Genomic DNA, 115,343 nt, shown 5'->3' with positions numbered 1-115,343 from the left:
GAACCTCCGGTGATCAGGACGGTGCCGGGGTCGGTCATGCGGTGACTCCTTCGATCGAGCGTGCTGCCTGGGACACGAGCCGGGTCGACGAGCGCCCGGCGTGGTAGGGGACGGCGACGACCTCGCCGCCCCAGGAACGGACCAGCGGCGCCTCGGGGAGGTCGTCCGCGGCGTAGTCGCCGCCCTTGACCCACACGTCGGGGCGCAACCGGGCGATCAGGGCCTGCGGGTCGTCCTCGTCGAACACCGCGACGGCGTCGACGCAGGCGAGGGCGGCCAGCAGTTCGGCGCGGTCGGCCTGCCCGACGACGGGGCGCGCGGGGCCCTTGAGCCGCGCCACCGAGTCGTCGGAGTTGAGGCAGACGACCAGGACGTCGCCGAGCGCGCGGGCCGCGGCGAGCGTCCGGGCGTGGCCGGCGTGCAGGAGGTCGAAGCAGCCGCCGGTGGCGACCACCCGACCCCCCTGACGACGGGTCTCCTCGGCCAGCGCGACGGCGGCGTCGGCGTCCCCGGGGAGCAGCTGGCGGTGGGCGCCCACGGCCGATCTGGTCGACCGAAGGACCCCTTCGCTCGCATCGGCGGCGACGGGGGCCGACTGGCGGTGGGCGCCCACGGCCGATCTAGTCGACTGAAGGACCCCTTCGCTCGCATCGGCGGCGACGGGGGCCGACTGGCGGTGGGCGCCCACGGCCGATCTAGTCGACTGAAGGGCCCCTTCGCTCGCATGGGCCTCGACGCCCGGGTGCGACCACGTGCCGTCGGCGTCGCGGCGGACGGCGCCCGCTCCCCCGCCGCCGACGAACGTGCTCGCGGCGCCGACCGCGGCCGACACCGCCTCGTCGAGCGCGCGGCCGGACGCGAGGGCGAGGGCGGCCGCCGCGGCGAACCGGTCGCCGGCGCCGCAGGGGTCGCCGCCCTCCGCGGCGCGGGCCGGCACGACGGCGTTGCCCGCGGCCGAGCGCAGCAGGGCCCCGTGCGACCCGGCGGTGACGACGACGGCCTCGACGGCCCACCGCTCCCGCAGCTCCGCGGCCGCCCGGGACGCCGAGGGCAGCCAGTCGGGTCCGCCGGTGGCACCGGCCTCGGCGAGGTTCGGCGACACGAGGGCCGCGCCCGCCACCGGGTCCGTGCCCTTCGGGTGCGGGTCCCAGACCAGCGGGACGCGGCGGGCGGTGCCGGCGAGCAGCTCCCGCAGGGCCGGGTCGGCGGTGGTGCCGCGGCCGTAGTCGGCGACGAGCACGGCACCGGCGTCCGCGAGCGCCTCCGTCACCGGGCCGAGGTCCCACGGCCCGGTGCCGAGGCCGCCGGTGTCCAGACGCAGCAGCGGGCGGTCGCCCGCGAGCATGCGGGTCTTGCGGGGGATCTCCCCCGCCGTCGGCAGCCCGACGACCTCGACGGTGCCGGCCAGCAGCTCGCGCAGCCGGGCCGACCCGTCGTCGTCACCCAGGGGCGCGACCAGCCGGACCGGCCGGGCCGACGACAGCGCCGCGAGCAGGGCGGCCAGGGCGGCGCCGCCCGGGCGGGGGCGCTCGTCGGTGGCGTCGAGGACCGGGGCGGGCGCGTCCGGGCAGAGCCGGGTGGCGGAGCCGTCCACGTCGACGTCGAGCAGGGCGTCGCCGACGACGACCAGCGGGGCCAGGGGGGTCAGGGGGGCCGCGGCGCTCATGCGACCGACCGCCCGAGGGTCGAGTCGACCATCTCGCACAGCAGGTGCACGGCGACCAGGTGCGCCTCCTGCACCGAGGGCGTGACCCCGGGCAGGCAGATCACCTCGTCGCTGGCCTCGGCGAGCGGGTTCGGGCCGGGGCCGGTGATCGACCAGACCGTGATGCCGAGCGCCCGGGCGACCTCCGCCGCGGCGAGCAGGTTCTCGCTGCGCCCGCTGGTGGAGAGCAGCACGAGCACGTCGCCGGGCCGGCCGTGGGCGCGGACCTGGCGCGCGTAGATCTCGACGAAGCCGTAGTCGTTGCCCAGCGCGGTGATCGTGGAGCTGTCGGCGTGCAGCGCGATCGCCGAGAGCGGCTCGCGCTCCCCGCGGTAGCGCCCGACGAGCTCGGCGGTCAGGTGCTGGGCCTCGGCGGCGCTGCCGCCGTTCCCGGCCGCGAGCAGGCGGCGGCCGGACGACAGCCGGGACGCCAGCTCGGCGCCCCACGCGGCGAACACGGGGGCGTGCGCGCGGACCGCGTCGAGCGTCGCGGCGAGCCCGTCGAGGTGCTTCCCGACGACGAGCGCCGGGTCGGCGCCGGTGCGGACCGGGGAGGTCGGGGGCAGCGTGGTCACGAGCGCACTCCCGTCAGGTCGGCGGCGGGGACGACCGGTGCCGATCCGGTCAGCACGACGTCGCGGTACACGGCGACGGTCGCGGCGGCGACCCGGTCCCAGGCGTAGTGCTCCAGCACCCGGGCGCGCCCGGCGCGGCCGTAGCGCGCGCGGCGGCCGGGGTCGGCGAGCAGCGCGGCGATCGCGCGGCCCGCGGCATCCGGGTCGCCCGGCGGGACGTGCAGGCCGGTCACGCCGTCGACCACGGTGTCGGCGAGCCCGCCGACCTGCGCGGCCACGACCGGCCGTCCCGAGGCCATCGCCTCCAGCGGCACCAGCCCGAAGGGCTCGTACGTGGGCAGCTGCACGACGACGTCGGCGGCGCGCATCAGGGCGGGCACCTCGGCCGGGCCGACCCGGCCGAGGAAGCGCACCCGGTCGGTGACGCCCTCGGCGTCGGCGAGGGCGCGCAGCCGGGCGACCTCCGGGTCGCCGGCGAGTCCCGCGCCCTCCGGGCCGCCCGCGACGACGAGCTCGGCGGGGGCCGGGACGCGGGCCAGCGCGCGGACGGCGGTGTCGACGCCCTTGCGCGGGACGAGCCGGGAGACGGTCAGCACGCGGGGCGGGCCGTCGGGACGTGGTCCGAGCGAGGCGGGGTCGAAGCGTCGGACGTCGACCCCGCAGGGCACCACGTCGACGTTCGTCACCGGGATGCCGAGCGCGGCCAGCTCGCGCACCTCGTCGGCGCAGGTGGCGATCACGCGGTCGACGGAGGCGCCGAGGTCGGACTCAAGCGCCACCCGGGACGGCGGGCTGGTGTCCGCGGCGCCCTGGTGGCGACGCTTGACCGAGCCCAGGGCGTGGAAGGTCTGCACCACCGGCACCCCGAGGGCCCGCCCGGCGTCCAGCGCGGCGAGGCCGGACATCCAGAAGTGTGCGTGCGCGACGTCCGGGCGGCGCTGCGACCAGCGGCGGCGCAGGACGTCCGCGAAGGCGTCCATGTGCTCGAGCAGGTCGTCCTTGCGCAGCTCGACCGCCGGGCCGGCGGGCACGTGGTCGACCACCACGCCCGAGGCCAGGCGGACCTGGTCCGGGGTGTGCGGGTCGGTCCGCCGGGTGTGCACGACCACCTCGTGGCCGTCCCGGGCGAGCGCCTCGGCGAGGGCGTGCACGTGCACGTTCTGGCCACCCGCGTCGACGCTGCCGAGGGTGCCCGGGCCCGCGTCGGGCCCGTCGGAGCGCACGGCGAGCGGGCTCGCGTGCTCGGAGACCATGGCGATGCGCATGGCGATGTCCTCCTCCGGTGCGCGCGTGCACGCCGCGTACCGCCTCGCGGGCGGGGCGCAGGGGCGCGCGCGAACGCACGGCGATCGAGGTGGGGGCGATCGGCGACCGGGGGCTGCAGTCGCGACCGGGAGGGGTCGTGCCGGGATCGGGGCCGGGCCGCCGTGGCCCGACCGGATGGGTTACAGCGGCACCGCGTCGACAGGTCTGGCGTCGAGCGCGCTGCGGGTGGTGACGGGGCGGCTCGCGACGGTCTCGGCAAGCACGTCGTCCCAGTCGGAGAGGAACCGGCTCACCGCGAACCGGTCGGTGGCGATCTCCCGGGCCCGCGTCCCGTGGGCGCGGGCGAGCTCGGGGTCGGCGCGGTAGGCCCGCAACGCGTCGTGCAGGCGGGCGAGGTCGGTGGCCACGACGCCCGCGTCGGGCGGCACCGTGACCGCGGCCTCCGCGGTCGCGAGGCCCACCACGGGCAGGCCGAGCATCATCGCCTCGATCAGCGCCAGGCCGAGCGAGGTCCAGCGGATCGGGTGCAGGTAGACCCGCCGCCGGGCCAGCTCGGCGTGCATGCGGTGCTGCGGGAGGTCGCCGACCACCCGGATGCCCGGGTGGTCCACCGCCTCCGGCAGGCGCTCGGTGCCGATGCCGAACACGTCCAGCCCGCAGTCCTCGGCGAACCCGGCGAGCAGGTCGGTGCCGGTGACGCGGTGGCGCCGGACGGGCTCGTTGACGACGACCGCGGCCCGGTCGAGCTCGCCGGTGTACCGGTGCCCGGGGTCGAGGACGCCGTGCTCGACCACGCGGGTCGGCGCGCGGCCGCAGTCCCACATGAGCGCGTTGAAGTGGGTCACGTGGACGACCGGGATGTCGTCACGCTCCGCAACCGGGTGCACGGTCGCGGGCGCGTCCCCGCGCGGCGTGTTGTGCTCCAGCCAGACCGCCGGGAGGTCGACCCCGGGCCGCCGCCCGGTCCAGCGCTCGACCAGGTCGATCTCCTCGCGGCGCTGGAGCACGACGACGTCGATCTCGTCCGCGCGGGCGGAGAGCTCGGCGGGCGAGCACTCCACGGCGCTGTCGGGCCAGGTCCAGGCGGCCGGGCGGCCACCACCCCAGGGGCCGCGCTCCGGCAGGGTCGGCAGCAGGTAGCGGTGCCGTCCCTGGACGAAGGCGGTGGACCACGAGCCGTGCACGTGCCAGTGCAGCACCGTCAGCGACGGTCTCGTGGCGGGGATGGAGGTCACCGGCGAGGAATCCCTTCGGCTTCGAGCTGGTAAACGCCTGCCCGGAAACTACTACTCACCGTGAACACCGGCAGGGCAACTACCGCTGACCAGCGCGTTCACCGCCCGCACGACCTCCGCGGGGGACACATCCGCAAGACAGGGGTGCCCCGGGACCGGGCACGCCCGGGCCCTCGTCCCCCGGCACGGGGCCTCCTGGTCGCCCAGCAGGACGTGGGCCACGCCATAGGGCGCCCAGCGTCGTGCGGGGACCACCGGGGCGAACAGCGACACGACCGGGGTCCCGACCGCGGCCGCCAGGTGGGCCGGGCCGGTGTTGCCCACGACGACCGCGTCCGCGTCCCGCAGCACCGCCGCCAGCTCCGCGAAGCTCGTCGCGCCGCCGAGGTCGAGCCCGTCGTCCCCGGCGACGGCCGCCGTGAGGGCGGTCTCGGCCGGTGAGCCGGTGACCACCACCCGGTGTCCCGCCGCCGTCAGGGCCGCCACCGCCTCCGCGCACCGGTGCTCCGGCCACGCGCGGGCGGGCACGGACGCACCCGGGTGGAGCACGACGTAGCGGCCGGTCACCGGCGAGTGCGCGGGCGCCGTGACCGCCAGGCGCCCGCCGTCGGGAACGGGGAAGCCGGCGCGGGCCGCGATCGCGAGCGCGCGTTCGGGCTCGGGGAGGTCGTCGTCGAGGTCGACGGTCGGGTCCAGGGCCGGGTCGCCCGGGCGCAGCCGGACGTCGAGCAGGTCGCCGGGATAGTCGACGGACGCGGCCGTGATGCGCCGGACCCCGGCCAGGCGCAGCACGAGGGCCGTCGGCAGCGGGGACTGGTGGAAGGAGGTGAACACGACGGCCTCGTCCGCCTCCAGGGCGGCCAGGCGACGCACCGTCTCCGCGACGGACTCCGGGGTCAGCGGCGGCGCGTCGCCGTCGACCCAGCTGCAGTGCCACACGACGACCTCGTCGACCCCCGGCAGCAGCCCCGCCGCCTGGCGCCCCTTCGGCCCGACGACGGCGACCACCTCGTCCGCGCGGGCGGCGATCGCCCGGATCGCGGGGCCGGTGAGCAGGACGTCGCCGTCGGAGTCGAGCCGGACCGCGAGGACCTTCACGGGTGCGGGAGACGGAGCGGAGCGGAGCTCGACCCGTCGGGTAGGCCCAGCAGGTCGAGGGCGTGCAGCAGGTCGCGGGCGACGAGCGGGGCCGCGTCGATCTCGGCCTGCCGGGTCACGGCGGTGGGCACGAGGACGGATCGTGCCCCGGCGGCGGCCGCGGCCCCGACGTCCGCGCCGATGTCGCCGATCACGGCCACCTCGTCGGGGGAGACCCCGAGCCGGCGGGCGGCGTCGAGGACGAGTCCGGGCGCGGGCTTGCGGCAGGAGCACCCGTCGTCGGGACCGTGCGGGCACCAGGCCCAGACGCCGATCGGGCCGACGAGCTCGTCCAGCCGGGCGTTGACGGCGTCGACCTGTGCGGCGGTGAGGAGGCCGCGCGCGATGCCGGACTGGTTGCTCACCACGCCGGTCGCGATGCCCGCGGCGCGCAGCCGGTCGAGGGCGGGCCGGGCGGTGTCGACGGGCGCGACCCGGTCCGGATCGCCGTTGTAGGGCACGTCGTGGACGAGGGTGCCGTCGCGGTCGAACAGGACGGCGGCGAGGCGAGCGCAACGACGGGGGGCAGCTCGAGCCGGGGGCACGCGGGGAGCAGACCACGTCCGGGCGGCCGTCGCAGGTCGCGTGGGCCCCTGACGCGGGGGCCGCCGGTTTGTCGGCAGGGGGCCCGGGTACACGACCCGCGACCGAGACGGCCCGGGACCACCCGCGCGCCGAGGAGACTCATCCGCTCCGCCGGGTCCCGTGGGGGTTCGTGGGCCCCGGGACCCGTCGTGGTGGAGCGGGACGAGGAGGTGCTCGTGGCGCGGCCCAGCTCGACGCTCGCCGACGAGGAGCGACCTCCCGAGGACGTGGAGGTCCGCGTCCCGGCCGTGCCCCGCGCGGTGGTGACGATGCGGACCGTCGCGGCCGACCTGGCCGCCCGGGCGGAGTTCACCCTGGACGCGGTGGCCGACCTGCGGATGGCGGTGGACGAGGCCTGCTCCGGTCTCATCCCCCTCGCCCGCCCCGACACGAAGCTGACCTGCACCTTCATCCTCGACGAGGAGCGCATCACGGTGACCGCCACGGTCTCGACGGCCGGCCACGAGCGCCTGCCCACCGACTCGTTCGGTTGGCGCATCCTCACAACCCTGGCGGACGATGTCCGCATGCTCTCGGCCACCGGCGACCCGTTCCGGCTCGCCCTCCGACTCTCGGTCCGTCGTCTCGGGACCGAGCTCGCGTGACGGCGAGCGACACGGGCACCGCCCCCGACACGGCGACGACCAACGGCTCGGGCAACGGCTCGGGCAACGGCTCGGAGTCCGCCCCGCCGCGCGAGCGGCGCGGGTCGCGGGGCGAGTACGACCACCTCATGCCGAAGCTCGCGGAGCACGCCGCCCTCGAGCCCGGGTCGCCCGCCCGGCTGCGGCTGCGCGACGAGCTGGTGCGCGGTCACCTGCCCGTGGCCCAGCACATCGCGCGCCGCTTCTCCCGGCGCGGCGAGCCCGAGGAGGACCTCGAGCAGGTCGCGACCCTCGGGCTGATCAACGCCGTCGACCGGTACGACCCGGCCCGCGGCACCGACTTCCTCTCCTACGCCGTCCCGACGATCACCGGTGAGGTGCGGCGGCACTTCCGCGACCAGGCCTGGTCGATGCGCGTCCCGCGGCGGCTGAAGGACCTCAACGTCACGCTGTCGTCCGCGATGTCGCAGATGTCGCAGTCGCTCGGCCGCGCCCCGACGGCCGCCGAGCTCGCGGAGCACCTGAGCCTGCCGAAGGAGGAGGTGCTGGAGGCGCTCGAGGCCTCGAACGCCTACCGGTCCGGCTCGCTGGACGAGATGCTCGTCGACGACCCCGACTCCGGCACCGTCTCCGACCTGCTCGGCGAGGCCGACGCGGCGCTGGAGAAGGTCGAGTACCAGCAGTCGCTCGCCCCGCTGCTGGCGGCGCTCCCCCAGCGCGAGCGGACGATCATCATGCTCCGGTTCTTCAAGAACATGACGCAGTCGCAGATCGCCGCCGAGGTGGGGATCTCGCAGATGCACGTGTCGCGGCTGCTCGCCCGCACCCTGATGCAGCTGCGCGACGGGCTCGGGGAGAACGCCCGCTGACGGTCCACGTCCTCCGGGACCTCGGGCTCGGCGACCTCCTCGTCGCCGTGCCCGCCCTGCGATTGCTGCGCCGCGCCCTCCCGGACGAGGGGTTCGTGCTGCACGGCCCGGCGTGGGTGGCGGACGTGCCGGGGTTCCCGGTGGTGCCGGCGCCGCCTGATGTCAGCGGTGGCACACGGCTGACGTCCAGTGTCAGCAGGGCGCCACGCTCGCCGGCTCCCCCGGCCACCTCCGGTGTCAGCGATGGTCCATCGCTGACGTCAGATGTGCGAACGGCGCCAATCACGCTGGTGAACCTGCACGGCCGCGGCCCGCAGAGCCACGCGCGGCTGGACGCCCTCGTTCCCGACGACGGGTCGGCACGCCGGATCGGGCACGCCGCGCCCGGCTGGGACGGCCCGCCGTGGACCGACGACCCGACACGCCCGGAACGCCGCCGCTGGTGCGACCTGCTGGCCGCCTGCGGACTCGTCACCGCCGACGAGGCGGCCGCGGCGGCCGACGACCTCCGCCTGCCCGGACCGACCCCACCTGCCGTCGGGAACGGTGCCGTGGTGATCCACCCCGGCGCGGCGTTCGGGTCGAAGCGTTGGCCCGTGGAGCGGTTCGCCGCGGTGGCGCGGGCGCTGGGTGCGCGGGGGCACGAGGTGGTGGTCACCGGCGGGCCGGACGAGGCGGGGCTGACCACGCAGGTGCCGGGCCGTGACCTGGCCGGACGGACGTCGGTCGGGGAGCTGTGCCGGCTCGTCGCGCACGCCCGGCTCGTGATCGCGGGGGACACCGGGATCGCACACGTCGCGACGGCGTACGGGACGCCGTCGGTGACGCTGTTCGGGCCGGTCGGGCCGGAGCAGTGGGGTCCGCCTGCCGACCCGCGGCACGTGACGCTCACGGACGCGTCCGTGCGGCGCGGGGAACGGTTCGCCGACGAGCCCGACCCGGCCCTGCTCGCCGTCGGGATCGACGACGTCCTCGACGCGGCCGTGACCGTTCTGTGATCTGACCGTGACTACTCTGTTAGGTTGCTGGCGCTCGACCACCCGGATGCTCCCCACCGGAACGGAGAAGCGCATGACCCAGCACCTCGACCAGGACAGCACCACCACGTGGCGTCGCCGCGCCGCCGGCGTCCTCGTCCTCGGCGCCGCGACGGCGGCGCTCGGCGCGGGCACCGCGTCGGCGGCCCCCACGCAGGACGACACCACGACCGAGTCGATCGACCAGGGCTCGGACCAGCAGGCGCAGCAGGACCAGCAGGGCTCCGACGAGGAGCAGTCGTCGGACGAGCAGCAGGGCTCCGGCGAGCAGCAGGAGGGCTCGGAGGAAGGCACCGAGGAGGGCTCCGAGGACCAGCAGGGCACGGACGACCTGACCGGTGCCGGCATGGACTCCGAGCAGGCCGCCGCCCAGCAGGGCTCCGGTTCCCCGCTCGACCTGCTCACCGCGCCGCTGGGTGCGGTGCTCGGGTCGGGCCTCGGCGGGCTGTAGCCCCCGCGGCACGACCTCACGGCACGACCCCGGCGGGTCGAGCAGCACCAGGCCGGGTCCGCGCCCCGTCCCCGGGACCTCCGGGGATGGGGCGCTCGTCGTGGTCCACCGGATCGTGCGCGACAGCTCACAGGGTGCCCACAGGGACAGATCGACGGCACGCGGGTACCACTGACGCCATGAGCATCGTGCCCGCCTCCACGGTGGACGACGGGCCCGTGCTCGACCGGACTCGCGACGACGACCTCCGCGACGCCCCCGCCTGGGTGGAGTCGATCGGGCGGGTCGGGCTGGTCGCCTACGGTCTGGTGCACCTCGGGATCGCGCTGCTCGCCGTCCGGGTCGCCGCCCTGGGACCGCGCTCGACGTCGGGCGAGGGCGGGTACGCCGACCCGCGCGGCGCCGTCGCGCTCGTGGCCGCCGGCGGTGGGTTCTTCGGTCGTTGGCTGCTCGCGGCCGCCGCGATCGCGCTCGTGTTCTTCGCGTTCTGGCAGATCCGGGCGGCCGCCGTCGGGTTCCGCTGGGCACGCCCCGAGGAGCGGTGGCGCAAGCGGCTCGGGGCCGCGGCCAAGGCCCTCGGCGTGCTGTCGGTCGCCTACCTCGCCGCCGAGTTCGCGACCCGCCTCCAGGGTCGCCGCAACGCCTTCCAGACCCTCGTGCGCGAGGTGTTCGAGTACCCGGGCGGGCGGTGGCTGGTCGCGGCCGTCGGGCTGGTGGCGGTCGGGATGTTCTTCTCGATGACCTACACCGGCGTGCGCGCGACGTTCATGGGCGACCTGGTGGAGGCCAAGCTGCCGGGCCATCGGCGGACGCTGACGCTGGTGACGGGGTCGGTCGGGAACCTCACGCGCGCGGTGACCTTCGGCGTGATCGGGATCCTGACGACGGGGGCGGCCATCGACGACGACCCCGACGCGATCGGCGGGGTCGACATCGCCCTGCGGACCATGGCCTCGTACACGGTGGGCGCCGCGGTGTTCGTCATCGCCGCCCTGGGCTTCGCGGCCTACTTCGTCTACTGCGTGATGGACGCGTACTCCCGGCACCCCTAGGAGGTGGCTTCGCCTCCTCAGGTCTCCCGCACGACCTCCCGCGGGTCCTTGTCCTCCCGGAGCCCCTGGTACCGGGGATGGCGCAGGCGGCCGTCGGAGGTCCACTCGCCGAACCCGACCTGGCACACCAGCTCCGGGCGCACGGAGTGCCGGCCGCGCTCGCGGGGGGCGTCGGCGAACGGGTCGGTGTCCGTGGCGAGCGGGTCGAGCCGGGAGCGCAGCAGGCGCAGCGCCGCGTCGTCGAACCCGGTGCCGACCTTCCCGGCGTACCGCAGCTCGCCCCCCTGGTAGTAGCCGACCAGCAGCGCCCCCAGCACGGACCGCGAGCCCGCCGGGTCGGTCCACCCGCCGATGACGAACTCCTGGTCGCGGACGCACTTGAGCTTGAGCCAGTCGTGGTTGCGGCCCTCGGCGTAGGGGGCGTCCAGCCGCTTCGCGATCAGCCCCTCCCAGCCGTCCGCGCACGCGTCGTCCCGCAGCCGCAGCGGGTCGCCGTCGAGGACCGGGCTGATCACCAGCACCGGCGGCTCCGGCCGTACGACCGTCTCCAGCAGCGCACGGCGGGTCCGCAGCGGCAGGCGGCTGACGTCGAGGTCGTCGAGCACGAGCAGGTCGAACAGGTGGCACTCGATCGCCACGCCGGTCGCGCGGGCCCGCCGCTCGTCGGACAGGTGCATCCGCGCCTGCAACGACCCGAACCGCCCGTCCGCGGCGACGATCTCCCCGTCGAGCACGAACCGGTCCGGCCCCGCCGCGTCCAGGGCGTCCACGACCTCCGGGTAGCTCGCGTCCGCCGGCTTGTGGTTGCGGCTCCACAACCTCGGCCGCTCGCCCCGCTCCCGGGTGGCGATCACCCGCACCCCGTCCAGCTTGCGCTCGAACGACCAGCCCTCCCGCAGGGGCGGCGGGTCGGTCGGCTTCGAGAGGGTCGCGAGCATCGGCGGACGGAACCCGGCGTCGGGCGCACGCCGCAGGGCCCGCACCTGCTCGGGCGGGAGGTTCGCGAGGTCGACCACACCGACTCCCTACCCCGTCGGCCGGCCGGAGAGCGAGCCCCGCCCCGTGTGAGTGGCGCCGTTCGCACACCTGACGTCAGCGATGCGCCATCGCTGACCCCCCGGGAGGTGACCCGATCACCCGACCTGCGCCACCCGCCGTCAGGAACCAGAATCCGGCCTCATGACCGACCCCTCGCAGCGCGCCGCCGACCTCGAGCAGCAGTACGTGAACGAGTACGAGGGCACCGAGGAGGCGCTGACCGGTCTCGACCCGGACCGCCCCGACGAGAAGCAGACGAAGGACCGGATCGAGGCGGTCGCGAAGGACGGCGAGGCCGAGGACCACGTCGAGAAGATGGCCGACGAGGACCGCTGACGCTCACCCCACCAGGTCGAGGAACACCCACCGCGCGTCCGGGGCGAGCCCCGCGAGGCGCTTCCCGGTCCCCTGCACGACGGCGGGTGCCGAGGTCACGTGCTGGGTCCCGCCGTGCAGGTCGCGGAACACGCGGTTGAGCGGGCCCGAGCGCAGCGCGGCGGTGCCCGCCCAGCGGTACACGGTCTGCCCGACCTCGAGCGCCGCCTCGGTCGTCGTGGCGAGCGCCAGGCGGGTCAGGGTCTCCTGGTCGGTGGTCAGCGCGGACCCGGTCGCGAGGGTCGCCTCGTTGTCCGCCCAGACCTCCATGGTCCACGCGCGGGCGGCCCGGAGCGTGGCCTCGGCCCGCGCGTACGCGGCGTGGAACTCCGCGGTGTCAACGCCCGCCTTGTACGTCCCGCTCTTCGCGACGGCGAGCGCGGACATCTCGTCCAGCAGCCGCCGTCCGACCCCGAGCGCCCACCCGGCGTGGCAGATGCCCGCCATGTTCGCGAGCCCGCAGCGGTAGACCGCGCCGCCGACCAGCGGCTCGGTGGTGGTCGCGACGTAGGCCCGCTCGGCGGGGACGAACACGTCGTCGAGGTGGTAGTCGATGCTGCCGGTGCCGCGCAGCCCCATGACGTCCCAGTTCTCGACGAGGGTCGCCTCCTCGCGCGGGAGCGTGAACACCAGCGCCTCGCCGGTCGCCTCGACCACCGCGGCGGTGTGCACGTGGCTGCAGTGCAGCACCCCGGAGGCGAACTGCCACGAGCCGGAGACGCGGTAGCCGCCGTCCACCGCCCGCGCCCGGCCCGGCCGCGTCCCCTGTCCGGCCGCGAGGACGCGGTGCGAGCCCACCATGCCCTCCACCGTGTCGGCGCCCAGGTAGGCGACCGTCGTCCCGGCAACCATCTGCAGCGTCATGACGACCCAGCCGGTCGAGGCGTCCGCGCGGGCCAGGGTCTCGATCGCCCGGATCACCTGGCGCGGGGTGAACTCCGGGCCGCCGAGCTCGGCGGGCATGCCGATGTCGAAGGCGCCGGCGCCCTCGAGGGCGTCCACCACGCGCGGCGTGAGCCGACCGGCGGTCTCGACGGCGTCGGCCTCGTCGCGCAGCAGCGGGTCGAGCGCCTCCAGGCGGGCGAGGATCTCGGAGTCGTCGCCCACGTGCAGGCCGGGACGGGTCAGCTGCTCGGTCATGGGTCCGACGCTAGGTGTGGCCGGGGTCTCACCGCTCTCGCTACAGTGCACGGACCTCTCCGACGGGCGCACGAGGTGGATCCCATGGAGGCCGACGCGACCGCCTGGTCCGACGTGGTCTCCGACGCCCTCGTGGCCGCCGACTTCTCCTTCTCCCGCCCGGAGCGCTTCCGCGGCCGCGTCACCCGGCGCCGCCTCGGCCCCACGTCGCTCATCGCGATGGTCGCCCACCCGCACGTCGCCGTGCGCGACCGCGAGCACATCGCGCCCGACGCGGCGTCGGAGACGCTGCTCTCGCTGCAGCTCGAGGGGCGCGCCGAGTTCCGCCAGGACGGCCGGGCCGCGAGCGTGGGACCCGGCGACCTGGTGTTCTACGACTCCGCCCGGCCGGTCGAGATCGTCGCGGGCCCGGGCTACCGCAGCCTCTGCTTCCGGTTCCCGACGGCGGGTCCGGGCGGCCACCGGCGCCCGGCCGAGCTCACCGCCACGACGCTGCGCGGTGCCCACGGGCTCGCCCCGGCCGTGGCCGGCCTGCTGACCGGCCTCGACTCCTCCACCGGCGGGCGGGCCGGGGTGGCGGCGCAGCAGGCCGCCGAGCTCGCCCGGACCCTGTTCGACGACGAGCTCGCCCGCCGCGGGCTGCTCGGACCCGACGACCCGCACGACGCACTGCGCACGGCGTTCGACGAGCACGTCGAGGCCCACCTCGCCGAGGACGACCTGACCCCACGCTCGGCTGCCGCCGCCCTGTTCGTCTCCCCGCGTCACCTGCACGCCGTCCTCGCCGAGGACGGCCGCACCCCGGCCGGCACGATCCGCGCCCGACGGCTCGACCGGTGCCTGGCCGACCTCGCCGACCCGGCGGCGGCCGCCACCCCGGTGTCCGCGATCGCCCGCCGGTGGGGCCTCGGGAACGCGACACGCTTCGGGCAGCTGGTCCGCGCGCGCACGGGGCGCACACCGACCGCCTACCGTCGGGCGATGCTCCGGTGACCGGACCGTTGCACCGGTCCGAGCTCGGATGGCACGGGCGGTAGCCGGTCGACGACGAACGGTGCATCCACCGTGGCGCGCTCGGGTGTCTCGTGCCACGATCCAGCGCCATGCGCTATCTCGTTACCGGCGGTACCGGGTTCCTCGGGCGCGCCGTGCTCGCCCGGTTGCTCGAGCGCGAGGACTGCGAGGCGGTGTACGCGCTCGTCCGGAAGGCGTCGGTCGAGAAGCTGAAGCGCCGGACCCGTGACCTCGACGGCGCCGACAAGCTTATCCCGGTCACCGGCGACCTGAGCGCAGAGCGCCTCGGTCTCGACGACGGGACGATCACGGACCTGTCCGGCCAGGTCGACGACGTGCTGCACCTCGGCGCGATCTACGACGTCACCGCGGACGAGGAGGCGAACCGCTCGGCGAACGTCGACGGCACACGCCACGTCGTGCTCCTCGCCGCCGAGATCGGGGCGCGCTGCATCCACCACGTCTCCAGCGTCGCGGTCGCCGGGGAGCACGAGGGCGTGTTCACCGAGGACGACTTCGACCTCGGGCAGAGCTTCGGCAACCCGTACCACGAGACGAAGTTCGCGGCCGAGAAGATCGTCCGCGACGAGAGCCCGATCGCGTGGCGGGTGTACCGGCCGGCGATCGTCGTCGGGGACTCGCGGACCGGCGAGATGGACAAGATCGACGGGCCCTACTACCTGATGGGCGCGATCAGCGCGCTCGGCCGGTTGCCCGGCTTCCTGCGGGTGCCCGCCCCGGAGCTGGGCGCCACGAACATCGTCCCGGTCGACTGGGTCGCGGACGCGATGGTCCGGCTGGTGCACGCCCCGGACGCCGACGGCCGCGCGTTCCACCTGGTCAACCCGCGCCCGCAGCCGCTCTCCGAGATCTACAACGCGCTCGCCGGCCCGCTCGGGGCGCCGAAGCTCGTGCCCGTCCTCCCGGTCGCCGTCGGGAAGGCCCTGACCCGGGCCGCCGGGTCGGTCGCCGACACCGGGGCGGGCGGTTCCGCCCGTGACATCGCGCTGGCCGAGTTCGACGTCCCGCCCGAGGTCCTGCCGCACCTGACGTTCCCGTGCGTCTACACGGCGGACCAGACGCTGCAGGCCCTGGACGGCGACGGTCCGCCGGAGTTCGCCGACTACGCGCCGGCGCTGGTGCGGTTCTGGCGCGAGCACCTCGACCCCAACCGCGCTCGGCGGCAGCGTCCCGGGCCGCCCCTGCTCGGGCGCCGGGTCGTGATCACCGGGGCGTCCGGCGGCATCGGCCGCGCGACCGCGATCCGCGTCGCGCGCAGCGGCGGGGTGCCGCTGCTCGTGGCCCGTCGTCAGGAGGAGCTGGACGAGGTCAAGGCCGAGATCGAGCGCGAGGGCGGGCAGGCGCACGCCTACTCCTGCGACATCACCGACGCCGAGTCCGTGGACGCGACGGTGAAGTCGATGCTCGCCGACCACGCCGGCCCGGACACCGGCATCGACATGCTGGTGAACAACGCCGGCCGCTCGATCCGCCGCTCGGTGAAGCTGGAGCTCGACCGGTTCCACGACTTCGAGCGCACCATGGCGATCAACTACTTCGGCGCGATCCGGCTGACGCTCGCGCTGCTGCCGCACATGATCGAGCGGCGCTTCGGCCACGTCGTGGACATCTCCTCGATCGGCGTGCAGACCGGTCCCCCGCGGTTCTCCGCCTACGTCGCCTCGAAGGCGGCGCTGGACGCGTGGGCCCGGATCGTCGCCACCGAGGTGATCGGCGACGGGGTCACGTTCACGACGGTGCACATGCCGCTCGTGCGCACGGACATGATCGCGCCCACGAAGATCTACGACGCGTTCCCGACGCTCTCGCCCGACGAGGCGGCGGACATGGTCGTGAACGCGCTGATCGACCGGCCCAAGCACGTCGGGACCGCCCTCGGCACGCTCGGCGCGGTGTCGGCCAGCCTGGCCCCGCGGGTGGTCGACGTCGTCATGCACATCGCCTATCGCGTCTTCCCGGAGTCCCGGGCGGCGCGTGAGGGTAGTGACCAGAAGACCCCCGGGGAGGACCGCGCACTGCAGACCGGTCCGCTCTCCCGCGGGGCACAGGCCTTTGCCCGACTGCTTCCTGGAGTGCACTGGTGAGGACACCCTTCGGTACCCCGACCGAGCTCGCGACGGGTGTCCGTCTGCTGTTGCAGGCCGGGGTGGTGGCCCCGGTCGCGCCGCACAAGGTCGTGCGGTTCCCGGTCGCGCTCTACCGGTACGGCTTCACCCCGACCACCGCGTACGCGATCGGCGCCGTCCGCCACCCGGACCAGATCGCCATCGTCGACGACCGCGGCACCGTCACCTACGGCGAGTTCGCGCAGCGCACCGACCGGCTCGCCCGGGCACTGGCGGACCGTGGCATCGGGGCGGACTCGAAGGTCGCGGTGCTCTGCCGCAACCACCGCGGGCCCGTCGAGACGATCATCGCGTGCTCGAAGATCGGCGCGGACGTCGTCCTGATGAACACCGGCCTGTCGACCGGGCAGATGAAGGCGGTGGCCGAGGAGCAGGAGCTGACGAGCATCGTCGTCGACTCCGACCTGGCCGACCGGCTCTCCGAGGTCGACGCGAAGGTCACCCGCATCGGCGCCTGGCAGGACGAGGGCTCCGGCTGCTGGGGCGACGACACCCTCGAGGGCCTGATCGCCGTCGACGGCTCGAAGGACCTGCCGACGAAGCCGCCGACGGGGAAGACGATCGTGCTCACCTCGGGCACCACGGGCACGCCGAAGGGCGCCGAGCGGCCCTCCCCCAACGGCATCGGCCCGATCAACGCGATCCTCTCGCGCATCCCGCTGACCGCCCGCGAGCCCGCGCTGGTGTCGGCGCCGCTGTTCCACACGTGGGGCTTCGCGGCCTTCCAGATCGGCTCGCTGATGGGTTCGACGCTGGTGCTGCGCCGGAAGTTCGACCCGGAGGACGCGCTGCGCCAGCTCGCGATCCACCGGTGCACGTCGATGTTCGCGGTGCCGGTGATGCTGCAGAAGATCCTCGAGCTCGACGAGGACGTGCTCGCCCGCTACGACACCTCCGCGCTGAAGACGGTGACCGCGACCGGCTCGGCGATGCCGCCGCACAAGGTGACCGAGTTCCTCGACACCTTCGGCGAGAAGCTCTACATGCTCTACGGCTCCACCGAGGTCTCGTGGGCCTCGATCGCGAAGCCCGAGGAGCTGCGTCAGGAGCCGGGGACCGCGGGACGCCCGCCGGCGGGCACCGACGTGAAGATCCTGGGTGACGACGACGAGGAGCTCCCGGCCGGCGAGACCGGCCGCATCTTCGTCGGGAACGACATGCTGTTCACCGGCTACACCGGCGGGCGGGGCGAGACCGAGGTCGTCGACGACATGCTCGGCACCGGCGACCTGGGGCACTACGACCAGAACGGCCTGCTGTTCATCTCCGGCCGGGCCGACGACATGATCGTCTCCGGCGGGGAGAACATCCACGCCGGTGAGGTCGAGGGCCTGCTCGGGGACATGTCCGGGGTCAAGGAGGCCGCCGTCGTCGGGGTCGACGACGAGGAGTACGGCCAGCGCCTCGCGGCGTACCTCGTGCTCGAGGACGGGGCGAAGCTGTCCGCCGACGAGGTCCGCGACCACGTCAAGAACCACCTGGCCCGCTTCGCGTCCCCGCGCGACGTGGAGTTCGTCGACGAGCTGCCGCGCAACCAGACCGGGAAGGTGGTCAAGTCCGAGCTCGGTTCGTGACGTTCCGGCAGGTAGAACGGATCTCGACTCCCCCGCTCCCCTTGGAGACCCTGAGGTCATGAGCGTCCACCCCCCGGACCTGACGCTCGGCAGTGATCCGCTCGCGCTCGCGCGCGGGGCCGCCGAGATGCTGCTGGAGAACGCCGCCGACAGCGACGACCCCGCCGTCGGCGTGCAGCGGTGCCTGCTGCGCTGGCTCGCCGCGCAGGGGCTCTACGGCGTCGCCGCGCCCGCCGAGCTGGGCGGGCTCGGCCGCGACGAGCGCACGCTCGCCGAGGTCGAGGAGATCCTCGCGGGCGCCGACGCCGCCACGTGGTTCGTACTCACCCAGCACCGGACGCCGCAGAAGCTGACGCTGGACTCGACCCACCCCGCCGCCGAGGAGTACCGCGAGGCGCTCTGCCGGGGCGACGAGCTCGGCGGCATCGCCGTGGCGCACCTGCGCCGGCCGGGTCCGCCGGCGATCCGGGCCGTTCCCGACGGCCGGTCCGGGTGGCGGTTCTCGGGTCGGGCGGAGTGGTGCACCGGCTGGGGCCTGGTCGACCTCGTGCTGATCGCGGGGGTCGCCGACTCCGGCGAGGTGGTGTTCGCGCTGCTGCCCGCGCACGAGCGGCGCGGTCTGCGGGCGTCCGAGCCGTACTCGCTCGCCGTCATGGGCGGGACGCGCACGGTCGGGCTGACACTGGACGACGTGCCGGTGGACGCGTCCGAGGTGGCCGCGGTGGTGCCGGTGGACCAGTGGCGGCGCCGCGACGCGGGGACCGTGGTGGACACGAAGCCCGCGACCCTGGGCCTGCTCCTGCGGGTCATCGACGAGACGCTGCGGACCGGCCACGAGCGCGACCGCCCGGCCGCCGTCGAGGAGGCCCGGGCCCTGGCATCGACGGCGTGGCCGCTGCGGGAGCGGGCCTACGAGCTGCGGTTCTCCCCGGAGCGCGACCGCTTCGTCGACGAGCGCCTCGAGCTGCGCGGCCGGATCGCGGAGCTCACCGTCCGGGCGGCGGCCGGGCTCGTCGCGGCCCGCGGCGGGTCCGCGATGTACTCGTCGTCGCACGAGCAGCGCTGGTCGCGGGAGGCGATGTTCCACCTCGTCCAGGCCCAGACCGACGACGTGCGGGCGGCGCAGCTGGCGGCGTTCTCGGGCTCCTGACCGGGCACGGTCGCGGGAGGCGCCGTTCACATTTGTTGACGGACCGCATACGTCTGCATACGGTCGCGGCATGACGGCGACCGGGTTCGGCCTCCTGGGGGCGACCGTCGTGTACGCCGCGGGGAGCCCCGCCCGGCAGCTCCCCCGCAAGACGACCCAGCTGCTGGCGATGCTGCTCGTCGGGCGCGGCGAGTTCGTCGCCACCGACCGGATCGTGGGCGCGCTCTGGGGCGAGGAGCCCCCGAGTTCCGCGCGGACCATGGTGCGCGAGCACGTGCAGCGGGTGCGCTCGGTGCTCGGCCCGGCCGACCGGGAGTGGCTCTCCACCGGCCGCAACGGCTACGTGCTCAGCGCTCCCCCCGAGGCGGTCGACGCCCGGCGGTTCGAGAGCGGGCTCGAGGCCGCCGCCGCCCAGCGGGCGGTCGCCGACCCCTGGGCCGCCGCCGCGACGCTGCGCGAGGCCCTCGCGCTGTGGCGGGGCACCAGCGCGTTCGCCGACGTGCTCGACGTGCCGGCGCTGCGCGTCGAGGCCACCCGCCTCGACGAGCGCCGCCAGTCGGCCCAGCTCGCCCTGGCGGAGTGCCTGATCGAGCGGGGGACCGCCGACGCCGCGCTCCCCGTGCTGCGGGCCCTCGTCGAGGCGCACCCGGACCGGGAGCGCCACTGGGCGGTCCTGATGCTCGCCGAGTCCGCCCTCGGGTGCCGCCCGGAGGCCTCCGCCTCCTACCGGCGGGCGCGGCGGTCCTTCCGCGACCGGCACGGCATGGACCTGTCCGCGGACGTGGACGCCCTGCACTCCGCAGTGCTGGCGGGCCGCTCGACGGCGGAGCTGGCGCGCCTCGCCGGGCTCCGGCTCGCCGCCGAGAGCGCCGACCGCCCCGCCGTGCTGTCCTGAGTCACACCGACAGCGGCAGGAGGTCCTCGATGTCGTCGGCCGCCTGCCCCGGCCCACCGGCGTCGTCGATGTCGTCGCGGAAGCGGCGCAGGGCGGCGGCCACGGACGGGTCGTCGGTGACGGCGTCGACGGCGTCGACCAGGTCGGCGGGCGAGGAGCCGGCGTAGGACCGGGTGGTCCCGAGGCCCAGCTCCTCGATCCGGCGGGCGATCGCGGCCTGCTCGGGGGTCTTCGGGGTGGCGACGAGCGGGACGCGGTGGAACAGGCCCTCCATCGTGCTGCCCATGCCGGCGTGGGTGACGAACGCCGAGGCCCCGGCGAGCACCGCGGGCTGCGGGACCGAGGGCGCGGCCTCGGCGTGCGGGCCGAGGTCGCCGAGGGCCTCCGGCGGGACCGAGCCGGTGGAGACGACGGGGTACCGACCGGCGTCGACGAACGCCCGGGTCCGGTCGCGCAGGAAGGCCGCGTCGGCCCGCGGCTCCTCGGTCCCCCACGACAGGAGGACCACCGGGCGCCCGTCGGCGGGAGGTGCCCACGTGGCCTCGCCGCGCCGACCGCCGGGCCGGGAGCGGTCGAGGGCGGGGCCGACGAACCGGAAGCTCGGGTCGAACGCCTCCGCGCCGGGCTGGAAGCGGCGCGGGACGAACACGACGCTGCGCTGCTCCGCCTGCTCGGCGAGCTCCTCGGGGGTCCGCGCCGGGCCGCCGGCGTCGGTGAGGATCTCGCGGGCGAGCCGGTGGAACTCGACGAGCGCCGGGTGCCCCGGGTCGACCGACACCGCCGACCCGCCGTCGTCGTCCGGGTCGGGCAGGTGCTCGGTGAGCGAGAACCCGGGGGCGGAGGCGAACGAGGGGAACACCTCGACCCCGACGAGGCCGTGGGCGTGCGCGAGGGAGCGCGCGACCACGCGGGTGGTGGTGTCGTAGACGAGCAGCGAGACGTCGTCGGTCTCGTCGAGGTGGCGCCGGGCGGCCGGGATCTGGGCGGCCGCCTCGGTGAGCATGACCAGCGGGGCCCAGGCGGCCACCTCGCTCGCGTCGACGTCGGTCGGCTGGTCGCCGCCCTCGGCGCCGCGGGCGCTCCAGCTGGTGGCGTACAGGATCGGCTCCGCCCCGGCGGCGGCGACGGTGGCCGCGTGCGACGGGGTGCTCAGGTAGCTCACCGCGTGGCCGCGCCCGACGAGGGCCTCGACGACGGCGAGCGTCGGGGTGATGTGCCCCTGCGCGGGGATGGTCATCCACAGGATGCGTGCCATGGTCTGCGGCCCTCCTCCTCGGTGGCCGTGTGGTCGGTCGCTCGGGGCGGGGTCAGCGCCGCTTCGGCTTGGCCGGGTAGTGCGGCGACCCGGGGACGAGGCCGGTGGCGCGGCTGTAGGCGAAGCTGATCGCGAACAGCGCGACGAGGAGCACGGCGTACTGGATGCCGTTGAGCAGCGGCACCGAGTCCACGGGCAGGGTGTAGGCCATGATCACCCGGATCGCGGAGTCGAGGATCATGCCGACGCCCCAGATCACCGTGTGGACCCGCATGCCGTGGCGGAACTTCGACGACCGCCCCCAGCACTCCTCCCAGGAGGCCCGCTCGGCCGCGCCCATGAACGCCGTCGAGAACGTGTAGATGAACGGCCGTGCCAGGGCGAGCGTGGCCAGGATCCAGATCCCGACCACGGCCGTGATGACGCCGTCGCGGGCCAGCGCGAACCGGGCGTCACCGGTGAGCAGCGAGGTGACGACCGTCAGCCCGATCACCGAGAGGGTGAGGGCGCCGATGGCGTCGAGGGTGCGGTGGCGGACCACGACGTAGATCGTGCGCACCGCGGGGGCGATCGCGCCGGCCAGCAGGGCGAGCACCTGGCCCACCCCGACGCCGCGGAGCACGTAGAAGATGACGATGGGGGCGACGACGTCGACCAGGATCGAGACCAGGGCCGAGTGCTGCGGGGCGTCGGTCGCCGCGGCGGGGCGGGCGGGCGCGGTGCGGGTCATGGTGTCCTCGGGATCCTCGGTGTCCTCGGTGTTCCGGGGTCGTGGGCGCTGGGGTCCGGGTGTCGCGGTCACGGCGCACCTCCGGTGGTGGCGCGGGTGAAGATCAGCACGAGCTGATCCGCGTAGGCGTGCACGTCGAGGGACGGGAACGCCGTCATCTGGGGTGGCACGGCGTCGACGGCGGCCCGGATGGTGCGGGCCATGACCGTCGCGTCGAAGTCGGTGAACTCCCCGTCCGCCTGTCCCTGCCGCAGCAGGGTGACCAGGGGCTCGACGACGGGGTCGGTGGAGCGGACGTCGTAGGCGAGGTCGCCGTCGTCGCCCCGGAAGGTGGAGAAGATGTCGATCAGGGCCCGGACCCGCTGCGGGTTGCGGGCGAGGAACGAGAGGTTGCCGCGCAGGTAGGCGGCCAGGCGCTCGGCGTGCGACGCCGCGTCCTCGACGTCGGGGCGAGCGCCCTCGGCGGCCTCGGTGTACACCGCGGTGACGACCTCGCGGATCAGCTCGTCCTTGCCGGTGAAGTGGTAGGAGATCACGCCCTTGCTGATCCCGGCGCGCGCCGCGATGCGGGCGAGGGAGGCCTGCTGCAGGCCGTCCTCGGCGATCACCGCCACGGTCGCGTCGATGATCTGCGAGCGGCGGGCGCGCTCGATGAAGGAGCGCTCCCCGTCCTGGCTGGACGGACGATTTTTTGTCCGCATGGCCAAATTTTGGCACGGACGGCCAGAGAGGTCAACGGCATCACGCCGTCCCGGCGGCCGGGTCCGCCTCGCGGGGGCTCACGACGGCGATGCGGTCGCCGGCCCGCACGGTGTCCGCGGGGACCACGTCCACGGCGGTCACGACGCCGTCGACCTCGCTGACCACCGGGATCTCCATCTTCATGGACTCCAGGAGCATCAGCTCGTCCCCGGCGGCCACCGGGTCGCCCGTGCCGACGGCGACCTCCGCCACCGTGGCCGGGATCTCGGCCTGGATCTCCTCGTCCATCGCGGCGACACCCTTCTCGTCCGGACCGGTGTGCCGCCGACCCTAGGGGCGCCGGGGCGTCACCGACCCCGGTCTAGGGGGCCGTCCGTGCAGGTCAGGGGGTCAGACGCCGACGGTGACCGGCTCCGCGGCCGCCTCGGCGCGGGCCGCTCGCGCACGCTTCGCGGCCTGGTCGAGCCGGAAGGCCACGACCCAGGCGACGGACCCGGCGACGACGCACACGACGATGACGATCCAGGCGAGGGCGTCGGGCAGGTAGCGGGCCAGGAACCAGGCGCGGGTCGCGCTGCCGGTGAGCTCGAGGACCGCCGGGATGATGCCCTGGGCGACGAGCACGAGCCCGCCGCCGACCCAGAGCAGCAGCTGCAGTGCGATGCCGGCGGGGCCGTGCGGGGTGGACGCCGCGTAGGCCTCGGCGACGCTGCGGGCGTCGGCGCGGTCGGCTCCGGCCCGCCCGCGGCCGCGGACGGCGGCCAGGACCTCCGGGCCGGTCGCCGCGAGGCGCCGGGCCGCCGCCGCCCCGCCGGCGAGTGCGACCGCCACGCCGACCACGGCGCCCACGGCCACGCCCGCCCAGGTCAGGGCGGGTACGTCGAGCACCCGGCCGACGACGGAGACGGCGATCCCGGGGGCCACCACCGCCAGCATCGCCGGCACGTAGGTGAGCAGGGCGGCGGTGACGGACCCGCCGTTGCCGCCGGTGCCGAGCCGGAAGGGCAGGCGGGCCGAGATCCAGGGGAACAGTCCAGCCGCGCCGCCGAGGGCCGCGACCAGGGCCGCGAGCGCCGTCGGGTCGCCGACCCCGGAGAGCCCGGCGACCAGCGGGGCCGCCGTGAGCACCAGGGCGATCGGCCCGGCCACGAGCAGGAACGCGAGCTGCCGGCCCCGCACGTCCGCGCGCTCGGCCCCGGGGGCGACCAGGACCGGCCAGAAGTCCCCGCCGGGCGCCCCGGGACGGTCGGTCGCCCCGTACGCGTTGGTGAGCCGGAGGGTGACCCAGAACAGCCAGCTCGCGCCGACCCAGCCCGCGAGGCCGGGGACCACGAAGAGCCAGGCGGACTCCGCGGTGGACGCCACGGCGTAGATGCGGCGGTTGCCGTCGCGCAGCCAGGTGCGCACCTCGACGCCCGCCGCGGCCCCCGTCGGGGTCGCCGGCAGGATCCGCCGGGGCGGACCGCCGGTGCGGCGCGACCCGGCGTGGCCGGTCCGGGTGGTGAGCCGGCGCTCGACCAGGACACCCCAGGCGAGGACCAGCAGCACCGCGAGCACGGCGAGGCCCGCCAGCGGCGCGACGACGAGGACGACGTCCCCGCGGGCGGCGGCCGTGACCGCCACCGCCGACCACGCCGACGGCAGGGCGAGTGCGACCCCGGAGAGCTCGGCGGCACGACCCTCGACGAGCGCCGGGACCAGGCCCTCGACCAGGTAGTGCAGGGAGAAACCGGCGGCGCAGAGCAGCACCACCAGGGCGAGCCCGAACACCTCGCCGCGCCGCGACCCCATCGCCGAGCCGATGGTCGCGTCGAGGACGACCGCGACGAGCACGACGACGGCGAGCTGCAGGACGGCCGCCGGCACCGCGACCAGGGCGGCGGTGACGCTCCCGGTGCCGATGCCGAGTCCGACGAGCGCGGCGAGCCCCAGGAGCGTCACCAGGGGGCCGACGCCGACCCCCTTCGTCACGAGCAGGCCGCGGGCGAGGCGCCGGGGCGGGATCGGCAGGAGGGCGAAGTGCTCGGGGCGCATCGACTCGTCGCGCCCGATCGGCGTCATCGGTCCCACCGCCCAGCCGACCGCCCACACGAGCAGCACGATCGCGACCAGGCCGCCGGTGGCGTCGACGAGCGCCGCCCACCACGTGACGGCGGCGAGGCCGAGCCCGAGCACCAGGCCGAGCGCGACACCGGCGGCCCGGCCGCCGGACAGGGACCGCCGCAGCACCGCCAGCCGCATCCGCACGAGGGTGCCGGTCATGTCAGCGCCCGAGCCAGGTGAGCTCGTCGGCCCCGGACGCCGAGCCGCCGACGAGGGCGACGAAGGCGTCCTCGAGGGTGCCGCCGCCGCGGACCTCGTCGGTGGTGCCGGCCGCGACCACGCGGCCGTCGGCGATCACCGCGACCCGGTCGCAGACCTGCTCGACGACGGCCATGACGTGGCTGGAGAGGATGACCGACCCGCCGTCGTCGACCACGCGGCGCAGCATCGTGCGGATCGTCGCGGCCGAGACCGGGTCGACCGCCTCGAACGGCTCGTCGAGGACCAGCAGCCGCGGGGTGTGCAGCAGGGCCGCGGCCACCCCGACCTTCTTGCGCATGCCGGTGGAGTAGTCGCCGACCGCGGTCTCCTCGGCGCCGCGCAGGTCGAGCACCCCGAGCAGGTCGTCGACGCGGCGGTCGACCGTCGCGCCGTCGAGGCCGCGGAGCAGCCCGAAGTAGGTCAGCACCTCGCGGCCGGTCAGCTTCTCCGGCAGCGACAGCCCGTCGGGCAGCACTCCCATGAGCGCGCGGGCGCGCCCGGGGTCGGACCACACGTCCACCCCGTACACCGCCGCGGAGCCGGCGTCGGGCCGCAGCAGGCCGACCGCCATGGACAGCGTGGTGGTCTTGCCCGCCCCGTTCGGCCCGACCAGGCCGAAGAACGAGCCCGCCGGGACGTCCAGCCCCACCCCGTCGACCGCGACGGTGGCGCCGAAGGCCTTGCGGAGGCCCGCGAGGTGCAGGGCGGGGGCCGGCAGCGCCACGGTGTCGGTCACGACGCCTCCTTCGCAGGGGGTGGGGACCCGTGATCATCCCGGGTCGGACGGTGTTTCACGACCCCGCCGGGCCGTTCGTCACCGAGAGTTCGTGCGCGCGACGCGGCTCGACCTCGGCGCGCAGCCAGTCGTGGACCAGCTCCGCGGCCTCCGGGGAGTGCTCGGTGAGCATCGAGAAGTGGTTCCCGGGCGCGTCCACGGCGGTGTGCTCATAGGGCCAGCGGGACTGCCAGCCCTCCTCGTGGGTCCACGGGCCGAGCGGCTCGGAGGCCCGCACGAGCAGCGTCGGGACGACGTTCGGGCTGGGCACCCACTCCTTGAGCAGGTCGAACCACGCGCCGGTCGCGGTGAGCCGGGTGTCGTCGACCGGCACGTAGCTGCGCTCCCGGACGAACATGCCGCCGGTCAGGTCGTCCTGCCACTCCTGCATCACGTGCATCGTCTCGCCGGTGTAGGTGTCGGCCATGACGAGCGCCGCGAGCGGGCTGCCGGTGCGCTCGAGGTGCACGGCGAGGGCGTGCGCGACGATCGCGCCCGCGGAGTGCCCGAACAGGACGAAGGGCCGGTCCCCGACGGCCTCGGCGACCGCACGCTCCAGGGTGGCCATGGCGACGTCGGCGTCGGCGGGCAGCAGCTCCCCCTCGTTGTAGCCCGGGAGCGAGAGCGCCCACACGTCGCGGCGCCCCCGCAGGGTGGCGGCCATCCGCGCGAACTCGTGCGGTCCGGCCACGGCGGCCATCCCGCTGCAGCACACCAGCGGGAGCGGCCCGCCGTCCCCGCCGTCCTCCGGTCCGCGGGCCAACCGCAAGGTGCCCGCCGACCTCGCCTGCGCCGGGTCGGTGTAGCGGGGCCGGAAGCGCGCGACGTCGGTGAGCATCGTCATCAGCTCGGTGGTGTGCCCGCTGCCGACGGACTCCTGGTAGAGCGAGGTCAGCAGGCCCCGGCCGCCCTCGCCGGAGGCCCCGGCCCGCTCGCCGAGCAGCACGTCGGTGAGGTGCTGGGCGAGGACCGTCGGGGTCGGGTGGTCGAACAGGACGGTGGGCGCGAGCTCGACGCCGGTGTCCGCGCGCAGCCGGTTGCGCATCTCCACCGCGGTCATGGAGTCGAAGCCGGTCTCGAGGAACGGGGCGTCGGGCTCGACGTCGTCGGGTGCGCCGTGGCCCAGCACGGCGGCCGCCCGCCGGCGGACGAGGTCGAGGAGCAGCTCGAGCCGTTCGCTCGGGCCCGCCGCCCGGAGCCGGTCGGCCAGGTCCCGGGCGTCGGTGGCCGCGTCCTCGACGACGCGGCGGTGCTCGTCGGCGTGCGCCCGGGCCTCGGGCAGGTCCGCGACCAGCGGGCGGGGTGCGCCGGAGGTGTAGCCGGGCAGGAAGGCCGACCAGTCGACGTCGACCACGGCCACGACGCCCGCGTCCTCGGTCAGCGACGTCGCCAGCACGTCGAGGGCGGTGTCGGGCGCGACCACGCCGATCCCCCGCCGGCGGAGCTCCTCCGCCGCGCGGATCCCCAGGTCGTCGTCCTCGGCGGGCGTCCAGGGTCCCCACGCGACGGCGAGGGTGCGACCGCCGCGGGCCCGACGGCGGGCCGCGAGCGTCTCCAGCGCCGCACCGGCCGCGGCGTACGCGCCCTGGCCGCCGCTGCCCCAGACCCCGCCCATCGTCGCAAACAGGACCAGGGCCGTCCCCGGAGCGACAGCGGCGTCGAGGACCTCCGCCCCGCGCAGCTTGGCGTGCAGCGCGTCGTCGAGGTCGTCGGGCGCGAGGTCGTGCAGCCCGGCCATCCGGTCGGTGCCCGCGGCGTGCACCACGGTGTCCGGCCGGACCTCGTCGACCAGCCCGCGCACGGTGGCCGCGTCGGTGACGTCACCGGTGACCAGCCGGACGGGGGTCCCGTCGGCGGTGATCGCCGCGACGGCGGCGGCGGTCGCCGGCGAGGGGTCCCGACGGCGGGTCAGGACGACGAGCGCGTCGGACCGCGCGGCGAGCCCGCGCAGGAGATCCGGCCCGTGGCGGCCGGTGGCGCCGGTGACGAGCACCGTCCCGAGCCGGTCGTCGGCCGATGCCCCGGACCCGGACCCGGCGGGGACCCGGTCGAGGCGGGCGACCAGCGCCCCGCCGTCGCGGATCGCGACGACGTCCTCGACGGCGCCGGAGAGCACCGCGGCGAGGAGCGGGCCGTCGTCGGGCCGGTGGCCGTTCGTGCCGTGGCCGTTCGTGCGGTGCCCGTTCGTCCCGGGCCCGTTCGTGCCGTGGCCGTTCGTGCGGTGCCCGTTCGTGCGGTGCCCGTCGGTCCGCTCCCGCGGCGGGAGGTCCACGAGCCCGCCCCAGCGGGCGGGTTGCTCGAGGGCGACGACGCGGGCGAGGCCCCGGACCGCGGCCTGGTCGGGGTCCGCGAGCCGCGCGGTCGTGGCGTCGGTGGCCGCTCCCCCGCGGGTCACGAACCAGACGCGGCCGGGGACCGCCGCGTCGGCGAGCGCGTCGAGGGACAGCAGGGCCGCCCCCGCCGCGTCCCGGCCCGCCCCGTCCAGGACCACGACGACGCCGTCGGGGCGCGCGGCGGCCAGGGGCCGCAGCACGTCCACGGCGGCGGCACGCCCGGCGGGCAGGGCGACGGTGGTGGGGTCGACGGGGCCCTCCAGGGCGCCGCGGACCTGCTCGGCCGTCCCGGTGTCGGCGCCGGGCGCGGTCACGACGAGCCACGACCCGGTGGGGCGCGACGCCTCGGTCCGGGCCGCGGGGACCCAGGACACGCGGTAGCGCAGGGCGGCGCTCACCGCGCGGGCCTCGTCCCGCCGGGTCCGTGCCGCGAGGGCGGGCACGACCTCGGCCAGGGGCGCGTCGGGGTCGACCGCGAGGGCCTCGGCGACCTCGGCGACGTCCCCGCGCGCGACGAGCGCCGCGAGGCCGGCGGGGTCGGCGGGGAGTGCCGTCGTCGTGGTCGGCTCGGGCCAGAAGCGGCGGTGCTGCCAGGGGTAGGTGGGCAGGTCGGCCGGGGTGCCTCCGAACGCGTCGCGGGCGGGGGCGTGGCCGCGCACGAACAGGGCACCGAGCGCGGTCAGGAGGTCGGCGACCTCGTCGCGGTCGCGGCGCAGCGAGGGGACGGCCGCCTCCGCGCCGAGGAGCTCGCCGACGGCGGGGGTGAGGACGGCGTCGGGGCCGAGCTCGAGGACCGTCCCCGCGTCGAGCGCCCGCACGGTGTCGGCGAACCGCACCGTGTCGCGGACGTGGGCCACCCAGTGCTCGGGGTCGGTGACACCGTCGCGGCGGCCGTTGGAGATCACCGGCAGGTGCGGCTCGTGGAAGGTCAGGCCGGACACGACGCGGCGGAGGTCGTCGAGCACCGGGTCCATGCGCCGCGAGTGGAACGCGTGCGAGACGGTCAGGGGCCGGGTGCGGCGCCCGAGCGCGCGGAACTCCTCGGCGACGGCGGCCACCGCAGCCTCGTCACCGGAGATCACGCACGCCTGCTCGCCGTTGACGGCCGCGAGGTCGACCCCGTCCCGGAGGTGCTCGCGCACCTCGGCCTCGGAGGCGGCCACCGCGACCATCGCCCCGCCCTCGGGGAGGTCCTGCATCAGTCGGCCGCGCGCGTCGACGAGCCGGCAGGCGTCGTCGAGGTCGAGGACCCCGGCCACGTGCAGGGCGGTGATCTCGCCGATCGAGTGCCCGCCGACGACGGCGGGGGTGATCCCGTGCGCGGCGAGGAGCCGGTAGAGCGCCGTCTCCACGGCGAACAGCCCGGCCTGGGCGTGGCGGGTGCCGGCCAGCGCCCCGGCGTCGTCGCCGAGCACGACGTCGCGGACCTCGGTGGGGAAGCGGGCGCAGACCTCGTCGAACGCGGCGGCGAACACCGGGAACGCGGCGGCGAGGGCGCGGCCCATCCCGGGGCGCTGCGACCCCTGGCCGGTGAACACGACCGCGAGGGAGCCGGAGACCGGGGCGCCGGGGCGGGTCGCGCCGGTGGCGATCGCGTCCAGGCCCGCGAGCAGGGCGTCGCGGTCGCCGGCGACGGCGGCCCGGGCGGCGAACGGCGTCCGCGCGGCGAGGGCGGAGGCCACGTCGCGGGGCGCGGCCCCGGGGTGCTCGTCGGCCCAGCGGCGCAGCGCGCGGGCACCGGCGGCGAGCGCCTCGTCGGTGCGCGCCGACAGCAGCCACAGCGCCGGACTCTCGTCCGGGGCGGGCGCCGGGTCCTCGGACGTGGACTCGAGGACGACATGGGCGTTGGTCCCGGAGATCCCGAAGGAGGACACCGCGGCCCGGCGCGGCCGGTCGACCGCGGGCCAGGGGCGGCTCGCGGCGAGCAGCGACACCGCGCCGGCCGACCAGTCCACGTGTCCCGACGGCGCGTCGGCGTACCGGGAGGCCGGCAGGACCCCGCGGCGCAGCGCCTCGATCATCGTGATCACGCCCGCGACACCGGCCGCGGCCTGCGTGTGTCCGATGCTCGACTTCACCGACCGCAGCCACAGCGGCTCGCCGTCGCGACCCTGCCCGTAGGTGGCCATGAGGGCCTGGGCCTCGATGGGGTCGCCGAGGGCGGTGCCGGTGCCGTGGCCCTCGACGACGTCGACGTCGGCGGGGCTGAGCCCGCCGGCCGCGAGGGCGGCGCGGATGACCCGCTGCTGGGCGGGGCCGTTCGGGGCGGTGAGCCCGTGCGAGGCCCCGTCCTGGTTGACCGCGCTCCCCCGCACCGTCGCGAGGACCCGGTGGCCGTGCCGGCGGGCGTCGGAGAGCCGCTCGACGAGCAGCACGCCGACGCCCTCGCCCCAGCCCGTGCCGTCGGCGCCCTCGGCGTAGGACCGGCACCGGCCGTCGGAGGCCAGCCCGCCCTGCCGGTGGAACTCCGCGAACAGCGCGGGGGTGGACATCACGGTGGCGCCGCCGGCGAGCGCGAGGTCGCACTCCCCGCGCTGCAGGGCCGTGACGGCGAGGTGCAGCGCCACCAGCGACGCCGAGCAGGCGGTGTCGACGGTCAGCGCCGGGCCCTCGAGCCCGAGGGCGTAGGCGACGCGGCCGGAGACGACGCTCGCGGCGTTGCCGGTGCCGAGGAACCCCTCGGCCTCGGCGAGCTGCGGGGACGCGGTGAGCAGCGCGGTGTAGTCCCCGCCGTTGGTACCGGCGTAGACCCCGGTGCGGCTGCCGCGCAGGGTCCGCGGGTCGATCCCGGCCCGCTCGACGGCCTCCCACGCGGTCTCGAGGAGCAGGCGCTGCTGCGGGTCCATGGCCACGGCCTCGCGCGGGGAGACCCCGAAGAACTCGGCGTCGAACCCGGCGACGTCGTCGAGGAACCCGCCCTCGCGCACGATCCCGTCGTGACCGAGGGCGCCGGCGTCCCACCCGCGGTCGCGCGGGAACGGGCGGAACGCGTCGGTGCCGGCGGCGACCACGTCCCACAGGGCCTCCGGCGAGTCCGCGCCGCCGGGGAAGCGGCAGGCCGTCCCGACCACGACGACCGGGTCGTCGTCGAGGGCGGCCGCAACCGGCCCGGCGGTGGTGGCGCCACCGGCCCCGGTCCGCTCGAGCAGGTGACGGGCGAGCGCCGTCGGGTCGGGGTGGTCGAAGACGACGGTGGTCTCCAGGGCGAGCCCGGTGGTCGCGGCGAGGCGGTGGCGCAGCTCGACCGCGGTGAGGGAGTCGACGCCGAGGTCGGCGAAGGCCCGGTCGGGCTCGACGTCCTCGGCATAGCCCAGGACCGTCCGGACCGCGTCCTGCACCGCGGCGAGCGCGGACTCCGGGGTCGCCGTGTCGGCCCAGGTCCGGGCCGCCTCGTCGGCGCCCGAGGGCGCCGACGGGGTCGCATCCGCGCGGGCGCGACGCACGGCGGGGATCCCGTCCAGGACGCGTGCGGGGTGCGCCACGGCGAACACCGGCCAGTCGACGTCGGCGACGACCACGGTGGTGTCGCCGCGGGCGACGGCGGTGTCGAGGGCGCGGACGGCGGCGGTCGGGGCCATCGGGACGATACCGCTGCGGCGCAGCCGGACCGCGACCTCGTCGGCGGCGGCCATGCCGTCGCCCGCCCAGGCGCCCCAGGCGATCGCCGTCGCCGGCCGTCCGGTGGCGCGGCGGCGGGCGGCGAGGGCGTCGAGGTGGGCGTTGGCGGCGGCGTAGGAGCCCTGCCCCGGCCCGCCGACGGCCCCCGCGAAGGCCGAGAAGAGCACGAAGGCGGCGAGGTCGGCGGCGGCGGTGAGCTCGTCGAGCAGGACCGCCGCGTCGACCTTGGCGCGCAGCACCGTCGCGAGCCGGTCGGCGTCGAGGGCGTCGAGCATCCCGTCGTCGAGGACGGCCGCGGTGTGCACGACGGCGCGCAGCGGGACGTCGGCGGGCACGGCGGCCAGGGCGGCCGCCAGCGCGTCGCGGTCGGCCGCGTCGGCGGCGGCCAGGGTCACCCGGGCGCCCCGCTGCTCGAGGTCGCCGCGCAGCGCCGCGGCGCCGGGGGCGTCGGCGCCGCGGCGGGAGAGCAGCAGGACGTGCTCGGCGCCCGCGTCGACGGCCCAGCGCGCGACGTGCCCGCCGAGCGCACCGGTGCCCCCGGTGACGAGGACGGTGCCGTCGAGCCGGACCGGCGCGGTCTCGCCGCCGGCGGGCTCGGGGCGCAGCCGGCGGGCGAGCACCCCGCGGCCGCGGACGGCGAGCTCGGTCTCGCCGTGTGCGCCGGTGAGGCAGGCCGCCAGGGCGGTCGCGGGGTCGGACGTGGCGGGCAGGGCCGGCAGGTCGACCACGCCGCCCCACCGCTGGAGGTGCTCGAGGACCGCGACGCGGCCGAGCCCCCAGAGCTGCGCGGCGGCCGGGGACACGACCGGGTCGTCACCCGCCGTCGTGACCGCCCCGCGGGTGACGCACCACAGGCGGCCGGCACCGGCCTGCACCAGCGCGAGGGCGGCGGTCGTCGCCGCGGGGACCGTCGCGGGGTGGGTCGGGTCGGCCCCGACGACGAGCACGATCCCGTCCGGGGCGCCGTCGGGCAGGGCGTCGGTCGCGACCGCGACGACGTCGGCGCCGGTGCCGGTGAGGGCCCGGCGGACGAGCTCGGCCTCCGGTCCGTCGGTCCCGCCGTCGGGCGTGACGAGCCACCAGGTGCCGCCGGCCGTGGGCGGCCCGGGGTCGGCCGGCTGCCAGGTCTCGGCATGCCGCCACCGCTCCGGGCCGGTGCGCCGGCGGGCCTGGCGCCACGCGGCCAGCAGCGGCACGGCCGGGGCCAGCGCCGCGGCCGGCTCGACGATGACCCCGCCGCCGACCTCCGCCGGCCCCACCCCGAGGACGTCGGCGACGGCGTGCGGGTCGCCCGCGTCGACCGCGGCCCAGAAGCCGGCCTCGTCGGCCGAGGCCGCCGGCAGCGCGGCGGGGTCGATCTCGGGCCAGAAGCGGCGCCGGCGGAAGGGGTAGGTGGGCAGGTCGACGTGGCCCGCGCCGGGCAGGACGGCGTCCCAGTCCGGGCTGCGCCCGGCGACGTGCAGCTGCGCGAGCGCGGTGGTCAGCGCGCGGGTCTCGGGCTGCCCGTCGCGCAGGGTGGTGACGACGTGGGCGTCGGGCACCACCGTCCGCGCCATCGCGGCGAGGACGGCGTCGGGCCCGACCTCGAGGTAGGTGGTGACGCCGCGGCCGCCCAGCGCGGTGAGCGCGTCGGCGAAGCGGACCGTGCCGCGGACGTGGCGCACCCAGTGGCCGGGGTCGGCGAGCTCGGCCGGGTCGACGACGTCGCCGGTGAGGGCGGACACCACGGGCACGGTCGCGGGCCGGGCGGTCAGGCCGGAGGCGGCGGGCCGGAAGCGGTCGAGGACGGGATCCATGTGCGGCGAGTGGAAGGCGTGGCTGACGGTGAGCGCCCGGCTGCGCCGGTCGCCGAGGGCCGCGACGACCGCGGCGACCTCGTCCGGGCCGCCGGCGACGACCACCGCGCGCGGGCCGTTGACGGCGGCGAGGTCGACGCCGTCGCGGCCGGCGAGCAGCGGGGCCACCTCCTCGGCGGACGCCTCGATCGCGGTCATCGCCCCGCCGGCCGGGGCGGCGGCGAGGATCGCGCCGCGGGCGACGACGAGCGCGACGGCGTCGTCGAGGTCCAGGGCACCCGCGACGTGCGCGGCGGTGATCTCGCCGACCGAGTGGCCGGCGACGACGTCGGGCCGGATCCCCCACGCGGCGAGCTGCCGGGCGAGGGCCACCTCGAGCGCGAACAGGGCGGGCTGGGTGTACTCGGTGCGGTCGAGCAGCGCGGCGTCCGCAGTGCCGGGGTCGGCCAGGACCAGGTCGCGCAGCGGCCGGTCGAGGTGGCGGTCGGCGGCGGCGCAGATCTCGTCGAGGGCCGCGGCGAACACCGGCAGGGCCGCGTACAGCTCCCGCCCGGCCCCTGCACGCTGCGCGCCCTGCCCGGTGAACAGCATGGCGAGGCGGGTCCGGCCCCGGGCCCGCCCGACGACGGCGTCGGGCGCCGGTTCCCCGCCCGCCAGGGCGGTGAGGCCGGCGCGCGCCGCGGCCGGGTCGTCGGCGACGACGACGGCCCGGTGCTCGAGGTGCGCCCGGTCGAGGGCGGCCGCGCGGGCGAACACCGGCAGGGATCGGTCGGGGACCGCGGCGGCGAGCCGGCCGGCGGCGGCCGCGAGGGCCTCGGGGTCGTGCCCGGAGACCGGGATCGCGACCGGCCCCGACCCGCCGTCGGGAACGGGGATCGGCTCGTCGACCGGCGGCGCCTCCTCGAGCACCGCGTGCGCGTTCGTGCCCGAGACCCCGAAGGCGGAGACGCCGATGCGGCGCGGGCGGGCGGGGTCGCGGGGCCAGTCGACGGCGTCGGTGAGCAGCCGGACGTCCCCGGCGGACCAGTCGACGTGGGTGGACGGGGCGTCGACGTGCAGGGTGCGCGGCAGCCGGTCGTGCTGCAGGGACAGGACCGCCTTGACCACGCCCGCGACCCCGGCCGCGGCCTGCGTGTGGCCGAGGTTGGACTTGACCGAGCCGAGCCAGAGCGGCCGGTCGCGGTCGCGGCCGTAGGTGGCGAGCAGGGCACCGGCCTCGATCGGGTCGCCGAGCGTGGTGCCGGTGCCGTGCGCCTCGACGGCGTCGACGTCGCCGGGGGCGAGCCCGGCCGCGGTCAGGGCGGCCCGGATGACGCGCTGCTGGGCCGGGCCGCTGGGCGCGGAGAGGCCGTTGGAGGCGCCGTCGGAGTTCATCGCCGAGCCGCGCAGGACCGCGAGGACCGGGTGCCCGCGGCGGCGGGCGTCGGAGAGCCGCTCCACGAGCACGGTCGCGGCGCCCTCGCCCCAGCCGGTGCCGTCGGCGGCGTCGGCGAACGGCTTGCACCGGCCGTCGGCGGCCAGGCCGCGCTGGCGGGAGAAGCCGATGAGCATGCCGGGGGTGGACATGACGGTGACGCCGCCGACGAGGGCGAGGTCGCACTCGCCGCCGCGCAGGGCCTGGGCCGCGAGGTGCAGCGCGACGAGCGAGGCGGAGCAGGCGGTGTCGACGGTGACCGCGGGGCCCTCGAGCCCGAACGTGTAGGCGACCCGGCCGGAGATGACGCTGCCGGCGCTGCCGGTGACCATGAAGCCCTCGGCGCCGTCCTGCGCCGCCATCCCGAGCAGCGACGGGTAGTCCTGGTAGTTCACGCCCGCGAACACGCCGGTGGCGGAGCCGCGCAGCGACGTCGGGTCGATCCCGGCGCGCTCGAAGGCCTCCCACCCGAGTTCGAGCAGCAGGCGCTGCTGCGGGTCCATCGCGAGGGCCTCGCGCGGGCTGATGCCGAACAGGCCGGGGTCGAAGTCGGGGGCGTCGCGGACGAAGGCGCCGGCCCGCACGTAGGAGGTGCCGCTGGCGCCGGGGTCCGGGTCGTAGAGGGCGTCGAGGTCCCAGCCACGGTCTTCGGGGAGGTCGCCGACCGCGTCGACCCCGTCCGCGAGCAGGTCCCACAGGGTCTCGGGGCTGTCCGCCCCGCCGGGGAGCCGGCAGCTGACCGCGACGACCACCACGGGGTCGTCGGGGTCGACCGCGACCGGCGCGGGGGCGGTCGGGACGGTCTCGACGGTCGCGTCGCCGGTGAGCTCCAGGAGGTGGCCGGCGACGGCGGCCGGTGTCGGGTGGTCGAAGACGAGGGTCGACGGCAGTGCACGCCCGACGGCGGCCCCGAGCGAGTTGCGCAGCTCGACCGCGGTGAGCGAGTCGATCCCGAGGTCGCGGAAGGGACGGTCGGGGTCGAGGTCGGCCTCGGCGTGGCCGAGCACCGCGGCGGCGCGCTTCGTGACGAACGCCGTCGCCGCGGCGGTGCGCTCCCCCGCGGGCAGGTCGGCGAGCAGCGCGGACCAGGGCGAGGCGTCCTCCGGCGCGTCCTCCTCGCGGTCCGCGGCGTAGGCGGCGAGCAGCGGGGACGGGCGGGCGGCGGTGAAGCCGGCGGCGAAGCGGGGCCAGTCGACGTCGGCGACGACGAGCGTGGTGTCCCCCGCGGTGACGGCGTCGGTCAGGGCGGTGCTCGCGCGGGCGGGGTCCATCGGGCGCAGCCCCGCGCGGCGCAGTCGCTCCTCCTGCGGTCCGACCTCCGCCAGCCCGCCGCCGCCCCACGCGCCCCACGCGATCGCGGTGGCCGGACGGCCGTCGGCGCGGCGGCGGGCGGCGAGGGCGTCGAGGACGGCGTTCGCGGCGGCGTAGTTGCCCTGCCCGGCGCTGCCGATCGCGCCGGCGAGCGAGGAGAACAGCACGAACGCGTCGAGGTCGCCGGTCAGGGCGTCGAGGTGCTCGGCCGCGGCGACCTTGGGCGCGAGGACGGTGGCGAACCGGTCGGGGGTCAGGGCGTCGACGACCCCGTCGTCGAGGACCCCGGCGGCGTGCAGGACGGCGGAGAGCGGCCGGTCCGCGGGCACGTCGTCGAGGAGGGCGGCGAGGGCGTCGCGGTCGGCGACGTCGCAGGCGGCGACGGTGACCTCGGTGCCCTGCGCGGCGAGCTCGGCGACGAGGTCGTCGACGCCGGGGGTGTCGGGCCCGCGGCGGCCGGTGAGGAGCAGGTGCGGGGCACCGAGCCGGGCGAGGTGACGCGCGACCTGGCTGCCGACGCCGCCGGTGCCACCGGTGATCAGCACGGTGCCGCGGGGCGTCCACGCGCCGTCGACGTCGGGCGCCGGGGCGGGTTCGAGTCGGCGCACCGACACGCCGGTCGGGCGCAGGGCGAGCTGGTCCTCGGTGCCTGCCGCGAGCGCGTCGGCGAGGCGGGCGACGGCGCGGTCGTCGAGCGCGTCGGGCAGGTCGACCAGGCCGCCCCAGCGGTCCGGGTGCTCGAGGGCGACGACGCGCCCGAGGCCCCAGAGCGCGGCGCCGGCGGGGTCGGTCACCCGGTCCGCACGGCCGGTGGTGACCGCGCCGCGGGTCGCCACCCACAGCCGCGCCGCACCACCCGCGTCGGTGAGGGCCCGGACCGTCGTCGCGAGCCGGGCCGCGTGGGTCGCGGCGCGATGCGCGGTGTCGCCGTCGGCGGGGCCGAGCGCGAGCAGGGAGAGCACCCCGTCGGGGGCCTCGGCGACGAGGCGCGCGGCGAGGTCGGCGCGGTCGACGTCCTCGGGGACCGTGAGCACGGTCGCGTCGTCGAAGGCCGCCGCGAGGTCCGGCCCGTCCGGCGGGGTGAGCAGCAGCCACCGGCCGGCGGGGCGACCGTCCGCGGAGGCCCGGGGGGTCCAGCGCTCCCGGTGGCGCCAGCCGTCGAGCGTGGCCCGTTCGCGACGACCTCGGCGCCAGCGGGCGAGGTCGGGCAGGGCCGACCGGACGGGGTCGGTGAGCTCGCCGTCCAGGGCGGCAGCCAGGGCGTCGGGGTCCTCGGACTCGACGGCGGCCCAGAAGGCGGCCTCGTCGGGGTTCGTGGCCGCGGCGACGGTCGCGGCCACCGCGGCGGGGTCGACGGTCGGCCAGTAGTGACGGTGGTCGAAGGCGTAGGTCGGCAGGCCTGTGACCGGCTCGGCGTCGCCGATGACGGCATCCCAGTCGGGGGTCACGCCGCGGACGTGCAGGGCGGCCAGCGCCAGCAGGGCCTGCCGGCGGGTGCCGTGATCGCGACGCAGGGTCCCGACCACCAGGGCGTCCGGGGCGGTGTCCCCGACCGGCCCGGTGAGCACCGGGTGGGGGGAGACCTCGACGAAGATGCCGTGGCCCTGCTCGGCAAGTGCTTCGACGGCTTGCTGGAGCTGGACGGGGCGTCGGAGGTTCTCCGCCCAGTAGCCCGCATCCATGTCTGCGGTGTCCAGCAGCTCTGCTCGGACGGTGGAGAACAGCGGAATGGCGCCGGTGACCGGGCTCAGCCCGTCGAGCTCCCTGGTGATCGTGTCGACGACCGCGTCCACGTGCTGCGAGTGCGACGCGTAGTCCACCGCGATCCGCTTCACCTCGACCGGGGACTGCGCGATGAACGCCTCGACCGCTGGGACGTCACCCGAGACCACGGTGCTGGCGGGCCCGTTGACTGCCGCGATCGACAGGCCGTCGGGAAGCTCGAGCTCTCCCGCGGGCAGCGGCACCGAGGCCATCGCCCCGTGCCCCGCCAGGTGCTCCCGGATCACCGTCGCGCGACGCGCCACCACCCGAGCGCCCTGCTCGACGCTCAGCCCACCGGCCACGACCGCCGCGGCGATCTCACCCTGGGAGTGGCCCACCACCGCCGAGGGCATGACACCCCACGAGCGCCACAGCTTGGCCAGGGCGACCATCACCGCCCACGACGCGCACTGCACCCCCACGACGTCGAACGACTCATCCCCACCGTCGACGAGTGCGGCATACAGGTCCCAGCCGAGCATCGGTTCGAGCGCGGCGCAGCACTCTCCGAGCGCGTCGGCGAACACCGGCTCCTCGCCGACCAGCGCGGCAGCCATCCCCACCCACTGCGCCCCCTGACCCGGGAACACGAACACCACCGACGGATCCGGGTCGCCGCGCAGCACGCCGGAGACCGCCGACGGCGCGGGCTCGCCGAGGGCGACCGCGTCCAGGCCGGCCAGCAGACCGTCGCGGTCCCCCACCACCACCGCTCGGTGCTCCAGCGACGCCCGCGTGCGCACCAACCCGGCCGCCACACCCGACGTCAGGAACCCGCTGTTCTCCCGGGCCCACGCGGCCAACCGCCTCGCCTGCCCGGCCAGCGCCCCCGCCGACCGCGCCGAGAGGACCCACGGCTGTGCGAGTGGAGCCGTTCTGACGTCAGACGTCAGCAACGGACCATCGCTGACACCGGAGGTGGCCGGCGGCGCCTCCAGCACCACGTGCGCATTCGTCCCCGACACCCCGAACGACGACACGCCCGCCCGGCGGGGGCGGTCGCCGGTCTCGGGCCACGCCCGGGACGCGGTCAGCAGCTCCACCGCGCCGGCGGACCACTCCACGTGCGGCGACGGCTCGTCGACGTGCAGGGACGCGGGCAGCACTCCGTGCCGCAGCGCCTCCACCATCTTGATCACGCCGGCGACGCCCGCCGCGGCCTGGGTGTGCCCGATGTTCGACTTCACCGAGCCGAGCCACAGGGGTTCGGACCGCTCGACGGCGCCGTAGGTCGCGAGGAGGGCCTGCGCCTCGATGGGGTCGCCGAGGGTCGTGCCGGTGCCGTGCGCCTCGACCGCGTCCACGTCGGCGGGGCCCAGCCCGCCGGCGGCGAGCGCGGCGCGGATGACCCGCTGCTGCGACGGGCCGTTCGGCGCGGTCAGGCCGTTCGACGCCCCGTCCTGGTTCACCGCGGACCCGCGGACCACGGCCAGCACCTCGTGCCCGAGCCGCTCGGCGTCCGACAGCCGCTCGACCAGCAGCATGCCGATGCCCTCGGAGAAGCCCGTCCCGTCGGCCGCGGCGGCGAACGCCTTGCACCGGCCGTCGACCGAGAGGCCGCGCTGCCGGGCGAACTCGACGAACAGGCCCGGCGTGGCCATCACCGTCACGCCGCCGACCAGCGCCGCGGTGCACTCCCCCGACCGCAGCGCGTGCGCGGCCCAGTGCAGGGCCACCAGCGACGCCGAGCAGGCCGTGTCCAGCGTGACCGCCGGCCCCTCGAGCCCGAAGGTGTAGGACAGCCGCCCGGACAGCACGCTGGCGGTGTTGCCGGTGGCGACGTAGCCGTCCGAGCCGCCGGCGCCGACGAGCAGGGCCCCGTAGTCCTGGCCGTTGGTGCCGATGAACACGCCGGTCCGGGTGCCGCGCAGCGAGGTCGGGTCGACGCCCGCCCGCTCGCACGCCTCCCACGCGGTCTCCAGCACGAACCGCTGCTGCGGGTCCATGCCGAGTGCCTCGCGCGGGCTGATGCCGAACAGGGACGCGTCGAAGGCGCCCGGGTCGTCGAGGAACCCGCCGGTGCGGGTGTAGGTCGTGCCGGGGTGGTCGGGGTCGGGGTCGTGGAGCCGGTCGAGGTCCCAGCCCCGGTCGGCCGGGAAGTCGGACATGAGGTCCCGGTCGGCGACGAGCGCCTCCCACAGGGCCTCCGGGGTGTCGACGCCCCCGGGGAAGCGGCAGGCCATGCCCACGATCGCGATGGGGTCGTCGTCGGTGGCGGGCCCGACGACGGCGGGGGTCGGCCCGACGCCGGCGTCGGTGCCGGTGATCCCGGCGGCGAGGTGGTCGGCGAGGGCCCGCGGGGTCGGGTGGTCGAAGACGAGGGTGACCGGCAGCCGCACCCCGGTCGCGGTCCCGAGGCGGTTGCGGAGCTCCACCGCGGTGACCGAGTCGAAGCCGAGGTCGGAGAACGCCCGCTCGGCGGGGACGTCCTCGGCGCCGGTATGCCCGAGCACGGCGGCGACCTGGTCGCGGACCAGCCCGAGGAGGGCACGGTCGCGCTCGGCGGCGGGGAGGGCCCGCAGGCGGGAGGCGACGTCGTCGCCGGGCTCGTCGCCCGTCGTCGTGGTCGCACCGAGGGCCACGACGTCGGGGATCTCGGAGAGCAGCGGGCTCGGGCGGGTGGCGGTGAAGGCGACGTGGAAGCGGTCCCACTCGACGTCGGCGACCGTGAGGAACGGCTCGTCGTGCTCGACGGCCTGCTCCATGACGGCGAGCGCCAGGTCGGGCGCCATCTCGGGCATGCCGTGACGGGAGAGCAGCTCGCCGAGCTCGCCCTCGGCCATGCCGCCCTCGGCCCAGGCGCCCCAGGCGATCGCGGTGGCGGGCAGGCCGAGCCCGCGGCGGTGCACGGCGAACGCGTCGAGGAAGGCGTTCCCCGGCGCGTAGTTGCCCTGCCCCGGGGTGCCGAACGACGCCGAGATCGAGGAGAACAGGACGAACGCGTCGAGGTCGCGGTCGCGGGTCAGCTCGTCGAGGTGGGCGGTGCCGGCCACCTTCGGCCGCAGCGCGTACTCGACCTCGACCGGCGTGAGCGCCTCGATCACGGAGTCGTGCAGGGCCGCGGCGGTGTGGACGACGGCGGACAGGTCGTCGATCCCGTCGAGCAGCGCGGCGAGGGCGTCGCGGTCGGCCACGTCGCAGGCGGCGATCGTGACGCGGGCGCCGAGCGCGGCCAGCTCCTCGCGCAGCTCGGCGGCGCCGGCGGCGGCGTCGCCGCGGCGGCTCGTCAGCACGAGGTGTGCGGCACCGCGGCGGGCAGCCCAGCGGGCGACGTGCCCGCCGAGGGCGCCGGTCCCGCCGGTGACCAGCACGGTGCCGTGCGGGTTCCATGACCGTGTCGGCGTCGCGTCGCGCAGCGGGGCCCGGTCGAGACGGCGCGCGAGGACGCCGGAGGGGCGGATCGCGAGTTGGTCCTCGGTCGGCCCGGCGACGACGGCGGCGAGCCGGTCGGCCGCGGTCGCGTCGAGGTCGGGCGGCAGGTCGACCAGCCCGCCCCAGCGCTGCGGGTACTCCAGGCCCATCACCTGCCCGAGGCCCCACACGAGCGCCTGATGCGGGTGGTCGAGTCCCTCGGCGCGCGAGGTCGCGACGGCCCCGCGGGTCAGGCACCACAGCGGCGCCCCGACCTTCGCGTCCCCGAGTCCCTGGACCAGCGCGAGGGTGGCGGCGAACCCCGCGGGCACGGCGGGGTGCCCCGGCAGCGGGGTCTCGTCGAGCACCAGCAGGGACAGCACGCCCGCGACCGGCTCCTCGTCGACCGCGTCCCGGAGCGCGTCGGCGACGGCACTCCGGTCCTGCGTCGGGGTGGCGACGACGACGGGGGTCGCGCCGGCCCGGGTCAGGGCGTCGCCGATCACCTCGACCCCGTCGACCCCGGCCTCCAGCACCACGACGAGCCAGCGGCCGGTCAGGGCCGGACGCGGCAGGTCGGTGACCGGGCGCCAGGCGATCCGGTAGCGCCAGCCGTCCACGGTCGCGGTGCGGCGGGCGTCGCGGTGCCAGTCGGCGAGGGCGGGCAGCACCTCGTGGAGCGGACGGTCGGTCCCGACGGCGAGGGTGGTGCCGACCGCGTCGACGTCGCCACGCTCCACGGCGTCCCAGAACCGTTGCTCGACGGCCGAGCCGCCGATCCCCGGGGCCGGGTCCGCCCACGCCGGCGTCTCGGGCCAGTAGTGCCGGCGGTCGAAGGCGTAGGTCGGCAGGTCCTTGACCGGGGTCGCCTCGCCGATGACAGCGTCCCAGTCCGGCGTGATCCCGCGGACGTACAGGGCGGCGAGTGCGAGGAGGGCCTGCTGACGGGTGCCGTGGTCACGGCGCAGGGTCCCGACCACCAGGGCGTCCGGGGCGGTGTCGCCCACCGGCCCGGTGAGCACCGGATGCGGCGAGACCTCCATGAAGATCGAGTGACCGCGCTCGACGAGGGCCTCGACGGCGTGCTGGAGCTGCACGGGACGGCGGAGGTTCTCCGCCCAGTACCCGGCGTCCATCGCTGTGGTGTCGAGGAGTTCTGCTCGGACCGTGGAGAACAGTGGGGTGGTGCTCGTCTGTGGTGTGAGCCCGTCGAGCTCGGTGGTGATCGTGTCGACGACCGCGTCGACGTGCTGCGAGTGCGACGCATAGTCGACGGCGATCCGCTTGGCTTCGACCGGGGACGCCGCGAGGAACGCCTCGACGGCTTCGACATCGCCGGAGACCACGGTGGAGGCGGGCCCGTTGACCGCAGCGATCGAAAGACCGTCCGGCAACTCGAGTTGCGCAGCGGGCAGCGGCACCGAGGCCATCGCCCCGTGCCCGGCGAGGTGCTCGCGAATGATGGCGGCGCGGCGCACGACGACCCGGGCGCCCTGCTCCACCGTGAGCCCACCGGCCACGACCGCGGCGGCGATCTCACCCTGCGAGTGACCGACGACCGCCGACGGCGTGACACCCCACGACGCCCAGAGCTTCGCCAGGGCGACCATCACCGCCCACGACGCACACTGCACCCCCACCACATCGAACGACTCATCGCCGCCGTCGAGCAGCGCGGCGTGCAGGTCCCAGCCCAGATGCGGCTCCAACGCCGCACAGCACTCGGCCAGCGCCTCGGCGAACACCGGCTCCTCGCCGACGAGCGTGCGGGCCATTCCCGCCCACTGCGCCCCCTGACCCGGGAACACGAACACGGGGCCGGGGCGCACCGACCCGGCGAGCCCGCTCACTGCCTGACCGGTCGGCTTCCCCTCCGCGATCGCGTCCAGGCCGGCCAGCAGCTCGTCCCGATCGCCGACCACGACCGCCCGGTGCTCCAGCGACGCCCGCGTGCGTACCAACCCGGCCGCCACACCCGACGTCACGAACCCGTCGTGCTCTCGGGCCCAGGCGGCCAACCGCTCGGCCTGGCCGCGCAGCGCGCCCGACGACCGTGCCGAGAGCACCCACGGCTGCACCAGCCGTGGCCCACCACTGACACCCAATGGCAGCCGTGTGCCACCACTGACATCCGGCTCTCCACCGTCGGCCAGTGGCCGTGTCCCGTCGCTGACACTCGACGGCAGCCGTGTGCCACCGCTGACACCCGGCGCCGACTCCAGCACCACGTGCGCGTTCGTGCCGCTGATCCCGAACGACGACACCGCCGCCCGCCGCGGGCGGTCACCGACCTCCGGCCACTCCCGGGCCGACGCCAGCAGCGACACCGCGCCCGCCGACCAGTCGATCCGGCTCGACGGCTCGCCCGCGTGCAGCGACGCCGGCAGCACGCCGTGCCGCATCGCCATGATCATCTTGATGACGCCGGCGGCTCCGGCCGCGGCCTGCGTGTGCCCGAGGTTCGACTTCACCGAGCCGAGGAACAGTGGCTCGTCGCGCTCGGCGGCACCGTAGGTGGCGAGCAGGGCCTGGGCCTCGATCGGGTCGCCGAGGGTCGTGCCGGTGCCGTGGGCCTCGACGGCGTCCACGTCCACGGGGGTGAGGCCGGCGGCCGCGAGGGCGTCGGCGATGACCCGCTGCTGCGACGGGCCGTTCGGGGCCGTCAGCCCGCTCGAGGCGCCGTCCTGGTTGACCGCCGAGCCCCGCACCACCGCGAGCACGGGGTGCCCCAGCCGCTGGGCGTCGGAGAGCCGCTCCACCAGCAGCATCGCCGCGCCCTCGGACCATCCGGTGCCGTCCGCGGACTCCGCGAACGACTTGCACCGACCGTCCGCGGCCAGGCCCTTCTGGGCGCTGAAGTTGACGAAGGTCGTCGGGGTCGCCATGACGGTGACGCCGCCGGCGAGGGCGCGGTCGCACTCCCCCGCCCGCAGCGCCTGGCAGGCCAGGTGCAGCGTCACCAACGACGACGAGCACGCCGTGTCCACGGTGACGGCGGGTCCCTGCAGGCCGAGGACGTAGGAGACGCGGCCGGAGATGACGCTGCCGGTGTTGCCGGTGCCGACGAAGCCGGCCGAGGCCTCCGGGATCGCGACGAGCCGGGAGGCGTAGTCGTGGTACATCACGCCGGCGAACACCCCGGTCCGTGATCCCCGGGCGGTGGTCGGGTCGATCCCCGCCCGCTCGAACGCCTCCCACGAGGTCTCCAGCAGCAGCCGCTGCTGCGGATCCATCGCCAGCGCCTCGGCCGGCGAGATGCCGAACACCGCGCCGTCGAAGCGGGGCGCGTCGTAGAGGAAGCCGCCCTGGTCGGAGTAGCTGGTGCCGGGGTGGTCGGGGTCGGGGTGGTAGAGCCGGTCGAGGTCCCAGCCACGGTCGGTCGGGAAGCCCGCGACCGCGTCGGCGCCCTCCTCGACCAGCGCCCAGAGGTCCTCCGGCGAGGCGACCCCGCCCGGGTAGCGGCAGCCGATCCCGACGATCGCGATCGGCTCGGTCCGCGCCGCCTCGACGTCGCGCAGCTCCTGCCGGGTCTGGTGGAGGTCGGCGGTGACCCGCTTCAGGTACTCGCGGAGCTTGCCCTCATCGGCCATGGGATCCTCGCGGGGTCTCGGGTCGGGCGGGACGCGGGCGGGTCATCGCGCCCGGTCGCCGAACTCGCTGTCGATGAAGTCGAAGAGCTCGTCGTCGGAGGCCTCGTCGAGACCCTCGACCGTGCCGTCGTCCGGCCCCGGCTCGGAGCGCGGTACGCCGTTCCCGACGAGCCCGAGCAGGTGCTCGAGCCGGGCGGCGATCGCGCCGCTGCGGCCGTTGCCGCCGATCGTCGCCAGCGTCGACCCGATGCGGTCGAGCTCGACCAGCACCGACTCGGCCGCCTCGCCGGGGTCACCGGCCCCGGACGCGTCGAGCGCGCCGAGGAGGTGTGTGGCGAGCTCGGCCGGGGACGGGTGGTCGAAGACGAGCGTCGTCGGCAGCGTCGCGCCGGTCGTGGCCTGCAGACGGTTGCGGAGGTCGACGCCCATGAGGGAGTCGAAGCCCAGGTCGAGGAACCCGGTGCGCTCGTCGAGGGTCGCCGGTGACGGGTGGCCGAGCACGTCGGCGACCTGGCGCAGGACGTGGTCGAGCACCGCGTCCGCCCGGGCCGGGCCGTCGAGCCCGTCGAGAGCCAGGGCCGTCGTCGTCCCCGTCGTCGTGCCGGAAGTCGTGCCCGGTGCCGTGGCGGGGACCAGCGCCCGCAGCGCCGCCGCGACGTTCCGGCCGGACGCGCGCAGCGCCGCGACCTGGACCGGCAGCGGGGCGACGACGGGCACGCCCGCGCCGAGAGCCCGGTCGAACGCGGCCAGGCCCTCCTCGGCCGTGACCGGCGCGATCCCGGACCGCTGCATGCGGGTGCGGTCGGCGTCGTCGAGCGAACCGGCCATGCCGGCGTCGGTCCCGAGGTCCCACGGCCCCCACACCAGCGACAGCCCCGGCCGGCCTGCGGCCCGGCGGTGCTGGGCGAGGGCGTCGAGGAAGGCGTTCGCCGCCGCGTAGTTGGCCTGGCCGGGCGCGCCCAGGACTCCGGCGGCCGAGGAGAACAGGACGAGCGGCACGTCCTCGTCGCGGGTGGCCTCGTGCAGGGCCCAGGCCCCGTCGACCTTCGGGCGCAGGACCGTCGCGAGCCGCTCGGGCGTCAGGTCGTCGAGCAGGCCGTCGTCGAGGACGCCGGCCGTGTGGACGACGAGCGAGGCTCCACGGGTGAGGTCGCGGGCCGCGGCGCGGTCGGCGACGTCGCAGGCCACGACCTCAACCTCGGCGCCCGCCGCCCGCAGCTCCTCGACCAGGTCCGGGACGCCCGGGGCGTCGGCGCCCCGCCGGCCGGCCAGCACGAGCGAGCGCACGCCGTGGGCGAGGACGAGGTGGCGCGCCACCCGGGTGCCGAGGGCCCCCGTCGCACCGGTGAGGACGACCCGGCCACGGAGCTCGACCCGCTCGTCGTCGGGCCGGGGGGTCAGGCGGACCGCGAGGACCCGGCCGTCGCGGACCGCGACCTGCGGTTCGGCAGCGGCCCCGGCCGCGGCCACTGCGGCGCGCAGGAGCGGGGCGGGGTCGGTGACGTCGCGGTCGAGGTCGACGAGCAGCAACCCGTCCGGTCGTTCGGCCTGGGCGCTGCGCACGAGGCCGGCACAGGCCGCCACGGCGGGGTCGGGGTCGTCGGTGTCGGCGGCGAGCCCGTTCCGGGTCACGACGACGACGAGGCCCGCCCGTTCCTGCTGCAGCGTGCGCAGCAGCGTGGCGGTCGCCGTGTGCGCGGCCGCGGCGGGGTCGGGTCCGTCGGTGTCGACGGCGACGACGAGGACGGCGGGCTCGGTGCCGGGTTCGTGCGGCACGGCGTCGAGCCCGGGGAGCTCGCCGAGCAGGGACCAGTCGGTGGCCGGGTCGCCGACGGAGGTCGGGTCGCCGGCCGGCAGCTCGTGCCAGGTCGGGGCGAGCAGCGGGTCGGTGCGGGCGGCGCGTGCGGCGGCCACCGCGTCGTCGGGCAGGGGGCGGAGCACGAGCCCGCCGACGGTGGCGACCGGTGCTCCGTCGTCGGGGTCGACGAGGGTGAGGGTGACGGTGTCCGCGGCGTCGGCGGCAGTCAGGCGGGCGGTGACGGCCCGCCCGGCCGTCCGGTGCAGCGTCACGTCCTGCCAGGTGAAGGGGAGCCGGGCCCGGCCGTCGTCGGGGAGGAGGCCGAGCCCGACGGCCTGCGCGACGGCGTCGAGCAGGGCCGGGTGCAGGAGGTGCCCGTCGGTCGCGACGGGTTCGGGGAGCCGGGCCTCGACGACGAGGCCGTCGTCGGTGCGACGGGCTGCCCGCAGTCCGCGGAACGCGGGTCCGTAGGTGAGTCCGGCGCTCGCGAGTCGGTCGGCGAGCTCGGTGACGTCCGCGGGGTCGCCGCCGGTCGGGAGGTCGCTGGGGGTGGTCGTCGGGGTGGCGGTGAGCGTCCCGACGGCGTGACGGGTCCAGCCCGCGTCGGTGCCCCCGGGGCGCGAGTGCAGCGCGACGGTGCGGGTGCCGTCCACCGGGGCACCGACCTCGAGGTGGATCGCGACCCCCTCGTCGTCGGGGACCACGAGCGGCAGTTCCAGGGCGAGGTCGGCGACGTGCGGGGTCCCCACCCGGGCTCCGGCGTGGAGGGCGAGCTCCAGCATCGCCGTGCCGGGCAGCAGGACCGCGCCGGCGACGACGTGGTCGGCCAGCCACGGGTTGGTGGCCGTCGAGACCCGGCCCGTGAGCAGGCACCCGCCGTCCGGTCGGTCGATGGCCGCGCCGAGCAGCGGGTGCTCCCCACCCGTGAGCCCGACGGCAGGGAGGTCGCCGGCCCGGCGGGGCGGCGCCGGGGGCCAGAAGCGTTGGTGCTGCCAGGGGTAGGTGGGTAGGTCGGTGGGCTGTGCTCCAGGCAGGACCTGGGGCCAGTCGACGTCGACGCCTGCGGCGTGCAGCTGTCCCAGCGCCTTCATGACGTCGGGCTGGGCCGGGATCCCGTGCTCGGCCAGCGCGCTGAGCGTGGCGTCGGGCCCGAGTTCGAGGACGACCCCGGCGTGCATGGTCTGCAGGGTGTCGGCGAACCGGACGGTGTCCCGGACGTGGGAGACCCAGTGCTCCGGGTCGGTGATCTGCTCGGTCGACCCGTTGGAGACCACGGGGATCTGCGGTGCGTGGAAGGTCAGCTGCTGCACCACGGCGCGGAACTGGTCGAGCATCGGCTCCATCCGCGCCGAGTGGAACGCGTGGCTCACCGTGAGCTGCTTCGTGCGCTCGAAGTGGCTCGCGACCTCGGCGACTGTCTGCTCGTCGCCGGAGATGACGCATGCCCGGGGTCCGTTCACCGCCGCCAGGTCCACGCCCTCGGTGAGGTGTGCGCGGACCTCGTCCTCCGAGGCCGCGACCGCCACCATGGAGCCGCCCGCCGGGAGTTCGCCCATCAACCGGCCACGGGCCTCCACCAGCCGGCACGCATCGTCCAGGTCCAGCACCCCCGCGCAGTGCAGCGCGGAGATCTCCCCGATCGAATGCCCACCGAGCACAGCGGGCGTGACGCCCCACGACTCGAACAGCCGGAACAGCGCCACCTCCAGCGCGAACAACCCCGCCTGCGCGTTCTGCGTCTGCGCCAGCAGCTCCGCGTCGTCGCCGAACACGATCCCGCGCACATCGCTGGGGAAGCGCTCGCACACCGCGTCGAACGCCGCCCGGAACACCTCGAAGCCCTCGTACAGGTCGCGGCCCATCCCCGGCTGCTGGGAGCCCTGCCCGGTGAACACGATCCCCAGCTCGCCACCACCGGCTCGTTGCGGCGACACCGACCGCAACGCCCTCTGCAGCTCCTCGACCGAGGACCCGGTCACCACCGCCGACCACTCGAACCGGCTCCGCGTCGTCGCCAACGAGTACGCCACATCCGCCGCCGACTCCACCGGCCACGCATTCAGCGCCGCCGCCTGCGCCGACACCGCCTCCGGGGTCCGCCCCGAGAGCACCCACGGCACCGGCTGCGCGAGTGGCGCCTCTCTGACGTCAGATGTCAGCGACGGACCATCGCTGACATCCACGTCCGGCACCGACCGTGTCCCGCCACTGACACTGGACGTCCACCGTGTGCCACCACTGACATCCGGCGCCCCGACCTCCGGCACCGAGCGTGTCCCGCCACTGACATCCGACGTCAGCCGTGTGCCACCACTGACACCCGGCGCCTCCAGCACCACGTGCGCGTTCGTCCCACTGATCCCGAACGACGACACCCCCGCGCGGCGCGGACGATCACCGACCTCCGGCCACGGACGCGACTCCGCGAGCAACGACACCGCCCCGGCCGACCAGTCCACCTTCGACGACGGCTCCCCCACATGCAGCGACGCCGGCAACGTGCCGTGCTGCATCGCGAGCACCACCTTGATCACACCCGCCACCCCGGCGGCGGCCTGCGTGTGACCCAGGTTCGACTTCACCGACCCCAGGAACAGCGGCTCCACGCGATCCGACGCCGACCCGTACGTGGCCAGCAGCGCCCCCGCCTCGATCGGATCACCCAGCGACGTCCCCGTCCCGTGCGCCTCCACCACATCCACATCCGACGCCGACAACCCACCCGCCGCCAACGCCGCCCGGATCACCCGCTGCTGCGCCGGACCATTGGGCGCGGTCAACCCGTTCGACGCCCCGTCCTGATTCACCGCCGAACCCCGCACCACCGCCAACACCCGATGACCGAGCCGCTCCGCGTCGGACAACCGCTCCACCAGCAGCATCCCCACGCCCTCGCCGAACCCGGTGCCGTCCGCCGTGTCCGCGAACGCCTTGCACCGGCCGTCGGGAGCCAGGCCCCGCTGGCGGGAGAACTCGCCGAGCACCCCGGGCGTGGCCATCACGGTCGCGCCCCCGGCGAGCGCCAGGGAACACTCGCCGCGCCGGAGCGCCGCCACCGCGAGGTGCAGCGCCACCAGCGACGACGAGCACGCCGTGTCCACCGTCAGCGCCGGTCCCTCCAGCCCCAGCGCGTACGCGACCCGGCCGGAGGCGACGCTGCCCGCGGTGCCGTTGCCGAGGTGTCCCTCGACGCCCTCCATCGCGTCGAGCGACGCGATCAGCACCGATTCGTAGTCGTGGCTCATGACGCCGGCGAACACACCGGTCGCGGAGCCGCGCAGCGACGCCGGGTCGATCCCCGCCCGCTCGATCGCCTCCCACGACGCCTCCAGCAGCAACCGCTGCTGCGGATCCATCGCCAACGCCTCCCGCGGCGAGATCCCGAAGAAGCCCGGGTCGAAGTCGGCGGCGCCGTCGAGGAAGCCGCCGACCCGGGTGCTGATGCCGCGCTCGGCGTCCGGGTCGTCGGCGTCCGCGCCGAGGTGCCAGCCGCGGTCGTCGGGGAACGCGGCCAGCCCGTCGGCCCCCGCCGCGAGCAGGTCCCACAGCGATTCTGGAGAAGACACCCCGCCCGGATAACGGCACGCCATGCCGACGATCACCACCGGCTCGTCGTCGACCGGGCCGACCACTCCCGCCGTCGGGACCTCCGCCTCCGCGCCCCCGAGCTGCGCGTCGAGGTGGTCGACGAGGGCACCGGGGCTCGGGTGGTCGAAGACGAGGGTCGCGGGCAGGCGAAGCCCGGTCGCGGCCTGCGTGCGGTTGCGGAGCTCGACGGCGGTGAGGGAGTCGAAGCCGAGGTCGCGGAAGGCGGCATCGGTGTCGACGGCGGCCGCGTCCGCGTGGCCGAGCACGGCGGCGACGAGGCCCCGGACCACCTCGAGCAGCCGGCGACGGCGCTGCGCGGACGGCAGCGCCGCGAGCGTGCCGTCGTCGCGGGCGGGGGCCGCAGCCGACCGACGGGTCGTCCGGCGGACCAGCGAGGAGAACAGCGGCGGGAGCACGCCCTCGCCGGCCATGCGCGTGAGACCGCCCCGGGCGAGCTCGATCGGGACGAGCACGGGGGCCGGGTGGGCGAGGGCGTCGTCGAACAGGGCGAGGCCGTCGGCCGTGGACATGGGCGCGACACCGCCGCGAGCGAGGCGGTCGCGGTCGACCGCCTCCGTCATCTCGCCCGCCTGCTCCCAGAGGCCCCACGCGAGGGAGATCGCCGGCAGGTCGCGGTCGTGGCGATGGCGGGCGAGGGCGTCGAGGTAGGCGTTGGCGGCGGCGTAGTTCGCCTGACCGGGGGCACCGATCGTGGCCGAGGCCGAGGAGAACAGGACGAACGCGGCGAGGTCGTGGGTGAGCTCGTGGAGGTTCCACGCGGCGTCGACCTTCGGGCGGAGCACCCGCTCGAGCCGCTCGTCGTCGAGCGAGGCGAGGGTGGCGTCGTCCAGGACGCCCGCGGAGTGGACCACCGCCGTCAACGGATGGGCGGGGTCGACCTCGGCGAGGACGCCGGTGAGGGCGTCGCGGTCGGCGGCGTCGCAGGCCACGAGACGAACGGTCGCCTTATGGCCCTGCAGCTCGGAGACCAGCGCCTCGGCGCCCGGCGCGTCCGGACCACGGCGTGAGAGCAGGAGCAGGTGCCGGACGCCGTGCTCGACGGCGAGGTGGGTCGCGACCAGCGCACCCAGCCCACCGGTGGCCCCGGTGACCAGGACGGTGCCCTCCGGGTCCAGGTCGGCGACCCGGTCGGCCGGCTCGGCGCGGACCAGCCGCGGCACGCGGAGCGCCCCGGAGCGCACGACGAACTGCTCGTCCCCGTCGGCGGATGCGGCGAGGGCGGAGCGGAGGACCGCGGCGAGGTCGTCGGGGGCCTCGGCGGGGTCGAGATCGACCAGCACGATCCGTCCGGGGTCCTCGGCCTGGACCGAGCGGACGAGGCCGGGCACGGTCGCGCCGGCGAGATCGACCGGTGCGCCCGCGAGGGCTCCCCCGGTGAGCACGACGAGGCGGCGGTCCGTCTCCTCGTGCTGCTGCAGCAGGTGCAGGGCCTCCCGCGCGGCGGTGTGGGGATCGGTCGCGCCGCGCAGGTCCGCGACGACGGCGACCGGCTCGTCGTCGGTGACGGGCAGGCCGGGATTCGTCCCGACGACGGCGAAGGCCCCGTTCCCGACGGCGGGCGGGGCCGGGACGGGCTCCCAGGCGACGGTGAACATCCGGTCGCCGCCCGGCCGCTCGACCGCCGTGTCGGCGACCGGGCGGAGCGCGAGCCGGCCGACGTCGAGCACGGGGGCACCCTCGACGTCGGTGGCGCTGAGCCGGATCCCGTCGCTGCCGGTGGCGGTGAGCCGGACGCGCAGGGCGGTGGCGCCCGTGGCGTGGACGGTGGCGCCGGCCCAGCTGAACGGCAGCCAGGCGCGCGTCGCGCCGGACCCGTCGTCGAGCAGGCCGCCGGTGGCGAGGGCGTGCAGGGCGGAGTCGAGCAGGGCGGGGTGCACACCGGCCCAGGGAGCGGCGGGCGGGTCGGCGTCGTCGGGCAGGGAGACCTCGACCAGGACCTCGCCGTCGCGACGCCAGGCGTCCCGCAGTCCCCGGAAGAACGGGCCGTAGTCGAGTCCGAGGCCGGCCAGGTCGTCGTCGAGGTGCTCGACGTCGAGCGGCTCCGCATCCTCGGGTGGCCACGCGCCGGTCGGGTCGGCCGGGGTGTCGCCCTCGGCGAGGGTGCCGTCGGCGTGGCTGGTCCACGCCTCCGGGTCGTCCTCGGGGCGGGAGTGCACGGCGACGGCCCAGCGGGTCGGGTCCTCGGTCGGGGTCACGCCGACCTGCAGCACCGTCGGGGTCCGGTCGAGCACCAGCGGGGCGTGGAGGGTGAGTTCCTCGACGCCGGTCGCGCCGACCTCGTCGCCGGCGCGCACGGCGAGCTCGAGCAGGGCGGTGCCCGGCACGACCACCCGGCCACCCACCGTGTGCTCGGCGAGCCACGGGTGCGTCGTGGTCGAGAGGCGACCGCTCAGCACGACCCCGCCCGCTCCCGCGATCGCGACGACCGCCGGCGTCAGGGGGTGCGTGGTCGCGGCGAGCCCGGCCCCGGCGATGTCACCGAGGAATGCCGCGGGCTTCGGCCAGTAGTGCTGGTGCTCGAAGGCGTAGGTCGGCAGGTTCTTGACCGGGGTCGCCTCGCCGATCACGGCGTCCCAGTCCGGCGTGATGCCGCGGACGTGCAGCGCTCCCAGTGCCAGCAGCGCCTGCCGGCGGGTGCCGTGATCGCGACGCAACGTCCCGACCACCAGGGCGTCGGGAGCGATATCCCCGACCGGCCCGGTGAGCACCGGGTGCGGGGAGACCTCCACGAAGACGTCGTGACCGTCGGCGGCCAGGGCTTCGATCGCCTGCTGCAGCTGCACGGGCCGGCGGAGGTTCTCCGCCCAGTACCCGGCGTCCATCGCCGCGGTGTCCAGCAGCTCTGCTCGGACCGTGGACAACAGCGGGGTGCTGCCGGTGACCGGGCTCAGCCCGCCCAGCTCTCCGCGGATGGTGTCGATGACCGCGTCGACGTGCTGCGAGTGCGACGCGTAGTCGACCGCGATCCGCTTCACCTCGACCGCCGACTCCGTGACGAACCGCTCGACCGCGTCGACATCACCTGAGACCACCGTGGACGCGGGCCCGTTGACGGCGGCAATCGAGAGGCCATCTGGCAGCTGGACCTGATCGGCGGGCAGCGGCACCGAGGCCATCGCCCCGTGCCCCGCGAGGTGCTCGCGGATCACCGTGGCGCGGCGCGCGACGACCCGCGCCCCCTGCTCGACGGTCAGACCACCCGCCACGACCGCGGCGGCGATCTCACCCTGCGAATGCCCCACCACCGCCGACGGCGTGACACCCCACGACGCCCACAACTTGGCCAGGGCGACCATCACCGCCCACGACGCACACTGCACCCCCACCACATCGAACGACTCATCACCGCTCTCGAGCAGCGCGCCGTGCAGGTCCCAGCCCAACTGGGGTTCCAGCGCGGTGCAGCACTCCCGGAGCTGCTCGGCGAACACCGGCTCCTCGGCATGCAGCGCGGCCGCCATGCCCACCCACTGCGCCCCCTGCCCCGGGAACACGAACACCGGCCCGGCACCCACCGACTCCGCCGCACCGGACACCAGATTCCCGGCCGGCTCACCAGCAGCCAGCGCGTCCAGCCCCGCCAGCAGCGTCTCGCCGTCGCCGACCACCACCGCCCGACGCTCGAACCGCGACCGACCCACCAGACCCGCCGCCACACCCGACGTCACGAACCCGCCGTTGCTCCGGGCCCACGAAGCGAGCCGCCGCGCCTGCCCGGCCAGCGCCCCCGCCGACCGCGCCGACAGGACCCACGGCTGTGCGAGTGGCGCCGTTCTGACGTCAGACGCCAGCAACGGACCATCGCTGACACTCGGCGCCGACTCCAGCACCACGTGCGCATTCGTCCCGGAGATCCCGAACGACGACACCGCCGCCCGCCGCGGACGATCCGCCTCGGGCCAGGAGCGCGCCTCGGCCAGGAGGGAGACCGCGCCCGCCGACCAGTCCACCTGCCCCGTGGGCTCGCCGAGGTGCAGGGTCGCGGGCAGCGTGCTGTGCCGCATCGCCTGGACCATCTTGATCACGCCCGCCGCGCCGGCCGCGGCCTGCGTGTGCCCCAGGTTCGACTTCACCGACCCCAGCCAGAGCGGCTCGTCCCGCTCCACAGCGCCGTAGGTCGCCAGGAGGGCCTGAGCCTCGATCGGGTCGCCGAGCGGGGTGCCGGTGCCGTGCGCCTCCACGGCGTCGACGTCGGCCGGCCCGAGCCCGGCGACCGCCAGCGCGTCGCGGATGACCCGCTGCTGCGACGGGCCGTTCGGCGCGGTCAGACCGTTCGACGCCCCGTCCTGGTTCACCGCCGAACCCCGCACCACCGCGAGCACCTCGTGGCCCAGCCGCTCGGCGTCCGAGAGTCGTTCCACCAGCAGCATCCCGACGCCCTCGGCCCAGCCGGTGCCGTCGGCGTCGGTGGAGAACGACTTGCACCGGCCGTCCGAGGACAGCCCGCCCTGGCGGGAGAAGTCGACGAAGGTCGCGGGGGTGGCCATCACGGTGACGCCGCCGGCGAGGGCCAGCGAGCACTCGCCACGCTGCAGGGCCTGGACGGCCAGGTGCAGCGTCACCAGCGACGACGAGCACGCGGTGTCCACCGTCAGCGCGGGGCCCTGCAGCCCGAGCACGTAGGCGACGCGGCCCGAGGCGACGCTGCCGGAGTTGCCGGTGCCGAGGTAGCCGAGGGCGCCGTCGGGCAGCGTCCCGAGCTGGGAGACGTAGTCGTGGTACATGACGCCGGCGAAGACCCCGGTGCGGGTGCCGCGCAGCGCCGCCGGGTCGAGCCCGGCGGACTCGACCGCCTCCCACGCGGTCTCCAGCAGCAGGCGCTGCTGCGGGTCCATCGCGAGCGCCTCGCGCGGGGAGATGCCGAAGAACCCGGCGTCGAACCACGCGGCGTCGTGCAGGAACCCGCCCTCGCCGGTGTCGGACGCGCCGGCGGCGAGCAGGTCGAGGTCCCAGCCGCGGTCGGTGGGGAACGGCCCGATGCCGTCGGCGCCGTCGGCGACGAGCCGCCAGAGGTCGTCCGGTGAGGCCACGCCGCCCGGGTAGCGGCAGGCCATCCCGACGATCGCGATCGACTCGTCGGAGGTCCCGACCGTCGTCGTGACCGACGCGAGCGCCCCGTCGTCGCCGACGAGCTCCGTGAGCAGGTGGGCGGCGAGGGCTTCGGGGCTCGGGTGGTCGAAGACGAGGGTCGCGGGCAGGCGCAGGCCGGTGGCCGCGGCGATGCGGTTGCGCAGTTCGACGGAGGTCAGCGAGTCGAACCCGAGGTCGGAGAAGGCGCGGGACGGCTCGACGGCGGCGGGCCCGGCGTGCCCGAGCACCCCCGCGACCTGGGTGCGGACCACGTCGAGGACGGCTTCGGCGCGCTCGGCCGGCGGGAGGGCGCGCAGCCGGTCGGCGAGCGGCGTGTCGGCACCGGTGGGCGTCGCCGCCCGGCGTGTGGGGGCGGGCACGAGCGTCGAGAACAGCGGCGGGAGGGTGCCGGAGCGGGCGTGCTCGCGCAGGGTCGCGAGCTCGAGGCGGACCGGGACGAGCAGCGCGGGGGCGTCCTCGGCGTGCAGCACGCCGAGGGCCGAGTCCAGCAGGGCCAGGCCGTCGTCGACCGCGAGGGGCAGGACGCCCGAGCGGGCGATCCGCGCGCGGTCGGCGGCGTCGAGTCCTCCCGCCATCCCGCCCTCGGTGTCCCAGAGCCCCCAGGCCAGGGCGAGCGCGGGCCGGCCCGCGGCGCGCCGCCGGGCCACGACCGCCTCCAGGGCCTGGTTCGCCGCCGCGTACGCGGCCTGACCGGGCGCCCCGGCGAGGCCGGCGAACGCGGAGAACGCGACGAGGGGCACGTCCCGGTCGCCGAGGGCCGCGTCGAGGACGTGGGCCGCGTCGAGCTTGGGGGCGAGGACGGTGTCGAGGCGCTCGGCGGTCAGGGCGGTCAGCAGCCCGTCGTCGAGGACACCGGCGGTGTGGACGACGAGGCCGAGGGCCGGGTCGTCGAGCAGGTCGCGGACGGCGACGGGGTCGGTCACGTCCACCGCGACGGAGGCCGCGTCGACACCCGCCGTCGCGAGCTCGCTCAGCAGGGTCGCAGTGCCCGGGGCGGACTCGCCCCGGCGGGAGGCCAGCACGATCCGCCGGGCGCCCCGACCCGCGAGATGGCGCGCGACCGCGGCGCCCAGCTCCCCCGAGGCGCCCGTGACGACGACGGTGCCGAGCTCGGCCTCGCGCCCGGCGGGCACGTCGGTCCGCACGATCCGGGGCACGTGCGGCGTCCCGCCGAGCACCGCGACCTGTCCCTCCGCGCCGGCGGCGACGGCCAGGGCGAGATCGTCCGGGTCGTCGAGGTCGACGATCAGGACCCGGCCCGGGTTCTCCGCCTGCGCGGACCGGGCGAGGCCGGTCGCGGCCGCCCCGGCGGGGTCCGGTCGGGTGGTCGGTCCGGTGGTCGCTCCGGTCACGACGACCGCGAGCGCGTCCGGGTCCGCGAGCACGGCCTGCAGCCGCGACAGCAGGTCGGCCGTGCGGGCGTGCACGGCGGCCGGGTCGTCGGACGGAGACACGGCGAGGACGACGACGGGGTGCCCGGCCGGGTCGGTGACCACGGGCAGTCCCAGGTCCACCCCGTGCTCACCGGGCAGCGCGACGGCGTCGAGCGCCGGGACCACCGCCGGGACCGGGACCGGGGTCCACGACCAGCCGTACATCGGCGGCCGGGGGGTCGTCGGGGTGGCGACCGGCCGCAGTCCGAGGGCGTCGACCGTGAGGACCGGCTGTCCGTCGGCGTCGGCGGCCAGCAGGGTGACCGTGTCGGCGGCGTCGGCCGGGGCGAGGCGCACCCGCAGGGTGTCGGCGCCGCCCGCGTGCAGCGTCACCCCCTGCCAGGCGAACGGGAGACGCGGCGCGCCGGTGTCGGTGTCCGGGAGGACGCCGAGCGCCGTGGTGTGCAGGGCGGCGTCCAGCAGCGCGGGGTGCAGGCCGAGCGCGGGGTCGGTGGTCCCCTCGGGCAGGGCGACCTCGGCGAACACCTCGCTCCCCCGGCGCCACGCGGCCCGCACGCCCCGGAAGGTCGGGCCGTAGTGCAGGCCGAGGGCGTCGAGGTCGTCGTAGAGGGCGGCGACGTCGACCGGTTCCGTGTCCGGCGGGGGCCAGGCGGCGAGGGCGGTTCCCGCTGCAGCAGGTCGGGTGGTGATCGCGCCGTCCGCGTGCCGCACCCAGGGGTCCTCGCCCCGGCGGGCGTGGACGGCGAGCGGGCGGGCACCGTCCGGGCCGGGGGCGTCGACGGTGATCTGCACGTCGACCGTCTCGCCCGGTGGGAGCACGAGGGGTGTCGCGAGGGTCAGGTCCTCCACCCCGCTCCCGCCGACCTCGTGCGCCGCGTGCAGCGCGAGCTCGAGGAAGCCGGTGCCGGGCAGGAGCACGACGTCGCCCACGACGTGGTCGCCGAGCCACGCGGGCCGCGTGGCGGCGAGTCGGCCGGTGAACACGACCCGGTCGCCGTCGGCGAGCGCGACGCGCGCCCCCAGCAGTGGGTGCCCGGCGTGCGCCAGCCCGACCGCCCCGAGGTCACCGGTCCACGTCCCGGACAGGTCGGGCCAGAAGCGCCGGTGCACGAAGGCCGTGGTCGGGACGTCGGTCCGCCGGGCGTGCGGCAGGACCGCCTGCCAGTCGATCTCGACGCCCGCCGCGTGCAGCTGACCGAGCGCCTTCATGACGTCGGGTCGGGCCGGGAACCCGTGCTCGGCCAGCGCCGACAGCGTGGCGTCGGGCCCGAGTTCCAGGACGACGCCCGCGTCCATCGTGGTGAGGGTGTCGGCGAAGCGAACCGTGTCCCGGACATGCGACACCCAGTGCTCCGGGTCGGTCACGTGCTCGGTGGATCCGTTCGATACCACCGGGATCCGCGGCTCGTGGAACGTCAACTGCTGCACGACCTGGCGGAACTGCTCGAGCAGTGGCTCCATCCGCGCCGAGTGGAAGGCGTGGCTCACCTGGAGCTTCTTCGTCCGCTCGAATTGGCTCGCGACCTCGGCGACCGCATCCTCGTCACCGGAGATCACGCACGATTGAGGGCCGTTCACCGCCGCCAGGTCGACCCCGTCGACCAGGTGCGCCCGGACCTCGTCCTCGGACGCCGCCACCGCGACCATCGACCCGCCGTCGGGAAGCTCCCCCATCAACCGGCCGCGGGCCTCCACCAACCGGCACGCGTCGTCGAGATCCAGCACTCCGGCGCAGTGCAGCGCGGAGATCTCGCCGATGGAGTGCCCACCCAGCACCGCGGGCGCGACACCCCACGACTCGAACAGCCGGAACAGCGCCACCTCGAGCGCGAACAACCCCGCCTGAGCGTGCTCGGTGCGCGCGAGCAGCTCGGCGTCGTCCCCGAACACGATGCCGCGCACGTCGGTCGGGAACCGGTCGCAGACCGCGTCGAACGCCGCCCGGAACACCTCGAAGCCGTCGTACAGCTCCCGGCCCATCCCCGGCCGCTGCGAGCCCTGCCCGGTGAACACGATCCCGAGCCGACCCGACCCGGCCCGCTCCGGCACCACCGACCGCAACGCCGTCTGCAGCTCCTCGGTTGACGACCCGGTCACCACCGCCGACCACCCGAACCGGGTCCGCGTCGTCGCCAACGACAACGCCACATCCGCCACCGACCCCACCGGCCACGCAGCCAGCGCCGCCGCCTGCGCCGACACCGCCTCCGCCGTGCGCCCCGAGAGCACCCACGGCACCGGATGTGCGAGTGGCGCCTCTCTGACGTCAGGTGTCAGCGATGGACCACCGCTGACACCGTGCGCCTCCAGCACCACGTGCGCGTTCGTCCCCGACACCCCGAACGACGACACCGCCATCCGGCGTGGGCGGTCCACCTCCGGCCACGCCCGCGCCGAGGTCAGCAGCGACACCGCACCGCGGGACCAGTCGACGTGCGGGGTGGGCGCGTCCACGTGCAGCGAGGCCGGGAGCACCCCGTGCTGCATCGCGAGCACCGACTTGATCACCCCGGCGACCCCGGCCGCGGCCTGGGTGTGCCCGAGGTTCGACTTCACCGAGCCGACGTAGAGCGGCTCGTCGTCCCGGTCGCGGCCGTAGGTGGCGAGGAGGGCGTCGGCCTCGATGGGGTCGCCGAGCCGGGTCCCGGTGCCGTGCGCCTCGACCGCGTCGACCTCCCCGGGCCCGAGCCCGGCGTCATCGAGGGCCGCGCGGATGACCCGCCGTTGGGACGGGCCGTTCGGCGCGGTCAGCCCGTTCGACGCCCCGTCCTGGTTCACCGCCGAGCCGCGGAGGACGGCGAGCACCGGGTGCCCGAGACGCTGCGCGTCGGCCAGCCGCTCCACGAGCAGCATGCCGGCGCCCTCACCCCAACCCGTGCCGTCCGCGGCGGCGGCGAACGCCTTGCAGCGGCCGTCGGCGGCGAGGCCGTTCTGGCGGGAGAACTCGACGAACGCGCCGGGGGTCGCCATGACGGTCACGCCGCCGGCGAGCGCGAGCGTGCACTCCCGACGACGGAGCGCCTGCGCGGCCCAGTGCAGCGCGACGAGCGACGCGGAGCACGCCGTGTCCACGGTGACCGCGGGCCCCTCGAGGCCGAGCGCGTAGGCGACCCGTCCGGACACGACGCTCGCGGCCGTCCCGGTGCCGCCGTACCCCTCGGCGGCCGACGGCGCGGCGGCGAGCACGGAGGCGTAGTCCTGGCCGTTGGTGCCCGCGAACACCCCGACGGGGGCGCCCCGCAGCGTCGACGGGTCGATGCCCGCGCGCTCGATCGCCTCCCACGACACCTCGAGCAGCTGGCGCTGCTGCGGGTCCATCGCGAGCGCCTCGCGCGGCGAGATGCCGAAGAAGTCCGGGTCGAAGGCGGAGGCGTCGTCGAGGAAGCCCCCGACGGCCGCGGCCGACCGGCCCGGGTGCTCCGGATCGGGGTGGGTCAGGCGGTCGAGGTCCCAGCCCCGGTCGTCGGGGAAGGAGCGGTAGCCGTCGCGACCCTCGGCGAGCAGGGCCCAGAGGGCCTCGGGCGTGGCGACGCCCCCGGGGAACCGGCAGGCCATCCCGACGACGGCGATCGGCTCGCGACCGGCCGCCTCCAGCTCCCGGACCCGCTCCCGGGTCTCGTGCAGGTCGGCGGTGACGCGCTTGAGGTAGCCCAGGAGCTTCTCGTCGTCGGCCACGTGCGCCGCTCCCCTCGTGTTCTCCCGGACGCGTGCGCGCTCAGCGCCCGAACTCCTGGTCGATGAATGCGAAGACCTGCTCGGCATCGGCGTCGCCGAGCCGGTCGCCGACCGAGCGGTCGTCGTCCGGGGCCGCCGACCCGCTCGCCTCCCAGGTCGCCACGAGCTCCGCGAGTCGCGCGCCGATCCGCTCGCGGGACCCGTCGTCGGGACCGACCGTCCCGAGCGCCCGCTCGAGGCGGTCGAGCTCCGCGAACACCGACGGCCCGTCGTCGGGGGCCTCCCCGCCCACCTCGGCCGCGAGGTGGGCCGCGAGGGCCCCCGGGGTCGGGTGGTCGAAGAGCAGGTGCGCGGGCAGGACGAGTCCGGTGGCGGCCTCGAGCCGGTTGCGGGTCTCGACCGCCGTGAGCGAGTCGAAGCCCATGTCGGAGAACGCGCGGGCGGGGTCGACGTCGGCGGCGTCCGCGTGTCCGAGGACGACGGCGACGGTCGTCCGGACCAGGGCGAGCGCGCCCCGCTCGCGGTCGGCCGGGGCCAGCGCCGCGAGGTCGACGGTCCCGGGCCGCGGCCCGGCCTCCGCCGTCGGGGTCGCCGCCTCGGGGAGCCCGGCCAGCAGCGGCGCGGGGCGCAGGCCGGTCAGGGCGGGGGCGTAGCGCGTCCAGTCGACGTCGGCCACCGCGACGACGGGGTCGACGCCGCCGAGCAGGCGGTCGAGCACCTCGAGCGCGGCTGCGGGGTCGAGCTCGGTGACGCCGCCGCGGGCGAGCCGGTCGGCGAACCCGTCGTCGGCGGCCATGCCGGCGTCGGCCCAGGGACCCCAGGCGATCGACAGCGCGGGGAGCCCCGCCGCACGACGGGTCCGGGCGACGGCGTCGAGACCGGCGTTCGCGGCGGCGTAGTTGCCCTGTCCGGGTGCGCCGACGAGGCCGGCGAAGGAGGAGAACAGGACGAAGGCGTCCAGGTCGCGCTCCCGGGTCAGCTCGTCCAGGAGGCGGGCGGCGTCGAGCTTGGGGGCGAGCACGGCGTCGAGGCGGGCCGGGTCGAGACCGGCGATCGTGCCGTCGTCGAGCACCCCGGCGGTGTGCACGACCGCCCGCAGGTCCGGCAGGCCGTCGATCAGCGAGGTCAGGGCGCCGCGGTCGGTGACGTCGCACGACTCGACCGTGACGCCGGCGCCCCGGCTTCGGAGGTCCGCGACGAGGTCCTGCGCCCCCGGCGTCTGCCGCCCGCGCCGGCCGACGAGCACGAGATGGTCCGCCCCCCGGTCGGCGAGGTGACGGGCGACGGCGGCACCGAGCGCCCCGAGTCCGCCGGTGATCAGCGTCGTCCCCCGCGGGACGTCGATCGGGGTCACGGGGGCGGTGGCCCGCACGAGACGCCGGGCGGTGCGGCCCTGGGCGCGTACGGCGACCTGGTCCTCGCTACCCGCCGCGACGGTGCCGACCACGCGGTCCGCCGCCCGCTCGTCGAGCGTGGTCGGGAGATCGATCAGACCGCCCCAGCGCTGCGGTTCCTCCAGCGCCGCGACCCGCCCGAGGCCCCAGACCGCGGCGGCCGCCGGATCGGGCTGCTCGTCGGCGGCACCGTGCGTGAGGCACCAGAGCGGCCCGGCGTCCCTGGCCTGCCAGGCCTGTATCGCCTCGAGGGTCCGCGCGAGCCCGCTCGGGAGGAGCAGGACGCCGGACGGGCGGTCCTCGGGCAGGTCGTCGACGGTGGTCACGACGGGTGTCGCCCCGGCCCGGGAGAGCGCGGCGACGAGCGGACCCGTGTCGGCTCCGGTGTCGGTGAGCACCCACCACGGGCCGTTCAGGACGGCGGGTGCCGGCTCGGGCAGGGCGGTCCACGACTCGCGGTAGACCCACGCGTCGCCGGCCGTGCGCTCCTTGCGGGCGCGGCGCCAGGTCGAGAGCAGCGGGAGCACCTCGTCGAGGGCCTCGCGGGCGCCGTTCTGCGGGCGCAGGGTGGCGGTGATTTCCTCGAGGTCCTCGCGCTCCACCGCGTCCCAGAACGCCCGGTCGACCGGGTCGGAGGAGGCGAGCGGGCGCTCCGGCATCTCCGGCCAGAACCACCGGTGCTGCCAGGGGTAGGTGGGCAGGTCGACCCGCTGGGCCTCGGGCAGGACCCGCTCCCAGCTCACGTCGACGCCCGCGGCGTGGAGCTGTCCCAGGGCCTTCATGACGTCGGGCTGGGCCGCGATCCCGTGCTCGGCCAAGCTGCTCAACGTCCCGTCGGGGCCGAGCTCCAGGACGACGCCCGCGTCCATGGTCTGCAGGGTGTCGGCGAACCGGACGGTGTCCCGCACGTGGGACACCCAGTGCTCCGGGTCGGTGATCTGCTCGGTCGACCCGTTCGAGACCACCGGAATCTGCGGTGCGTGGAAGGTCAACTGCTGCACCACGGCGCGGAACTGCTCGAGCATCGGCTCCATGCGCGCCGAGTGGAACGCGTGACTCACCTGGAGCTGCTTGGTGCGCTCGAAGTGGGCCGCGACCGCCTGGACGGCGGCTTCGTCGCCGGAGATGACGCACGCTCGTGGGCCGTTCACCGCCGCGATGTCGACCCCGTCGGTGAGGTGTCCGCGGACCTCGTCCTCGGAGGCGGCCACCGCGACCATCGCCCCGCCGTCGGGAAGCTCGCCCATCAACCGACCGCGGGCCTCCACCAGACGGCACGCGTCGTCGAGATCCAGCACCCCGGCGCAGTGCAGGGCACTGATCTCGCCGATGCTGTGCGCACCCAGCACGCTCGGGGTCACACCCCAGGACTCGAACAACCGGAACAGCGCCACCTCGAGGGCGAACAACGCCGGCTGCGCCCATTCCGTCCGGTTCAACATCTCCGCGTCATCGCCGTCGAGCACCGGGCGCACATCACGATCGAAGCGGTCACACACCGCATCGAACGCCCCCGCGAACACCGGATACACGGCATGCAATCCAGCACCCATCCCGAGGCGCTGCGACCCCTGACCGGTGAACACCACCCCTAGAGCCCCACCCCCCGACCGCACCGCCGACACCGACCGCAACCCCGCGCCGAGCTCCGCACCCGACGACCCAGAGACCACCGCCGACCACTCGAACCGCGACCGCGTCGTCACCAACGACCACGCCACATCCGCCACCGACTCCACCGGCCACGCACTCAACGCCGCCGCCTGCGCGGTCACCGCCTCCGGCGTGCGCCCCGAGAGCACCCACGGCACCGACCGTGTCCCGCCACTGACACTGGACGTCAGCCGTGTGCCACCACTGACATCCGGCTCCCCCACGTCCGGCACCGACCGTGTCCCGCCACTGACACTGGACGTCAGCCGTGTGCCACCGCTGACACCCGGCGCCTCCAGCACCACATGCGCGTTCGTCCCGCTGATCCCGAACGACGACACCCCCGCCCGCCGCGGACGCCCCACCACCTCCGGCCACTCCCGCGCCGAGGACAGCACCCGCACGGCACCCGCCGACCAGTCCACCTTCGACGACGGCTCCCCCACGTGCAGCGACGCCGGCAACACCCCGTGCCGCATCGCCAACACCATCTTGATCACCCCGGCGACACCCGCCGCGGCCTGCGTGTGACCCAGATTCGACTTGACCGACCCCAACCACAGCGGCTCCGCCCGTTCAGACGCCGACCCGTACGTCGCCAGCAGCGCACCCGCCTCGATCGGATCCCCCAGCGACGTCCCCGTCCCGTGCGCCTCCACCGCATCCACATCCGACGGAGACAGACCGCCCGCCGCCAACGCCGCCCGAATCACCCGCTGCTGCGCCGGACCGTTCGGCGCGGTCAACCCGTTCGACGCCCCGTCCTGGTTCACCGCCGAACCCCGCACCACCGCCAGCACCCGATGACCAGCAGCCCGAGCATCCGAGAGCCGCTCGACCAGCAGCATTCCCACGCCCTCCGACCAACCCGTCCCGTCGGCGTCGTCGGAGAACGCCTTGCACCGGCCGTCCGGAGCCAGCCCGCCCTGCCGCGCGAACTCCACGAAGGCGCCCGGGGTGGACATGACGGTCACCCCGCCGGCGAGCGCCAACGAGCACTCCCCGCGCTGCAGCGCCTGGACGGCCATGTGCAGCGTCACCAACGACGACGAGCACGCCGTGTCCACCGTGACCGCCGGCCCCTCCAGACCCAGCGCGTACGACACCCGGCCGGAGAGCACCGACCCGGCGTTGCCCGTGCCCTGGTGGCCGGCGAGGTCGTGGACGGAGATGCCGAGCAGCGCCGTGTAGTCCTGGCCGTTGGTCCCGGCGAACACCCCGGTCGGCGTGCCGCGCAGCGACGCCGGGTCGATCCCGGCGCCCTCGATCGCCTCCCACGAGGTCTCCAGCAGCAGGCGTTGCTGCGGATCCATCGCCAACGCCTCCCGCGGCGAGATCCCGAAGAAGTCCGCGTCGAACCGGCCTACCGCGGGCAGGAAGCCGCCGGTGCGGGCGTAGGTGGTGCCGGGGCGGTCGGGGTCGGGGTCGAGGAGGGCGTCGAGGTCCCACCCGCGGTCGGTCGGGAACTCGACCATGCCGTCGCCGCCGGACTCGAGCAGCGCCCACAGCGAGGCCGGGGAGGTCACGCCGCCGGGGAAGCGGCACGCCATCCCGACGATCGCCACGGGGTCGCCGTCGACGACGGCCGCCGTCGTCGGGGCCTCCGCCACGCCGGTCCCGCCGAGCTCGCCGTCGAGGAAGCGGGCCAGCGCCTCCGGGGTCGGGTGGTCGAAGACCGCGGTGGCCGGGACGGTGATCCCGGTGGCGACGCCGAGCCGGTTGCGCAGGTCCAGGGCGGTCAGCGAGTCGACGCCGAGGTCGGTGAAGGCCTTGTCCGCCCCCACCGCGTCGGTGCCGCGGTGCCCGAGCACGGCCGCCGCCTGGTCGCGCACCAGGTCGAGCAGCCGGCGGCGGCGCTGGTCCGCGGGCAGTCCGGCGAGCTCACCGGCCACGCCGGACGCCGGGCTCGCGCTCGGCTCAGTGGGCTCGGGCACCCCGGGGATCTCGCTGACGATCGCCCGCCCGCCGGCCGCGACGAGTCCGGCACCGAACCGGTCCCAGGCCACGTCGGCGACGACGACCGTCGTGTCGTCCGCGAGGAGGGCGCGTCCGAGCGCCTCGACGGCGCGCGCCGGGTCCATCGGGGGCAGCCCCGCCCGGTCCAGGCGTTCGTCGTCCGCGGCCATCCCGGATCCGGCCCACGGTCCCCACGCGATCGACAGCGCGTGCCGGCCCGCCGCGCGGCGCCGGCGCGCGAGGGCGTCGAGGTGGGCGTTGGCGGCGGCGTAGTTGGCCTGCCCCGGGGAGCCCACGGCGCCGGAGAGCGAGGAGAAGAGCACGAGCTCGGCGTCGGGACACAGCGCATCGAGGTGGTCTGCGGCGTCGGCCTTCGCGGCCCGCACGACGGCGAGCCGCTCCGGGGTGAGGGCGGAGAGCACGCCGTCGTCGAGGACGCCCGCGGTGTGCACGACCATCCGTACGTCGACGTCCGCGAGCGCGGCGGCCAGCGCGTCCCGGTCGGTGACGTCGCACGACAGCGACCGCACACGGACGTCGGAGCCGTCGAGATCCTCGAGGTCCCGTGTCGCGTCCGGTCCGCGGCGGGACAGCAGCAGCAGGTCGCGGGCGCCGTGCTCGACCAGCCAGCGGGCGACGCGTCCGCCCAGTGCGCCGCTCGCGCCGGTGACGACGACGGTGCCGTCCGCGGGCGCGGTCCACGGCCCGGTGACGGCGGCGGCCCGGCGCAGGCGCCGGCCGAGCGGGCCGCCGCGGCGCACGGCGACCTCCGGCTCGTCGCCGGCGAGCGCCCCGAGCAGGGCGGGGGTGGTGCGGTCGTCGGGGGCCGCGTCGAGGTCGACGACGTGCCCGGCCCGCGCCGGGTCCTCCCGGGCGAGCGTGCGGGCGAGGCCGAGGACCTCGGCCGCGGCGGGATCGGTCGCCGCGTCGCGGGTGACGAACCGGACCGGGCCGGCGGTCCCTGCGTCGTCGAGTCCCTGGACCAGGGCGAGCACCCCGACGGCGTCCGGGAGGGTCGCGACGACCCCCTCGACCTCTCCGGCCGCGCCCAGCGCGGCGGCGGCACCGGCGCGGTCGTAGGGGACGGCGACCTCGACGGCGTCGATGCCGTGCCCGCGCAGCAGGGCGGCGAGCCCGGGGACGGTCGGTTCGCCCCCGGCCGGCACCGCGACGAGCTGCCGCCCGCGCGGCGCGCCCGTCGTCGGGACCGGGACCCAGGCCTCGCGGTAGCGCAGGTCGTCGTCGGCGCCGGCCTCGGCGAGCAGCCCGAGGTCGGCCAGGGACGGCGCCTCCAGCCAGAAGCGGGACCGGTGGAAGGCCGAGGTGGGCAGGTCGACCCGGCGGGCGCCGGGCAGCAGCGCGTCCCAGTCGGGTTGGGGTCCGCGCACGACGACGGCGGCGAGGGCGTCCGCGAGGGCCTCGGGTTCCGGGCGGTCGCGCCGCAGGGTGGCGACGGCGGCCGCGGGGTCGTCGAGGACGCCGGCGACGGCGCCGGTCAGGACGGCGTCCGGGCCGACCTCGAGCAGGGTGCGCGCCCCCTCGGCCCGCAGCGTCGTCACCGTGTCGGCGAACCGGACGGTGTCGCGGACGTGGGCGACCCAGTGCTCGGGGTCCGTGACGTTCCCGGTGGACCCGTTGCTGACGACGACGAGCTCCGGCTCGCGGAACCGGAGCCCGCGCACCACGGCGCGGAACCCGTCGAGCATCGGCTCCATCCGTGCGGAGTGGAACGCGTGGCTGACCGTCAGCCGCCGCGACCGCTCGAAGCCGGCCGCGACCCGCGCGACCGACTCGTCGTCCCCGGAGATGACGCAGGCCCGGGGGCCGTTGACGGCGGCGAGGTCGACGCCGTCGACCAACCGGTCCCGCACCTCGGCCTCCGCGGCCTCGATCGCCACCATCGACCCGCCGTCGGGAAGGTCCTGCATCAGTCGGCCGCGGGCGTCGACGAGGCGGCAGGCGTCGTCGAGGTCGAGGACGCCGGCGACGTGCAGGGCCGCGATCTCGCCGATCGAGTGCCCGCCGACCGCGCCCGGGTGCAGTCCCCAGCTCCCGAGCAGCCGGACGAGCGCCACCTCGAGCGCGAACAGTCCGGCCTGGGCGAACCGCGTCCGGGCGAGCTGCTCGGCGTCGTCGCCGGCGAGGACGGTGCGGACCTCGTCGTCGAAGCGCGCCAGCACCTCGTCGTGGGCCCGGGCGAACGCGGGGAAGGCGGCGGCGAGCTCCCGGCCCATGCCCGGGCGCTGGGCGCCCTGGCCGGTGAAGACGTAGGCGAGGTCGCCGTCGACCACCTCGCCGACCGCGGCGCGCGGGTGCGGACGGCCGGCGGCGACGGCGGCGAGCGCCTCGGGGTCGGCGGGGACGACGGCCCGGTGTTCGAGGGCGGCTCGGCCGGTGCCGAGGGACCAGGCGACGTCACGGGGGTCGCGGTCGGGGTGGGCGAGGACGTCGGCGCGCAGCCGGGCGGCCTGGTCGGCGAGCGCCTCGGGGCTGCGCGCGGACAGCAGCCAGGGCACGGGGGCGTGCGGGTGCGCCGCGGGGACCGGCTCGTCGGTGGCGGGCGCCGGTGGGGCCTCCAGCACCACGTGCGCGTTCGTGCCGCTGATCCCGAACGACGAGACGGCGGCGCGGCGGGGGTGGTCCGCCTCGGGCCAGGCGCGGGCCGTCGTCAGGAGCGAGACGGCGCCGGCGTCCCAGTCGACGCGGCGCGCGGGGGTGTCGACGTGCAGGGTGGCCGGCAGGACGCCGTGCCGCATCGCCATGATCATCTTGATGACGCCGGCAGCTCCGGCCGCGGCCTGCGTGTGCCCGAGGTTCGACTTCACCGAGCCGAGGAACAGCGGCTCCGCGCGCTCGGCGGCGCCGTAGGTGGCGAGCAGGGCCTGGGCCTCGATCGGGTCGCCGAGGGTCGTGCCGGTGCCGTGGGCCTCGACGGCGTCCACGTCGGCGGGGGTGAGGCCGGCGGCCGCGAGGGCGTCCGCGATGACCCGCTGCTGCGACGGGCCGTTCGGAGCCGTGAGCCCGCTCGAGGCGCCGTCCTGGTTGACCGCCGAGCCCCGCACCACCGCGAGCACGGGGTGCCCCAGCCGCTGGGCGTCCGAGAGCCGCTCCACCAGCAGCATCGCCGCGCCCTCGGACCATCCGGTGCCGTCCGCGGACTCCGCGAACGACTTGCACCGCCCGTCGGCGGCGAGGCCGCGCTGGCGGGCGAAGTCGACGAACGTGCCGGGGGTGGGCATCACGGTGACACCGCCGGCGAGGGCGCGGTCGCACTCCCCCGCCCGCAGCGCCTGGCAGGCCAGGTGCAGCGTCACCAACGACGACGAGCAGGCCGTGTCCAGGCTCATCGCCGGCCCCTGCAGACCCAGGACGTAGGCGACGCGGCCGGACACCACGCTGGTCGCGCCGCCGGTGCCGAGGTAGCCCGCGACGTCGTCGGGCACGGCGAGCAGGCGGGACGCGTAGTCGTGGTACATCACGCCCGCGAACACCCCGGTCCGCGACCCCCGTGCCGTGCTCGGGTCGATCCCCGCCCGCTCGAACGCCTCCCACGAGGTCTCCAGCAGCAGCCGCTGCTGCGGATCCATCGCCAACGCCTCGCGCGGCGAGATCCCGAAGGCGGCGGGGTCGAACAGGGCGGCGTCGTGCAGGAAGCCGCCCTCGCGGGTGTACGTCGTGCCCGGGTGGTCGGGGTCGGGGTGGTAGAGCCGGTCGAGGTCCCAGCCACGGTCGGTCGGGAAGCCGGTGATGCCCTCCCCGCCGTCGGCGACGAGCGACCACAGCTCCTCGGGCGAGGTGATCCCGCCGGGGTAGCGGCAGCCGATCCCGACGATCGCGATCGGCTCGCGTCCTCGGTCCTCCAGGTCACGGATGCGACGGCGGGCCTCGCGCAGGTCGGCCGTGGCCCGGCGCAGGTAGTCGAGGTACTTCTCCTCGGTGGTGTCCGGCTCGTTCACGCGTCCGCTCCCGGGGAGGTGCCGAGCTCGGCGTCGAGGAGCTCGAAGAGGTCGTCGGCCGAGGCGGACGTGAGGTCCACGTCGTCCTCGGAGTGGCCGTTCCCGTGGCCGTGGCCGTTGGTGTGGCCGTTGGCGTGGCCGTTGGTGTGGCCGTTGCCGTTCTGGTGGCCGTTGCCGGGGGTCGCGTCGGTCCACCAGTCCAGGAGGTGGCGGAGCCGGTCGGCGACCTGCTCGCGGTCGTCGCCGGCGCCCGCCGAGCGCAGCGACGCCTCGAGCCGGTCGAGCTCCGCGAGCGGGGCGAGGGTGTCGACCTGGGTGGCGGCCGGCCCGAGGTCGTCGCCGATCTCCCCGCGCAGGTGGACGGCGAGTTCCCGCGGGGTCGGGTGGTCGAAGGTGACCGTCGCGGGCAGTCGCAGGCCGGTGGCGGCACCGAGGCGGTTACGCAGCTCGACCGCGGTGAGCGAGTCGAAGCCGGACTCCAGGAACCCCTGGTCGGGGTCCACGGCGTCGGGGCCGGCGTGGCCGAGCACCGCGGCGACCTCCCGGCGGACTCGGTCGAGGACCACGCGGTCGCGCCGCCCGGGTGGGGTGCCGGCGAGCTTCGCCCGCAGGTCCTCGGCGGGCTCGTCGACGCGCGCCGCTCCCTCGGCCGGCGGGGGCACGAGCACCCGGAGCAGGGGCGGGACCACCGCCGCCCGGCGCAGCGCCGGGAGGTCGAGCCGGACCGGGACGAGCAGCGCGCGCTCGTGGTCGAGCGCCGCGTCGAACAGCGCGTGGCCCTCGGCCTCGTCGAGGGCACCGACCCCGCCGCGGGCCATCCGGGCGCGATCGGCCTCGTCGAGGGTGTCGGCCATGCCGGTGTCCCAGAGCCCCCAGGCGAGCGCGGTGGCCGCACGACCCCGCGCGCGGAGGTCGGCGGCGAGGGCGTCGAGGAACGCGTTGGCCGCGGCGTAGTTCGCCTGTCCCGGGCTCCCGACGATGCCCGCGAACGCCGAGTACAGGACGACCCGACCGGGGTCGAGCGCCTCCACGAGGTGTCGGGCCCCGTCGACCTTCGGGTCCAGGACGCGGTCGAGCCGGTCGAGCGTGAGCCCGTCGACGAGCCCGTCGTCGAGCACGCCCGCGGTGTGGACGAGCGTCGCCACGGGGCGGTCGAGGCCCGCGGCCAGGGCGTACACGGACGCGCGGTCGGCGACGTCGCACCGGGCGACCCCGACGCGTGCTCCGGCGTGCTGCAGCTCGGCGGTGAGCTCGGCGAGCGGCTCGGTGCGGCGGGCGACCAGCAGCAGGTCGCGGACCCCCCGCGCGTCGACGAGGTGGCGCACGAGCCGTCGTGCGAGGCCGCCGGTGGCACCGGTGACGACGACGAGCCCGTCGAGCTGCGGGGGCTCCGCCGGGTCGGCGCGCACGAGCCGGGGCACCATCGGCGCGCCGTCGCGGACGGCGACCTGGGGTTCGTCGCCGAGGCCGGCGAGGAGGGCCGGAAGGTCGGGGAACGGAGCGCCGTCGGCGGGGTCGAGGTCGACGAGCACGATCCGCCCCGGGTTCTCGGACTGTGCGGCGCGCACGAGACCCCACACGGGTGCGACGGCGGGCCGCGGCGTCGTGCCCGCGTCGACCGCGCCCCGGGTGACGACGACGAGCCGCTCGCCCGGCGCCGTCGTGACCGTCTCGAGAGCCCGGGCGGCCGCGCGGTGCGCGGCCGTGAGGAGCTCGTCGTCGGGAACGTCGACGGTGACGACGGCCGTGGACCGGTCGCCCGGGTGGTCGGGCAGCCCGAGGCCGAACACGTCGTCCCCGACGAGGCCCAGGGGTGCGGGCGGCGTGGGGACGGTCGGCGCCGGGAGCCAGTCGACGGCGTGGAGCGAGCGCGGGCGGTCGGCGGCGACGGCCCGCAGGACGAGGCCCTCGACGGTCGCGACAGGGACGCCGTCGGCGTCGGCGAGATCGAGGCGGACCGCGTCGTCGGCGACCCGGGTGATGCGGGCCCGGAGGGCGGTCCGGCCGGGGGCGTGGACGGTGACGCCGGTCCAGGAGAACGGCAGGCGGCCGGCGTCGTCGAGGACGTCCAGGCCGACCCCGTGGAGCACCGCGTCGAGCAGGGCGGGGTGCACCTCGCAGCGCGCGGCGCCGGCGTGCTCGGACTCCGGCAGCCCGACCTCGACGAACAGCTCCTCGTCGCGACGCCAGGCCGCGGTGAGCCCGCGGAAGGCCGGGCCGTAGCCGAACCCGCCGTCGGCGAGGGTCGGGTAGAGGTCGGTGACGTCGACCGACTCGGCGTCGGCGGGAGGCCACGAACCGAGGTCCGCCGGCGGCTGCTCGTCCTCCGGCGCCAGGCTGCCGGTGGCGTGCCGCGTCCAGGTGCTCGTGCCCTCGGGCCGGGCGTGGACGCCGACCGTGCGGTGGCCGTCGGGAGCGGCCGCGTCGACCGCGACCTGCACGTCCACCGGACCGTCGAGGACCAGCGGGGTCTCCAGCGTGAGCTCGGCGACCCGCGGCGCGCCGACCGACCGACCCACGTGGGCGACCAGGTCGAGGAAGCCGGTGCCGGGGAACAGCACCGCGCCCAGGACCTCGTGGTCGGCCAGCCACGGGTGCGTACGCGGCCCGATGCGGCCGGTGAACCACGCGGCGTCACGGTCGGCGGGGCGCACCGCGGCGCCGAGCAGCAGGTGCCCGGTGGCGTCCTGCCCGAGCCCGGTCGCGTTGCCCGGGGTGGGCGCCGCCATGGTCGGCCAGTAGCGGGCGTGCTGCCAGGGGTAGGTGGGCAGGTCGGTCGGCCGGGCGTCGGGGAGGACCTGGCGCCAGTCGATCTCGATGCCCGCGGCGTGGAGCTGACCGAGCGCCTTCATGACGTCGGGTCCGGCTGCGATCCCGTGCTCGGCGAGGCTGCTGAGTGTGGCGTCGGGACCGAGTTCGAGGACGACGCCGGCGTCCATCGTGGTGAGGGTGTCGGCGAACCGGACCGTGTCGCGGACGTGGGAGACCCAGTGCTCCGGGTCGGTGATCTGCTCGGTCGACCCGTTGGAGACCACCGGGATGGTCGGCTCGTGGAAGGTCAGCTGCTGCACGACGTCGCGGAACTGGTCGAGCATCGGCTCCATGCGCGCCGAGTGGAACGCGTGACTCACCTGGAGCTGCTTGGTGCGCTCGAAGTGACTCGCGACCGCCTGGACGGCGGCTTCGTCGCCGGAGATGACGCACGCTTGTGGGCCGTTGACCGCCGCGAGGTCGACGCCGTCGGTCAGGTGTTCGCGGACCTCATCCTCGGACGCCGCGACCGCGACCATGGAGCCGCCAGTGGGAAGCTCCCCCATCAACCGGCCACGTGCTTCCACCAGATGGCACGCGTCATCCAGGTCCAGCACCCTGGCGCAGTGCAGGGCACTGATCTCGCCGATGCTGTGCCCGCCGAGCACCGACGGCTGGACGCCCCAGGACTCGACGAGCCGGAACAGCGCCACCTCGAGGGCGAACAACCCGGCCTGGGCGTGTTGGGTCTGCGCGAGCAGCTCCGCGTCCTCGCCGAACACGATCCCGCGCACATCGTCGGGGAACCGCTCGCAGACCGCGTCGAACGCCGCCCGGAACACCCCATAGGTGTCGTAGAGCTCGCGACCCATCCCCGGCTGCTGCGACCCCTGCCCGGTGAACACGATCCCGAGCTCGCCCGACCCCGCGCGCACCGGCGACACGGACCGCAACGCCGTCTGCAGGTGCTCGGTCGCGGACCCGGTGACCACCGCCGACCACTCGAACCGCGACCGCGTCGTCGCCAACGAGAACGCGACGTCAGCGACCGACTCGGTCGGCCACGCAGCCAGGGCCGCCGCCTGCGCCGTCACCGCCTCCGCCGTACGCGCCGAGAGCACCCAGGGCACCGGATGCGCGAGTGGCGCCGTTCGCACGTCAGGTGTCAGAGATGGACCATCGCTGACATCCGACGCCCCCACCTCCGGCACCGACCGTGTCCCGCCCCTGACACTCGACGGCAACCGTGTGCCACCACTGACATCCGGCGCCCCGACCTCCGGCACCGACCGTGTCCCGCCACTGACACTGGACGGCAGCCGTGTGCCACCGCTGACATCACCCGGCGGCGCCTCCAGCACCACATGTGCGTTCGTCCCACTGATCCCGAACGACGACACCCCCGCCCGCCGCGGACGCCCCACCACCTCCGGCCACGGACGCGACGCCGCCAGCAGCGACACCGCCCCCGCCGACCAGTCCACCTTCGACGACGGCTCCCCCACATGCAGCGACGCCGGCAACACCCCACGCTGCATCGCCAACACCATCTTGATCACCCCGGCGACACCCGCCGCGGCCTGCGTGTGACCCAGGTTCGACTTGATCGCACCCACGTACAGCGGCTCACCCGCACGCTGCCCGTACGTGGCCAACAGCGCCCCCGCCTCGATCGGATCACCCAGCGACGTCCCCGTCCCGTGCGCCTCCACCGCATCCACATCCGCCGCAGACAGACCGCCCGCCGCCAGCGCCGCCCGGATCACCCGCTGCTGCGCCGGACCGTTCGGCGCGGTCAACCCGTTCGACGCCCCGTCCTGGTTCACCGCCGAACCCCGCACCACCGCCAACACCCGATGACCAGCAGCCCGAGCATCCGAGAGCCGCTCCACGAGCACCATGCCGACGCCCTCGCCCCAGCCCGTGCCGTCGGCGTCGTCGGAGAACGCCTTGCACCGCCCGTCGGGCGCCAGACCGCCCTGGCGGGAGAACTCCACGAATGCCGTCGGCGTCGACATCACCGTGACCCCGCCCGCCAGCGCGAGGTCGCACTCCCCGCGCTGGAGCGCCTGGACGGCCATGTGCAGCGTCACCAACGACGACGAGCACGCCGTGTCCACCGTGACCGCCGGCCCCTCCAGACCCAGCGCGTACGACACCCGGCCCGACACCACGCTCGCCGCGTTCCCCGTGCCCTCCTGGCCCTGCAGCTCGTGTGCGGCCCCGGCGAGGAGCGCTGTGTAGTCCTGGCCGTTCGTGCCCGCGAAGACGCCGGTCCGGGACCCGCGCAGCGACCGCGGGTCCAGCCCTGCCCGCTCGATCGCCTCCCAGGAGGTCTCCAGCAGCGACCGCTGCTGCGGATCCATCGCCAACGCCTCCCGCGGCGAGATCCCGAAGAAGCCCGGGTCGAACGCCGCCGCGTCGTCGAGGAACCCGCCGACGCGGGTGTCGGTGTGCAGGGCGTCGAGGTCCCAGCCGCGGTCGTCGGGGAAGCCGGCGATGCCCTCGGCGCCGCGCTCGAGCAGCGCCCACAACGACTCCGGGGAGGTCACCCCGCCGGGGAACCGGCAGCCCATCCCGACGATCACCACCGGGTCACCCGCGACCGCCGTCGTCGTCGGGACCTCCTCGCCGGCGTCCGACCCCGCCACGAGCTCGTCGAGGTGGGCGGCGAGAGCCTGCGGCGTCGGGTGGTCGAAGACGAGGGTCGTGCCCAGCGTCAGGCCGGTCGCGGCCGTGAGGACGTTGCGCAGCTCGACCGCCGTGAGCGAGTCGAAGCCCAGGTCGGTGAAGGCGCGGTCCGCCTCGACGGCCGTGACCGAACGATGGCCCAGCACCGCGGCGACCCGTTCCCGCACCAGTTCCACGAGCCGGCGGCGACGCTCCCCCGGCGCCAGCGCGGCCAGCTCGTCGCCCCACGACGACGGGCTGCTCTCCGGCGCCGCCGCCTCCCCGACCTCCGAGATTCCGCCGAGCAGCGGACTCGGCCGTGCCGCGGTGAAGCCGGGCGCGAACACGTCCCAGCGGACGTCGGTGACGACGAGCGTCGTCGCGTCCTCGACGAGCGCCTGCCCCAGCACCGTGAGGGCGGCGTCGGGGTCCATCGCCGCGACCCCGGTGCGCTCCAGGCGCCCGTCGTCACCGACCATCCCGCCACCGCCCCACGCTCCCCACGCGACGGCGAGCGCGTGCCGGCCGTGGGCGCGGCGACGCGAGGCCAGGGCGTCGAGGTGGGCGTTGGCGGCCGCGTAGTTGGCCTGGCCGGGCGAGCCGAGCGCGCCGCTCGTCGAGGAGAACAGGACCAGCGCGGCGTCAGGGCACAGCTCGTCGAGGTGTTCGGCCGCCCGGGCCTTCGGGTCGAGCACGGCGGTCAGGCGGTCCGGGGTCAGGCCGGACACGACGCCGTCGTCGAGGACGCCCGCGGTGTGCACGACCACCCGCACGTCCACCCCCGCCAACGCGGCGGCGAGAGCCTCCCGGTCGGCGACGTCGCAGCGCACCGACCGCGCGGTGACCCCGTCGGTGGTGATCTCGGCGGCCAAGTCGTCGGTGCCGCGCCGGGACAGCAGCAGGACGTCGCGGGCGCCACGCTCCACCAGCCAGCGCGCGACCCGTCCCCCGAGCGCGCCACTGGCCCCGGTCACCACGACGGTGCCGTCCGCCGGGGCGGTCCACGGCTCCTCGGGACCCGAAGCGACCCGCCGGAGTCGGCGCCCCAGGGCACCCGTGTCCCGCAGCGCGACCTGGTCCTCGTGCCCCGCGAGCACGGCGGCGAGGTCGCGCGGATCGGGGTCGGCTCCGAGGTCGATCAGCCCGCCCCAGCGGTCCGGGTCCTCGAGGGCCACGGTGCGGCCCAGGCCCCACACCTGCGCCGCGGCCGCGTCGGTGACCGGGTCCATCGGCCCGGTCGTCATCGCACCCCGCGTGAGGCCCCACACCGGCGCGCCGAGCGGGGCCTCCTGCACGACCCGCAGGACCTCGGTCGCATCCGCGGGGAGCACGACGATGCCTGCCGGGACCTCGTCGGGAAGAGCCGTCCCGACGAGCCGCGGTGTCGCCCCGCCGAGCTCCAGGGCGTTCATGACGGCGGGTACGGACGGGTCGTCCGCGGACCCGACGATCCACCAGGTCCCGGTGAGGCGTGCGGTGCGGTCGAGCGTGAGCGTCTGCCACGCCTCGCGGTAGCGCCACCCGGCCCGGGCGGTGTCCTCGTGCCGACGCCGGCGCCACGCCGCGAGCAGGGGCACGGCCTCGAGCAGCGGGCCGGGCTCGGTGTCGACGGTCGCCGCGATCGTCTCGAGGTCCTCGCGCTCGACGGCGTCCCAGAACGCCTGCTCGACCGGGTCATTCGCCTGCTCGGGCGCGGGCTGCGACTCGAGCCAGAACCGCTGGTGCTGCCAGGGGTAGGTGGGCAGGTCGGTGGGCTGGGCTCCGGGGAGGACCTGGCGCCAGTCGACCCCGACGCCCGCGGCGTGGAGCTGTCCCAGGGCCTTCATGACGTCGGGCTGGGCCGGGATCCCGTGCTCGGCGAGAGCGCTGAGCGTGGCGTCGGGTCCGAGTTCGAGGACCACGCCCGCGTCCATCGTGGTGAGGGTGTCGGCGAACCGGACGGTGTCGCGGACGTGGGAGACCCAGTGCTCCGGGTCGCCGATCTGCTCGGTGGACCCGTTGGAGACCACCGGGATCTGCGGTGCGTGGAAGGTCAGCCCGGCCACGACCTCGCGGAACTGGGCGAGCATCGGCTCCATCCGCGCCGAGTGGAACGCGTGGCTCACGGTGAGCTGCTTCGTCCGCTCGAAGTGGGCGGCAACCTCGGCGACCGCCTGCTCGTCGCCGGAGATGACGCATGCTTGGGGGCCGTTCACCGCCGCCAGATCCACGCCCTTGGTGAGGTGCTGTCGGACCTCGTCCTCGGATGCCGCGACCGCCACCATCGACCCGCCGTCAGGAAGCTCCCCCATCAACCGGCCACGGGCCTCCACCAACCGGCACGCATCGTCGAGATCCAGCACCCCGGCGCAGTGCAGCGCGGAGATCTCCCCGATCGAATGCCCACCCAACACCGCGGGCGTGACACCCCACGACTCGAACAGCCGGAACAGCGCCACCTCGAGCGCGAACAACCCCGGCTGGGCGTGCTCGGTCCGCGCCAACAGGTCGGCGTCGTCCCCGAACACGATCCCGCGCACGTCCTCGGGGAACCGCTCGCAGACCGCGTCGAACGCCGTCCGGAAGACCTCGAAGCCGTCGTAGAGCTCGCGGCCCATCCCCGGGTGCTGCGAGCCCTGACCGGTGAACACGATCCCCAGCTCGCCCGATCCCGCCCGCACCGGCGACACCGACCGCAACCCCTCACGGAGTTCTTCGACCGAGGACCCGGTCACCACCGCCGACCACTCGAACCGCGACCGCGTCGTCACCAACGAGAACGCGACATCCGCCGCCGACTCGACCGGCCACGCACTCAGCGCCGCCGCCTGCGCCGACACCGCCTCCGGCGTCCGCGCCGACAGCACCCACGGCACCGCCGTACCACCCACCTTTGTGCCGTCCAGTGTCAGCATGGCCGCACTGCTGACATCACCCGGCGGCGCCTCCAGCACCACATGCGCATTCGTCCCGGAGATCCCGAAGGACGACACCCCCGCCCGCCGCGGACGCGCCGCCACCTCCGGCCACGGACGCGACTCCGCGAGCAACGACACCGCCCCGGCCGACCAGTCGACCTCGTCGTTCGGCCGCTCGAGGTGCAGCGAGGCCGGCAACGTCCCGTGCCGCATCGCCATCGCCATCTTGATCACGCCGGCCACACCGGCGGCGGCCTGGGTGTGGCCGATGTTCGACTTGATCGACCCCAACCACAGCGGCTCGGTGCGCTCCGGGGCCGCGCCGTAGGTCGCGAGCAGCGCCTGCGCCTCGATCGGGTCGCCGAGCGGGGTGCCCGTCCCGTGCCCCTCGACCGCGTCCACCCCGGCCGCGTCGACCCCGCCCGCGGCGAGTGCCGCGCGGATCACCCGGCGCTGGGACGGGCCGTTGGGCGCCGTCAGGCCGTTCGACGCCCCGTCCTGGTTCACGGCCGATCCCCGCACCACCGCGACGACCGGGTGCCCCAGACGCTGCGCGTCCGACAGCCGCTCCACCAGCAGGACCCCGACGCCCTCGCCCCACCCGGTGCCGTCGGCGTCGTCGGCGTAGGACTTGCACCGACCGTCGGCGGCGAGGCCACGCTGCCGGGAGAAGTCGACGAACGTGCCCGGGGTGGCCATCACCGCGACCCCGCCGGCCAGCGCGAGGTCGCACTCCCCCGCGCGCAGTGCCTGCGCGGCGAGGTGGAGTGCGACCAGCGACGACGAGCAGGCCGTGTCCACGGTGACCGCCGGGCCCTCCAGACCGAGCGCGTAGGCGACCCGCCCGGAGAGCACCGACCCGGCGCCGCCCGTGCCCAGGTAGCCCTCGACGCCGTCGGGGAAGTCGGTGATCCCGGCGGCGTAGTCGTGGTACATGACCCCGGCGAACACGCCGGTGCGGGAGCCGCGCACGTGCGCGGGGTCGATCCCGCCCCGCTCGAGGGCCTCCCACGACGTCTCGAGCAGCAGCCGCTGCTGGGGGTCCATCGCGAGCGCCTCGCGGGGGTGGATGCCGAAGAACGCGGCGTCGAACCCGGCCGCGGTGTGCAGGAAGCCGCCTTCCCGGGTGTAGCTCGTGCCGGGGTGGTCGGGATCGGGGTGGTAGAGCCGCTCGATCTCCCACCCGCGGTCGGTCGGGAACCCGGTGATCCCGTCGACGCCGTCGGCCACCAGGCGCCACAGGTCCTCCGGCGAGGTCACCCCGCCCGGGTAGCGGCAGGCCATCCCGACGATCGCGATCGGCTCCGCCGGGTCGATCGGGGTCGCGACGGCGGGGGCGGCCGGCTCGTCGAGGTCGTCGCCGGTGAGCTCGGCGAGCACGAGGTCGACGAGTGCGGCGGAGGTGGGGTGGTCGAAGACGAGGGTCGCGGGCAGCCGCGTGCCGAGGGCGGTGGAGAGCCGGTTGCGCAGCTCGACCCCGGTCAGGGAGTCGAAGCCGAGGTCGGTGAAGGCGCGTTCCGGGGCGATCGACGTGGCGTCGGCGTGGCCGAGCACGGCAGCGACCTCGCCGCGCACCAGGTCCAGCACCAGGCCCCTCCGGTCGGCGGGCGAGGCGCCCAGCACCCGCGCCGCCCACGACCCGGCCGCCCGCTCCGTCGTCGCGGCCCGGCGAGGACGAGCACGGACGAGAGCCCGGAAGAGCGGCGGGACACCGTCGTCGGCGCGGGCGGCGACGGCGGCGAGGTCGAGGCGGGCCGGCACGAGGAGCGCGGGGCCGTCGGCGTTCGAGCGGGCGAGGGCGGCGTCGAGGAGGGCGAGCCCGTCCTCGGCGGTGAGGGCGTCGACCCCGCCCCGGTCGATGCGGGCGCGGTCGGTGTCGTCGAGCCCGGCGGCCATGCCCCCGCCGTCCCACAGACCCCACGCGAGCGCGGTCGCCGGCCGTCCGTGGGCGCGCCGGTGGGCGGCGAGGGCGTCGAGCGCGGCGTTCGCGGCGGCGTAGTTGCCCTGGCCCGGTGCGCCCGTCGTGCCGGCGACGGAGGAGAAGAGCACGAAGGCGCTGATCGGGGCGTCGACGGTGAGTTCGTCGAGGTGACGGGCGGCGAGCGCCTTCGGCGCCAGGACAGCCGCGAGGCGCTCGGGGGTGAGGCCGTCGAGGGTGGCGTCGTCGAGGACCCCGGCCGCGTGCACCACGCCGGTGATCGGTCGCGTCGCCCGGGCCAGTGCGGCGGCCAGCGCGTCGCGGTCGGCGACGTCGCAGGCGACGACCGTGGCGCGCGCGCCGCGCACCCCGAGGTCGGCGACGAGCTCGACGGAAGTGGGTGTGGAGGGGCCGCGTCGGGAGAGCAGCAACAGGTCGGTGACGCCGTGCTGCGCGACCAGGTGGCGGGCGACGAGGCCGCCCAGCGCCCCTCCGGCCCCGGTGATGACGACGGTGCCGGCCGGGTCCCAGACGAGCACGTCCGGCGACGCGCCTCCCGCCCGGACGAGGCGCGGAGCGAGGACGTGCCCGTCGCGCACGGCGACCTGGCTCTCCCCCGCCGCCGCAGCGGTGGCGATCGCCCGCCCGGTCTCCGCGGCGGTGGCGTCGACCAGCAGGATGCGCCCGGGGTGCTCGGACTGGGCGCTGCGGACCAGGCCGACGACGGCGGCCCCCGCCAGGTCGGGGACGTCCTCGTCGGGACCGGTGGCGACGGCGCCCCGGGTCCAGACCACCACCGGGGCGTCGGCCTCGAGCGCTGCCCGCAGTGCCGGCAGGACCGCGCTCGTGGCCGCGACCGCGTCGTCGTGGCCGGTGGCGTCGAGGAGGGTCGTGGGCTCGTCGGGGCCCGCCGCGTCGGCCGGCGCGACCGGCACCCAGTCGACGGTGAACAGCGCGTCCCGCTCCGGCCCGACGGCCGTGGGGGCGGCCGGCGGGCGCAGGACGAGCGCGCCGACGGACACCACCGCGCCGCCCTCGGGGTCGGTGAGGGTCAGCGTCACGGTGCCGGGCCGGACCGGTGCGATCCGCACCTGCAGCGCCGTCGCGCCGGTCGCGTCGAGCCGGACGTCGGTCCACGAGAACGGGAGGTGTCCGCGGGCGGCCTCCTCGGCGTCGACGAACGCCCCGAGCCCGACCGTGTGCAGGGCGGCGTCGAACAGCGCCGGGTGGACGCCGAACCCGGCCGCGGCGTCGTGGTCGTCGTCGGGCAGGGCGACCTCGGCGACGACGGCCTCGCCGTCGCGCCACGCCGCCCGCAGCCCACGGAAGGTGGCGCCGTAGTCGAATCCGATGCCGGCGAGCGCGTCGTAGAGACCGTCGACGTCGATCGGCTCACCGCGGTCGGTGGCAGGCGGGACGGGCGGCGCCACGGGCCCGACGGCTCCGTCCGCGTGGCGGGTCCAGTCGTCGTTCCCGTCGGGTCGGCTGTGGATCGCGATGCTCCGCACGCCCTCGTCGTCCGGACTCCCGACGAGGACCTGGACGGCCACCCCGCCCTGCTCCGGCAGCTCGAGGGGCGCGCCCAGGGTCAGCTCGCGGACCCCGTCGGCGCCCGCGGTGGCGGCCGCGTGCAGGGCGAGCTCGAGGAAGCCGGTGCCGGGGAACAGGACCGCACCGCGGATGGCGTGCCCGGCCAACCACGGCTGGGCCGTCAGGGAGAGCCGTCCCGAGAGGAGCAGGCCGTCCCCGTCGCCTGCGATCGCGACCGCCGCACCCAGCAGCGGGTGCCCGGCCGCCGCGAGTCCGAGCGCGGCCGGGTCCCCCGGCCGTCCGGCCGCGACGGTCGAGGGCCAGAACCGCTCGTGCCGGAACGGGTACGTGGGCAGATCGACGCGATGCGCTCCGGGCAGGACCCGTCGCCAGTCGACGTCGACGCCCGCCGCGTGGAGCTGACCGAGCGCCTTCATGACGTCGGGTCGGGCCGGGATCCCGTGCTCGGCCAGCGCGGACAGCGTGGCGTCCGGGCCGAGTTCGAGGACGACCCCGGCGTCCATCGTGGTGAGGGTGTCGGCGAACCGGACCGTGTCCCGCACGTGGGAGACCCAGTGCTCCGGGTCGGTGATCTGCTCGGCGCACCCGTTCGACACCACTGGGATCCGCGGCTCGTAGAACGTCAGCCCCGCCACGACCTCGCGGAACCGGTCGAGCATCGGCTCCATCCGCGCCGAGTGGAACGCATGGCTCACGGTGAGCTTCTTCGTGCGCTCGAAGTGGCTCGCGACCTCGGCGACCGCGGCTTCGTCACCGGAGATCACGCAGGCCTGCGGGCCGTTCACCGCGGCCAGGTCCACGCCCTCGGTGAGGTGCTCTCGGACCTCGTCCTCGGACGCGGCCACCGCGACCATCGCCCCGCCGTCGGGAAGCTCCCCCATCAAACGACCGCGCGCCTCCACCAACCGGCACGCGTCATCGAGGTCGAGGACCCCGGCGCAGTGCAGGGCACTGATCTCGCCGATGCTGTGCCCCCCGAGCACCGAGGGCGTGACGCCCCAGGAATCGAAGAGCCGGAACAGCGCCACCTCCAGGGCGAACAACCCGGCCTGCGCATGTTGCGTCTGCGCGAGCAGCTCCGCGTCGTCGCCGAACACGATCTCGCGGACGTCCTCGGGGAACCGCTCACAGACCGCGTCGAACGCCGTCCGGAAGACGTCATAGGTGTCGTACAGGTCGCGACCCATCCCCGGGCGCTGCGACCCCTGCCCGGTGAACACCACCCCGAGCCGGCCACCACCCACCCGACGCGCCGCCACCGTCCCCAGCGCCGACCGCAACTCCTCGACCGACGACCCGGTCAACACCGCACCGAACTCGAACCGGCTCCGCGTCGTCGCCAACGACAACGCCACATCCGCCACCGACCCCACCGGCCACGCAGCCAGCGCCGCCGCCTGCGCAACCACCGCCTCCGGCGTCCGCGCCGACACCACCCACGGCACCGCATGTGCGAGTGGCGCCTCCCTGACGTCAGGTGTCAGCGATGGACCATCGCTGACACCCGACGGCGCCGCCTCCAGCACCACGTGCGCATTCGTCCCCGACACCCCGAACGACGACACCCCCGCCCGGCGGGGCCGGTCGACGTCGGGCCACGGGCGGGTCTCGGTGACCAGCTGCACGGCGCCCGACGCCCAGTCCACCCGGGTCGACGGCCGGTCGGCGTGCAGGGTCGGCGGGACCTCGCCATGCTGCAGGGCGAGCACCATCTTGATCACGCCGGCGACGCCCGCCGCGGCCTGGGTGTGCCCGATGTTCGACTTCACCGACCCCAGCAACAACGGCTCGACCCGCTCCGCCGCCGCCCCGTAGGTCGCCAGCAACGCCCCGGCCTCGATCGGATCCCCCAACGAGGTCCCGGTCCCGTGCGCCTCCACCACATCCACATCAGCCGGAGACAACCCACCCGCCGCCAACGCCGCCCGGATCACCCGCTGCTGCGACGGACCGTTCGGCGCCGTGAGGCCGCTGGAGGCGCCGTCGGAGTTGACCGCGGAGCCGCGGACCACCGCCAGGACCGGATGCCCGGCGGCCACCGCGTCGCTGAGCCGCTCGAGCAGCAGCACGCCAGCGCCCTCGCCCCACCCCGTGCCGTCCGCGGCGTCGGAGAACGCCTTGCACCGCCCGTCGGGGGCGAGGCCGCGCTGGCGGGAGAACTCGACGAACGCACCCGGCGTCGCCATGACCGTGACCCCGGCGGCGAAGGCCAGCGAGCACTCGTCGCGACGGAGGGCCTGGCAGGCCAGGTGCAGCGCGACCAGCGACGCCGAGCACGCCGTGTCCACCGTCATCGACGGGCCCTCGAGGCCCAGGACGTAGGAGAGCCGGCCGGAGAGCACGCTCGCGGCGTTGCCGGTGCTGAGGTAGCCCTCGTGCTCACCGGTGCCGTCCGCCGTCGCGAGCAGGACCGACGCGTAGTCCTGGCCGTTGGTGCCGGCGAACACCCCGACGGGGCGGCGGTGCAGGGACCGCGGGTCGACACCCGCACGCTCGGCCGCCTCCCACGCGGTCTCGAGCAGCAGCCGTTGCTGCGGGTCCATCGCGAGCGCCTCGCGCGGCGAGATGCCGAAGAGCTCGGCGTCGAAGCCGGCGGGGTCCGCGACGAAGCCGCCCTGGTCGGAATAGGAGGTGCCGGGGTGGTCGGGGTCGGGGTCGACGAGGGAGCCGAGGTCCCAGCCGCGGTCGTCGGGGAAGGAGCCGATCCCGTCGCGCCCCGCCCGGAGGAGCTCCCAGAACGCCTCCGGGGTGTCCGCCCCGCCGGGCAGCCGGCACGACATCCCGACGACGGCGATCGGCTCGCCGTCCCGCTCGGTGAGCTCCCGGTTCTGCACCCGGAGTCGCTCGGACTCGACCAGCGCCGAGCGCAGGGCCTTGACGAGGTCGTCGTGGTCGGTCGCCATGGGCGGGCTCCGTTCAGGAACGGGAGTCGTCGAGGGCCAGCCGGATGAGGTCGTCGACGTCCATCGCGGCGATCGCGTCCTCCCCGGGCCCGTCGTCGGCGCGGGGGGCGGGCACCGGCTCCGGGTCGCGCCCGGGGCCCCCGAACTGCTCGACGAGGTGCTCGGCGAGGGCCTCGGGGGTGGGGTGGTCGAACACGAGCGTGGCGGGCAGGCGCAGGCCGGTCGCCGTCGTCAGGCGGGTCCGCAGTTCGACGGCCTGCAGCGAGTCGAACCCGAGGTCGAGGAAGCCCCGCCGGGGGTCGACGTCGTCCGCGCCGCGGTGGGCGAGGACCGCCGCCGCGTGCGTGCGCACGAGGTCGAGGGCGAGCCGACGACGTTCGTCGGGCGCGGCGGCGCGCAGCCGCCCGGCCTGGTCCTCGACGGCGGCCTGCACCGTCTCCGTGACGCGGGCACCGGGGAGGTCGCGCAGCAGGTGGCGGACCCGGACGGCGTTGAGGGCGGTCGCGAGGGCCGGGCGGTCCAGGTCGGCGGCGAGCACCACCGGCCGGCCCGACGAGACCGCCCGCTCCAGGGCGTCCAGCGCGCGGGCGGGTGGCAGGGCGCGGTCGGTGTCGGCGCCGGTCGCGGTGGCCATGCCACCCTCGGCCCAGGCACCCCACGCGACCGACGTGGCCGGCCGTCCGGCCGCGACCCGCCGTCGTGCGAGGGCGTCGAGGCGGGCGTTGGCGGCGGCGTAGTTGCCCTGGCCCGGGCTGCCGAGGATCCCGGCGGCCGAGGAGAACAGGACGAACACCTCGGCGTCGCCGCAGAGTTCGTCGAGGTGCTCCGCGGCGTCGACCTTCGGCCCTGCGACCGCGGCGAACCGCTCGGGGGTGAGCGCGGTGAGGACGCCGTCGTCGAGCATGCCGGCGGTGTGGACGACGCCGCGGACGTCGTGCCCGGCGAGCGCCGCGGCGAGTGCCTCGCGGTCGGCGACGTCGCACGCGGCGAGGAAGACGGTCGCGCCCCGGCGACGGAGGTCGGAGACCAGCGCGTCGGCACCGGGGGCGTCCGCGCCGCGACGCCCCAGGAGCAGGAGCTCGGGCACGCCGGCATCGGCGAGCCGGCGGGCCACGTGCGCGCCGAGCGCCCCGGTGCCCCCGGTGACGACGACGACGCCCTCGGTCGGCCACGGGTGCGGACCTGGTGCGGTCTCGAGCGGCACGATCCGACGTCCGGTGACCTCGTTCGGGCCGGCGACGACGACCTCGTCCTCACCCTCGAACGCCCCGCCCGGGGCCATGGCGGCGACGGCGGCGACCACGACGTCGGCGGACCGCTCGTCGAACTCGCCGGGCAGCTCCACGAGCCCGGCCCACCGGTCGGGCGCCTCGAGGATGGCGACCCGGGCGAGGCCCGCGAGTCCGGCCCGGCCCGGGTCGTCCGCCGTGGGCGGGGTGAGGACGGTCAGCGGGGCGGCGGTCCCGGCTTCGACGAGGGCCGCCGCGACGAGGGCCGCGGTCACCTCGGGCCGGTCGTCGTCGGGCAGGAGGACGACACGGTCGACCGGGTCGTCAGCGCGGTCGCGCAGTCGCGCCGCGAGGTCGGTGCGGGTGCCGACCGGCTCGACGGTGGCCCGCCCGCCGGCCCGCACCACGGCGGCGGCGACGGGGTCCGCGGCGGCTCCGACCCCGAGGACGAGCCATCGCCCGGGGGCGAGCGCACCGCGCGGCGGGGCGAGCGGGGCGGCGATCTGCTCGGCGAGCAGCTCGGACGGGTCGCGGTGCCGCCACGCTGCGAGGGCGGGCAGCAGCTCGCGGAGCGGCGTGTCCGGGCCGACGTGGAGGTCGGCGGCGAGGTCGTCGAGCGCCCCGCGCATGACGGCGTCCCAGAAGCGGGCGTCGACCGGGTCGGTCGAGACCGCCGGCGTCGCGGGCTCCGGCCAGTACCGACGGTGCTGCCAGGGGTAGGTGGGCAGGTCGGTCGGCTGGGCGTCGGGGAGGACCTGTCGCCAGTCGACGTCGACGCCCGCGGCGTGGAGCTGTCCCAGGGCCTTCATGACGTCGGGTCGGGCTGGGATCCCGTGCTCGGCCAAGCTGCTCAGTGTGGCGTCGGGGCCGAGTTCGAGGACGACGCCGGCGGCCATCGTGGCGAGGGTGTCGGCGAACCGGACGGTGTCGCGGACGTGGGAGACCCAGTGGTCCGGGTCGGTGACGTGCTGGGTCGAGCCATTCGAGACGACCGGGATTCGCGGCTCGTGGAACGTCAGCCCCGTTACGACCTGGCGGAACTCGTCGAGCATCGGCTCCATCCGCGCGGAGTGGAACGCGTGGCTCACGGTGAGCTGCTTCGTGCGCTCGAAGTGGCTCGCGACCTCGGCGACCGCGTCCTCGTCACCCGAGATCACGCAGGCCTGGGGCCCGTTCACGGCCGCGAGATTGACGCCCTCGGTGAGGTGTGCGCGGACCTCGTCCTCCGAGGCCGCCACCGCCACCATCGACCCGCCGTCGGGAAGCTCCCCCATCAACCGGCCGCGGGCTTCCACCAACCGGCACGCATCGTCGAGATCGAGGACCCCGGCGCAGTGCAAAGCACTGATCTCGCCGATCGAGTGCCCGCCGAGGACTGATGGCTGCACGCCCCAGGACTCGACGAGTCGGAACAGCGCCACCTCGAGGGCGAACAATCCGGCCTGCGCGTGCTGGGTCCGCGCGAGCAGCCCGGCGTCGTCGCCGAACACGATCCCGCGGACGTCCTCGGGGAACTGGACGCAGACCGCGTCGAACGCCGTCCGGAACACCTCGAAGCCCTCGTACAGGTCCCGGCCCATCCCCGGGTGCTGCGAGCCCTGACCGGTGAACACGATCCCGAGCTCGCCCGACCCCGCCCGCACCGGCGACACCGACCGCAGCCCCTCACGGAGCTCCTCCACCGACGACCCGGTCACCACCGCCGACCACTCGAACCGCGACCGCGTCGTCACCAACGAGTACGCGACGTCGGCGACCGACTCGGTTGGCCACGCAGCCAGGGCCGTCGCCTGCGCCGACACCGCATCGGGCGTCCGCGCCGAGACCACCCAAGGCACCGACCGTGTCCCGCCACTGACGTCGGGCGTCAGCCGTGTGCCACCACTGACATCCGGCTCCCCGACCTCCGGCACCGACCGTGTCCCGCCACTGACATCCGACGTCAGCCGTGTGCCACCACTGACATCCGGCGCCTCCAGCACCACATGGGCGTTCGTCCCGGAGATCCCGAACGATGACACCCCCGCCCGACGCGGACGATCACCGACCTCCGGCCACGGACGCGACTCCGTCACCAACGACACCGCGCCCTGCGACCACTCGACCTGTACGGACGGGGCATCCACGTGCAGGGTCGCCGGGAGCACCCCGTGCTGCATCGCCAGCACCATCTTGATCACGCCCGCGACCCCGGCGGCGGCCTGCGTGTGGCCGATGTTGGACTTCACCGCACCCACGTACAGCGGCTCACCCGCACGCTGCCCGTACGTGCCCAGCAGGGCGCCCGCCTCGATCGGGTCGCCCAGCGACGTCCCGGTGCCGTGCGCCTCCACCGCGTCCACGTCGGCCGTCGACAACCCACCCGCCGCCAACGCCGCCCGGATCACCCGCTGCTGCGCCGGGCCGTTGGGTGCGGTCAACCCGTTCGACGCCCCGTCCTGGTTCACCGCCGATCCACGCACCACCGCCAGCACCCGATGCCCCGCCGCCCGAGCATCGGAGAGCCGCTCCACGAGCACCATGCCGACGCCCTCGCCGAACCCGGTGCCGTCCGCCGCGTCCGCGAACGCCTTGCACCGGCCGTCGGGAGCGAGCCCGCCCTGACGGTCGAACTCGGCGAACAGGGCCGGGGTGGACATCACCGTCACCCCGCCCGCGAGGGCGCGATCGCACTCGCCGCGACGCAGGGACGCCGCCGCGAGGTGCAGCGCCACCAGCGACGACGAGCACGCCGTGTCCACGGTGAGCGCCGGGCCCTCCAGCCCGAGCGCGTAGGCCACGCGCCCGGAGAGCACGCTGCCCGTGCTGCCGGTGCCCGCATGTCCCTCGGTGTCCGTGTCGGAGCCGGCGAGGACGGACGGGTAGTCCTGGTAGTTCGTGCCGGCGAACACGGCGGTCGCCGTCCCGCGCAGCGACGCCGGGTCGATCCCGGCCCGCTCGATCGCCTCCCACGACGCCTCCAGCAGCAGCCGCTGCTGCGGATCCATCGCCAGCGCCTCCCGCGGCGAGATCCCGAAGAAGTCCGCGTCGAACCCGGCGACGTCGTAGAGGAAGCCGCCGGAGGGCGGGGCGCCGTCGGGACCGACGGGCAGGTCGGCCCGGCGCCAGCCCCGGTCGTCGGGCAGGGCCGAGATCGCGTCCCCGCCGGTGACGAGCAGCTGCCAGAGGTCCTCGGGCGACCGCACGCCCCCCGGCAGACGGCAGGCCAGGCCGACGATGGCGACCGGCTCGTCCTCCGCGCCCGGCCCGGGCGACGTCGGCCGCTCGCCGACCGCGCCGGCGAGGTGGCGGGCGAGGGCGGCGACGGTCGGGAAGTCGAAGGCGAGCGTGGCCGGCAGCCGTTCCCCGGTGTCGGCGGCGATGCGGTTGCGCAGCTCGACGGTGGTGACCGAGTCGAAGCCCAGGTCACGGAAGGGGCGCTCGACCGGAACGGCGGAGGCGTCGGCGAACCCGAGGACCGCGGCCACGTGCCCGCGGACGATCTCCGCAGCGATCTTCCCGCGCTCGGCCGGGTCGGCGGCGGCGAGGCGCCCGACCGACCCGTCGTCACGAACCTCCGTCAAGACGGGGAGGGCGGCCCGCACCTCCGGGAGGTCGGCGAGCAGGGGACGCGGGCGTCCGCCCGCGGCGCCCGCGGTGAGGCCGGTCCAGTCGACGTCGGCCACCGCGATCGTCGTGACGTCCCGCGCGAGGATTCGGTCGAGGACACCGAGGGCGCGGTCCGGGTCCATCTCCCGCCCACCGCGCCGCCGCAGGGCCTCCTCGGCCCGACCCTCGGCGATCCCGCCGCCGGCCCAGTGGCCCCACGCGATCGCGGTGCCCGCGAGCCCGGCGGCCCGACGACGGCGGGCGAGGGCGTCGAGCATCGCGTTGCCCGGGGCGTACCCGGCCTGGCCGGGGATGCCCAGCACGCCCGCGAAGGAGGAGAAGAGCAGGAACAGCGCGAGGTCGGCGTCGCGGGTGAGCTCGTCGAGGACCACCGCCGCCTCGACCTTCACCGACAGCACGCGGTCGAGCTGCTCGACCTGCAGCGCGTCGACCACGGCGTCGTCGAGCACCGCGGCGGTGTGCACGACCCCGACGAGCGGGTGCTCCACCGGGATCCCGGCGAGCAGCGCGGCGGTGGCGTCGCGGTCGGCGAGGTCGCAGCCGACGACCCGGGCGGTCGCGCCGAGCCGGGCGAGCTCGTCGACGAGGCCGTCGTCGTCGCGACCCCGCCGGTTGACCAGCAGCAGCTGCTCGACCCCGACCGTCGCGAGGTGTCGGGCCACCCGGGCCCCGAGCGCCCCCGTGCCGCCGGTGACCAGGACGGTGCCGCGGCGCTCGCGCACCACGGCGAGGGGGTCCGCGGCGGGCCGACGGTCGAGGTCGGCGTGGGCCAGGCGTCGGCGGTGCAGCCCGGTCGGGCGGACGGCGAGCTCGTCCTCGCCGTCGTGCCCGGAGAGCGCGAGGGCGAGCAGCGGGGCGGTGCGCCCGTCGAGCCGGTCGGGCAGGTCGACGAGACCGCCCCAGCGTTCGGGGAGTTCGGCGGCCGCGACGCGGCCGAAGGCCCACACCGCCGCGCCGGCGAGGTGGGCGGGGGCGTCGGTGGTGTCGACGGTGGCGGCGCCGCGGGTCGCGACCCACAGCGGCGCGTCGCCGTCGAGGGCCTGGACGAGCGCCAGCGTGTCCGTCAGGGCACGGGGCACGGCCGGATGTCCGGGCGCCGTGCCGTCCCGGAGCGCGAGCAGCGACAGCACGCCGCGCCACGGTCCGGGCTGCGCGTCGGCTGCGGTGGTGACCTCGGCCCCGTGGTCCTCGAGCGCGGCGACGACGTCCGCCGGGTCCTGGTCGGGGGCGTGCACGACGAGCCAGCGGCCGGCGACGTCGGGACGGCGGGTGCGGTCGGCGACGCTCCACGTCACCTCGTGCAGCCACGCATCGGTCTCCGCGGTCTCGGCGCGACGCCGCCGCCACGCCGCGAGGGCGGGCGCGACCGTGGCGAGCGCGGGACGGTCCGCGGGGTCGAGGGCCAGGTCGTCGGCGAGGGCGTCGAGGTCCCGCTCGAGGTGGTCCCACAACTGCTCGTCCGAGGTCCCGACGACGGGGCCGGCCGGCTCGGCCGGCTGCGGCCAGTAGTGCTGGTGGTCGAAGGCGTAGGTCGGCAGGTCCGTGACCGGGGTCGCCTCGCCGATCACAGCGTCCCAGTCCGGCGTGATCCCACGGACGTGCAGCGCTCCCAGTGCCAGCAGGGCCTGCCCGCGGGTGCCGTGATCACGGCGCAGGGTCCCGACCACCAGCGCGTCCGGCACGGTGTCCCCCACTGCTCCGGTGAGCACCGGATGCGGCGAGACCTCCACGAAGACGCCGTGGCCCTGCTCGACGAGAGCCTCGATCGCCTGCTGCAGCTGCACCGGCCGGCGGAGGTTCTCCGCCCAGTAGCCCGCATCCATGTCTGCGGTGTCCAGCAGCTCTGCTCGGACGGTGGAGAACAGCGGAATGGCGCCGGTGACCGGGCTCAGCCCGTCGAGCTCAGTGGTGATCGTGTCGACGACCGCGTCGACGTGCTGCGAGTGCGACGCGTAGTCGACGGCGATCCGCTTGGCTTCAACCGGGCAGGCGGCGATGAACTGCTCGACCGCGGCGACATCGCCGGAGACCACCGTGGAGGCGGGCCCGTTGACCGCGGCGATCGACAGGCCTTCCGGGAGCTCGAGCTCTGCCGCCGGCAGCGGCACCGAGGCCATCGCCCCGTGCCCGGCGAGGTGCTCGCGGATCACGGTCGCGCGGCGGGCCACCACCCGGGCGCCCTGCTCGACGGTGAGACCACCCGCGACCACGGCGGCGGCGATCTCACCCTGCGAATGCCCCACCACCACAGCCGGTGTGACACCCCACGACGCCCACAGCCTCGCCAGGGCGACCATCACCGCCCACGACGCACACTGCACCCCCACCACATCGAACGACTCATCCGAACCGTCGAGCAGCGCTGCCTGCAGGTTCCAGCCCAGGTGGGATTCCAGGGCGGTGCAGCACTCGGCCAGCGCGTCGGCGAACACCGGCTCCTCGGCATGCAGCGCGGTAGCCATGCCCACCCACTGCGCCCCCTGCCCCGGGAACACGAACACCGGACCCGAAGCCGGGCCGGCCTCACCAGACACCAGGGTCGCCGCCGGCTCACCCGCAGCCAGCGCATCCAACCCCGCCAGCAGCGCCTCGCCCTCGCCGACCACCACCGCCCGACGCTCGAACCGCGACCGACCCACCAGACCCGCCGCCACACCCGACGTCACGAACCCGCTGTGCTCCCGCGCCCACGCCGCGAGCCGCTCGGCCTGGCCGCGCAGCGACCCCGCCGACCGCGCCGAGAGCACCCACGGCTGTGCGAGTGGCGCCGTTCTGACGTCAGACGTCAGCAACGGACCATCGCTGACACCCGGCGCCGACTCCAGCACCACGTGCGCGTTCGTCCCCGACACCCCGAACGACGACACCGCCGCCCGCCGCGGACGATCACCGACCTCCGGCCACGGGTGTGCCTCGGTGGCCGGCGAGACCGCGCCCCGCGTCCAGCCGACGTGGGAGGTGGGTCGCGCGACGTGCAGGGTCGGCGGAATCGTGGCGTGCCGGAGGGCCTCGACGGCCTTGATGACCCCGGCGACCCCGGCCGCGGCCTGCGTGTGGCCGACGTTCGACTTCACCGAGCCGAGCCACAGCGGTTCGCCGCTGCGGTCGCCGTAGGTCGCGAGCAGGGCCTCGGCCTCGATCGGGTCACCGAGGGTCGTGCCCGTGCCGTGCGCCTCGAGCAGGTCGACCTCGGAGGGCTCTACCCCGGCCGCCTCGAGCGCGCGGAGAATCACCCGCTGCTGGGCCGGGCCGTTCGGCGCCGTCAGCCCGTTCGACGCTCCGTCCTGGTTGACCGCCGAACCGCGGAGCACCGCCAGCACCTCGTGCCCCAGCTGCTCGGCGTCCGACAGCCGCTCGACCAGCAGCATCCCGACGCCCTCGCCCCAGCCGGTCCCGTCGGCGTCGTCGGAGAACGCCTTGCAGCGCCCGTCGGCGGCGAGCCCGTTCTGGCGGGAGAACTCGACGAAGGCGCCCGGGGTGGCCATGACGGTCGCGCCGCCGGCGAGGGCGAGCGAGCACTCCCGGCGGCGCAGCGACTCGGCGGCCAGGTGCAGGGTGACCAGGGACGCCGAGCAGGCCGTGTCCACCGTGACCGCCGGGCCCTCCAGCCCGAGGCAGTACGCGACGCGCCCGGAGAGGACGGCGGCGGTGTTGCCGGTCGCGAGGTAGTCGCCGGCGCCGCCCGCGGAGGCGAACAGCACGGCGGAGTAGTCCTGGCCGTTGGTGCCCGCGAACACGGCGGTGTCGGTGCCGCGCAGGGCCAGCGGGTCGAGACCGGCGGACTCGACGGCCTCCCACGAGACCTCGAGCAGCTGCCGTTGCTGCGGGTCCATGGCGAGCGCCTCGCGCGGGGAGATGCCGAAGAACCCGGCGTCGAACTCGCCGGCCCCGTCGAGGAAGCCGCCCTCGAGGGCGACCGACGAGCCGGGCCCGCCGCGACCGAGGGCCTCGAGATCCCAGCCGCGGTCGGCCGGGAACGGTCCGATGCCGTCGCGGCCCTCGACGACGAGCCGCCACAGGTCCGCGGTCGACGTCACGCCCCCGGGGAAGCGGCACGCCATCCCGACGATCGCGATCGGCTCCCGGCTCTCGGCCTCCTTCTCCTCGAGCCGGCGCCGGGTGCGCCGCAGATCGGCGGTGACCCGCTTGAGGTAGTCCCGGATCTCGGCGTCGTCAGCCACTCAGGTTCTCCTCCCGTGTCGCCGCACGCCCCGCCTCACCTCGCCTCGCTCCCGCGACGCTAGGAAGCCCCGACGTCGGGTCGGGACCCCTAGCGGCCCCTAACGCCCCCTGCGGAGCGGCAGGTCAGCCCTCGCCGAGGTCGCGGCGCACGGCCGCGAGCAGGTCGTCGTCGTCGAGGTCGGCGAGCTCGTCGTCGAGGTCGGTGACGGCCTCGTCGTCGGCCTCTGCCCGTCCGCCGTCGAGGGCGGCGAGCACCCGGCGCAGGCGGACCGCGAGACGGCCGCGGGTGAGCTCGTCGAGCGTGGCCGCGTCGACCGCCGTCGCGAGCCGGTCGGCGTCGTCGAGCACCGAGGGCTCCGTCGCACCGACGAGGCCCCCGACGTGCTCGGCGAGCGCGGCCGGGGTCGGGTGGTCGAACACGAGCCCGGCAGGCAGTTCGACGCCCAGCTCCGCGGCGAGCCGATTGCGCAGCTCGACGGCGGTGAGGGAGTCGACGCCGAGGTCGCGGAAGGGGCGGTTCGGTGCGACCGCGTCCGTGCCGGCGTGGCCGAGCACGCCCGCCACGACGCCGCGGACCCCGTCGAGCAGGACACGGGCGCGGTCGTCCGTGCTCGCGAGGGCGTCCGCGAGGCGACCGGAGGTGGACGGCGCCGGGGTCCCGACGGCGGCCTCGGGCAGGTCGGCGAGCACGGGCTGCGGGCGCTGCGCGGCGAGCGCCGGGGCGTAGCGGGACCAGTCGACGTCGGCCGCGACGACCACCGGCTCGTCACCCGCGGCGAGCCGGTCGAGGAGGGCGACGGCCCGGTCTCCGGCGAGCTCGCGGACACCGCCCCGGCGGAGCCGGTCGGCGACGACGTCGTCGGCGGCCATCCCGCCGTCGGCCCACGGCCCCCACGCGATGGTGAGCGCCGGCAGTCCCCGGGCGTGCCGGTCACGGGCGAGCGCCTCGAGGTAGGCGTTGCCGGCCGCGTAGTTGCCCTGCCCGGCGGCCCCGAGGGACCCGGTGAGCGACCCGAACAGGACGAAGGCCCGCAGGTCCGTCCCGTCGGTCAGCGCGTCGAGGTGCCGGGCGGCGACGACCTTGGTCCGCAGCACGGTGGCGAACCGCTCGGGGGTGAGGGCGTCGACCACGCCGTCGTCGAGCACCCCGGCGGTGTGGACGACGGCCCGCAGCGGGTGCTCGTCGGGGACGGACCGCAGGGCGGCGGCGAGCTGGTCGCGGTCGGCGACGTCGACCGCGAGCAGCTCCGCCCGGGTGCCGTGACCGCGCAGCTCCTCGAGCAGCTCGTCGGCCCCGTCGGCCTCCGGCCCCCGTCGGCTCAGCAGCAGCAGCGACGCGGCTCCCTGCTCCGCGAGGTACCGCGCGACCTGCCGGCCGAGCGCGCCCGTACCGCCGGTGACGAGCGTCGTACCCTCGCGCGGGAGGCCCTCGGCCGCGGTCGCCGGAGCGGTCCGGACGAGACGGCGGGCGAGCACGCCGGCGGAGCGGATCGCGACCTCGGTCTCCGCACCGCCGAGGACGGCGACGAACCGGCGGGCGGCACGCTCGTCGACGTCCGCGGGCAGGTCCACGAGGCCGCCGAACCGGCGAGGTTCCTCCAGGGCCGCGGTCCGGCCGAAGCCCCACGCGAGAGCGGCGGTCGGATCGGTCGGGCCGCTGGACGTCGCGCCTCGGGTCCCGACCCACAGCGGCGCGTCGACACCACGGTCACCCAGGGCCTGGAGCAGGGCGGCGACGTCGGACGCGGCGGTGTCCCGGTGGCTCGCCGGGAGGACCACGACCCCGTCGAGTCCCTCGACGTCCCCGCTCAGCGCACGGGCGCGGTCGGCGCCCGGCACCAACGCGGCGGTCTCGACGCGGCCCCCGGCGGACCGGAGTGCCGCCGCGACGGCATCGGCCGCCGGGTCGTCGGGCTCCGCCACGAGCAGCCAGGTCCCGACGACGCCGGGCGTCGGCTCCGGGACCGGGGCCCAGGTCTCGCGGTAGCACCAGGTGCTCTCGGCGGACCGTTCCCGCCGCTCCCGCCGCCACGCTCCGAGGGCGGGGAGCACCGCGTCGAGGGGTTGGTCCGGCGCGACCCTGAGCGTGCCGCTGACCTCGGCCAGGTCCCCCTCCTCGACGGCCGCCCAGAACCGCGCCTCGGTCTCGTCGAGCTCCGGCGCCCGCGGGGTGGGCGACTCGGGCCAGTAGCGCTGGTGCCGCCAGGGGTAGGTCGGCAGGTCGGTGGGCTGTGCTCCGGGCAGGACGGCCCGCCAGTCGACGTCGACGCCCGCCGCGTGGAGCTGACCGAGCGCCTTCATGACGTCGGGCTGGGCCGGGATGCCGTGCTCGGCGAGGCTGCTGAGCGTCCCGTCGGGGCCGAGTTCCAGGACGACGCCGGCGTCCATGGTCTGCAGGGTGTCGGCGAACCGGACGGTGTCCCGGACGTGGGACACCCAGTGCTCCGGGTCGGTGATCGCCTCGGTCGACCCGTTCGACACCACCGGCATCTGCGGCTCGTGGAACGTCAGCCCCGCCACGACCTCGCGGAACTGGTCGAGCATCGGCTCCATGCGCGCGGAGTGGAAGGCGTGGCTCACGGTGAGCTGCTTCGTGCGCTCGAAGTGGGCGGCGACCTCGGCGACCGCCTGCTCGTCACCGGAGATGACGCACGCTTGGGGGCCGTTCACCGCCGCGAGGTCGACCCCCTCGGTGAGGTGCTGTCGGACCTCGTCCTCCGAGGCCGCGACGGCCACCATCGACCCGCCGCCAGGGAGCTCGCCCATCAACCGACCGCGGGCCTCCACCAGGGCGCACGCATCGTCGAGGTCCAGGACTCCGGCACAGTGCAGGGCACTGATCTCGCCGATCGAATGGCCACTGAGAACCGACGGCTGTACGCCCCAGGACTCGAAGAGCCGGAACAGCGCCACCTCCAGCGCGAACAGCCCCGCCTGCGCGTGCTCGGTCCGCGCGAGCAGCTCGGCGTCGTCCCCGAACACGATGTCCCGCACGGGCTCCGGGAACCGCTCACACACCGCGTCGAACGCCGTCCGGAACACCTCGTAGCGCTCGTACAGGTCGCGGCCCATGCCCGGGTGCTGCGACCCCTGGCCCGTGAATACGATCCCGAGCTCGCCCGATCCCGCCCGTTGCGGCGACACCGACCGCAACGCCGTCTGCAGCTCCTCGATCGAGGACCCGGTCACCACCGCCGACCACTCGAACCGCGACCGCGTCGTCACCAACGAGTACGCGACATCCGCGACCGACTCGGTCGGCCACGCAGCCAGGGCCGCCGCCTGCGCCGCCACCGCCTCCGGCGTCCGCGCCGAGAGCACCCACGGCACCGCCGAGATCAGCCGTGGCCCACCACTGACATCCGACGTCCACCGTGTGCCACCACTGACATCCGGCTCCCCGGACACCTCGATCGAGCGTGTCCCGCCACTGACACTGGACGTCAGCCGTGTGCCACCGCTGACATCAGCCGGCGGCGCCTCCAGCACCACGTGCGCGTTCGTCCCACTGATCCCGAACGACGACACCCCCGCCCGACGCGGACGCCCCACCACCTCCGGCCACGGACGCGGCTCCGCCAGCAGCGACACCGCGCCAGCGGACCAGTCGACCTTCGACGACGGCTCCCCCACGTGCAGCGAGGCGGGCAACACGCCGTGCTGCATCGCCAGCACCATCTTGATCACACCGGCGACACCGGCAGCGGCCTGCGTGTGCCCGAGGTTCGACTTGATCGCACCCACGTAGAGCGGCTCACCCGCACGCTGCCCGTAGGTCGCCAGCAACGCGCCGGCCTCGATCGGATCACCCAGCGACGTCCCCGTCCCGTGCGCCTCCACCGCATCCACATCCGCCGACGACAAGCCCCCCGCCGCCAACGCCGCCCGAATCACCCGCTGCTGCGCCGGACCGTTCGGCGCCGTCAACCCGTTCGACGCCCCGTCCTGGTTCACCGCCGAACCCCGCACCACCGCCAACACCCGGTGACCGAGCCGCTCCGCGTCGGACAACCGCTCCACCACGAGGACCCCGACGCCTTCACCCCAGCCCGTGCCGTCGGCGTCGTCGGAGAACGCCTTGCACCGCCCGTCGGAAGCGAGCCCGCCCTGCCGGGAGAACTCCACGAACGCCGTCGGGCTCGCCATCACCGTCACGCCCCCGGCCAGCGCCAGGGAGCACTCCCCGCGCTGCAGCGCCTGCACGGCCATGTGCAGCGTCACCAACGACGACGAGCACGCCGTGTCCACCGTGACCGCCGGCCCCTCCAGACCCAGCGCGTACGACACCCGTCCGGACAGGACGCTCGCCGTCGTCCCGGTCGCGAGGAAGCCCGCCACCTCGTCGAGCTGCGGGGACGCGGTGAGCACGCCCGTGTAGTCCTGGCCGTTCGTGCCGGCGAAGACGCCGACCGCCTCGCCCCGCAGCGACCGGGGATCGCTCCCCGCCCGCTCGATCGCCTCCCACGAGGTCTCCAGCAGCAACCGCTGCTGCGGGTCCATCGCCAACGCCTCCCGCGGCGAGATCCCGAAGAAGTCCGCGTCGAACGCGTCCGCGCCGTGCAGGAACCCACCGGCGTGTGTGTCGGACCGGAAAGCCTCGACGTCCCACCCGCGGTCGGGCGGGAACGGGACGATGCCGTCGCCGCCGACGTCGAGCAGCTCCCACAACGACTCCGGCGAGCTCACTCCGCCCGGGAAGCGGCATCCCATCCCGACGATGACCACCGGGTCGCCGTCGGTCACCCCGACCGGAGCCGTCGTCGGGACGACCGCGCCCGACCCACCCAGCTCGCCGTCGAGGAACCGCGCGAGGGCCTCCGGCGTCGGATGGTCGAAGACCGCGGTCGCGGGGAGCGACAGGCCTGTCAGCCCGCCGAGCGCGTTGCGCAGCTCGACGGCCATGAGGGAGTCGAACCCGACGTCGGAGAACGCGCGGTCGGCCGGGACCGCATCGGACGTCCGGTGCCCCAGGACCGTGGCGGCCCGTTCCCGGACCAGGGCGAGGAGCCGTCGGGGGCGTTCGCCCTCGTTCCAGCCGCGCGGGTCGTCGTCGGTCCGGGGAGCGGGGACGACGGCGAGCGCCTCGACCGCCGTCAGGATCTCGCCCAGGAGGGGCCGCGGGCGGGCCGCGGCGTAGCCCGGGGCGAAGGTGCCCCAGTCGACGTCCGCGACGGCCACCACGGTGTCGTCCGCGGCGATCGCCCGCGCCATCGACCGGAGCGCGTCGGCCGGCTCGAGTGGTCGGACGCCACCGCGGGCGGCCCGGGACCCGACGACGTCGTCGGTCGCCATGCCGCTGCCCGCCCACGGACCCCAGGCGATCGAGAGGCCGTGCCGGCCGGTCGCCCGCCGTCGGCGCGCGACGGCGTCGGCGTGCACGTTCGCGGCGGCGTAGTTCGCCTGGCCCGCCGAGCCGATGAGCCCGGTCAGCGACGAGAAGACGACGAACCGGGCGTCCGGGCAGAGCGCGTCGAGGTGCTCCGCGGCCACGCCCTTCGCACGGATCACCGCGTCGAGGCGCTCGGGGGTCAGGCCGGCGAGGACGCCGTCGTCCAGGACCCCGGCGGCGTGGACGACGGTCCCCACCCGCACCCCGTCGAGGGCCGCGGCGAGGTCGTCGCGGTCGGCGACGTCGCAGGCCACGGCCCGCGCGGACGCACCCGCGGCGGTGAGCTGGTCGACGAGCGCCACGACGCCCGGTGCCGTCGGGCCGCGCCGTCCCAGCAGCAGGATCTCGCCGGCCCCCTGGTCGGCGACCCACCGTGCGACGTGGTTGCCGAGCGCACCCGTGCCGCCCGTGATGACCACCGCGCCGTCGGGGAACGGCACCGACGGCTCGTCGTCGGGAAGCGGGGCGGGGCGGAGCCGACGCACGCGCACCGCGCCCGACCGCAGGACCACCTCGTCCTCCCGCTCGCCGGTCGGTCCGCGCATCCCGGCGAGGACCGCGGCGAGCGTCGACGGGGTCGCGTCGAGGGGCAGGTCGACGAGCCCGCCCCAGCGGTCGGGCTCCTCGGCGGCGGCGACGCGGCCGAGACCCCAGACCTGGGCCGCCCGCGGGTCGACCGTCTCCGCCGCGTCGGCGACGACGGCCCCGCGCGTCACGCACCACAGCGGCGCCCGACCGTCGACCTGCTGCAGCGCGACGAGGGCGTCGGTGGCGTCGGCGGTGAGGGCGAGGACACCGATCGGCGGGGAGGCCGGGAGGTCGCCGCCGGGCGTCACGACAACGGCGTCCGCACCCGCACCCTCGAGCACCGCGACGACCGGGCGTGCCGCGATCGAGTCGGGGGCCAGCACCCACCAGGTGCCGTGGAGGACGGCAGGTGCGGCCGTCGCCGGGACCCACACCTCGTGCAGGCGGTGGCCGTCGAGGGTGCGTCGCCGTTGCCGGTCCCGACGCCAGGTGGACAGGAGCGGGAGCACCTCGTCGAGGGCCTCCCGGGCGCCGTTCTGCGGGCGCAGCGTGGCGGTGAGCTCCTCGAGGTCCTCCCGCTCCACCGCGTCCCAGAACGCCTGGTCGACCGGGTCTGCGGCCGGACGGCGGGTCCGGACCCAGTAGCGCTCGTGCTGCCACGGGTAGGTAGGCAGGTCGACCCGCCGGGCCTCGGGCAGGACCGCCTGCCAGTCGATCTCGACGCCCGCCGCGTGGAGCTGTCCGAGGGCCTTCATGACGTCGGGCTGGGCCGGGATCCCGTGCTCGGCCAGGCTGCTCAGCGTGGCGTCAGGGCCGAGTTCCAGGACGACGCCCGCGTCCATGGTCTGCAGGGTGTCGACGAACCGCACCGTGTCCCGGACGTGGGAGACCCAGTGCTCCGGGTCGGTGATCGCGTCGGTCGACCCGTTGGAGACCACGGGGAGCTGCGGTGCGTGGAACGTCAGTCCCGCCACCACCTCGCGGAAGTCGTCCAGCATCGGCTCCATCCGAACCGAGTGGAACGCGTGACTCACCTGGAGCTTCTTCGTCCGCTCGAAGCGGGCCGCGACCTCGGCGACCGCATCCTCGTCACCGGAGATGACGCACGATTGAGGGCCGTTCACCGCCGCCAGATCCACCCCGTCGACCAGCTGTGCACGGACCTCGTCCTCCGACGCCGCGACCGCGACCATCGACCCGCCGTCGGGAAGCTCCCCCATCAACCGACCGCGAGCCTCCACCAGCCGACACGCGTCGTCGAGGTCCAGGACCCCGGCACAGTGCAGGGCACTGATCTCGCCGATGCTGTGCCCACCGAGCACAGCCGGCCGCGCGCCCCACGACTCGAACAGCCGGAACAGCGCCACCTCCAACGCGAACAACCCCGCCTGCGCGTGCTCGGTCCGCGCGAGCAGCTCCGCGTCGTCCCCGAACACGATGTCCCGCACCGGCTCCGGGAACCGCTCGCACACCGCGTCGAACGCCGCCCGGAACACCTCGTAGGCGTCGTACAGCTCCCGGCCCATCCCCGGCTGCTGCGACCCCTGACCGGTGAACACCACCCCGAGCCGACCCGAGCCGGCCCGCTGCGGCACCACCGACCACAACGCCGTCTGCAGCTCCTCGACCGAGGACCCGGTGACCACCGCCGACCACTCGAACCGGCTCCGCGTCGTCGCCAGGGAGTACGCCACATCGGTTGCCGACTCCACCGGCCACGCGCTCAGGGCCGCCGCCTGCGCCGACACCGCCTCCGCCGTGCGCGCCGACAGCACCCACGGCACCGAGCGTGTCCCGCCCCTGCCATTCGACGTCAGCCGTGTGCCACCACTGACATCCGGCTCCCCGGGCACCTCGACCGAGCGTGTCCCGCCACTGACACTCGACGGCAACCGTGTGCCACCGCTGACACCCGGGGCCTCCAGCACCACGTGCGCGTTCGTCCCCGACAGCCCGAACGACGACACGCCGGCCCGCCGAGGCCGGCCCACCCGCTCCGGCCACTCGCGCGCCTCCGTCACCACCGACACCGCGCCGGCGGACCAGTCCACCCGGGACGACGGCGCGTCCACGTGCAGCGACGCCGGGACCACCCCGTGCTGCATCGCGAGCACCATCTTGATCACGCCCGCCACACCGGCCGCCGCCTGCGTGTGACCCAGGTTCGACTTCACCGACCCCAGCAGCAACGGCTCCGCCCGATCAGGAGCCGCCCCGTAGGTCGCCAGCAGCGCGCCCGCCTCGATCGGGTCCCCGAGCGAGGTGCCCGTCCCGTGCGCCTCGACCGCGTCGACGTCCCCCGGTGAGACGTCCGCCGCCGCGAGGGCCTCCCGGATCACGCTCTGCTGCGCGGGACCGTTCGGTGCCGTCAGTCCGTTCGACGCCCCGTCCTGGTTCACCGCCGAACCCCGCACCACCGCCAGCACCCGGTGTCCGGCGGCCTCGGCGTCCGAGAGCCGTTCCACCAGCAGCACCCCGACGCCCTCGCCCCAGCCCGTGCCGTCCGCGGACTCGGCGAACGCCTTGCATCGGCCGTCGCCGGCCAGGCCGCCCTGCCGGGCGAACTCGAGGAAGGCGCCCGGCGTCGACATCACCGTCACCCCGCCCGCGAGCGCCATCGTGCACTCGCCGCGCTGCAGCGCCTGCCCGGCGAGGTGCAGCGCCACCAGCGACGCCGAGCAGGCCGTGTCGACCGTGACGGCCGGGCCGGTGAGCCCCAGGGCGTAGGAGACCCGACCGGAGACGATGCTCGCGGAGTTGCCGGTCGCGACGTGCCCGCCGAGGTCGTCGGCCGCCGAGAGCAGCAGCGTCGCGTAGTCCTGCCCGTTGGTCCCGGCGAACACCCCGGTCCGCGTGCCGCGCAGCGAGCGCGGGTCGATCCCGGCGTGCTCGATCGCCTCCCAGGACGTCTCCAGCAGCAGCCGCTGCTGCGGGTCCATGGCGACCGCCTCGCGCGGGGAGATCCCGAAGAACTCGGCGTCGAAGTCACCTGCGCCGGCGACGAAGCCGCCCTCGGCGCGGACGGCTGCGTCACCGAAGGCGGTGAGGTCCCACTCGCGGTCGGTCGGGAACGGGCCGAAGCCGTCGCGGCCGTCGCGGAGCAGCTCCCACAGCGCCGCCGGGGAATCGGCTCCCGGGAAGCGGCAGGCCAGGCCGACGATCGCGAGCGGCTCGTCCGACGCACTGCGCCCGGAGACCGTCCCGACGACGGAACCGCCCCCGGCGAGCTCGACGAGACGACCGGCCAGCGCCGAGGCGTCCGGGTGGTCGAAGACGACGGTGGTGTCCAGCGTCAGTCCGGCCGCGGCCGCGAGCCGGTTGCGCAGCTCCACCGCGGTGAGCGAGTCGACGCCGAGGTCGCGGAAGGCGCGGTCGGCGGCCAGGGTGGCAGGGTCGACGTGGCCGAGGACGGCGGCCAGCTCCCGCACCACGAGACGGCGGGCGTGCGCCGGGCGGTCGGCGGGGTCGACACCGGCGAGACCCGTCGCGTCGGCGTCGGACGACGGGACCGAGCGCCGCGCGGCGCGGACCCCGGGCTCGTCGTCGAGCAGGGCGTCGCCACGGCCGGCCGCGACGACCGGCCAGTCGGCGTCGGCCACGACGAGCGCCGGCTCGCCCGAGGCGACCGCCCGCTCCATCGCCTCCACGGCGCGTGTCGGGTCCATCGGCCGGATGCCGCCGCGGTGCAGGCGGGCCCGCACGACGTCGTCATCGGCCATGCCCTCCCCGGCCCAGGCACCCCAGCCGATCGCGGTCGCGGGCCGGCCGGCGGCGTGACGGGCCCGGGCGAGCGCGTCGAGCGCGGCGTTCGCGGCGGCATAGGCGCCCTGACCTGCGCCTCCGACGACGCCGGCGAGCGCGGAGAACAGGACGAACGCGTCCAGCTCGGCGTCGGCGGTCAGCTCGTCGAGCAGCAGCGCCGCGTCGAGCTTCGGCGCGGCCACGGCGTGCAGGCGCGCGGCGTCGAGCCCGTCGAGCACCCCGTCGTCGAGCACGGCCGCGGTGTGGACGACCGTGCGCAGCGGCACGTCGTCGGGGACCGCCTCGAGGACGGCAGCGAGGGCAGCGCGGTCGGTGACGTCGACGGCGGCGAGGGTGACGCGCACGCCTCGCGACTCCAGCTCGGCGCGCAACTCCTCCGCGCCCGGGGCGTCGGGGCCGGAGCGACTGCACAGCACCAGGTGCTCGGCACCGGCGTCGGCCGCGCGCCGGGCGACGTGGCCGCCGAGCGCGCCCGTGCCGCCGGTGATCAGGACGGTCTCCCGCCACGCCAGCGACCCCGCTGACGGCGGGGCGGGCACCAGGCGGCGGACCCGGGCGCCCTCGGCGGTCAGCCGCACCTCGGGCTCGTGCCGGTCGACCAGGACGGCGGGGAGCGCGGTCAGGTCGGCCGTGGGATCGACGTCGACGACGCCGCCCCACCGGTCCGGGTGCTCCGCCGCCGCGACCCGGCCGAGCCCGACCGCGGCGGCCTGCGCCGGGTCCTGCGCGGCTCCCCGGGTCAGCGCGAACACCGGCGCGTCGACCCCGGCCTGCAGGACCTCGAGCAACCGCGCCGTCGGATCGTCCTGCCCGGCGAGGGAGACGAGGATGCCGTCCGGGGAGTCGTCGGGGGTGTCCGTGACCCGGGCACCGGCCCCGGTGAGGACGTCCGCCACCGCCGGGTCGCCGTCCGGGCCCGCGACGAGCCACCACGTGCCGTCGAGGGTGGCCGGCTCGGTCGGGTGCGGCCGCCACACCTCGTGGTGGCTCCAGGACGCGTCGCGTGCCGGGGCGGCGGGCCAGTAGCGCTCGTGCTGCCAGGGGTAGGTCGGGAGGTCGACGCGCCGGGCCGCCGGCAGCAGCGTGGCCCAGTCGGGGCCCTGCCCGGCGAGCTGCAGCCGACCCAGGGCCGTCATGACGTCGGGCTGGGCCGGGATCCCGTGCTCGGCCAGGCTGCTCAGTGTCCCGTCCGGGCCGAGTTCGAGGACGGTGGCGACGCCGTGCTCGGCGAACGCGGCGAGCGTGTCGGCGAAGCGGACGGTGTCCCGGACGTGCCGCACCCAGTGCTCCGGGTCCCTGATCGCGTCCGTCGACCCGTTCGTGACGACGGGGATGGTCGGCTCGTGGAACGTCAGCTGCTGCACGACCTGGCGGAACCGGTCGAGCATCGGCTCCATCCGCGCCGAGTGGAACGCGTGCGACACCGTCAGCTGCTTCGTGCGCCCGAACCGGCTCGCCACCTCGGCGACCGCGTCCTCGTCACCGGAGATCACACACGCGTGCGGGCCGTTCACCGCGGCCAGATCCACGCCGTCGACGAGCTGTGCACGGACCTCGTCCTCCGACGCCGCGATCGCGACCATCGACCCGCCGTCGGGAAGCTCCCCCATCAAGCGACCGCGGGCCTCCACCAGCCGGCAGGCGTCGTCGAGGTCCAGGACCCCGGCGCAGTGCAGGGCACTGATCTCGCCGATGCTGTGCCCGCCCAGCACGCTCGGCGTCACACCCCACGACTCGACGAGCCGGAACAGCGCGACCTCCAGCGCGAACAGCCCGGCCTGGGCGTGCTGGGTCCGCGCGAGGAGCTCGGCGTCGTCGCCGAACACGATGTCGCGCACCGGCTGCGGGAAGCGCTCACAGACCGCGTCGAACGCCGTCCGGAACACCTCGAACCCGTCGTAGAGCTCGCGGCCCATCCCCGGGTGCTGCGACCCCTGCCCGGTGAACACCACCCCCAGCCCACCGGCCGTCGTCGGGCTCGCGCCCCCGCCACGGGCGAGCGCGGTCAGGCCCTCGCGCAGCGCGCCGCCAGGGACGACGGCCCCGTGGTCGAGGACGGCCCGCGTCGTGGCGAGCGAGAAGGCGACGTCGTCGGCCGTGACCCGATCGGCTTCGACGTCGTCGAGCACCGGGAGCAGGCGCCGCGCCCGGGCCCGGAGCGCCTCCGGGGTGCGGGCCGAGAGCACCCACGGCGCCGCATGTGCGAGTGGCGCCTCCCTGACGTCAGGTGTCAGCGATGGACCATCGCTGACACCCGGCGCCGCCTCCAGCACCACGTGCGCGTTCGTCCCCGACACCCCGAACGACGACACCCCCGCCCGGCGCGGCCGCTCCACCGCCGGCCAGTCCCGGGCCGTGCTCAGCAGCTCCACCGCGCCGCGGTCCCACTCGACGTGCGGCGTCGGGTCGTCGGCGTAGAGGGTCGGCGGCAGGACGCCGCGCTCCAGCGCCAGCACCGTCTTGATCACGCCTGCGACCCCGGCGGCGGCCTGGGTGTGCCCGAGGTTGGACTTGACCGAGCCGAGGTAGAGCGGCGCGATCCGGTCCGGGGCCGAGCCGTAGGTCGAGAGCAGGGCGTCGGCCTCGATCGGGTCGCCCAGTGGGGTCCCGGTGCCGTGCGCCTCCACCACGTCCACGTCGGCGGGAGTCAGACCGCCCGCCGCGAGTGCCGCCCGGATGACCCGCTGCTGCGACGGGCCGTTCGGCGCGGTCAGGCCGTTCGACGCGCCGTCGGAGTTCACCGCGGACCCGCGCACCACGGCCAGCACCTGGTGCCCGGCAGCTTGCGCGACGGAGAGCCGCTCCACGAGCAGGACCCCGACGCCCTCGCCCCACCCGGTGCCGTCCGCGTCGGCGCCGAACGCCTTGCACCGGCCGTCCGCGGCCAGGCCCCGCTGCCGGGAGAACTCCACGAAGGCACCCGGCGTCGCCATCACGGTGGCCCCGCCCGCGACCGCGAGGTCGCACTCGCCGCGCTGCAGCGCCTGCACGGCCAGGTGCAGGGCGACCAGGGAGGCCGAGCAGGCGGTGTCGACGGTGAGCGACGGACCCTCGAACCCGAACACGTACGACAGCCGGCCGGACACCACGCTCGCCGCGTTGCCGGTGAGGAGGAACCCGTCCAGCCCGGTCTCGGACCCGAGCAGCGCCCCGTAGTCCTGACCGTTGGTGCCCGCGAACACCCCGGTGCGGCTCCCGCGCAGGGACGACGGGTCGAGCCCGGCCCGCTCCAGCGCCTCCCAGGTGGTCTCGAGCAGGAGGCGCTGCTGCGGGTCCGTCGCGAGCGCCTCGCGGGGGGAGATGCCGAAGAAGCCGGCGTCGAAGTCGCCGGGCGCGTCGAGGAAGCCACCCTCGCGGGCGTAGCTCGTGCCGGGGTGGTCGGGGTCGGGGTGGTAGAGCGCGGCCAGGTCCCAGCCGCGGTCGTCGGGCAGGGGCCCGACCCCCTCCCGGCCCTCGACGACGAGCCGCCAGAGGTCCTCCGGCGAGCCCACGCCGCCGGGGAACCGGCAGGCCATCCCGACGATGGCGACCGGCTCGTCGCCGCCGACGGCCCCCGTCGTCGGGACGTCCTCGACCGGACCCTCGCCGAGGTCGAGCTCGGCGAGCAGGTGCGTGACGAGCGCGGCCGGCGTCGGGTGGTCGAACACGACCGACGCGGGCAGGCGCAGGCCGGTGGCGCTGCGCAGCCGGTTGCGGAGGTCGACCGCCGTGAGCGAGTCGAAGCCGAGGTCGCGGAACGCCCGGCCGGGAGCGGCGTCAGCAGGATCGGCGAGCCCGAGGACCGCGCCGACGAGCCGCCGGACCTCGGCGAGCATCGCCTGGTCGCGAGCCGGTCCGGCGAGCGCCCGCAGCCGGGCGACCAGCCCCTCCTCGGCGTTCCCGACGGCGGGGGTGGTCGCCTCGGGGATCTCGGCGACGAGCCCGGCGAGGCCGGCCTCGGTGTAGGCGCCGGCCAGGTGCTCCCAGCGCAGGTCGGCGACGACGGCGTGCGGCTCGGACGACCCGAGGACCACCTCCAGCGCGTCGAGCGCCGGCTCGGGATCCATGAGCCCGACCCCGCGGGCGAGCCGAGCGCCGTCCCCGGCGACGGCCTCGGCGAGCCCGCCGCCGCCCCAGGCGCCCCAGGCGATCGCGGTGCCGCGCTCGCCGTCAGCGTGGCGGCGGGCGACGAGCGCGTCGAGGGCGGCGTTCGCGGCCGCGTACACCCCCTGGCCGGCGTTGCCGAGGGTGCCGGCGGCGGAGGAGAACGCCAGGAACCAGCGCGCGTTGGCCTCCCGGGCGACCTCGTCCCACACCCGGGCCCCGTCGACCTTCGGCCGCCACACCGGTGCCCACGAGTCGGGGGTGAGCCCGTCGAGGACGCCGTCGGCGACGACCCCGGCCGCGTGCACGACGCCGCTGAGCGGACGGTCGGCGGGCAGGTCGGCGACGACGGCCCGGGCCGCGTCGAGGTCCGCCGCGTCGGCGGCGACGACGCTGACCCGGGGATCGTCCGCGAGGTCGCCGGGCGCCTCGCCGCCGGAGCGGGAGAGCAGGGCGACGTGCGCCGCACCCTGCTCGAGCAGCCGCCGCGCGACCCGCGCGCCGAGGGCCCCGGTCCCCCCGGTCACGACGATCGTGCCCTCGGTCGGGATCCTCGGCGTCCCGGGGTCCTCCGCCGGCGCCGTGGGCCGGAGCCGGCGGGCGAGCACGGTCGTGCCGCGCAGGGCCAGCTCCCGCTCGTCGTGCCCGGCGGCGAGGGCGCCGACGAGCGCGTCGACGGTGTCCGGGTCGGCATCGTCGGTGACGTCGAGGGCGCCTCCCCACCGGGCGGGGTCCTCGAGGGCGACGACCCGGCCGAGCGCCCAGACCGCGGCGGAGAGGGGGTCCGGTGCGGCGTCGTCGGCGGTGACCGTGACGGCCCGCTGGGTCAGGACGACGAGCCGGCCCGGCGCCCCGAGGTCGCCGAGGGCCTGGACGAGCGCGACGACCCCCTGCAGGGCGTCGGGGTGGTCGGTGGGGGTGCACGGACCGGCGTCGAGATCGAGGAGGACGGGGGCGCCCTCGCGCAGGACGTCGCCGTGCGGCTCCAGGCGGGCCCGGGCCTCAGCGCGGTCGCGGCAGTCGGAGAGGTCGACGGTGTGGTCGCCCCAGCCGGTGCGGACGGGTGCCGTCGCGTCCGCGCGCACGGGAGGGACGGCCACGGGCGCCCAGGCGACCCGATAGCGCCACGACCCCGTCGCGGCGTGGCGCCTCGCGAGCCGGTGCCGGGCGGCGCGCGCGGCGACGATCGCGTCGAGGTCGGCGTCGGCCTCCAGCCCGAGCCCGGTCGCGAGACCGGCCAGGTCGCCGCGTTCGACGGCGTCCCAGAAGTCGTCGTCAGCGGCCGTGACGTCGGCGGCGGGGGTGGCCGGGTCGAGCCAGTAGCGGCGGTGGTCGAAGGCGTAGGTCGGCAGGTCCTTCACCGGGGTCGCCTCGCCGATCACGGTGTCCCAGTCCGGCGTGACTCCGCGGACGTGCAGCGCTCCCAGTGCCAGCAGCGCCTGCCGGCGGGTGCCGTGGTCGCGGCGGAGCGTTCCGACGACGAGCGCGTCGGGGGCGGTGTCGCCCACCGCGCCGGTCAGTACCGGGTGCGGGGAGACCTCCACGAAGACGTCGTGGCCCTGCTCGACGAGAGCCTCGACGGCCTGCTGGAGCTGGACCGGCCGGCGAAGGTTCTCCGCCCAGTACCCGGCGTCCATCGCTGCGGTGTCCAGCAGCTCGCCGCGGACCGTGGAGAACAGTGGGATGGTGCTGCTCGCGGGGCTCAGCCCGTCCAGCTCGCTGGCGATGGTGTCGACGACCGCGTCCACGTGCTGCGAGTGCGACGCGTAGTCCACCGCGATCCGCTTGGCTTCAACCGGGCAGGCGGCGATGAACTGCTCGACCGCGGCGACATCACCCGAGATCACGGTGGACGCCGGGCCGTTGACCGCCGCGACCGACAGGCCGTCCGTCAGCTGGACCTGCTCGGCGGGCAGCGGCACCGACGCCATCGCGCCGTGCCCCGCCAGGTGCTCACGGATCACCGTCGCGCGCCGCGCCACCACCCGGGCGCCCTGCTCGACGCTCAGCCCACCCGCGACGACCGCGGCGGCGATCTCACCCTGCGAGTGGCCCACCACGGCCGAGGGGTGCACACCCCACGACGCCCAGAGCTTCGCCAGGGCGACCATCACCGCCCACGACGCACACTGCACCCCCACCACATCGAACGACTCATCCGAACCGTCGAGCAGCGCTGCCTGCAGGTTCCAGCCCAGGTGGGATTCCAGGGCGGTGCAGCACTCGGCCAGCGCGTCGGCGAACACCGGCTCCTCGGCATGCAGCGCGGTAGCCATGCCCACCCACTGCGCCCCCTGCCCCGGGAACACGAACACCGGACCCGAAGCCGGGCCGGCCTCACCAGACACCAGGGTCGCCGCCGGCTCACCCGCAGCCAGCGCATCCAACCCCGCCAGCAGCTCGTCCCGGTCCCCGACCACCACCGCCCGACGCTCGAAACGCGACCGACCCACCAACCCCGCCGCCACGCCCGACGTCGAGAACCCGCCGTTGCTCCGGGCCCACGAAGCGAGCCGCCGCGCCTGATCGGCCAGCGCCCCCGCCGACCGCGCCGAGAGCACCCACGGCTGCACCAGCCGTGGCCCACCACTGACACCCAATGGCAGCCGTGTGCCACCACTGACATCCGGCTCTCCACCGTCGGCCAGTGGCCGTGTCCCGTCGCTGACACTCGACGGCAGCCGTGTGCCACCGCTGACACCCGGCGCCGACTCCAGCACCACGTGCGCGTTCGTCCCGGAGATCCCGAACGACGACACCGCCGCCCGCCGCGGACGGTCACCGACCTCCGGCCACTCCCGGGCCGACCCGAGCAGCGACACCGCGCCCTCGGACCACTCCACGTGCGGCGACGGCTCGTCGACGTGCAGCGTCGCCGGCAGCACCCCGTGCCGCAGCGCCTCCACCATCTTGATCACGCCCGCGACACCCGCCGCAGCCTGGGTGTGGCCCATGTTCGACTTCACCGAGCCCAGCCACAGGGGGTCGGTCCGCTCGACGGCGCCGTAGGTGGCCTGCAGGGCCTGGGCCTCGATCGGGTCGCCGAGCTGCGTGCCGGTGCCGTGCGCCTCCACCGCGTCCACGTCGGCCGGCGTCAGGCCGCCCGAGGCCAGGGCCGCCCGGATGACCCGCTGCTGCGACGGGCCGTTCGGCGCGGTCAGCCCGTTCGACGCCCCGTCCTGGTTCACCGCCGAACCCCGCACCACGGCCAGGACCTCGTGCCCGAGCCGCTCCGCGTCCGACAGCCGCTCCACCAGCAGCATCCCGACGCCCTCGGCCGGCCCGAACCCGTCGGCACCCGCCCCGAACGCCTTGCAGCGACCGTCGGCGGCCAGGCCGCGCTGGCGGGAGAACGCGACGAGCACCGACGCGTCGGGCATCACCGTGACCCCGCCCGCGACGGCGAGCGAGCACTCCCCCGCGCGCAGGGCCCGCACCGCGAGGTGCAGCGTGACCAGCGACGACGAGCACGCCGTGTCCACCGTCAGCGCCGGGCCCTCCCACCCGAAGGCGTAGGAGAGCCGTCCGGAGACGACGCTGGTGGCGCTGCCGGTGAGCAGGTGGCCCTCGAGCCCGCCGGGCACCTCGAACGCCTGCCCGCCGTAGCCGGAGGACGCCGCCCCGACGAAGACGCCAGTGTCGGTCCCGCGCAGGGACACGGGGTCGATGCCGGCCCGCTCGACGGCCTCCCACGTCGTCTCGAGCAGCAGCCGCTGCTGCGGGTCCATCGCCAGCGCCTCGCGCGGGGAGATGCCGAAGAACCCGGCGTCGAACCCGGTCGCGCCGTCGAGGAACCCGCCCTCGCGGACGTAGCTGGTGCCCTCGTGGTCGGGGTCGGGGTCGTAGAGCCGGTCGAGCTCCCAGCCGCGGTCGGTGGGCAGGGGCCCGACGACGTCGCGGCCGGCGGCGACCACGTCCCACAGTGCGTCCGGCGAGTCGACGCCGCCGGGGTAGCGGCAGGCCATCCCGACGATCGCGATCGGCTCGGACGCCGCGTGCTCGACCTCGCGGAGCCGGTCGCCGGTGGCGGTGAGCTCCGCGGTGACACGCTTGAGGTAGTCGCGCAGCTTCTGTTCGGTCGCGGTCCGGGTCTCACCGGTCGGCCGGTCGTTCGCCATGGCGGGCTCCACTCGAGGGATCAGTCGCCGAGCTTCTGGTCGATGAAGTCGAAGAGGTCGTCGTCGGAGGCGTCCGAGAGCTGCTCGGCGACGCGGGCGGTCGCGGCGTCCGGCCGGCTCTCGGTCCAGGCCTCGACGAGGGCGCGCAGCCGGAGCGTGACCGCGTCCCGGGCCGCCTCGTCGGGGGCGATCCCGACGACGTCGTCGCTGGTCAGGGCGGCCAGCGCCGCCTCGAGACCGGCGATGCGGCCGTCGAGCGAGGACGGCTCCTCCGCGGGCTCCGGGGCGTCGCCCGGGTCGATCCGCGCGAGGACCTCGCCGGCGAGCGCGGATGGGGTGGGGTGGTCGAACACGGCGGTCGCGGGCAGCCGGAGCCCGGTGGCCGCACCGAGGCGGTTGCGGAGCTCGACCGCGGTGAGCGAGTCGAACCCGAGGTCGGAGAACGCGGCACCGGCCTCGAGCCGACGTGGGTCGTCGTGCCCGAGCACCGCGGCGACGTGGGCGCGGACGACCTCGAGGACGACACCGTGGCGCTCGTCGGCCGGGGTTCGGGCGAGCCGGGCGGCGAGGTCGTCGGTCGAGTCGGTCCCGGCCGCCGCCCGTCGGCGAGCCGGGGCCCGCACGCTCGTGAGGTCGGCGAGCAGGGGCGGGAGGGTGCCCGCCCGGGCGTGGGCGGCGAGCGCGCCGCGGTCGAGCGCGGCAGGGACGAGGACCACGTCGGGCAGCTCGAGCGCCGCGTCGAACAAGGCCATGCCGGCGTCGGCGGACAGCCCGACGACCCCGCCGCGCGCCATGCGGGTGCGGTCCGCATCGGTGAGGTGACCGGTCATTCCGCCGTCGACGTCCCACAGGCCCCACGCGAGCGAGCGGCCCGGCAGCCCGCGCCGGGCCCGCCCTCGCGCCCAGGCGTCCAGGGCGACGTTGGCGGCCGCGTAGGACGCCTGGCCGGGACCGCCGCTGATGCCGGCGTAGCCCGAGTACGCGACGAAGAACGCGAGGTCGGCGTCGACGGTCGCGGCCTCCAATGCCGCCACCGCGTCCAGCTTCGCCGCCACCACCGCGTCGACCCGCTCCGGGGTCAGCGACCCGACCACCCCGTCGTCGAGGGTCCCGGTCGCCGCCACGATGCCCACCACCGGACGACCCAGGTCGGCGACCAGACCGGCCACCGCCGCCCGGTCGGTGACGTCGCACGCCACGACCTCGACGGCCGCACCCGCGGCCCGCAGGTCGTCGAGCAGGGCGTCGTCCACCCGGCCCGAGCGGCTGAGCAGGACCACGTCGGAGACCCCGTGGCGCTCGACCAACCGTCGTGCGGCGAGCGCACCGAGTGTCCCGGTGCCGCCCGCGACCAGCACCGCCCCGTCGTCGGGAACGGCCTGCGGGATCGTCAGGACCACCTTGCCCACGTGCCGGGCCTGGGAGACGAACCGGAAGGCCTCCCGTGCCTCCCGCACGTCCCACGCGGTGACGGGGAGCGCGCCCTGCGCGGCCATCACGTCCCCCACCGTCCGGAGGATCTCGCCGAGCCGGGCGGTGCCCGCGTCGTTGACGTCGAAGGCGCGGTAGGTGACTCCGGCGACCGTGGCGGGGTCGCGGACGTCGGTCTTGCCCATCTCGAGGAACACGCCGCCGGGGCGCAGGCAGCGCAGCCCGGCGTCGACGAGGTCGCCGGCGAGCGAGTCGAGGACGACGTCGACGCCCTCGCCCGCGGTGGCCGCGTGCACCATCGCCTCGAAGGACGCGTCGCGCGAGGACGTGATCTCGTCCTCGGCGAACCCCATCCCCCGCAGCACCGGCCACTTCGCCGGTGATGCCGTGGCCAGCACCCGCGCACCGAGCGAGCGGGCGAGGTGGACCGCGGCCGTCCCGACGCCGCCGGTCGCCGCGTGCACCAGCACCGTCTGTCCGGCGGCGAGCCCGCCCAGGTCGACGAGCGCGTGGTAGGCGGTGGTCCAGGCGACGGGCGCCGCGGCGGCCTCGGCGAAGGACCAATCGGTGGGCATCGGGACGAGCAGGCGGTGATCGGCGATGGACGTCGGGCCGAAGGAGCCTCCGACGATGCCCGTGACCTGGTCGCCGACGGCAAGGTCGTCGACGTCCGCGCCGACCTCGACGACCACGCCGGCCGCCTCGCCGCCCATCGCGACCTGCCCGGGGTAGAGGCCGAGGGCCAGCATGACGTCGCGGAAGTTGACCCCGGCCGCGCGCACCGCGACCCGGACCTCGTCGGCCGCCAGGGGACGGTCGAGGTCGGGGGCGGCGAGCAGGTCGAGGGCGTCGATCGTGCCGGGGTCGGTGCTCTCCAGGCGCCAGGCGGCGACGTCGGGTGGGGTGAGGGTGTCGGCCGGGGCGTCGGCGGACAGGCGCAGCCGGTGCACCGCCCCGTCGCGCAGGGCGAGCTGCGGTTCGCCGGAGGCGAGCGCGGCCGGGAGCGCTGCGAGCGAGGCGTCGCTGCCGTCGGTGTCGACGAGGACGAGGCGGTCGGGGGCCTCGGTCTGGGCCGAGCGGACCAGGCCCCAGACGGCCGCGGCCGGTTCGTCGGGAGCGTGGCCGGTGTCGGGTCCGACGGCGCCGCGGGTCACAACGACCAGCCGACGGCCGTCGTCCTCGCGGTCGAGCCAGTGCTGCACGAGGGCGAGCGCGTCGTGGAGGGTCGCGTGGGTGGCCTCGGGGTCGCGGTGCGCTCCGCCGCGGCCGACGGCGACGAGGACGTCGGTGGTGGCGGACCCGAGGTCGTCGACGACCGGGTGCGCGCCGAGGCGGCCGTCGGCGTCGTCGCCGTACCGGGCGAGTGCGGACGCCGCGTCCCCGTCCGTCTCGAGGACCGGCCACGCGAGCCGGTACAGCGCACCGGTCCCCGGGGTCGCGGTCGGGGTGGCCGCGGCCCGCAGGACGAGCGAGTCCACGGAGAGGACGGGGGCGCCGGAGGGGTCGGTGGCGTGGACGGAGACACCGTCGTCGCCGGTCGGGCGCAGCGTGACGCGGAGGGCCGTGGCTCCCGTGGCGTGCACCCGGACCCCGCTCCAGCTGAAGGGCAGGCGGGGTCGCGGGTCGTCGCCGTCCGCACCGGCCGCGAGGGCGTGCAGGGCGGCGTCGAGCAGCGCCGGGTGGACGCCCGCCCAGCCGGCGGCCTCGGCCCCGTCGGGCAGCGTGACCTCGGCGTGGAGGGTGTCGCCGTCGCGCCACACCGCGTCCAGCCCGCGGAAGGTCGGCCCGTACTCCAGGCCCGCGAGGGCCAGCCCGTCGTACAGGGCGTCGGCGTCCACGACCTCGGCCGCCGGCGGCCAGGGGCCGGTCACCGGGGTGGGCGGCTCGACGGGGGTGGTGCCGAGGACCCCGTCGGCGTGGCGGGTCCAGGCGTCGGGGTCGTGCTCCGGGCGGGAGTGGACGCCCACGTGCGCACGCCCGTCCCCGTCCGGCTCGACGTCGACCTGGACCACGACGGCCCCGTCGAGGACGAGCGGGGCGTGCAGGGTGAGCTCCTCGACGGCGGTCGCGCCGATCTCGTCGCCGGCGCGCACGGCCAGCTCCAGCAGGGCGGTGCCCGGGACGAACACCCGCCCGCCGACCACGTGGTCGGCGAGCCAGGCCTGGGCCCCGGCGGTCGAGATCCGGCCGCTGAGCACGACGGCGTCCCGCCCGGCCAGCCCGACCGCGGCGGCCACCAGCGAGTGCGCCGTGTCGGTCATGCCGGCGGCGGTGACGTCGCCGGCGCCCGGGGCGGGGCGAGGCCAGAACCGGCGGTGCTCGAAGGCGTAGGTCGGCAGGTTCTTCACCGGGGTCGCCTCGCCGATCACGGCGTCCCAGTCCGGCGTGATGCCGCGAACGTGCAGCGCTCCCAGTGCCAGCAGGGCTTGCTGGCGGGTGCCGTGGTCACGGCGCAGCGTCCCGACGACGAGCGCGTCCGGGGCGGTGTCCCCCACTGCGCCGGTGAGCACCGGGTGGGGTGAGACCTCGACGAAAATGTCGTGGCTCTCGGCGGCCAGGGCTTCGATCGCCTGCTGCAGCTGGACGGGGCGGCGGAGGTTCTCCGCCCAGTAGCCCGCGTCCATCTGCTCGGTGTCGAGGAGCTCGCCGCGGACGGTGGAGAACAGTGGGGTGGTCCCCGCCGCCGGGGTCAGCCCATCGAGTTCAGAGACGATCATGTCCATGACCGCGTCGACGTGCGCGGAGTGCGACGCGTAGTCCACCGCGATCCGCTTCACCTCGACCGGGGAGTGCGCGATGAACGCCTCGACCGCGTCGACGTCACCGGACACCACGGTGCTGGCGGGCCCGTTGATGGCCGCGATCGAGAGCCCGTCGGGGAGCTCGAGCTCGGCCGCGGGCAGCGGCACCGAGGCCATCGCGCCGTGCCCGGCCAGGTGCTCGCGGATGACGGTCGCGCGCCGTGCGACGACCCGCGCGCCCTGCTCCACCGTGAGCCCACCG

General features: G+C 76.0%; 32 protein-coding genes and 1 pseudogene (1 of these 33 running past the window's edge). 11 read left to right on the top strand and 22 right to left on the bottom strand.

Features of this window, described 5'->3' with window-relative positions; all coding sequences use genetic code 11:
• From WCD74_RS23415 to WCD74_RS23385, 7 genes are all read right to left on the bottom strand, one after another.
• Positions 1-38 carry the 5' portion of an SDR family oxidoreductase gene (locus WCD74_RS23415; RefSeq protein ID WP_337697303.1) on the bottom strand. It extends 649 nt beyond the left edge of the window, so the window shows 38 of its 687 coding nt (coding positions 1-38); the start codon lies at positions 36-38; its stop codon lies off the left edge, out of view.
• The gene (gene rfaE2, locus WCD74_RS23410) at positions 35-1,666 is read right to left on the bottom strand and encodes a D-glycero-beta-D-manno-heptose 1-phosphate adenylyltransferase (RefSeq protein WP_337697302.1); all 1,632 of its coding nucleotides are present in this window, start codon (positions 1,664-1,666) and stop codon (positions 35-37) included. Before rfaE2 ends, WCD74_RS23415 begins: the two co-directional genes overlap by 4 nt.
• Positions 1,663-2,271: a D-sedoheptulose-7-phosphate isomerase gene (locus WCD74_RS23405; protein WP_373696119.1), complete on the bottom strand. Its 609-nt coding sequence runs from the start codon at positions 2,269-2,271 to the stop codon at positions 1,663-1,665. Before WCD74_RS23405 ends, rfaE2 begins: the two co-directional genes overlap by 4 nt.
• A gap of 5 nt (positions 2,272-2,276) precedes the next feature.
• On the bottom strand, positions 2,277-3,545 hold the full coding sequence (locus WCD74_RS23400) for a glycosyltransferase (RefSeq protein WP_337697300.1): 1,269 nt from the start codon (positions 3,543-3,545) through the stop codon (positions 2,277-2,279).
• Between the two features lie 180 nt (positions 3,546-3,725).
• The gene (locus WCD74_RS23395; protein ID WP_337697299.1) at positions 3,726-4,781 is read right to left on the bottom strand and encodes a glycosyltransferase; all 1,056 of its coding nucleotides are present in this window, start codon (positions 4,779-4,781) and stop codon (positions 3,726-3,728) included.
• A 51-nt stretch (positions 4,782-4,832) separates the two neighbouring features.
• The gene (locus tag WCD74_RS23390; RefSeq protein WP_337697298.1) at positions 4,833-5,879 is read right to left on the bottom strand and encodes a glycosyltransferase family 9 protein; all 1,047 of its coding nucleotides are present in this window, start codon (positions 5,877-5,879) and stop codon (positions 4,833-4,835) included.
• Complete coding sequence (locus WCD74_RS23385) at positions 5,876-6,463, bottom strand: D-glycero-alpha-D-manno-heptose-1,7-bisphosphate 7-phosphatase (RefSeq protein ID WP_337697297.1); 588 nt, start codon at positions 6,461-6,463, stop codon at positions 5,876-5,878. Before WCD74_RS23385 ends, WCD74_RS23390 begins: the two co-directional genes overlap by 4 nt.
• Positions 6,464-6,652: 189 nt before the next feature.
• On the opposite strand from WCD74_RS23385, the gene WCD74_RS23380 reads away from it, so the two are divergent.
• From WCD74_RS23380 to WCD74_RS23360, 5 genes are all read left to right on the top strand, one after another.
• Positions 6,653-7,108, top strand: coding sequence for an ATP-binding protein (locus tag WCD74_RS23380; protein WP_337697296.1), 456 nt, complete (start codon positions 6,653-6,655; stop codon positions 7,106-7,108).
• The gene (locus WCD74_RS23375) at positions 7,105-7,977 is read left to right on the top strand and encodes an RNA polymerase sigma factor SigF (RefSeq protein ID WP_373696117.1); all 873 of its coding nucleotides are present in this window, start codon (positions 7,105-7,107) and stop codon (positions 7,975-7,977) included. The genes WCD74_RS23380 and WCD74_RS23375 overlap by 4 nt, the downstream gene beginning before the upstream one ends.
• Before the next feature lie 47 nt (positions 7,978-8,024).
• Positions 8,025-8,975, top strand: coding sequence for a glycosyltransferase family 9 protein (locus WCD74_RS23370; RefSeq protein WP_337697295.1), 951 nt, complete (start codon positions 8,025-8,027; stop codon positions 8,973-8,975).
• A gap of 73 nt (positions 8,976-9,048) precedes the next feature.
• Complete coding sequence (locus WCD74_RS23365; RefSeq protein WP_337697294.1) at positions 9,049-9,465, top strand: hypothetical protein; 417 nt, start codon at positions 9,049-9,051, stop codon at positions 9,463-9,465.
• A gap of 179 nt (positions 9,466-9,644) precedes the next feature.
• Positions 9,645-10,517 carry a DUF1206 domain-containing protein gene (locus tag WCD74_RS23360; RefSeq protein ID WP_337697293.1) on the top strand — a complete coding sequence of 291 codons (873 nt, stop codon included), beginning with the start codon at positions 9,645-9,647 and terminating at the stop codon, positions 10,515-10,517.
• A gap of 17 nt (positions 10,518-10,534) precedes the next feature.
• Here the strand turns inward: WCD74_RS23360 and ligD are convergent, their stop codons facing one another.
• On the bottom strand, positions 10,535-11,533 hold the full coding sequence (gene ligD / locus WCD74_RS23355) for a non-homologous end-joining DNA ligase (RefSeq protein WP_337697292.1): 999 nt from the start codon (positions 11,531-11,533) through the stop codon (positions 10,535-10,537).
• 163 nt (positions 11,534-11,696) lie between these two features.
• Between ligD and WCD74_RS23350 the strand changes: the two genes are divergently transcribed.
• Complete coding sequence (locus tag WCD74_RS23350) at positions 11,697-11,891, top strand: hypothetical protein (RefSeq protein WP_337697291.1); 195 nt, start codon at positions 11,697-11,699, stop codon at positions 11,889-11,891.
• Between the two features lie 3 nt (positions 11,892-11,894).
• Here the strand turns inward: WCD74_RS23350 and WCD74_RS23345 are convergent, their stop codons facing one another.
• A complete protein-coding gene (locus WCD74_RS23345; RefSeq protein WP_337697290.1) occupies positions 11,895-13,070 on the bottom strand; it encodes an acyl-CoA dehydrogenase family protein in 1,176 nt (391 codons plus the stop codon).
• Between the two features lie 84 nt (positions 13,071-13,154).
• On the opposite strand from WCD74_RS23345, the gene WCD74_RS23340 reads away from it, so the two are divergent.
• The 5 genes from WCD74_RS23340 (at position 13,155) to WCD74_RS23320 (ending at position 19,850) form a co-directional block, all read left to right on the top strand.
• Positions 13,155-14,063: an AraC-like ligand-binding domain-containing protein gene (locus WCD74_RS23340; protein ID WP_337697289.1), complete on the top strand. Its 909-nt coding sequence runs from the start codon at positions 13,155-13,157 to the stop codon at positions 14,061-14,063.
• A gap of 110 nt (positions 14,064-14,173) precedes the next feature.
• Entirely contained in the window at positions 14,174-16,189 is a 2,016-nt protein-coding gene (locus tag WCD74_RS23335; RefSeq protein ID WP_337697288.1) for an SDR family oxidoreductase, read from the top strand.
• Positions 16,186-17,805 carry an AMP-binding protein gene (locus tag WCD74_RS23330; protein WP_337697287.1) on the top strand — a complete coding sequence of 540 codons (1,620 nt, stop codon included), beginning with the start codon at positions 16,186-16,188 and terminating at the stop codon, positions 17,803-17,805. The genes WCD74_RS23335 and WCD74_RS23330 overlap by 4 nt, the downstream gene beginning before the upstream one ends.
• A 58-nt stretch (positions 17,806-17,863) precedes the next feature.
• Positions 17,864-18,955, top strand: coding sequence for an acyl-CoA dehydrogenase family protein (locus WCD74_RS23325; RefSeq protein WP_337697286.1), 1,092 nt, complete (start codon positions 17,864-17,866; stop codon positions 18,953-18,955).
• Positions 18,956-19,025: 70 nt separating this feature from the next.
• Entirely contained in the window at positions 19,026-19,850 is an 825-nt protein-coding gene (locus tag WCD74_RS23320) for an AfsR/SARP family transcriptional regulator (protein ID WP_337697285.1), read from the top strand.
• 1 nt (position 19,851) lies between these two features.
• Here the strand turns inward: WCD74_RS23320 and WCD74_RS23315 are convergent, their stop codons facing one another.
• The 13 genes and pseudogenes from WCD74_RS23315 to WCD74_RS23255 all read right to left on the bottom strand — a co-directional run.
• Positions 19,852-21,105: a nucleotide disphospho-sugar-binding domain-containing protein gene (locus tag WCD74_RS23315; RefSeq protein ID WP_337697284.1), complete on the bottom strand. Its 1,254-nt coding sequence runs from the start codon at positions 21,103-21,105 to the stop codon at positions 19,852-19,854.
• Between the two features lie 52 nt (positions 21,106-21,157).
• Entirely contained in the window at positions 21,158-21,835 is a 678-nt protein-coding gene (locus tag WCD74_RS23310) for a VC0807 family protein (RefSeq protein WP_337697283.1), read from the bottom strand.
• A gap of 68 nt (positions 21,836-21,903) precedes the next feature.
• Positions 21,904-22,536 (bottom strand): TetR/AcrR family transcriptional regulator, encoded by a 633-nt coding sequence (locus WCD74_RS23305; protein WP_337697282.1) that lies wholly within the window; start codon positions 22,534-22,536, stop codon positions 21,904-21,906.
• Positions 22,537-22,576: 40 nt separating this feature from the next.
• Positions 22,577-22,825, bottom strand: a complete 249-nt coding sequence (locus WCD74_RS23300; protein WP_337697280.1) for a biotin/lipoyl-binding carrier protein — start codon at positions 22,823-22,825, stop codon at positions 22,577-22,579.
• 102 nt (positions 22,826-22,927) lie between these two features.
• Positions 22,928-24,799: a hypothetical protein gene (locus tag WCD74_RS23295; RefSeq protein ID WP_337697279.1), complete on the bottom strand. Its 1,872-nt coding sequence runs from the start codon at positions 24,797-24,799 to the stop codon at positions 22,928-22,930.
• A gap of 1 nt (position 24,800) precedes the next feature.
• Complete coding sequence (locus WCD74_RS23290) at positions 24,801-25,577, bottom strand: ABC transporter ATP-binding protein (protein ID WP_337697278.1); 777 nt, start codon at positions 25,575-25,577, stop codon at positions 24,801-24,803.
• Between the two features lie 55 nt (positions 25,578-25,632).
• Positions 25,633-44,793, bottom strand: a complete 19,161-nt coding sequence (locus WCD74_RS23285) for a type I polyketide synthase (protein ID WP_337697277.1) — start codon at positions 44,791-44,793, stop codon at positions 25,633-25,635.
• A gap of 42 nt (positions 44,794-44,835) precedes the next feature.
• Positions 44,836-60,360, bottom strand: coding sequence for an SDR family NAD(P)-dependent oxidoreductase (locus WCD74_RS23280; protein WP_337697276.1), 15,525 nt, complete (start codon positions 60,358-60,360; stop codon positions 44,836-44,838).
• A 40-nt stretch (positions 60,361-60,400) separates the two neighbouring features.
• Positions 60,401-69,319 (bottom strand): type I polyketide synthase, encoded by an 8,919-nt coding sequence (locus WCD74_RS23275; RefSeq protein WP_337697275.1) that lies wholly within the window; start codon positions 69,317-69,319, stop codon positions 60,401-60,403.
• On the bottom strand, positions 69,316-84,009 hold the full coding sequence (locus tag WCD74_RS23270; protein ID WP_337697274.1) for an SDR family NAD(P)-dependent oxidoreductase: 14,694 nt from the start codon (positions 84,007-84,009) through the stop codon (positions 69,316-69,318). Before WCD74_RS23270 ends, WCD74_RS23275 begins: the two co-directional genes overlap by 4 nt.
• A gap of 13 nt (positions 84,010-84,022) precedes the next feature.
• A pseudogene (locus tag WCD74_RS23265) lies at positions 84,023-93,013 on the bottom strand (type I polyketide synthase); the annotation flags it as partial.
• Between the two features lie 139 nt (positions 93,014-93,152).
• The gene (locus tag WCD74_RS23260; protein ID WP_444876350.1) at positions 93,153-110,921 is read right to left on the bottom strand and encodes a type I polyketide synthase; all 17,769 of its coding nucleotides are present in this window, start codon (positions 110,919-110,921) and stop codon (positions 93,153-93,155) included.
• Positions 110,922-110,929: 8 nt separating this feature from the next.
• A partial coding sequence (locus WCD74_RS23255; protein ID WP_337697271.1) for an SDR family NAD(P)-dependent oxidoreductase occupies positions 110,930-115,343 on the bottom strand: 4,414 nt, incomplete at its 5' end.

It is taken from the genome of Actinomycetospora aurantiaca, from assembly GCF_037401875.1.
GTDB lineage: Bacteria > Actinomycetota > Actinomycetes > Mycobacteriales > Pseudonocardiaceae > Actinomycetospora > Actinomycetospora aurantiaca.
Note: the sequence above shows the minus strand (reverse complement) of the source record. Positions and strands in the feature narration are given on the sequence as shown.

Coding starts and splice junctions, on each gene's coding strand:
- WCD74_RS23350 (WP_337697291.1), top strand. CDS start 11,697: ATGACCGACCCCTCGCAGCGCGCCGCCGACCTCGAGCAGCAGTACGTG.
- WCD74_RS23300 (WP_337697280.1), bottom strand. CDS start 22,825: ATGGACGAGGAGATCCAGGCCGAGATCCCGGCCACGGTGGCGGAGGTC.
- WCD74_RS23365 (WP_337697294.1), top strand. CDS start 9,049: ATGACCCAGCACCTCGACCAGGACAGCACCACCACGTGGCGTCGCCGC.
- WCD74_RS23285 (WP_337697277.1), bottom strand. CDS start 44,793: ATGGCCGATGAGGGCAAGCTCCGCGAGTACCTGAAGCGGGTCACCGCC.
- WCD74_RS23305 (WP_337697282.1), bottom strand. CDS start 22,536: ATGCGGACAAAAAATCGTCCGTCCAGCCAGGACGGGGAGCGCTCCTTC.
- WCD74_RS23270 (WP_337697274.1), bottom strand. CDS start 84,009: ATGGCGACCGACCACGACGACCTCGTCAAGGCCCTGCGCTCGGCGCTG.
- WCD74_RS23320 (WP_337697285.1), top strand. CDS start 19,026: ATGACGGCGACCGGGTTCGGCCTCCTGGGGGCGACCGTCGTGTACGCC.
- WCD74_RS23400 (WP_337697300.1), bottom strand. CDS start 3,545: ATGCGCATCGCCATGGTCTCCGAGCACGCGAGCCCGCTCGCCGTGCGC.
- WCD74_RS23325 (WP_337697286.1), top strand. CDS start 17,864: ATGAGCGTCCACCCCCCGGACCTGACGCTCGGCAGTGATCCGCTCGCG.
- WCD74_RS23295 (WP_337697279.1), bottom strand. CDS start 24,799: ATGACCGGCACCCTCGTGCGGATGCGGCTGGCGGTGCTGCGGCGGTCC.
- WCD74_RS23315 (WP_337697284.1), bottom strand. CDS start 21,105: ATGGCACGCATCCTGTGGATGACCATCCCCGCGCAGGGGCACATCACC.
- WCD74_RS23360 (WP_337697293.1), top strand. CDS start 9,645: ATGAGCATCGTGCCCGCCTCCACGGTGGACGACGGGCCCGTGCTCGAC.
- WCD74_RS23340 (WP_337697289.1), top strand. CDS start 13,155: ATGGAGGCCGACGCGACCGCCTGGTCCGACGTGGTCTCCGACGCCCTC.
- WCD74_RS23335 (WP_337697288.1), top strand. CDS start 14,174: ATGCGCTATCTCGTTACCGGCGGTACCGGGTTCCTCGGGCGCGCCGTG.
- WCD74_RS23345 (WP_337697290.1), bottom strand. CDS start 13,070: ATGACCGAGCAGCTGACCCGTCCCGGCCTGCACGTGGGCGACGACTCC.
- WCD74_RS23310 (WP_337697283.1), bottom strand. CDS start 21,835: ATGACCCGCACCGCGCCCGCCCGCCCCGCCGCGGCGACCGACGCCCCG.
- rfaE2 (WP_337697302.1), bottom strand. CDS start 1,666: ATGAGCGCCGCGGCCCCCCTGACCCCCCTGGCCCCGCTGGTCGTCGTC.